This is a genomic window from Streptomyces sp. MCA2 (genome assembly GCF_023544705.1).
GTDB lineage: Bacteria > Actinomycetota > Actinomycetes > Streptomycetales > Streptomycetaceae > Streptomyces > Streptomyces decoyicus.
This window is the reverse complement of record NZ_JAMJFM010000041.1, coordinates 1-87,199: the sequence shown is the minus strand read 5'-3', so window position 1 is coordinate 87,199 and position 87,199 is coordinate 1. Positions and strand designations below refer to the sequence as shown.

General features: G+C 70.8%; 79 protein-coding genes and 2 tRNA genes. 39 read left to right on the top strand and 42 right to left on the bottom strand.

Features of this window, described 5'->3' with window-relative positions:
- Positions 1-53: 53 nt before the first annotated feature.
- A complete protein-coding gene (locus M8I34_RS28940) occupies positions 54-677 on the bottom strand; it encodes a 5-formyltetrahydrofolate cyclo-ligase (protein ID WP_284050920.1) in 624 nt (207 codons plus the stop codon).
- A gap of 111 nt (positions 678-788) precedes the next feature.
- Between M8I34_RS28940 and galU the strand changes: the two genes are divergently transcribed.
- From galU to M8I34_RS28905, 7 genes are all read left to right on the top strand, one after another.
- Complete coding sequence (galU, locus tag M8I34_RS28935; protein ID WP_244414273.1) at positions 789-1,691, top strand: UTP--glucose-1-phosphate uridylyltransferase GalU; 903 nt, start codon at positions 789-791, stop codon at positions 1,689-1,691.
- A gap of 4 nt (positions 1,692-1,695) precedes the next feature.
- Positions 1,696-3,012, top strand: a complete 1,317-nt coding sequence (gene glp / locus M8I34_RS28930) for a gephyrin-like molybdotransferase Glp (RefSeq protein ID WP_250054201.1) — start codon at positions 1,696-1,698, stop codon at positions 3,010-3,012.
- 60 nt (positions 3,013-3,072) lie between these two features.
- Entirely contained in the window at positions 3,073-3,555 is a 483-nt protein-coding gene (gene moaC, locus M8I34_RS28925) for a cyclic pyranopterin monophosphate synthase MoaC (protein WP_030985485.1), read from the top strand.
- Positions 3,552-4,055: a molybdenum cofactor biosynthesis protein B gene (locus tag M8I34_RS28920; protein WP_250054199.1), complete on the top strand. Its 504-nt coding sequence runs from the start codon at positions 3,552-3,554 to the stop codon at positions 4,053-4,055. The genes moaC and M8I34_RS28920 overlap by 4 nt, the downstream gene beginning before the upstream one ends.
- Positions 4,056-4,069: 14 nt before the next feature.
- Entirely contained in the window at positions 4,070-4,684 is a 615-nt protein-coding gene (locus M8I34_RS28915; protein ID WP_244414276.1) for a GNAT family N-acetyltransferase, read from the top strand.
- Positions 4,685-4,835: 151 nt separating this feature from the next.
- Entirely contained in the window at positions 4,836-5,882 is a 1,047-nt protein-coding gene (locus M8I34_RS28910; protein ID WP_250054197.1) for a hypothetical protein, read from the top strand.
- Positions 5,883-5,957: 75 nt separating this feature from the next.
- Positions 5,958-6,030 (top strand) — tRNA-Ala (locus tag M8I34_RS28905).
- Between the two features lie 303 nt (positions 6,031-6,333).
- On the opposite strand, the gene M8I34_RS28900 is transcribed toward M8I34_RS28905, so the two are convergent.
- The 9 genes from M8I34_RS28900 to M8I34_RS28860 form a co-directional block, all read right to left on the bottom strand.
- Positions 6,334-7,173, bottom strand: coding sequence for an alpha/beta fold hydrolase (locus M8I34_RS28900; protein WP_250054195.1), 840 nt, complete (start codon positions 7,171-7,173; stop codon positions 6,334-6,336).
- Complete coding sequence (locus M8I34_RS28895; RefSeq protein WP_250054193.1) at positions 7,170-7,601, bottom strand: helix-turn-helix domain-containing protein; 432 nt, start codon at positions 7,599-7,601, stop codon at positions 7,170-7,172. Before M8I34_RS28895 ends, M8I34_RS28900 begins: the two co-directional genes overlap by 4 nt.
- Positions 7,602-7,690: 89 nt before the next feature.
- Positions 7,691-8,212, bottom strand: coding sequence for a M23 family metallopeptidase (locus M8I34_RS28890; protein ID WP_250054191.1), 522 nt, complete (start codon positions 8,210-8,212; stop codon positions 7,691-7,693).
- Between the two features lie 161 nt (positions 8,213-8,373).
- Positions 8,374-9,645 (bottom strand): glycosyltransferase, encoded by a 1,272-nt coding sequence (locus tag M8I34_RS28885; protein ID WP_250054188.1) that lies wholly within the window; start codon positions 9,643-9,645, stop codon positions 8,374-8,376.
- Positions 9,646-9,769: 124 nt separating this feature from the next.
- Positions 9,770-10,555 carry a MerR family transcriptional regulator gene (locus M8I34_RS28880; RefSeq protein WP_250054186.1) on the bottom strand — a complete coding sequence of 262 codons (786 nt, stop codon included), beginning with the start codon at positions 10,553-10,555 and terminating at the stop codon, positions 9,770-9,772.
- A 196-nt stretch (positions 10,556-10,751) separates the two neighbouring features.
- The gene (locus tag M8I34_RS28875) at positions 10,752-11,147 is read right to left on the bottom strand and encodes a GntR family transcriptional regulator (protein WP_030985453.1); all 396 of its coding nucleotides are present in this window, start codon (positions 11,145-11,147) and stop codon (positions 10,752-10,754) included.
- 169 nt (positions 11,148-11,316) lie between these two features.
- Positions 11,317-12,345, bottom strand: coding sequence for an ABC transporter permease subunit (locus M8I34_RS28870; protein ID WP_250054184.1), 1,029 nt, complete (start codon positions 12,343-12,345; stop codon positions 11,317-11,319).
- The gene (locus tag M8I34_RS28865) at positions 12,342-13,271 is read right to left on the bottom strand and encodes an ABC transporter ATP-binding protein (protein ID WP_244414284.1); all 930 of its coding nucleotides are present in this window, start codon (positions 13,269-13,271) and stop codon (positions 12,342-12,344) included. The genes M8I34_RS28870 and M8I34_RS28865 overlap by 4 nt, the downstream gene beginning before the upstream one ends.
- A 134-nt stretch (positions 13,272-13,405) precedes the next feature.
- Positions 13,406-13,888 carry a GNAT family N-acetyltransferase gene (locus tag M8I34_RS28860; protein WP_250054182.1) on the bottom strand — a complete coding sequence of 161 codons (483 nt, stop codon included), beginning with the start codon at positions 13,886-13,888 and terminating at the stop codon, positions 13,406-13,408.
- Positions 13,889-13,955: 67 nt separating this feature from the next.
- On the opposite strand from M8I34_RS28860, the gene M8I34_RS28855 reads away from it, so the two are divergent.
- A complete protein-coding gene (locus tag M8I34_RS28855) occupies positions 13,956-14,759 on the top strand; it encodes an exodeoxyribonuclease III (protein ID WP_250054180.1) in 804 nt (267 codons plus the stop codon).
- 188 nt (positions 14,760-14,947) lie between these two features.
- Complete coding sequence (locus M8I34_RS28850; protein ID WP_250054178.1) at positions 14,948-15,295, top strand: hypothetical protein; 348 nt, start codon at positions 14,948-14,950, stop codon at positions 15,293-15,295.
- Positions 15,296-15,480: 185 nt separating this feature from the next.
- Here the strand turns inward: M8I34_RS28850 and M8I34_RS28845 are convergent, their stop codons facing one another.
- Positions 15,481-15,987: a stress protein gene (locus M8I34_RS28845; RefSeq protein WP_250054176.1), complete on the bottom strand. Its 507-nt coding sequence runs from the start codon at positions 15,985-15,987 to the stop codon at positions 15,481-15,483.
- A 421-nt stretch (positions 15,988-16,408) separates the two neighbouring features.
- Between M8I34_RS28845 and M8I34_RS28840 the strand changes: the two genes are divergently transcribed.
- Complete coding sequence (locus M8I34_RS28840) at positions 16,409-18,208, top strand: BTAD domain-containing putative transcriptional regulator (protein WP_250054174.1); 1,800 nt, start codon at positions 16,409-16,411, stop codon at positions 18,206-18,208.
- Between the two features lie 25 nt (positions 18,209-18,233).
- On the opposite strand, the gene M8I34_RS28835 is transcribed toward M8I34_RS28840, so the two are convergent.
- Complete coding sequence (locus M8I34_RS28835; RefSeq protein ID WP_374211005.1) at positions 18,234-19,040, bottom strand: MerR family transcriptional regulator; 807 nt, start codon at positions 19,038-19,040, stop codon at positions 18,234-18,236.
- 205 nt (positions 19,041-19,245) lie between these two features.
- Between M8I34_RS28835 and M8I34_RS28830 the strand changes: the two genes are divergently transcribed.
- The 4 genes from M8I34_RS28830 to M8I34_RS28815 all read left to right on the top strand — a co-directional run bounded on the left by M8I34_RS28830 (position 19,246) and on the right by M8I34_RS28815 (position 23,088).
- Positions 19,246-20,775: an NAD(P)/FAD-dependent oxidoreductase gene (locus tag M8I34_RS28830; protein WP_250054172.1), complete on the top strand. Its 1,530-nt coding sequence runs from the start codon at positions 19,246-19,248 to the stop codon at positions 20,773-20,775.
- On the top strand, positions 20,772-21,770 hold the full coding sequence (locus tag M8I34_RS28825) for an alpha/beta fold hydrolase (protein ID WP_250054170.1): 999 nt from the start codon (positions 20,772-20,774) through the stop codon (positions 21,768-21,770). Before M8I34_RS28830 ends, M8I34_RS28825 begins: the two co-directional genes overlap by 4 nt.
- Complete coding sequence (locus tag M8I34_RS28820) at positions 21,767-22,648, top strand: SDR family oxidoreductase (protein WP_250054168.1); 882 nt, start codon at positions 21,767-21,769, stop codon at positions 22,646-22,648. Before M8I34_RS28825 ends, M8I34_RS28820 begins: the two co-directional genes overlap by 4 nt.
- 176 nt (positions 22,649-22,824) lie before the next feature.
- Positions 22,825-23,088 (top strand): hypothetical protein, encoded by a 264-nt coding sequence (locus M8I34_RS28815; protein WP_250054166.1) that lies wholly within the window; start codon positions 22,825-22,827, stop codon positions 23,086-23,088.
- Positions 23,089-23,226: 138 nt separating this feature from the next.
- Here M8I34_RS28815 and M8I34_RS28810 read toward each other — a convergent pair whose 3' ends face one another.
- Both M8I34_RS28810 and M8I34_RS28805 read right to left on the bottom strand, forming a co-directional pair.
- Positions 23,227-23,856 carry a hypothetical protein gene (locus M8I34_RS28810; protein WP_250054164.1) on the bottom strand — a complete coding sequence of 210 codons (630 nt, stop codon included), beginning with the start codon at positions 23,854-23,856 and terminating at the stop codon, positions 23,227-23,229.
- A gap of 426 nt (positions 23,857-24,282) precedes the next feature.
- The gene (locus M8I34_RS28805) at positions 24,283-27,675 is read right to left on the bottom strand and encodes a S41 family peptidase (protein ID WP_250054216.1); all 3,393 of its coding nucleotides are present in this window, start codon (positions 27,673-27,675) and stop codon (positions 24,283-24,285) included.
- A gap of 252 nt (positions 27,676-27,927) precedes the next feature.
- On the opposite strand from M8I34_RS28805, the gene M8I34_RS28800 reads away from it, so the two are divergent.
- From M8I34_RS28800 to M8I34_RS28770, 7 genes are all read left to right on the top strand, one after another.
- Positions 27,928-28,503 carry a TetR/AcrR family transcriptional regulator gene (locus M8I34_RS28800; protein WP_250054162.1) on the top strand — a complete coding sequence of 192 codons (576 nt, stop codon included), beginning with the start codon at positions 27,928-27,930 and terminating at the stop codon, positions 28,501-28,503.
- A gap of 126 nt (positions 28,504-28,629) precedes the next feature.
- Positions 28,630-30,921, top strand: coding sequence for an MMPL family transporter (locus M8I34_RS28795; RefSeq protein WP_250054160.1), 2,292 nt, complete (start codon positions 28,630-28,632; stop codon positions 30,919-30,921).
- 308 nt (positions 30,922-31,229) lie between these two features.
- Entirely contained in the window at positions 31,230-32,363 is a 1,134-nt protein-coding gene (locus M8I34_RS28790) for an energy-coupling factor ABC transporter permease (protein ID WP_250054158.1), read from the top strand.
- A 1-nt stretch (position 32,364) separates the two neighbouring features.
- Positions 32,365-33,126: a cobalt ECF transporter T component CbiQ gene (cbiQ, locus tag M8I34_RS28785; RefSeq protein ID WP_250054156.1), complete on the top strand. Its 762-nt coding sequence runs from the start codon at positions 32,365-32,367 to the stop codon at positions 33,124-33,126.
- Positions 33,114-33,887 (top strand): energy-coupling factor ABC transporter ATP-binding protein, encoded by a 774-nt coding sequence (locus M8I34_RS28780; protein WP_250054154.1) that lies wholly within the window; start codon positions 33,114-33,116, stop codon positions 33,885-33,887. Before cbiQ ends, M8I34_RS28780 begins: the two co-directional genes overlap by 13 nt.
- 119 nt (positions 33,888-34,006) lie before the next feature.
- Positions 34,007-35,266 carry a serine hydrolase domain-containing protein gene (locus tag M8I34_RS28775; protein WP_250054152.1) on the top strand — a complete coding sequence of 420 codons (1,260 nt, stop codon included), beginning with the start codon at positions 34,007-34,009 and terminating at the stop codon, positions 35,264-35,266.
- Positions 35,267-35,575: 309 nt separating this feature from the next.
- A complete protein-coding gene (locus tag M8I34_RS28770) occupies positions 35,576-36,529 on the top strand; it encodes a TIGR01777 family oxidoreductase (RefSeq protein WP_250054150.1) in 954 nt (317 codons plus the stop codon).
- Positions 36,530-36,552: 23 nt separating this feature from the next.
- Here M8I34_RS28770 and M8I34_RS28765 read toward each other — a convergent pair whose 3' ends face one another.
- From M8I34_RS28765 to M8I34_RS28750, 4 genes are all read right to left on the bottom strand, one after another.
- On the bottom strand, positions 36,553-37,404 hold the full coding sequence (locus M8I34_RS28765) for a DMT family transporter (protein WP_250054148.1): 852 nt from the start codon (positions 37,402-37,404) through the stop codon (positions 36,553-36,555).
- Positions 37,401-37,916 carry a YbaK/EbsC family protein gene (locus M8I34_RS28760; protein ID WP_250054146.1) on the bottom strand — a complete coding sequence of 172 codons (516 nt, stop codon included), beginning with the start codon at positions 37,914-37,916 and terminating at the stop codon, positions 37,401-37,403. The genes M8I34_RS28765 and M8I34_RS28760 overlap by 4 nt, the downstream gene beginning before the upstream one ends.
- A gap of 112 nt (positions 37,917-38,028) precedes the next feature.
- Positions 38,029-39,681: a penicillin-binding transpeptidase domain-containing protein gene (locus M8I34_RS28755; RefSeq protein WP_250054144.1), complete on the bottom strand. Its 1,653-nt coding sequence runs from the start codon at positions 39,679-39,681 to the stop codon at positions 38,029-38,031.
- A 188-nt stretch (positions 39,682-39,869) separates the two neighbouring features.
- The gene (locus M8I34_RS28750; RefSeq protein ID WP_250054142.1) at positions 39,870-41,600 is read right to left on the bottom strand and encodes a phospholipid carrier-dependent glycosyltransferase; all 1,731 of its coding nucleotides are present in this window, start codon (positions 41,598-41,600) and stop codon (positions 39,870-39,872) included.
- A gap of 97 nt (positions 41,601-41,697) precedes the next feature.
- On the opposite strand from M8I34_RS28750, the gene rsmI reads away from it, so the two are divergent.
- The 6 genes from rsmI to M8I34_RS28720 all read left to right on the top strand — a co-directional run bounded on the left by rsmI (position 41,698) and on the right by M8I34_RS28720 (position 47,359).
- Positions 41,698-42,585, top strand: a complete 888-nt coding sequence (rsmI, locus tag M8I34_RS28745) for a 16S rRNA (cytidine(1402)-2'-O)-methyltransferase (protein ID WP_250054131.1) — start codon at positions 41,698-41,700, stop codon at positions 42,583-42,585.
- A 216-nt stretch (positions 42,586-42,801) separates the two neighbouring features.
- Positions 42,802-43,251: a hypothetical protein gene (locus tag M8I34_RS28740; RefSeq protein WP_250054129.1), complete on the top strand. Its 450-nt coding sequence runs from the start codon at positions 42,802-42,804 to the stop codon at positions 43,249-43,251.
- A gap of 33 nt (positions 43,252-43,284) precedes the next feature.
- Positions 43,285-44,160, top strand: coding sequence for a TatD family hydrolase (locus M8I34_RS28735; RefSeq protein ID WP_250054127.1), 876 nt, complete (start codon positions 43,285-43,287; stop codon positions 44,158-44,160).
- A gap of 169 nt (positions 44,161-44,329) precedes the next feature.
- On the top strand, positions 44,330-45,484 hold the full coding sequence (locus M8I34_RS28730; RefSeq protein WP_250054125.1) for a ubiquitin-like domain-containing protein: 1,155 nt from the start codon (positions 44,330-44,332) through the stop codon (positions 45,482-45,484).
- A 22-nt stretch (positions 45,485-45,506) separates the two neighbouring features.
- On the top strand, positions 45,507-46,457 hold the full coding sequence (gene rsmA, locus M8I34_RS28725) for a 16S rRNA (adenine(1518)-N(6)/adenine(1519)-N(6))-dimethyltransferase RsmA (protein WP_250054123.1): 951 nt from the start codon (positions 45,507-45,509) through the stop codon (positions 46,455-46,457).
- Complete coding sequence (locus M8I34_RS28720; RefSeq protein ID WP_250054121.1) at positions 46,454-47,359, top strand: 4-(cytidine 5'-diphospho)-2-C-methyl-D-erythritol kinase; 906 nt, start codon at positions 46,454-46,456, stop codon at positions 47,357-47,359. The genes rsmA and M8I34_RS28720 overlap by 4 nt, the downstream gene beginning before the upstream one ends.
- 253 nt (positions 47,360-47,612) lie before the next feature.
- Here the strand turns inward: M8I34_RS28720 and M8I34_RS28715 are convergent, their stop codons facing one another.
- The 4 genes from M8I34_RS28715 to M8I34_RS28700 all read right to left on the bottom strand — a co-directional run bounded on the left by M8I34_RS28715 (position 47,613) and on the right by M8I34_RS28700 (position 50,716).
- Positions 47,613-49,061 (bottom strand): S8 family serine peptidase, encoded by a 1,449-nt coding sequence (locus M8I34_RS28715; RefSeq protein ID WP_250054119.1) that lies wholly within the window; start codon positions 49,059-49,061, stop codon positions 47,613-47,615.
- Between the two features lie 239 nt (positions 49,062-49,300).
- A complete protein-coding gene (locus M8I34_RS28710; RefSeq protein ID WP_250054117.1) occupies positions 49,301-49,519 on the bottom strand; it encodes a DUF397 domain-containing protein in 219 nt (72 codons plus the stop codon).
- A 140-nt stretch (positions 49,520-49,659) separates the two neighbouring features.
- Positions 49,660-49,878 (bottom strand): DUF397 domain-containing protein, encoded by a 219-nt coding sequence (locus M8I34_RS28705; RefSeq protein ID WP_250054115.1) that lies wholly within the window; start codon positions 49,876-49,878, stop codon positions 49,660-49,662.
- Entirely contained in the window at positions 49,859-50,716 is an 858-nt protein-coding gene (locus tag M8I34_RS28700) for a helix-turn-helix transcriptional regulator (RefSeq protein WP_250054113.1), read from the bottom strand. The genes M8I34_RS28705 and M8I34_RS28700 overlap by 20 nt, the downstream gene beginning before the upstream one ends.
- A gap of 188 nt (positions 50,717-50,904) precedes the next feature.
- Here M8I34_RS28700 and M8I34_RS28695 point away from each other — a divergent pair, with 188 nt between their 5' ends.
- Entirely contained in the window at positions 50,905-51,120 is a 216-nt protein-coding gene (locus M8I34_RS28695; protein ID WP_244414313.1) for a hypothetical protein, read from the top strand.
- A gap of 131 nt (positions 51,121-51,251) precedes the next feature.
- Complete coding sequence (locus M8I34_RS28690; RefSeq protein ID WP_250054111.1) at positions 51,252-51,461, top strand: hypothetical protein; 210 nt, start codon at positions 51,252-51,254, stop codon at positions 51,459-51,461.
- A 155-nt stretch (positions 51,462-51,616) separates the two neighbouring features.
- Here the strand turns inward: M8I34_RS28690 and M8I34_RS28685 are convergent, their stop codons facing one another.
- Both M8I34_RS28685 and M8I34_RS28680 read right to left on the bottom strand, forming a co-directional pair.
- Positions 51,617-51,931: a hypothetical protein gene (locus M8I34_RS28685; RefSeq protein WP_244414315.1), complete on the bottom strand. Its 315-nt coding sequence runs from the start codon at positions 51,929-51,931 to the stop codon at positions 51,617-51,619.
- Between the two features lie 161 nt (positions 51,932-52,092).
- Positions 52,093-52,839: an alpha/beta hydrolase gene (locus tag M8I34_RS28680; protein WP_250054109.1), complete on the bottom strand. Its 747-nt coding sequence runs from the start codon at positions 52,837-52,839 to the stop codon at positions 52,093-52,095.
- Between the two features lie 424 nt (positions 52,840-53,263).
- Between M8I34_RS28680 and M8I34_RS28675 the strand changes: the two genes are divergently transcribed.
- Entirely contained in the window at positions 53,264-55,066 is a 1,803-nt protein-coding gene (locus M8I34_RS28675) for an ABC-F family ATP-binding cassette domain-containing protein (RefSeq protein ID WP_250054106.1), read from the top strand.
- A gap of 281 nt (positions 55,067-55,347) precedes the next feature.
- Here M8I34_RS28675 and M8I34_RS28670 read toward each other — a convergent pair whose 3' ends face one another.
- The 4 genes from M8I34_RS28670 to M8I34_RS28655 all read right to left on the bottom strand — a co-directional run bounded on the left by M8I34_RS28670 (position 55,348) and on the right by M8I34_RS28655 (position 61,660).
- Positions 55,348-55,665: a hypothetical protein gene (locus tag M8I34_RS28670; RefSeq protein WP_250054104.1), complete on the bottom strand. Its 318-nt coding sequence runs from the start codon at positions 55,663-55,665 to the stop codon at positions 55,348-55,350.
- Between the two features lies 1 nt (position 55,666).
- Positions 55,667-60,547 (bottom strand): putative T7SS-secreted protein, encoded by a 4,881-nt coding sequence (locus tag M8I34_RS28665; RefSeq protein WP_250054102.1) that lies wholly within the window; start codon positions 60,545-60,547, stop codon positions 55,667-55,669.
- Between the two features lie 67 nt (positions 60,548-60,614).
- The gene (locus M8I34_RS28660; RefSeq protein WP_250054100.1) at positions 60,615-61,232 is read right to left on the bottom strand and encodes a hypothetical protein; all 618 of its coding nucleotides are present in this window, start codon (positions 61,230-61,232) and stop codon (positions 60,615-60,617) included.
- Positions 61,229-61,660, bottom strand: coding sequence for an SseB family protein (locus tag M8I34_RS28655; protein ID WP_250054098.1), 432 nt, complete (start codon positions 61,658-61,660; stop codon positions 61,229-61,231). Before M8I34_RS28655 ends, M8I34_RS28660 begins: the two co-directional genes overlap by 4 nt.
- Positions 61,661-62,181: 521 nt before the next feature.
- Here M8I34_RS28655 and M8I34_RS28650 point away from each other — a divergent pair.
- Positions 62,182-62,967 (top strand): LuxR C-terminal-related transcriptional regulator, encoded by a 786-nt coding sequence (locus M8I34_RS28650; RefSeq protein ID WP_250054096.1) that lies wholly within the window; start codon positions 62,182-62,184, stop codon positions 62,965-62,967.
- A gap of 105 nt (positions 62,968-63,072) precedes the next feature.
- Here the strand turns inward: M8I34_RS28650 and M8I34_RS28645 are convergent, their stop codons facing one another.
- Both M8I34_RS28645 and M8I34_RS28640 read right to left on the bottom strand, forming a co-directional pair.
- On the bottom strand, positions 63,073-63,381 hold the full coding sequence (locus M8I34_RS28645; protein ID WP_053209358.1) for a hypothetical protein: 309 nt from the start codon (positions 63,379-63,381) through the stop codon (positions 63,073-63,075).
- A 29-nt stretch (positions 63,382-63,410) separates the two neighbouring features.
- Positions 63,411-65,081 (bottom strand): sodium:solute symporter family protein, encoded by a 1,671-nt coding sequence (locus M8I34_RS28640; protein ID WP_250054094.1) that lies wholly within the window; start codon positions 65,079-65,081, stop codon positions 63,411-63,413.
- Between the two features lie 267 nt (positions 65,082-65,348).
- On the opposite strand from M8I34_RS28640, the gene galT reads away from it, so the two are divergent.
- The 4 genes from galT to M8I34_RS28620 all read left to right on the top strand — a co-directional run bounded on the left by galT (position 65,349) and on the right by M8I34_RS28620 (position 69,651).
- Positions 65,349-66,443 carry a galactose-1-phosphate uridylyltransferase gene (gene galT / locus M8I34_RS28635; RefSeq protein WP_250054092.1) on the top strand — a complete coding sequence of 365 codons (1,095 nt, stop codon included), beginning with the start codon at positions 65,349-65,351 and terminating at the stop codon, positions 66,441-66,443.
- Positions 66,440-67,414: a UDP-glucose 4-epimerase GalE gene (gene galE, locus M8I34_RS28630; RefSeq protein WP_250054090.1), complete on the top strand. Its 975-nt coding sequence runs from the start codon at positions 66,440-66,442 to the stop codon at positions 67,412-67,414. Before galT ends, galE begins: the two co-directional genes overlap by 4 nt.
- The gene (gene galK, locus M8I34_RS28625) at positions 67,414-68,610 is read left to right on the top strand and encodes a galactokinase (protein ID WP_250054088.1); all 1,197 of its coding nucleotides are present in this window, start codon (positions 67,414-67,416) and stop codon (positions 68,608-68,610) included. The genes galE and galK overlap by 1 nt, the downstream gene beginning before the upstream one ends.
- Positions 68,611-68,880: 270 nt before the next feature.
- Positions 68,881-69,651 (top strand): response regulator transcription factor, encoded by a 771-nt coding sequence (locus tag M8I34_RS28620; protein WP_250054086.1) that lies wholly within the window; start codon positions 68,881-68,883, stop codon positions 69,649-69,651.
- A 146-nt stretch (positions 69,652-69,797) separates the two neighbouring features.
- Here the strand turns inward: M8I34_RS28620 and M8I34_RS28615 are convergent, their stop codons facing one another.
- The 3 genes from M8I34_RS28615 to M8I34_RS28605 form a co-directional block, all read right to left on the bottom strand.
- Positions 69,798-71,807: a beta-galactosidase gene (locus M8I34_RS28615; protein ID WP_250054084.1), complete on the bottom strand. Its 2,010-nt coding sequence runs from the start codon at positions 71,805-71,807 to the stop codon at positions 69,798-69,800.
- Positions 71,808-71,869: 62 nt separating this feature from the next.
- Entirely contained in the window at positions 71,870-72,664 is a 795-nt protein-coding gene (locus M8I34_RS28610; RefSeq protein ID WP_250054082.1) for an SDR family NAD(P)-dependent oxidoreductase, read from the bottom strand.
- Between the two features lie 195 nt (positions 72,665-72,859).
- Positions 72,860-73,357, bottom strand: a complete 498-nt coding sequence (locus M8I34_RS28605; RefSeq protein WP_030082551.1) for a MarR family winged helix-turn-helix transcriptional regulator — start codon at positions 73,355-73,357, stop codon at positions 72,860-72,862.
- Between the two features lie 164 nt (positions 73,358-73,521).
- Here M8I34_RS28605 and M8I34_RS28600 point away from each other — a divergent pair, with 164 nt between their 5' ends.
- Together M8I34_RS28600 and M8I34_RS28595 are read left to right on the top strand one after the other, a co-directional pair.
- Positions 73,522-74,346: a trans-aconitate 2-methyltransferase gene (locus M8I34_RS28600; RefSeq protein ID WP_250054080.1), complete on the top strand. Its 825-nt coding sequence runs from the start codon at positions 73,522-73,524 to the stop codon at positions 74,344-74,346.
- A 61-nt stretch (positions 74,347-74,407) separates the two neighbouring features.
- Positions 74,408-74,809: a VOC family protein gene (locus tag M8I34_RS28595; RefSeq protein WP_250054078.1), complete on the top strand. Its 402-nt coding sequence runs from the start codon at positions 74,408-74,410 to the stop codon at positions 74,807-74,809.
- A gap of 78 nt (positions 74,810-74,887) precedes the next feature.
- On the opposite strand, the gene M8I34_RS28590 is transcribed toward M8I34_RS28595, so the two are convergent.
- Positions 74,888-75,571: a TetR family transcriptional regulator gene (locus tag M8I34_RS28590; RefSeq protein ID WP_250054076.1), complete on the bottom strand. Its 684-nt coding sequence runs from the start codon at positions 75,569-75,571 to the stop codon at positions 74,888-74,890.
- Between the two features lie 22 nt (positions 75,572-75,593).
- Entirely contained in the window at positions 75,594-76,607 is a 1,014-nt protein-coding gene (locus M8I34_RS28585) for a fatty acid desaturase (RefSeq protein ID WP_250054074.1), read from the bottom strand.
- Between the two features lie 333 nt (positions 76,608-76,940).
- Here M8I34_RS28585 and ppc point away from each other — a divergent pair, with 333 nt between their 5' ends.
- Positions 76,941-79,673: a phosphoenolpyruvate carboxylase gene (gene ppc / locus M8I34_RS28580; protein ID WP_250054213.1), complete on the top strand. Its 2,733-nt coding sequence runs from the start codon at positions 76,941-76,943 to the stop codon at positions 79,671-79,673.
- Between the two features lie 67 nt (positions 79,674-79,740).
- Here the strand turns inward: ppc and M8I34_RS28575 are convergent, their stop codons facing one another.
- The 7 genes from M8I34_RS28575 to M8I34_RS28545 form a co-directional block, all read right to left on the bottom strand.
- Positions 79,741-80,265: a hypothetical protein gene (locus tag M8I34_RS28575; RefSeq protein ID WP_250054067.1), complete on the bottom strand. Its 525-nt coding sequence runs from the start codon at positions 80,263-80,265 to the stop codon at positions 79,741-79,743.
- A 79-nt stretch (positions 80,266-80,344) separates the two neighbouring features.
- Complete coding sequence (gene pth / locus M8I34_RS28570; protein ID WP_250054065.1) at positions 80,345-80,932, bottom strand: aminoacyl-tRNA hydrolase; 588 nt, start codon at positions 80,930-80,932, stop codon at positions 80,345-80,347.
- Positions 80,933-81,076: 144 nt separating this feature from the next.
- Positions 81,077-81,673, bottom strand: coding sequence for a 50S ribosomal protein L25/general stress protein Ctc (locus M8I34_RS28565; RefSeq protein ID WP_250054063.1), 597 nt, complete (start codon positions 81,671-81,673; stop codon positions 81,077-81,079).
- Between the two features lie 208 nt (positions 81,674-81,881).
- Positions 81,882-82,856, bottom strand: coding sequence for a ribose-phosphate diphosphokinase (locus tag M8I34_RS28560; protein WP_006605140.1), 975 nt, complete (start codon positions 82,854-82,856; stop codon positions 81,882-81,884).
- Between the two features lie 72 nt (positions 82,857-82,928).
- Entirely contained in the window at positions 82,929-84,386 is a 1,458-nt protein-coding gene (glmU, locus tag M8I34_RS28555) for a bifunctional UDP-N-acetylglucosamine diphosphorylase/glucosamine-1-phosphate N-acetyltransferase GlmU (RefSeq protein ID WP_250054061.1), read from the bottom strand.
- 131 nt (positions 84,387-84,517) lie between these two features.
- Positions 84,518-84,589 (bottom strand) — tRNA-Gln (locus M8I34_RS28550).
- A gap of 29 nt (positions 84,590-84,618) precedes the next feature.
- Positions 84,619-85,473, bottom strand: coding sequence for a hypothetical protein (locus M8I34_RS28545; RefSeq protein ID WP_250054058.1), 855 nt, complete (start codon positions 85,471-85,473; stop codon positions 84,619-84,621).
- Positions 85,474-85,629: 156 nt separating this feature from the next.
- Between M8I34_RS28545 and M8I34_RS28540 the strand changes: the two genes are divergently transcribed.
- Positions 85,630-87,111, top strand: coding sequence for a sensor histidine kinase (locus tag M8I34_RS28540; RefSeq protein ID WP_250054056.1), 1,482 nt, complete (start codon positions 85,630-85,632; stop codon positions 87,109-87,111).
- The last annotated feature ends 88 nt before the right edge of the window (positions 87,112-87,199 follow it).

Sequence of the window (87,199 nt, the reverse complement as noted above, 5' to 3'; positions counted from 1 at the left end):
TTTTCGGGCCCCGGGCCGGCCGCGGCTCCCGGCCCGCCCGTATACGGCCCGCCTCAGCCCTCCGTACGGGCCCCCGGCGCCGTGAACCGGTGCACCGCCGACGGGGTCACCGCGGCATGCACATGCCGGTCGTGCGCCTCGGCCGGCACCTCGGCCAGCACCTCCGCGTCGTAGAGCAGCACCACCAGCGACGCCCGCGCACCGGCCCGCTCCAGCCGCGCCAGCACCCGGTCGTAGGAGCCGCCGCCGCGCCCCAGCCGCAGCCCGCCGTGGTCCACCGCGAGCCCCGGCAGCAGCACCACATCCGCCTCGGTGACGGCCTCCGGGCCCAGCCGGGGCCCGTCCGGCTCCAGCAGCCCGCGGCCGGCCCGTACGAGCCGCTCGGCGCCCTCGTAGAGCGCCCAGTCCAGGTCGTTGTCCGCCAGCAGGACGGGCAGCAGCACCCGCACCCCGGCCGCCCGCAGCCGGTCCAGCAGGGCGCGGGTGGAGGGCTCGCCGCCGATCGAGACATAGGCGGCGACCACCGGCGGGGTGCCCGGCGGCGGGGTGCCCCGCCGCGTCGGGACCGGCGCGGTCAACTCGTCCAGCTCCAGCGTCCGTCGGGCCAGCGCCTCGCCCGTCACGGCGACGACATCCGGCGGCAACGCTCTCCTCACCTCCAGGAGATGTCGCCGCAACCTGCGCTTTCTATCGTGATCAGTGCTCACTGTGGGCCCTTGCTCCCGCTCTCATGCTCTATTCACCAGACCCTCATCATCGTGCCGATAGGGCCGGTTATGGTGTCGCGCATGACCGCATCGCACACACGGATCAGCAAGGCTGTCATCCCCGCAGCCGGCCTCGGCACCAGGTTTCTCCCCGCCACGAAGGCCACACCCAAGGAGATGCTCCCGGTCGTCGACAAGCCCGCCATCCAGTACGTGGTGGAGGAGGCGGCCGCCGCCGGACTCTCCGACGTCCTGATGGTGACCGGCCGCAACAAGCGCCCGCTGGAGGACCACTTCGACCGTAATTACGAACTCGAAGAGGCGCTGCACCGCAAGGGCGACGAGTCCCGGCTCGCCAAGGTGCAGGAGTCCAGCGACCTGGCGACCATGCACTACGTACGGCAGGGCGACCCCAGGGGCCTGGGCCACGCGGTGCTGTGTGCCGCACCGCACGTCGGCGACCAGCCCTTCGCGGTCCTCCTCGGCGACGACCTGATCGACCCCCGCGACCCGCTGCTGGCGCGGATGGTCGAGATACAGGAGCAGTACGGCGGCTCCGTCATCGCCCTCATGGAGGTCGACCCGGCGCAGATCCACCTCTACGGCTGCGCGGCCGCCGCCCCCACCGGCGACGACGATGTCGTGGTCGTCTCCGACCTGGTCGAGAAGCCCGACCCGGCCGAGGCCCCCAGCAACCTCGCGATCATCGGCCGCTACGTCCTCGACCCGGCCGTCTTCGAGGTGCTGCGCAAGACCGCCCCCGGCCGCGGCGGCGAGATCCAGCTCACCGACGCCCTCCAGGCGCTGGCCGCCGACCCCGCCCTCGGCGGACCGGTGCACGGTGTGGTCTTCAAGGGCCGTCGTTATGACACCGGCGACCGCGGCGACTATCTGCGTGCCATTGTCAGACTGGCATGCGAACGTGAGGACCTGGGCCCGGACTTCCGGACCTGGCTGCGCAGTTACGTCACCGAGGAGATGTAAGACGTTGAACAACGCCACCGGCCGGACCCGCCACCAGGACCGCGTCTGGTCGGTGGCCGAGCATCTCGAAGACGTCCTGTCGAAGATCGCCCCGCTGGACCCGATCGAGTTGCAGATCCTCGAAGCCCAGGGCTGCGTCCTGGTCGAGGACATCACGGTCCCCGTCGCCCTGCCGCCCTTCGACAACAGCTCCATGGACGGCTACGCGGTCCGCGCCGCCGATGTCGAGGGCGCCACGGAGGAGGCACCGGTCGCCCTCACCGTCATCGGCGATGTCGCGGCGGGCAGCGGCGAGCTGCCGGAGGTCGGCCCCGGCCAGGCCGCCCGGATCATGACCGGCGCCCCGCTGCCGCCCGGCGCCCAGGCCGTCGTCCCCGTCGAATGGACCGACGGCGGCACGGGCGAAGGACCGGCCGCCACGATGCGCGCCCACAGCGCCGCCCCCCAGGACGCCGCCGGCGAGGTCCGCGTCCACCGCCCGGCCGCCGCCGGCGCCCACATCCGCGCCCGCGGCAGCGACGTCACCGAAGGCGAGCCGGCCCTGCGGGCGGGCACGGTGCTCGGCCCCTCCCAGATCGGTCTGCTGGCCGCCATCGGCCGCGGCACGGTCAAGGTGCGCCCCCGCCCCCGCGTCGTGGTGATGTCGACCGGCAGCGAACTCGTCCAGCCCGGCGAGGCGTTGGGCCCCGGCCAGATCCACGACTCCAACAGCTTCCAGCTCACCGCCGCCGCCCGCGCGGCCGGCGCCATCCCCTACCGCGTCGGCGCCGTCGCCGACGACGCCGAGACCCTCCGCTCCACCCTGGAGGACCAGCTCATCCGGGCCGACATCCTCGTCACCAGCGGCGGCGTCAGCGTCGGCGCGTACGACGTGGTCAAGGAGACCCTGACCGCCCTGTCCGCCGAGGACGGCACGGTCGAGTTCCGCAAGCTCGCCATGCAGCCCGGCAAGCCCCAGGGCTTCGGCCTCATCGGCCCCGACCGCATCCCGCTGCTCGCGCTGCCCGGCAACCCCGTCAGCTCCTACGTCTCCTTCGAGCTGTTCGTCCGCCCCGCCATCCGCGCCCTGATGGGCCTGCCCGAGGTGCACCGCCCGACCACCCCCGCCCGGTGCACCGACGCCATCGCCTCCTCACCCCAGGGGAAGCGCCAGTTCCTGCGCGGTTCCTACGACGCCGATGCCGGCACGGTCACCCCCGTCGGCGGCGCCGGCTCCCACCTGATCAAGGCCATGGCGCACGCCAACGCGCTGATCATCGTCCCCGAGGAGACCACCGAGGTCGCCGCGGGCGCGGACGTGGACGTCGTCCTGCTCGGGTAGCCCGCTGCCGCCGGGGGTACGGTGTCGTCCCACAGGCGGCAGTTTGGTACCGGGAGAACGATGAGCAGCGGCCAGCAACACCTCACCCACCTCGACGCGGCGGGCGCGGCGCGGATGGTCGACGTCTCCGAGAAGGACGTCACCGCCCGCACGGCCGGCGCCAGCGGCCGCGTCCTGGTCTCCTCGCAGGTCATCGAGCTGCTGCGGGGTGAGGGCATGCCCAAGGGCGACGCCCTGGCCACCGCCCGGATCGCCGGCATCATGGGCGCCAAGCGCACCCCCGAGCTGATCCCGCTCTGCCACCCGCTGTCCGTCTCCGGCGTCAAGGTGGACCTCTCCCTCACCGACGACGCCGTCGAGATCACGGCCACGGTCAAGACCACGGACCGCACCGGCGTCGAGATGGAGGCGCTGACCGCCGTGTCGATCGCCGCCCTCACGGTCGTCGACATGATCAAGGCCGTCGACAAGGCCGCGGTGATCTCCGACATCCGCGTGGAGGAGAAGTCCGGCGGCAAGTCCGGCGACTGGAGCCGGTCATGACCCTCGACCGCGCCCTGGTCGTCACCGCCTCGAACCGCGCCGCGGCCGGCGTCTACGCCGACAAGAGCGGCCCGCTGGTCGCCGAGGGCCTGGCCGCGATGGGCTTCGAGGTCGACGGCCCGCAGGTGGTGCCCGACGGCGAACCGGTGGCGGCCGCCCTCCGCGCAGCCGTCGCCTCCGCCCGGTACGCCGTCATCCTCACCACCGGCGGTACGGGCCTGACCCCCACCGACCGCACCCCCGAGGCCACCCGCGAGGTCCTGGACTACGAGATCCCCGGCATCCCCGAGGCGATCCGCGCCGCAGGCCTTGCGAAGGTCCCCACCGCCGCGCTCTCCCGTGGACTGGCGGGCGTCGCCGGTACGACCCTGATCGTCAACCTCCCCGGCTCCTCCGGCGGCGTCCGCGACGGCCTCGCCGTCCTGACCGGCCTCCTGCCGCACGCCGTCGACCAGATCCGCGGCGGCGACCACCCCAGACCTTCCGGGAGCCAAAGCTGAACGCGCCCTGGCCGGTGGTCCTCACGGACGGAGCGGTGACCCTCCGTCCGATAAAGCTGCGCGACCAACGGGCCTGGCGCGAGGTCAACCGCCGTAACCGCGACTGGCTGCGCCCCTGGGAAGCGACCATCCCGCCGCCCCCGCCCGGCCTCGCACCGCCGCACCGTCCCACGTACCGTCAGATGGTCCGCCATCTCCGTGCCGAGGCGCACGCCGGCCGGATGCTGCCGTTCGTCGTCGAGTACCGGGGCCAGTTGGTGGGCCAGCTGACGGTCGCGGGCATCACCTGGGGCTCCATGTGCTCCGGCCACGTCGGCTACTGGGTCGACCAGGAAGTCGCCGGCCGCGGCGTCATCCCCACGGCCGTGGCGCTCGCCGTCGACCACTGCTTCCGGTCCGTGGGACTGCACCGCATCGAGGTCTGCATTCGCCCGGAGAACGTCCCCAGCCGCCGGGTGGTCGAAAAACTCGGTTTTCGCGAAGAGGGCATCCGCCCGCGCTACCTCCACATCGACGGCGCCTGGCGCGACCACTTGGTTTTCGCCCTGACCGCGGAAGAACTGCCCGAAGGCCTGCTCAACCGCTGGCGCAGGGAGAAGCCCGGTACCTCCGGCACACCCCACAAATAAAATAAATGTTCGAATGCATTCCCTGATTGACCGGATTGGTGGAGGCGCCGATCTCTACCATCACAAAAAAGTTCGAGATATCAGCCAGATCGTGCGACACACCGGCTCAATTGGCGGATGGCCCCCTGCAAACCCCTCTACCGTGTGAGTCGTGAGAAGCAGCGGCCTCATCTACGCAGTCATCGTCGGGGCCTGGGCTGCCTACTTGGTGCCGATGTGGCTCCGTAGGCAGGACGAGCTCAACGAGGCCCGTCCGACCGAGCGCTTCAGCACCGCCATCCGGCTGCTGTCCGGACGGGCGGCCATGCAGCGCCGTTACGACAAGGCGCACGGGGAGTACCCCGCCGACGATGCGGGCGACGACGCGGACCCGGACGCCACGGCCGACGAGGCCGCCGCCCGGGCCTTCGGCGACCCCGCTCCGGCGGAAGCGCCCGAGGCTCCCCACACCCGGGTGCAGGCCGCCCCGCCGCGCCCCTCCGCCGCCGAGCGGACCAAGCGGGCCAAGGTCCTCGCCCGGCGCCGGCGCACCACCACCATGCTGTTCCTCACCTTCACCGCCGGCGCCATCGTCGCCGCGGTCGGCGGCCTCCCCTTCCTCTGGGCCCCCGCCCTCCCCGCGCTCCTCCTGACCGCGTACATCATTTACCTGCGCGCCCAGGAGCGGCGGCGCTTCACCTTCACCATGGACCGGCGCAAGGCGGAGGCGGCGGCGCAGCGGCTGCGGGAGGACAGGCGGGCCCGCCCTCAGCAGGCGGCCGACCAGCCGCCCGCCGACGAGCACCCGCCCGCCGCCCGCGTTGACCCCCCGGCCGACGCCGCCCCGGAGCCGCCCCGCCCCGTCACCCCCGCCCACACCGCGGGACGCCGGGCCCTGGTCGAGGAGACCGACCACGCCGAGTGGGTCGACCAGCAGCGCGAACGCGAACGCCCGCGGCCCGCCGCCGGCAGCTGGGAGCCGGTCCCGGTCCCCCTCCCCACCTACGTCACGGCCCCGGTCGCCCCGCGCGCCACCAGCCACGTCGACCTGGACGCCGAGGACGCCTGGAGCTCCGCCCGCTCCAGCGCCGCCCCCGACCACCCCCAGCCCGACACCCAACAGGACCGCCCCACCCACCCCGGCCGCCGCACCCGCGGCCGCACCCCGCTCTTCGACCAGTACGAGAACGAGGACCGGCCCCGCGCGGCGAACGAGTGACGGCCCTCCGCTGACCAGCACCGGAAGCGATTTCCGAGCACCGCGACCGAGATGCTAGAGTTTCACTCGTCGCAAGGGCCTGTGGCGCAGCTGGTAGCGCACCTCGTTCGCAACGAGGGGGTCAGGGGTTCGAATCCCCTCAGGTCCACAGACAAAGACCGTTCCCGGGGCAGCTCGGGAGTGGTTGACGAGATCCCGCCGATCGAGATGATCGGCGGGATCTTTGTCGTTTCCGGGGGCGTTCGGGTCTGTTCGGGGTGGTGGAGGGGGCGGGCCGCTGTGGCGGGCGGGCTGATGTGGCGTCATTTGGTTGTGTCAGCGGTATGGCCGGCCTCCGGAGGTTTCCGGGGGCCGGCCAATTCGCTGTCTGGGGGTGTCCGTTGACGCGTGGTGCTGCGGGGCGGATGCGGAGGGCGGCATTCCGTCGTTGTGGTGAGGCGGTGGAGAGCGGTTATTCGCGTAGGAAGGCCAGGACGGAATCGGTCTGGTGGAGGAGGGCGTGGCCGGCCTCGGGGAGGAGGTTCACGGTCGCGTGGGGGACGTTCTGGTGCATGCGCCGGGCGGTGCCGGCGGAGTCGAACATCGCGTCGCGGGCGCCGGCTATCACCAGTACGGGCATGGTCAGGCGGCGCAATGCGCTGTCGGGGAATACGGGCAGCCGTTCCGTGCGCGGCTTGAAGTGCGAGAAGGTCAGCATCACGTGGTCGAGGGCGTGCCGGGCCCGCGGTGTGTCCAGGCCGGTCACGGCTCGCGTCGAGCGGAGCGCGCCCCGGCGTCCGAAGGGGCGCAGGAGCAGGGCCTTGAACAGCCAGCCCACCTTCTGCCTCCCGACGCCGCCGGGGCACAGCAGGGTCAGGCGGGTCACCCGCTCCGGCCGGCGGGTGGCGTAGTCCAGCGCCAGCCAGCCGCCGAGGGAGGTCCCGACGACCGAGGCGTTGGCGATCCCGAGGCCGTCCAGTACCTCGTCCAGCCACTGGGCATGGGCGTCGGAGGCCAAGGGCGGTCGGGACGGCGCGCTCAGGCCCGGCTCGCCGATGACGTCGAGGGCATAGGTGCGGAAATGCCGTGCCCAGGCGGCGATGTCGTCCTGCCACATCGTCGCGTTCGCCCCCGATCCGTGCAGCAGCAGCACCGGCGGTGCGTCTTCGGGGCCGGAGACGACGGCGAAGGTCTCGCCCTCGCGGGTCGGGATCCGCACATGCTCGGCGGGGACCGGCCAGCTGCGCAGCATCTCCTGGTAGCGCTGCTGGATCTCGCGCGCGCCGGCCTCGGACTTGTAGATCGTGCTCATGAAGAGAGCACCCCCTCGATGTAGTCGAGTAGCCGGGCGGTGACGCCCAGGCCGCCCAGGACAATGATCTTCATCCGGGCCCGTTCCGCGTCGTAGGCCGTCTCGATGCGCAGTGGCTCGTCCTCCGGGCGAGGGTTGGCTGCCGCGCCCATCAGGAGGGTGGTCACGCGGTCGGCCGTCTCGGCGCTGATCGCGTCGATCTCCACGATGCTCGACACCTCGGAGTGCCGCTGTTGCCCGGCCGTCTCGCCCGGGGACGCGGGCACGGGACGCCCGGTGAACGCTTCCAGGTCCTCGTGCGCGATCCGGTACTGCTTGCCGATGCGGACCGCGGGGAGCCGTCTGTCCCGTACGTAGGTGCGGATGGTGCGGACGTGCAGCCCCAGGCGTTCGGCGACTTGTTCCACGGAGTAGAAGCGTTCGTTCACGGGACTACTCTAACCTTCCCTGTTGGGGGATGGGATAGGGAAGGTTGAGGAATGTTAGGGAAGTCTGGGGAGGGGGAGTGTGGGGAGGGTCAGCGGGTGAAGGTGCGTGAGGTGAGGCGGACGCCGTGTTTGGCCAGGTAGGTGAGGGGGTTGATGTCCGTGCCGTAGCGGCGGCTCTTGCGCACCTCGAAGTGGAGGTGGGGGCCGGTGGCGCGGCCGGTGGCGCCGCTGTAGCCGAGGCGGGTGCGGGCGCGGACCTTCTGGCCGGGGCGGACGGTGATGCGGGAGAGGTGGCCGAAGAGGGTGTAGCGGCCGTCTTTCATCCGGATCGTCACGGCCTTCCCGTAGGCGCCTGATCTCCTGGCGAGGACGACGGTGCCCGATCCCACGGATCTGACCCGGGTGCCGGGGCGGACGGCCAGGTCGATGCCGGTGTGGTGGCCGGCGCGCCAGGTGCCGCGGATGCCGTAGCGGGCGCTGATGCGGTGGTGGTTGGTCGTGGGGTGGGTCCAGGTGCCGGCGGGGGCGGCGGGGGCGGCGTGGGCCACCTGGGAGGCCGTCAGGGTGAGGACGGAGCCCACGGCCGCCGTGGCTATGGCGTGGAGCAGCATTCTGCGAAGCGGGGGGCGTTTGCGGAATGTGGTCATAGTGGTGAGCCCACGCCTTGTGACGGGTGGTCGCATCCCGGGGCGGGGCCACGGGCCGCCGAACGGGTGGAGGTTGGCGCGGAGGAGGGGCCTTTGCCGGTCCGGGCGTCCGGATGGGTGAGGGGTCAGAACCCCAGGCGCTCGACCGCCTTGACGACCTCGCCGGCGCCGTCCTCGGTGGCCAGGCGGCGGGCGGCCTCGGTGGCGTGGTCGCGGCGGGCGGGGGAGGTGACGGCCTGGGTGACGGCGTCGGCGAGACGGGCGACGGCGTTGTCGGCGGACAGGTCGGCGAACGGGATCGGGGCGGTGGCCGCGCCCAGGGAAGCCAGGCGGGCGGCCCAGAAGGGCTGGTCGGCGGTGACCGGGACCGGGACGGTGGGGGCGCCCGCGCGCAGTCCCGCGGCGGTGGTGCCGGCGCCGCAGTGGTGCACCACGGCGGACACCCGGGGGAAGAGGAGGGTGTGCGGGACGTCGCCGAGGGTGAGGAGGTCGGCGTGCCCGGGTGCTGCGTGCCGGGTGGTCAGGCCCGCCCAGCCGGACTGGAGGATGCCGCGGACCTTGGCGCGGCGCAGGGCGGCCGCCGCGAGGGTGCTCAGGCGCTCGCCGTCGCCGCCCGCCATGCTGCCGAAGCCGAGGAAGACCGGGGGCGGGCCCGCGGCGAGGAAGTCCTCGACGAGGTCGGGGAGTTGGGCGTCCGGCGCGTGCCAGGGCCACCAGTTTCCGACGACGTCCAGGCCGGTGCGCCAGTCCGCGGGGCGGGGCAGCAGGACCTCGCTGAAGCCGTGCAGGACCGGCCGGCCGGCGGCTTCGGTGCGGCGGCGGACCGTACGGGGGGTGGCGGGCGGCAGACCGAGGCGGGCCCGGAGGTCCCGGGTCGCGTCCGCGTAGAGGCGGTCGATGATGCGGAGCGAGAGGCGGCCGGCGGCGCGGTTGCCCCAACGGCCCAGTGAGCGGCCGCCGCTGACGATCGGGGCGAAGTCGCCGGTGGGGGCGCTGGGTACGAGGGGCAGGTCCAGGGACGGGATGTCCAGCGCCTCGGCGAGGTGGTGGCCGAGTGGTGCGGTGGTGGCGGAGAGCAGGAGGAGTCCGGTGTCCTCGTGGGCCGCGTCGGCGATCCCGCCGCCCAGTTCCTTGATGAAGGCGGCGGCCTGGCGCATGAGGGCGCGTTTGCCGCCGGGGGCGGCGGGCCGTGCCTGGCCGGTGGTGCCGGGGCGGCGGGTGCGGGGGTCGGCCGGCAGCCGGCGGAACTCCAGGCCGGCGGCTTGGACGAGGGGGGCGTAGGTGTCGTGCGTGGCGAGCGCGACCTCGTGGCCGGCGTCGCGGAGCCGGGCGCCCAGGCCGGTGTACGGGGCGACATCGCCGTACGAACCGGCGGCGGTGATCAGGATCTTCGTCATGGGGCGGTCCGCTTTCGCTTCGCTTCGGGCAGGGGAGGGGGATGCGCGTTCGGCGGTGGGTATGGGGGTGCCCGTGCCGTGTTCGGGACTCGTGCGGGCTCGGTCAGCCGTGCGCGGGCTCGGTTCAGGCGTTGTCGGCCGGAGAGCGGCGTACGGCGTTGGTGTGTACGGCGGTGCGCAGGTACGGGGCGAGGCCGGGCCGTTGTTCGGTGGGCGGGACGGCCAGGGCGAAGGCGCGGGGATCGGTGACGAAGCCGTCGGCGATCCGGCCGTGTACGTCGGTGGGGCACGGGGTGAACCAGCGGGCGATGTGCTGCCGGTGTTCCTCGGCGAGGTCCATGGCGCGCTCGCCGTCCGCAGGTTCCCCGGCGTCGAAGGCGGCGGTCAGCCGCAGGCGCCAGTCGGCGGCCTCGGCCATGATCTTCGCCCAGTCCTCCTTGGAGTGCCCGGCGGCCCGTGCCATCGACCGCTGGTAGCTCTCGCGGTGCTGCCACTTCAGATGGGCCTGGGTCGCGTAGGTGAGGTCGAAGGTCACCTCGCCGAAGACCTCGAACCGCTCCTCGGGTGACAGTTCCACACCGGTCTGCTGGACCTCCATGGCCTGCTCGGCGACCTCGACCAGCCGCTGGAGCTTGCTGATCTGGTCGTTGAGGAGGCGGTGCCGGGCGCGGAGGTGATCGAGGGCGTTGGCCTGGGGGTCCTCCAGGATCGTGGCGATCTCGTCGAGGGGGAAGCCGAGCTCCCGGTAGAAGAGGATCTGCTGGAGCCGGGAGAGATCGGCATCGCTGTAGAGGCGGTAGCCGGCGGGGCTGCGGTCGCTGGGGGAGAGCAGGCCGGCCTTGTCGTAGTGGTGCAAGGTCCGCACCGTGATCCCCGCGAAGCCGGAGACCTGCCCGACCGAGTAGCTCATCGCAGCGCCCTTCGTCCCGTCCTGTCCGGCCGTCGTGTCCGGTCGGCCCGTCCCTTACGGCGGTGGTGTCACCGGTGGCGGGGCGGGCCGTTCGTCAGGCTGGGGCCTGACGTGGCGTGAGGGTCAAGCGCGGCCGGTACGGGCGGGGGCCGTGGCGGGGCGGGCAGGCGGGAAGCGCGCCCCCGCCAGGCCACGCTCAGCTGTCCGGATACCGGTCCTGGAGCACCGAGTTCACCAGCGCCTGGACGTCCTCCCGGTCGAGACCCTCCGTGCGGGCCCGGTCCATCCAGGAGCGGAGCTCCTCGCGCAGCAGGGCGTCCGCCGCGGACTCGGGGCGGGCGAGCGTACGGCTGACGAAGGTGCCGAGACCGGGGCGGGGCTCGACCAGGCCCTCGCGCTCCAGTTCGCGGTACGCCTTGAGGGTCGTATTGGGGTTGACCTTGGTCGTGGCGGCGACCTGCGCGGCGGTCGGCAGGCGGTCGCCCTCCACCAGGATGCCCAACCGCAGTGCCTGCTGGACCTGTTGGACGATCTGGAGGTAGGTGGCGACGCCGCTCCGCCGGTCGATTCGGAACTCGACGACGCTCACCACCTCTCTGCTTCTTCCGCCTGTCGCGCCCTGGGCGCCGCCGGGGCCGCGCGGCCCGACCGCTTGATGATCGGGCCGGCCGTGCCGGGTGTCAAAGCGCCGCCCGGGGTGTGCCGCGTACGGGCGGAACCCGCAGGCCGGCGCCCGCACCGTCCGTCACGCGCCACGCCGTTCAGAGGGGCCGCCGGTGCGCCCGCCACACGACGAACGTGAGCACCACGGCGGTCAGCGCCAGCAGAATTCCCGCGCCCAGCCACTGCATCCCCGCCATCTGCCCGTAGTCGAAGTACTGGGTCACCCGGTTGACGATGCCCAGCTTGGCCCGGCAGGACTCGGCGTCGCCGTGGACGCAGGTGCCGTAGCCGTAGAGCTTGCCGTCCGCGGTGGACACCCAGTCGTCGATCCGTACGGCGTCGGGCGGCAGGTCGGGGCCGTCGCCGCCGTAGGGGTAGCTGACGCTGCGCAGGGTGCCCAGGCGGCCGATCAGCAGCTCGGACCAGATCAGGGACGTGACCAGGGCGAGGACGGCGGTGGCCGCCATGGCCCGTACGACCCGCTTGACCAGCATGCCGAGGGCGATACCGCAGACGGTCAGGAACAGGGTCCAGGCGACGGGGACGGGGCCGGTGCTGTCGAAGGCCCCGCCCGTCAGCCAGTCGCCGCCCATGGCCAGGGTGTGGGCCGGCGTCCACAGCCAGGTGAAGGCGGCCGACAGCAGGGCGGTGCACAGCACCGCGACGGTCAGCGGCAGGGCGAGGGTGGCGGCAACCCAGCGGCCGCGGCTCACCGACTGGGTGCTGACCAGCTTGATGGTGCCGTGCTCCTGCTCGCCGGCGATGAGCGGAGCGCCCAGGAAGACGCCGATGAGGACGGGCAGGAACTCCAGCAGCTGGGAGCCGCTGCGGAACAGCCGGCCGTAGGCGTTCTGGAAGTCGTAGTCGTTGCCCAGCCGGCCCCCGGTGTCGGGGCTGGTTCCCCGGGTGTGCAGGAAGTCCATCAGGCCGATGCGCTGGTAGGCGAAGACCGCGCAGCCCACGACGGTGACCAGCAGGGCGAGGCGCAGGAAGGTGCGGTGCCGGCGCCAGACCAGCCAGGGCAGGCCGTGCAGCAGTTCACGGCGGGCGGCGGGGCCGCTGCCGGGGGCATCGCCGGGCTCCGCCGCGTTCGCCACCTCGGCGCCGGCGGTCTTCGTCCTGGTCATGCGGCCGACTCCCCCGGTCCGTCGACACGGGCCTCGTCCGCGATCAGAGTGGGCGCTTCGGGCGACCGCAGATAGGCCAGCAGGACCTCCTCCAGGCTCGGCACCAGCACCTCCCAGCTGTCGGAGACCGGGCCGTGCGGCCGGACCAGGGCGTTGAACTGCCGTCCGGTGACCCGGGCTTCGACCACGGTGTGCCGGCGTCGCAGCTCCTCGGGCACCCCGTCGTCGCCCTCGGCCACGCCCGTCACCAGCAGGTGCGCGGGCACCAGCTCCTCGGTCTGGCCGGCCATCCGCAGCCGGCCCTCGGTGAGGACGAGGAGGTAGTCACACATGACCTCCATCTCGGCGAGCATGTGGGACGACATCAGGACCGTCGTGCCGTGCTCGGCGGCCTCGGCCATCAGCAGCCCCGACAGCTCGTGCCGGGCCAGCGGGTCGAGGTCGGACATCGGCTCGTCGAGCATCAGCAGCTCGGGCCGCTTGCCGAAGGCGAGGGCGAAGGCGACGCGGGTGCGCTGGCCGCCGGAGAGGGTGCCGATCCGGGCGGTGAGCGGCACCTTTCCTGACCGTACGATCCGCTCGGCGAGCGCCTGGTCCCAGCGCGGGTTCAGCTCCTTGCCGAGCCGCAGGGTCTCGGCCACGGTGAAGCGCGGGTAGAGGGGCTTGTCCTGCGCGAGGAAGGCGATCCGCTCCAGGGCGGCCGGGTCGGAGACCGGGACGCCGAACAGCTTCAGCGTCCCGGTGGTCGGCTGCACCAGCCGGGTCGCGGTGCCCAGGAACGTGCTCTTGCCCGCGCCGTTGGGGCCGACGAGGGCGCAGATGTGGCCGGCGGGGAGCCGGAAGGAGCAGTCCCGCAGTGCCCAGCCGCGGCGGTACTTCTTCCCCAGTCCTTCGGCCTCGATGGCCCATGGGCTCGGCTCGCTCACCCGGATCCCCCCTTTAGCTAGTTGATTAGTGGAATGAGTATGCGGAGCGGCCCTCGGGCGTGTCAACAAAAGGGGCCCGGGCCGACGGGGTCCAAGGGCCGCCCGCCGGCCGGGCCGAGGGTGCCGCCGTCCTCTCAGGCGTCCGCCACCAGCGACTTCGCCATGCACCGGCTTTCGTCGTAGGTCCGGTACAGACCGAATTTCTCGACCAGCACATAGCCGCTGGAGGCGTACAGTTCCAGCGCTTCGGGCTGCTCGGTGCCGGTCTCCAGCACCATGCGGGAGCGCCCCGCGGCTCGTGCGTCCGCTTCCAGGGCGGCCAGGATCTGCCGGGCCAGCCCCTGCCCGCGCGCCTCCGGGACCACGAACATCCGCTTGATCTCGGCGTCGCCGGCCGCGTACCCCTCCGCCGTGTCCTCCTGGCGCCGCCATCCGCCGGTGGCCAGCGGGCGGGCGCCCTCGTAGGCGATCAGATACGTACCGTGCGGAGGGGTGAACATCTCCGGGTCCAGCGGCGTCATGTCGCCGTCGCCGTAGCGCCGGACGTACTCCTGCTGGACCAGCGCATCGAGCGTGACCGCGTCGGGGTGGTCGTAGCGGACGGGGCGTATCTCCATTCCAGAAATCGTACGGGTGAGCGGGTGCCCGGCGCGACGAGGTCCCGGGGATGGGTATCGTGCCGGGATGCTCACCGTGACCTCTGTGAATGTGAATGGACTGCGCGCCGCGGCCAAGAAGGGCTTCGTCCCGTGGCTGGCGGGGACCGCGGCCGATGTGCTGTGCCTCCAGGAGGTGCGGGCCGAGACGGCGCAGCTCCCGGAGGAGGTGCGGGAGCCCGCCGGATGGCACACCGTGCATGCCCCGGCGGCGGCCAAGGGGCGGGCCGGGGTCTCGCTCTACACCCGGCGGGAGCCGGAGCGGGTGCAGGTGGGCTTCGGGTCGGCGGAGTTCGACGGCAGTGGGCGGTATGTGGAGGCGGACCTGCCCGGTGTGACCGTGGCCAGCCTCTATCTGCCCTCCGGTGAGGTCGGTACGGAGCGGCAGGACGAGAAGGAACGCTTCATGGCGGAGTTCCTGCCCTACCTCGTCGAGCTGCGGAAGCGGTCCGCCGCGGACGGCCGTGAGGTGGTGGTGTGCGGCGACTGGAACATCGCCCACCAGGAGGCCGACCTGAAGAACTGGAAGGCCAACCAGAAGAAGTCCGGCTTCCTCCCGGAGGAGCGTGGCTGGCTGAGCGACGTCCTCGACGAGACCCGTGGCGGTTACGTGGACGTGGTCCGCGGCCTGCACCCGGACACCGAGGGCCCGTACTCGTGGTGGTCCTACCGGGGCCGCGCCTTCGACAACGACGCGGGATGGCGCATCGACTACGCCATGACCACCCCCGGTCTGGCGCGGCGTGCGGTGAAGGCGTTCGTGGAGCGGGCGGCCAGCTATGACCAGCGGTGGAGCGATCACGCGCCGGTGACCGTGGTGTTCGACCTGTAGGACTCCGGCCGGAGCGCAAGGCTGCGGACGACCCGCACGGCGCCGCTGGTGAACGACTGGTGAGGAACGGAATTCCTGCGGGTCCCGCACGGTGGGCGCAGGTGGCACACGCCCACCGGATGCCTTAGCGTGCGTTGTCGTGTACATGGCGCGGCGCAGTGTGCCGCCATTCGGGGGGTCTTTTCTTCATGCGTTCGGCAACCGTCATTCTGCTGCTTGCTGCCCTGCTCGGGGGCGCACCGGCCACGGCCGCGTATGCGGCGCCGTCGAACGACTCGGTCTCGTACGTCGCGTACGGGCGGGGCGGGAGCGGCAGCCACAGTGCTCCCGGCGGCCGTCACAGCGATCTCGGCAGCGCCGGCGCCGGCAAGACGCAACTCGCCTACAGGAGCCGCAGCATAGGGACCCACAGTCGCTCCAGCCTGAAGGAGCCGTGGGAGGTCGTCCTTGTCCTCGTCGTCTACCTGGGCTTCTTCGGGTACGTGGGCTACCGCGTCGTCAAGAAGGTGCGAGGGTTCTTCCGGCGGGACGCCTGACGCCCGGCGCCCGGGAAGTGCTCGCGGGTTCGTACGCCGGGACGCACCCGGCGTGGTGACCGCCGCCTTCGACCGCTGAGGGCTGTCCTGTGGGCGGGGTGCCGCCCCGCTCCGGAGATGGTGCCCGAACGCCGAACGGCCCGCCGGGTATCCGGCGGACCATCACACGGGGTGGGGCTGTTTTCTCAGTGGCGGGTGAAGATCATGAGGCCGCCGTTGTTGGGACGCTCGATGTAACCCTTGGCCGCCCAGTTGATCCAGCCGCCGTCGCCCTGGTTCGTGAACTCGCCGTCCTCGAACACCCAGATGCCGTAGGTGACACCGTCGTAGGTGGTGGTGGCGAACGTCTTCACCCCGTTGAGGTTCTCCTCGTACGGCTGCTGGAGGTTGTGGACCATGACGTTGTACTGACCGCCGGCCGCGTAGTACGCCGACTCCATGAGGCCCTTGACGAAGCCTTCGCGGTTCTGGGCGGTCTTGATCGACGCCTCGATCTTGTTGGCGATGCCGAGAACGTCGACGTTGACGTTCAGGCTCGCGCCGACGCTGGCCGTCGGGCCGCCCTTGGCTTCAGCGGCGGCAGCCGCCGGCGCGGCCGACGCCGTCGCCGGGAACGCGACAGCGGTGCCGCACAGCGCCGCGCACAGTGCCGCCGCGGCGACGCTCTTCTTCACAATGTTCTTGGTGGACATGGTTCTCCTCCATGGGTACGGATGGCAGTCCTCTCTGCTCCCCGAAACGGGGTCCCGGGGAGCAGAGAGCCGGCCAGGGCAGCCGCCAGGGGAATTACGGCTGCGACCGGCACAGGAACGATGATTCGCGGCGTCGCTCATGAACTGCTCACGCTGTGATCACGTACTTCGCAGGCGGTCCGCATACTTCACTGACTCTTCGTCAACTCACGTGCTGTGTCCACATAGTGAGAGCGGCTGAGCGAAACGGAACCCGACCTTCCCTCCGGTGGTCTTTGCAGGGAAAAGGGCGGTTTGCTGTGTGCACATTCGGCGGCAGGAACTCGAGGTCACAATGGTTCAGTTGCGGCTACTAGGGCCGGTTGAAATTGAAGTGAACAATGGGCGACTGCTGAGTCTGGGAACGGGCCGATTGCGCACCGTGGCCGCGATTCTGATCAGCGAGGTCAATCAGGTGATCCCGGTGAGCAGAATGATCGATCTGGCGTGGGACGCGGATCCGCCGGCCAGGGCGAGAGGTGTGGTCCACAATCATGTCCATCGTTTGCGGCAGTTGCTGGCCGGACAAGCCGAAATCGTCACCCGCGGCCGGGGATATGTGCTGATCGCCGATCCGTGGGCGGTGGATGCCAACCGGTTCCAGAACCTGGTGTCCGGCGCCCGCGAGGCCGAGCCGCGGACCGCCGTCGCCGAGCTGCGCCAGGCCCTCGGTCTGTGGCGTGGCGAGGTGCTGGCGGATGTGCCCGGCGACCGGGTACGGCGGACGCTGGGAGTGGGCCTGACCCAGGCGAGGGTGGCGGCGCTACAGGAGCTCGGCGAAAGGCTGTTGCTGCTCGGCCGTTACGGGGAGCTGATCACGGAGCTGACCGGCTGGCTCGCGGAGCATCCGCTGCACGAGGAACTGACCGCGCTGCTGATGCGTGCGCTCCAGGCGAGCGGCAGACAGGCCGAGGCCCTCGATCACTTCCACCGCACCAGGCGGCATCTGAAGGGCCAGCTGGGCATCGATCCCGGCCCGGCGCTCAGCGAGACGTACCTCGCGGTGCTCGGCGGGAAGCCCGCGGTCGCGCCGCACTTCCCCGACCGCCCGTCGGCCGGTCCCGGCCGCGCCGCGCCGTACGCCCCCGACCGCCCGCCGGCGCCACGGCCTCCCGTTTCCCAACTCCCGCCCCGCATACCGGACTTCTGCGGCCGCGCGCGGGAGATCGCCGCGCTGGACGAGAACCTGGACCGGGTGCCGAGGCCGGACTGTGTGGTGCTCGCGGGCGGGGGAGGGGCCGGCAAGACCACGCTGGCGGTGCACTGGGCGCACCGCCGCAAGGCCGAGTTCCCCGACGGGCAGCTCTTCGTCGACCTGCGGGGTTTCGAGCGTCCCCCGATGCGCCCGGGAACCGTTCTGGGGATGTTCCTCCAGGCGCTGGGGGTGCCGGACGAGAAGATCCCCGACGCCGTGACGGAGCGCTCGGCGCTGTACCGCTCGCTGCTCGCCGGACGACGGATGCTCGTGGTGCTGGACAACGCCGGCACCGCCGAACAGGTGCGGCCCCTCCTGCCCGCGACGCCGGGCTCGCTGGCCGTGGTGACCAGCCGAAGGCGACTGAGCGGACTGATGATCCGCGACGGGGCGGCGCTGGTCACGGTGGGGCCGTTGCCCGCGGACGAGGCTCTGGAGCTGCTGGGCACCGCGCTGGGGCGGCAGCGCATCGCGGCGGAGGGAGCGGCTGCCAGGGAACTCGTCGAGCGGTGCGACCGGCTGCCGCTGGCGCTGCGGATCGCCGCCGCACGGCTGATGGCACACGCCGGCTGGTCGCTGGCGGACTGGACGAGGAAGCTGGCCGATGAGCGCCACCGGCTGTGCGAGCTGTCCGCGGCCGATCCGGACCTGTCCATGGAAGCCGGTCTGTACCTCAGCTATCGCGCGCTGACGAGCGGTGCCGCGCGGCTGTTCCGCCTCCTCGGGCTCGTCCCCGGCGCGGAGGTGGAGGTCCACGCCGCCGCGGCCCTGGCCGGACGCGATCTGGAGCGCACCCGCCGTTATCTTGGCGAGCTGTGTGAGGCGCACCTATTCCAGGAGCAGGCCGAGGGACACTTGGCGCGGACCGAGCTGGTGCGCATCTACGCCGCCAAGCTCGTCGCGTCCGAGGAGACGCCGTGCGACCGGGAGCTCGCCCGGCAGCGGCTGCTCGCCCACACCGCACGGTCCCGGCTGCGGCCCGGCTGAGTCACCGCCGCCCGGCGGCCCCCGCTCACTCCTCCGCCTGCCCCTGCTCCCGCAGCCACTCCGCCAGCTCCGCCCGCACGCGGCGGTCCACGGCCATGGAGAGTTCGGCCTCGACCACGCCCTTGGAGAGCGGGCGGAGCTTTTCGATGGTCTCGGCGATGTGATCGACCTCGTGGGGGCCGGGGGGCTCGCCCGCCGAGGCGCGTGCGAGGACCTCGGAGAGGACGTGGGTGCGGATGAGGGTGGTGAAGATGCCGGCGAGGGCGTCGGCGTGGACGCGCACCTGGCGGCCGGCTTCGAGGACGTCGGCCAACGGGACGCCTCTGCTGACGAGTTCGGTCGAGGCGTCCAGCAGGCGGCGGCTGATGTGGACGAACTCGTCGCCGTCGACGGCGAGATAGCCGATGTCCAGGGACGCGGTGAGGTTGTCGGCGGTGATGTCCTCGCTGAAGTGGTCGGCGAGTTCCTCGGGCGTCAGGCGGACGGGCGTCTCCTCGGACCAGGGCGGGACGAGGGGGTTCTCCAGGCCGAGGAGTTCGCCCACGTCGCGACCGGTGTCGAAGGCCGAGAGGAGTTCCCCGATGCCGCCGAGGGTGTGGCCGCGCTCCAGGAGGGCGCCGATGGTGCGCAGCCGGGCGAGATGGTGCTCGTTGTACCAGGCGATCCGGCCCTCGCGGCGCGGCGGCGGGATGAGCTTGCGCTCGCGGTAGAAGCGCAGCGTACGGACCGTGATGCCGGCTTCCCTGGCCAGGTCGACCATGCGGAATTCGCGCGCCGGGGGCTGTGCCGCGGGTTCCGTGCGCGCGTCCTGGGGGTTTTCGTTCGCTGCCACGGGCCCAGCCTATGCCGGGGGTACGACGCGGGGGCCGGGATGTGACCGGCGGTAACTCCTGCCGTCCACCCCCTACCGCTCGGTACGTGGCTGCCCTACTCTCCAACTGTGCCAGTGATTGCTGGCGCGATGGGGGCGGTCGTGGTGGCGGACGTCGCGGCCCCGAAGATGGCAGTGGAGTACGTCGAACTCGGGAGGCGGCTAAATGGCCGAGCGCGAGCGCAGGCATGTGCGGGTTGCGGTGATCGGATCGGGGTTCGGTGGTCTGGGCGCGGCCGTCCGGCTGCGGCGCCAGGGGATCACCGACTTCGTGATCCTGGAGCGGGCCGGTGCGGTGGGCGGCACCTGGCGCGACAACAGCTATCCGGGATGCGCGTGCGATGTGCCCTCGCACCTGTACTCCTTCTCCTTCGCGCCCAACCCGGAGTGGCCGCGGAACTTCTCCGGGCAGCCGCACATCCGCGCCTACCTGGAGCGGGTCGCCGACACCTTCGGACTGCGTCCGCACCTGCGCCTCAACTCGGAGGTGCGGAGCCTGCGCTGGGACGCGGAGGCGCTGCACTGGGAGGTGGAGACGGCCGGCGAGCCGCTGACCGCGGATGTCGTGGTGTCCGCGACCGGGCCGCTGTCGGATCCGAAGACTCCCGACATACCGGGGCTGGACACCTTCCCCGGCAAGGTCTCGCACTCCGCCCGCTGGGACCACGACTACGACCTGCGCGGCAAGCGCGTCGCCATGATCGGTACGGGTGCCTCGGCGATCCAGATCGTGCCGGCCATCCAGCCGGACGTGGAGCGCCTCACGCTCTTCCAGCGCACCCCGCCCTGGGTGCTGCCCCGCGCCGACCGCAAGATCAGCGCGGCCGAGAAGTGGCTGCACACCAAGCTCCCGGCGACCCGGGCCGCGCGCCGCGGGCTGCTGTGGGGCATCCGCGAGCTCCAGGTCAGCGCCTTCACCAAGCGCCCCAACGAGCTGGGTCTGCTCGAATTCCTGGCCAGGAACCATATGAAGAAGGCCGTCAAGGACCCGGTGCTGCGGGCCGCGCTCACTCCCGACTACCGCATCGGCTGCAAGCGGATCCTGCTCTCCAACACCTATTACCCGGCCCTGGCACGGCCCAATGTGGATCTGGTCGCCGCCGGGCTGAAAGAGGTCCGCGGCAGCACGCTCGTGGGGTCCGACGGGAGCGAGGTGGAGGCGGACGCGATCGTCTTCGGTACCGGGTTCCATGTGACGGACATGCCGATCGCCCAGCGGGTCACCGGCGCCCACGGCACGACGCTCGCCGAGGAGTGGAAGGACGGCATGGAGGCGCTGCGCGGCACCAGCGCGGCCGGCTTCCCCAACTTCCTCACCCTCATCGGGCCCAACACCGGCCTCGGGAACAGCTCGATGATCCTGATGATCGAGGCGCAGCTGAACTACCTGGCCGACTTCATGCGCCAGCTGGACGTCCTCGGCGGGAAGATCGCGCTCGACGCCCGGCCGTCCGCCGTACAGGACTGGAACCGCCGGATCCAGCAGCGGATGACCCGCACGGTGTGGAACATCGGCGGCTGCGACAGCTGGTATCTGGACGCCAACGGCCGCAACACCACCGTCTGGCCCGGCACGACCGGCGAGTTCAAGAAGGTCACCCGGCAGGTCGACCTCGCGGAGTACGAGGTGCTGCGGCCACCGTCCGGAAGGCCCGCGGACCGGTCCGCCGGCACGCACACGGAGGTGGCCGCATGAGCCGCCGTCCCGGACACGTCACCACCGGCCCGTACGCCCCGCCGGTGCCGCGTACGACGCTGACCGTCACCTCGGCCGACGGCGCCCGGCTGTACGCCGAGGTCCACGGGCCCGAGGACGCCCCGGCCGTCGTCCTGGCGCACGGCTGGACCTGCTCGACCGCCTTCTGGGCCCCGGTCGTCCGCGAGCTGGCCGCCGGCCACAAGGTCGTCCTCTACGACCAGCGCGGCCACGGCCGCAGCCCCGCCGCCGGTCCGGCCGGCCACAGCACCCATGCGCTCGCCGACGACCTGGTGGCCGTACTGGAGGCCACTCTGCGGCCGGGCGAACGCGCCGTGGTCGGCGGCCACTCCATGGGCGGTATGACGCTCATGGCCGCCGCCGACCGGCCGCAGCTGCGCGAGCGGGCCGCCGCCGCGCTGCTGTGCAGCACCGGCAGCGCCGAACTGCCCGCCGAATCAAGGGTGTTCCCGCTGCGCAGCCCGCAGGGCCGCCGCCGTGCGCACCGGCTGATGCTGCACTCGCGGATGCCGCTCGGCCCCGTGTCGCCGCTCGCCAGGAGCGCCCTGAAGTACGCCACCATGGGCCCCGGCGCCACCGCCGAGCAGATCGAGGCCTGTGCGCGCATCGTGCACGCCTGCCCGCCCGGGGTACGGGCCCGCTGGGGCAAGGTGCTGGCCGGCCTCGAACTGACCGGCGGCGCCGCCAGGCTGGAGCTGCCGACCGCGGTCATCGCGGGCACCGCCGACCGGCTCACCCCGGTGGTGCACGCCCGCAGGCTGGCCTCCGTCCTCCCCGACTGCCGCGGTCTGACCGAGCTGCCGGGCCTGGGACACATGACCCCGATCGAGGACGCCGTCGCGGTCGCCGGCCGGCTGCGCGAGCTCGTCGAGGACCATCTGCGGGCGACGGAAACCGGCACCGGGGCCCCGGCGGCCGACGGGACCGCCGAAGCACCCCGCGCCCCGCGGCAGAAGAAGGAGAAGACGGCATGAGCGCGAGCAGGAATCTGGAGGGCCAGGTTGTCGTCGTGACCGGTGCGGCCCGTGGGGTCGGGGCGCTGCTGGCCCGGAAGCTGTCGGCGCGCGGTGCGACGCTGGCGCTGGTCGGCCTGGAGCCGGACGAACTGCGCGGCGTCGCGGCCTCGCTGCACGGCCCGGCGCACCACTGGCATGCCGATGTCACCGACCACGAGGTGATGGCCCGGGTGGCGGACGAGGTCAAGGACCGCTTCGGGAAGGTCGATGTGGTCGTCGCCAACGCCGGGGTGGCGACCGGCGGCCCGTTCGCCGACTCCGACCCGGTCTCCTGGAGGCGGGTCATCGAGGTCAACCTCATCGGCGGCGCGGTCACCGGCCGCGCCTTCCTGCCCGCCCTCATGGCCTCCCGCGGCTACTTCCTCCAGATCGCCTCGCTGGCCGCGATCACCCCGGCCCCGATGATGACCGCCTACTGCGCCTCCAAGTCGGGCGTCGAGGCGTTCGCGCACAGCCTGCGCGCCGAGGTCGGCTACAAGGGCGTACGGGTCGGGGTCGGCTATCTGAGCTGGACCGACACCGACATGGTGCGCGGCGCGGACCAGGACGACATCATGCGCGAGCTGCGCTCCCGGCTGCCCTGGCCGTCGAACAAGACCTATCCGCTGGGCCCCGCCGTCGACCGGATCGTCGCGGGCATCGAGCGCCGTTCCGCGCATGTCTACGGGCAGTGGTGGCTGCGCGGGATGCAGTCGCTCCGCGGGTATCTGCCCTCGCTCATCGGGTCGGTGGGGCAGCGGGAGATGCGGCGGTTCGGGGACCGGCTGGACGGGATGCGGGTCGGGCTGGTGGGCGCGGGCGGTGAGGCGGACGAAAAGGCGCGGGCGGACCGGTGAACGGGCGGCGGGCGGCTGAAGGGCCTCTGAGCTGGGCCTGAGCGGTTCGTGGGCGGTTCGGGAGCGGCCTTGCGCCTCACGGAGCGTAGTCATCCGTGATCGAAATGCGAGCAATGTCCGGGCGTGTCACGCTGAACGGGGCCCAACCCCCCTACACCCCACTAGGAGTGAACAGCATGGGCATCAAGGACCAGTTCCAGGACAAGGCCAACGAGCTCAAGAACCAGGCGCACAAGGCCGCGGGCGACGCTCGCGAGCAGGGCCAGGAGCGCGGCGGCCAGCGTCAGGACCAGGAGCGCGGCGGTCAGCGCCCGGACCAGGACCGCGACCGTCGCCAGGGTGGCCAGGAGCGTGGCCAGCAGCCGCGTGAGCGTGGCCAGCAGGGCAACCGCCCCGCCCAGGACGCGATGGACGCCGCCGAGGGCCGCTTCCAGAGCTGACGTGGCTCGTCCTGAACAGCACGCGCGACGGCGTACGCGTCATGCGTGAAGGGGCGCACCCGGTCGACCGGGTGCGCCCCACCAGTTTTGCCGTGTGTCCCGGTCCCCGCGCCTACGAGGCCGGCCGGCGCCGCAGGTTCAGCTGGTGACCTTGAGCTTCGTCGGCCAGCCGTACTGCCCGGCCTTGGCGAAGAGGTTCTTGATGTGGGCCGGGCTCAGCTTGATGCAGCCCAGCGAGCGGTAGTCGTCGGAGCCCTCCCAGCGGTAGGGGCTGTCCTTGCCGGGCTGCGGGGCCGCCTGGCTGCCCTCGGGCCACATCTCGCTGTGCACGAACAGCTCGGCGCGGGTGGTCCGGCCGTTCTCGCACACCTTGTCCTGCACGTGTATCACGTGCCCGTTGATCCCCTGGTCCCCGCCGTTGTAGTGCTTGTCGTGGGCCAGTACCTGGTAGGAGCCGTTCGGCAGCCACCCCTGCGAGCTGGCGCACTCGTCCTTGCCGCGGGGCCCGCCGTCGCCGGAGCCCGCACGGTACTTGGCGAGCACCGTGTCACGGGCGTCGGGGACGCTCTTCATCAGGTAGAGCCGCGAGTTGCGCGGGTTGCTCTGGTTCTTGTCGAAGTAGAGGTAGGTACCGTCGGCCGCGGCCGTTCCGGTGGTCTGCCCGGACGCCGGCCGCGCGGCCAGCGCGGGCGCGGCCTCGGTGGCGACCAGGCCGCCGGCCAGAGCCAGCACGGCGGCCAGCGGTGCGATCCGATGGCGGATTCCCATAGGTGTATCTCCGTTGAGGTGGGGGGGCGTTGGCGGGGCCGGCCCGGCTGCGGCAGGTGCCCCGGCCCGGAAGACTACGACCCCCATGTAATGACCACGTGACAGCGACGCGCTCCGCCGGCCCGGACCGGGATCCGGGTGTCCGGGCAGGTCGGAGGGGGTACCGGGCGGGTCGGGGCAGGCGACGGTGAGCCCCTCCGCGAGAGGGGGAGGGGCTACGGAGAGGGTGTGATGGCCGTGCTGTCGGGCTGTCCTGTCGTCAGGTGACGCAGTGGCCCGTGAGGTGTGCGCAGTTGACCGGTTTCAGGCCGTCCCCCGTCCCCCGTCCCGCGGCCCCCTGTCCCCCCGTCCCGACGGGCCGGTGGTCCCGCCGTGACCCGGCCCGCCCGCTGGCCCCGCCGCAACTAGGCCGATCCGGTGGCCCGTTCAGTCCCCGGCCGCCTCCGCCGTGCCGTCGCTCCGCGGTGGCAGCGCGGGCCGCCGCCGGTCCGGTGCGTCCGAAAGGTCCGGAGGCGTCGCCGCCGGATGCCGCTCCAGCAGCTCCAGCACCGTCCGTACCGCGACGCCCAGTTGGGGGTGCCGGCCCTCGGCCCAGTGCAGCGGGGAGCGCAGGGCCTCGATGTCGACCTCGACGCCGTGGTTCTCCACGCCCCAGCCGTAGAGCCGGAACCATGCGGCGTTCATCGGGACGGTGATCGCGGTGCCGTCGGCGAGCCGGTGCCGGCCCGTCATCCCGACCACCCCGCCCCAGGTGCGCATGCCGACCACCGGCCCCAGGCCCAGCAGTTTGAAGGCCGCAGTGATCATGTCGCCGTCGGACGAGGTCATCTCGTCGGCGACCGCCACGACCGGGCCGCGCGGCGCATTGCTGGTGTACGAGACGGGCTCGGCATCGCGGGTCAGGTCCCAGCCCATGATGGTGCGGGTCAGCTTCTCGATCACCAGCTCGGAGATGTTGCCGCCCGCGTTGCCCCGTACGTCCACGATCAGCGCGGGCCGGGAGACCTCCATCCGCAGATCGCGGTTGAACTGCGCCCAGCCGGAGCCGCCCATGTCGGGGATGTGCAGATAGCCGCACCGGCCGTCGCTCAACTTCCGGACCACCGCCCGCCGTTTGGCCACCCAGTCCTGGTAGCGCAGCGGCCGCTCGTCGACCAGCGGGACCACCGCGACCCGGCGGGGCGGGCCGTCGCCCTCCGGCGGGGAGAAGGTGAGCTCCACGGTCGTGCCGCCGGCCGCGGCGAGCAGCGGATACGGGCCGGTCACCGGGTCCACCCGGCGGCCGTCGACATGGGTGAGCGCCGCCCCCTCGCGGATGCCCGTACCGGCCAGCGGGGAGCGGGCCTTGGAGTCCGAGGACTCGCCGGGCAGGATCCGGGTGACAGCCCACCGGCCGTCCCGGCAGACGAGGTTGGCGCCGAGCAGTCCCATGGCGCGCTGGTAGTGCGGCGGACCCTCGTTGCGCCGGGCGCCGACGACATAGGCGTGCGAGGTCCCCAGTTCGCCCATCACCTCGCGCAGCAGATCGGCGAACTCGTCGGGGGAGGCGACCCGGTCCAGCAGCGGCCGGTACTGCGCCAGTACCGCGTCCCAGTCGATGCCGCACATCTGCGGCTCCCAGAAGTACGCCCGGGTGATCCGGCCCGCCTCCTCGAACGCCTGGTGCCACTCCGCCACCGGATCGACATCGTGCAGGATGCGCCGCAGGTCCAGGAAGACCGTGGAGTCGCTGTCCGGCTGTTCGGTCGCCGGTACCGCGCGCAGCTCGCCCTCGTCGTTGACGACCAGCCGGGAGCCGTCGCCGCTGAGCGCGAACCCGTCCAGGGAGCTGGTGAGTTCGGTGCGCCGCGCCTTGGTCAGATCGAAGTGTTCGAGGGTGGGCCGGCCCGAGGTGTCGGCCGGGTTGGCGAAGGTCTCGCCCAGCGCACCGGAGATCGGCCAGCGCAGCCAGACCAGCCCGCCGCCGCTGACCGGCTCCAGGGAGGAGTACTTGGACGCCGCCACCGGGAACGGGGTGACGCGGTTCTCCAGCCCCTCCACCTCCACCAGTACGGGCCCCTCGCCCGACGGCGGCGGAATCTCGTCCGGGTCCAGACCGCCCGCCGCGGGCCGTCCCTCCGGGGACAGCGCGAAGGGGGAGGGGGTCGCCGACGACAGCGGTACGAGATAGGGGCGGCAGCCCAGCGGGAACGACAGATCGCCGGTGTGCACGTCGTAGACCGGGTCGAAGCCGCGCCAGGACAGGAACGCCAGATAGCGGCCGTCGCGGGTGAAGACCGGCTGCTCGTCCTCGAAGCGGCCGTTGGTGACATCCAGGATGTGCCGGTCGGCCAGCCGGGCCATCTTGATCTGCCGCAGCGTCCGGCCGATGCCGGGGTGCGACCAGGTCAGCCAGCGGGAGTCGGGGGAGAACGCCAGGTCGCGGACCGGTCCGTTGGCGGAGCGGACCAGCTCGGTCACATCGCCGGCACCCGCGGCCTCCTCCCCGGATTCCCCGGACTCCCCGGACTCCTCGGACCGGTCCTCCTCGACCGCCCCCTCCTCCGGCCGGGCCACGTCCACCAGCAGCAGCCGGCCGTCGTTCGAGGCCACCGCCAGCCGTTCGCCGTCCGGTGCGGAGGTCATCTCGTGGACCCGGCCCAGCTCACCGGCGGCCAGCCGGAGCGGTTCCCCCGGCGCGCTCGCCCGCGGCAGGTGGGTGATCTCGATGGCGTCCTCGCCCTCGGCATCCGTGACGTAGGCGATCCGGCCGGTGGAGCCGAGCATCTCGGGGAGCCGGACGCGGACGCCCGGGGTGTCGTGGATCGTGCGGGCGGGGCCGTCGCGGTGGGTGAGCCAGTACAGGCTGCCGCGTACGCCGACCGCGCTGGCCCGACCGGTGGTGTCCACCGCGAGCGAGGTGACATGCGAGGCCGCCGGGACCTGGTAGGTCCGCCGGCCGGCCCGCGGACCGCCCAGCCGCACGGTCAGCTTGCGCGGTACGGCGTCCGGGCTCAGATCGTCGATCAGCCAGAGCTCGCCGGCGCACTGGTAGACGATGCGCGAGCCGTCGCTGGAGGCGTGCCGGGCGTAGAAGTCGGCGTGGTCGGTGTGCCGGCGCAGATCGGTGCTGTCGGGCAGACAGGAGTAGACGTTGCCGATGCCCTCGTGGTCGGAGAGGAAGGCGACCCGGCCGCCGACGAACATCACCGAGTCGAGGTGCCCGCGCAGATCCGGCAGCAGCCGGGTGCCGTGCAGCCACATCCGGCCCATCGCGCCGCCCCGGTAGCGCTTCCAGGAGGCGGGCTCGTGCGGCGGTTTCCCGCTCAGCAGCAGGGTGCGGCGCTCCCCTTCGAAGTCCGCGACCTCGATGTCGGAGACCGGCCCCCAGGGCAGTTGGCCGCCGGGGCTGCCGTCGGTGGGCACGCTGTAGGCCCACGAGTAGTACGAGAACGGCTGGCCGTGCGAGGAGACCGCGAGGATATGGGCCTGGCCCTCGTGGTCGGGGGGCGACCACCCGCAGACCCGGGCATCGGTGCTGCCCCAGTAGGTCAGCCTGCGGGCCGGGCCGCCGTCGACCGCCGTGAGGTGGACCTCCGGGTCGAGGCTGCGCCAGGTGGTGAAGGCGATGTGCGTTCCGTCGGGGGAGAAGCGCGGGTGGCCGACGCGGGTGCGGTCCACGGTCAGCCGCCAGGCACGCCCCGGGTGCTCGCCCTCCGGGGCGATCGGGGCGATCCACAGGTCGTCCTCGGCGGCGAAGCAGAGCAGCTCGCCGTGCAGATGCGGATAGCGCAGATACGCGCCGTCGGAGGGCCCCGGCGCCCCAGGCGTGGCCGCCATCCGGCGCAGCCGCCCGCGAGGCTTGGCGGGGTTCGGCTCCGGGCGCGGCCCGACGGCCTCGGGTGCATCGCTCACCCACCCATCGTTTCGGGACGGGGGTGCGGCGGCAACTCGGTCGGGTGACGCAGGCCACCATCGAAACGCTTCCGTTTCGCTCGATCTGCCCTTACCTTCGAGGTGTACGAAACCGTTTCGTTCGCGGTCGCCGGTAGGGTGGCTGCGTCCGTACGGTCCGACCAGGAGGTGCGTGTCATGGGACGCAGCCGGCTGACTCCCGAGCGGGAGGCCGAGCTCTTCGATGCCGTGCTCGATCTGCTGCGCGAGGTCGGCTACGACGCGTTGACCATGGACGCCGTCGCCGCCCGTACCCGCTCCAGCAAGGCCACCCTCTACCGCCAGTGGCAGGGCAAGCCGGAGCTGGTGGCCAGCGCGCTGCGGCACTGCAAGCCGGTCAGTACCGCGGACATCGACACCGGCAGCCTGCGCGGCGACTTCGCCGAGCTGGTGCGCCGGGCCGACGACGAGGGACAGGTGGAGAAGGACGCGGCCCTGATGCGGGGCCTGGGGATGGCCATCCACGGCAACCCCGATCTCCACCAGGCCCTCCGTGATGTCCTCCTCGACCCCGAGGTGACCGGACTGAACGCGATGCTGCGGCGCGGCATCGACCGTGGCGAGATCGCGGCCGACTGTCCCGCGCTCCAGTTCGTCCCGCACATGCTCGTCGGCGCGTTCGTCGCCCAGCAGCTCATCGAGGGCCGCTGCGCCGATGCCGCGTTCCTCTCCTCCTATCTCGACGCCGTGGTCCTCCCCGCCCTCGGCGTCTGACCCCACCCGCCCGACTCCCCTTCATCCCGGCCCTCGTACCCGGCACGCCGCTCTCGTCGCCGGGGCGATGGCGCACGCCTCTGTACGCCCATGCACGCCCTTCATTCGACGGGAGCACCCGGTCTCGTGGCCACTTTCCTCTATAAACTCGGACGTTTCGCCTTTCGGCGGCGTCGCTTCGTCGCCCTCATATGGGTGGCCCTGCTGGCCGTTGCCGGCGTGGGGGCCGCCACCGCCGCCTCGCCCGCCGCCGACTCCTTCTCGATCCCCGGCACGGAGGCCCAGCGCGCCTTCGACCTTCTCGACCAGCGGTTCCCCGGCACGAACGCCGATGGCGCCACGGCCCGGGTGGTCTTCCGGGCCCCCGCGGGCGAGTCGATGAAGGACCCGGCGAACAAGGCGGCCGTCGAACGGACCGTCCACGCCCTCCAGTCGGGCTCCTCGCAGGTCGACCGGGTCGCCGATCCGTACACCGCGAAGGCCCTCAGCAAGGACGGCCGCACCGCCTACGCCCAGGTCTCCTACAAGGTCACCGGCTTCGAGCTGAGCGACGCTTCGAAGGACGCCCTTGAGGACGCGGCCGAGGACGGCCGGGACGCCGGGCTGAAGGTCGAGACCGGCGGCAACGCACTCCAGGCCATCCCCGAGACCGGCGCGACCGAGGTCATCGGTATCGCGATCTCCGCGGTGGTCCTCGTCATCACCTTCGGCGCGCTGATCGCGGCCGGACTGCCGCTGCTGACCGCGCTGATCGGCGTCGGCATCGGCGTCTCCACCATCACCGCGCTGAGCAGCACGCTCGATCTCTCCAGCACCACCTCGACGCTGGCCACGATGATCGGCCTCGCCGTCGGCATCGACTACGCCCTGTTCATCGTCTCCCGCTACCGCGCCGAGATCACCGAGGGCCGCGAGCGCGAGGAGGCCGCCGGACGCGCGGTGGGCACCGCGGGGTCCGCGGTCGTCTTCGCGGGGCTGACGGTGGTGATCGCCCTGGTCGGCCTCACCGTCGTCAACATCCCGATGCTGACGAAGATGGGCCTGGCCGCGGCCGGCACCGTCGTCATCGCCGTACTGATCGCGCTCACCCTCATCCCGGCGCTGCTGGGGTTCGCGGGGGCGCGGGCGCTGCCCCGTAAGGCCCGTAAGGCGGGCAAGGCGGGCAAGGAGGACGTGGCCGTTGCGGCAGGTGAGGCGCATGGCCGGGACGCCGCCGCCGGGGAGCGGCCCAACATGGGCACCCGCTGGGCGCGCTTCGTGCTGCGCCGTCCGGTCGCCGTGCTCCTCACGGCCGTGATCGGCCTCGGCATCGTCGCGATCCCCGCCACCTCACTGGAACTGGGCCTGCCGGACGACGGCTCCCAGCCCACCGACACCACCCAGCGCAAGGCCTACGACCTGCTGTCGGACGGCTTCGGCCCCGGCTTCAACGGCCCGCTGATGCTGGTCGTCGACGGCCGGGACGCGCACGACGGACAGAGCGCCAAGTCCGCCGCGGCGCGGGTCGCCAAGGAGGTCCGCGGGCTGGACGATGTCGCCGTCGTCACCCCGCCCACCTTCAACAAGGCCGGCGACACCGCGATGCTGAACGTCGTCCCGAAGTCGAAGCCCAGCAGCGTCGAGACCGAGGACCTGGTGCACGACATCCGGTCCACGACGCACGGCATCGCCCAGGACACCGGGGCGAACACCCTGGTCACCGGCACCACCGCGATGAACGTCGATGTCTCGCAGAAGCTGAACGACGCGCTGGTGCCCTACCTGGCGCTGGTCGTCGGCCTGGCCTTCCTCCTGCTGATGGTCGTCTTCCGCTCGGTGCTCGTCCCGCTCAAGGCGGCGCTCGGCTTCCTGCTGTCGGTGGTGGCGGCGCTCGGCGCGGTCGTCGCGGTCTTCCAATGGGGCTGGCTGAGCAGCGTGTTCGGCGTCGAGCAGACCGGCCCGATCATGAGCATGATGCCGATCTTCATGGTGGGCGTGGTCTTCGGGCTGGCGATGGACTACGAGGTCTTCCTCGTCACGCGGATGCGCGAGGCCTTCGTCCACGGGGAGCGCCCGGGCGAGGCCGTCGTCACCGGCTTCCGGCACGGTGCGCGGGTGGTCACCGCCGCCGCGGTCATCATGATCAGCGTCTTCGCCGGCTTCATCGGCTCCTCGGACTCGATGATCAAGATGATCGGCTTCGGCCTGGCCATCGCTGTCTTCTTCGACGCCTTCCTCGTCCGCATGGCCGTCGTCCCCGCGGTCCTGGCACTGCTGGGCCGCTCCGCCTGGTGGCTCCCGCGGTGGCTCCAGAAGCTGCTGCCGAACGTGGATGTCGAGGGCGAGGGCCTGCGTACGCAGCTCACCGGGGCCGGCGCTGGCACCGGTACCGCTGAGGGACCGGACGCGAGCGCCGAGCGCGAAGCGGCGCGCGTTTGACGGGTCGCCACCATGCGTGCAGTGACGCAGAGGTGACAGGACGTCAGAGAGCCCGGCGACGGCCTCCCGTAGGGACGGGGCCGTCGCCGGGCCGGGTGTGGGGGGCGGCGCCGGACCCCGGGCGCACCGCGCGGCCGGGTGCGCCCCGCTCCACCCATTCGTACCTGTGTTCCCCTGGGTAAAGGTGTGCAGGTGGGACCCGCCTTTGCGGTCGACGTATCCGTTTCGCATCATGGGCGCTCTTGCAACTTGTTTGCAGGAGACACCACCATTGGTGGGTTGCAGAGCCTGAAGCGGAGAAGCCTGAGATGCACGTACCCGATGGATTCATCAATGCGCCGGTGTCGGTCGCGACCGGTGCGGTCGCCGCCGCCGCGGTGGCGGTCAGCCTGCGCGGCGCCCGGCGCGAGCTGGCGGGTGCGGGAGCGGGCAGTGTCGCGGGGGCGGAGCGCACCGCGCCGCTCGCCGGACTGGTCGCCGCCTTCATCTTCGCCGTGCAGATGCTGAACTTCCCGGTCGCGGCGGGCACCAGCGGGCATCTGCTGGGCGGTGCGCTGGCGGCGATACTCGTCGGCCCGTACACCGGTGTGCTGTGCGTCTCCGTCGTGCTGCTCATGCAGGGCGTGCTGTTCGCGGACGGCGGGCTGACCGCGCTGGGCGTGAACATCACCGATATGGCGATCGTGACGACCGTCGTCGCCTATGGCCTGTTCCGGGGCCTGGTGAAGGTGCTGCCGCGGCGGCGCCGCTCGATCACCGTGGCCTCGTTCGTCGCCGCGCTGATCTCGGTGCCGGCGGCCGCGGTGGCCTTCACCGGCCTCTATGCGCTCGGCGGGACCGCGGACGTGCCGATCGGCAAGGTCTTCACCGCCATGGTGGGCGTGCATGTGCTGATCGGGATCGGCGAGGCGACGATCACCGCGCTGACGGTCGGCGCCGTGATCGCCGTACGCCCCGACCTGGTCTACGGCGCACGCGGCCTGACCAAGCCGCTGGAGCTGCGCACCTCGCCGCTCGCCACCCCGGCCGACGAGCCCGCGCCGGCCGCCGCTCCCGCTCCCGCCTCCGCCGCCCCGGCCCCCGTCGCCCCGCGCCGTTCCGTCCGTCGCGTCTGGCTGGCCGGGGTCGCCGCCGCCCTGGTGTGTGCGGGCGGCATCAGCTACTACGCCTCCGCCAGCCCCGACGGCCTGGAGAAGGTCGCCCACGATCAGGGCATCGACGCGAAGGCCGAGGACCACGCCGCCAAGGACTCCCCGCTCGCCGACTACAGCGTCAAGGACATCACCGACCCGCGGCTGGCCGGCGGCCTCGCCGGGGTCATCGGGGTCGGCGCGACGCTGGCCGTCGGAACGGGCGTGTTCGTCGTCCTGCGCCGCCGCAGGAACACCGGCGCCGACGAGCAGCCGGCCACGGGAGCCGAGCGTCCCTCGGAGAACGTCTGAGATGGGTGCAGGCCATGCGCACAAGCTCTACCGGCACGGGCATTCGCCGGTCCACGCCCTGCCGGCGCACTGCAAGATCGCCGCGGTCTTCTGCTTCGTCCTGATCGTCGTCTCCACCCCGCGCGAGGCGCTCTGGGCGTTCGGGCTCTATGCGCTGCTGATCGCGGCCGCCGCCGGGGCCGCCCGGATCCCGGCCGGATTCCTGCTCAAGCGGCTGCTGATCGAGGTGCCCTTCGTCGCCTTCGCGCTGCTCATGCCGTTCGTCGCCGAGGGGCCGCGGGTCGCGGTCCTCGGGATGAGCCTGAGCCAGTCCGGGCTGTGGGGCGCCTGGAACATCCTGGCCAAGGGGACGCTGGGCGTCGCCGCTTCCGTGCTGCTCGCCTCCACCACCGAACTGCGCGAACTCCTGCTGGGCCTCCAGCGGCTGAGGATGCCGCCGCTGCTCGTCCAGATCGCGTCCTTCATGATCCGCTACGGCGATGTGATCACCGACGAGATGCGGCGGATGCGGATCGCCCGGCTCTCCCGCGGCTTCGAAGCACGCGGCATGCGTCACTGGGGTGTGCTCGCCAAGTCCGCCGGCGCCCTGTTCATCCGCTCCTACGAGCGCGGTGAGCGCGTCCACCTGGCCATGGTCAGCCGCGGCTACACCGGCACCATGCCCCAGATGACCGAGACCACCGCCACCCGCACACAATGGACCCGCGCGGCCGCCCTCCCCCTCGCCGCGCTCGCCGTCTGCCTCCTGGGATGGACCCTTTGAGCACCACCGCACCCGCCCCCTCCCTCGCCGTCTCCCGGCTCGCCTACGCCTACCCGGACGGCCACCAGGCGCTCTTCGGCGTCGACCTCACCGTCGGCCGCGGGGAGCGGGTCGCCCTGCTCGGGCCCAACGGGGCCGGCAAGACCACCCTCGTGCTGCACCTCAACGGCATCCTCGAAGCGGGCGCGGGACGCGTCGAGGTCGCCGGGCTCCCGGTCGCCAAGGAGAACCTCGCGGAGATCCGCCGCCGCGTCGGCATCGTCTTCCAGGACCCCGACGACCAGCTGTTCATGCCCACCGTCCGTGAGGACGTCGCCTTCGGCCCGGCCTCCTCGGGGCTGCGCGGCGCCGCACTGGAGGAGCGGGTCACCGAGGCGCTCACCCAGGTCGGCATGGCGGATTTCGCCGACCGGCCGCCGCACCATCTCTCCTTCGGCCAGCGCCGCCGGGTCGCCGTCGCGACCGTGCTGGCGATGCGGCCGGAGATCCTGGTCCTCGACGAGCCGTCCTCCAATCTCGACCCGGCCTCCCGCCGTGAACTCGCCGACATCCTCCGGTCGTTGGACGTCACCGTCCTGATGGTCACGCACGATCTGCCGTACGCGCTGGAGCTGTGCCCGCGCTCCGTCGTGCTCTCCGGCGGCGTGATCGTGGCCGACGGGACCACCCAGGAGTTGCTGTGCGACGAGGAACTGATGCGCACCCACCGGCTGGAGCTGCCCTTCGGATTCGATCCGCGGTCGGTCGACGTTCCGCGCTGACCCGCCGCTGACCCGCTCGCGCTGACCTGCCGCCCCTTCGTTCCCGTGTGACGAACGCCACGGGCCGCGGTCCTGGTCATCAGCACTGATCCGCGCGTTGCACCATGGATGGGTCACGCATGCGACGGATGAGTGGGAAGCAGGAATCAGTGGTGGACGTCCAGGGCACGGTCGAGGACGGCTTCGAGCCGGTCCGGGACGCCTTCATGGCCAACTTCGCGCGGCGCGGTGAGCGCGGCGCGGCGGTTGCCGTCTACCGGCACGGACACAAGGTCGTGGACCTGTGGGGCGGCACGAAGGACGGTGACACGGACCCGGACGCGGCGGACACCGCGCCCTGGGAGGCCGGTACGGCCCAGGTGATCCGGTCCGCGACCAAGGGCATCGCCGCCCTCGTCCCGCTGCTGCTGCACCAGCGCGGACAGCTCGACCTCGATGCGCCGGTCGGCACGTACTGGCCCGAGTTCAAGGCCGCCGGCAAGGAACGCGTACTCGTCCGCCATCTGCTCTCGCACCGCGCCGGACTGCCCGTCCTGGACACCCCGCTCACCCCGGAACAGGCCATCGACGGCGTCAGCGGCCCCGCCGCCCTCGCCGCCCAGGCACCCGCCTGGGAACCCGGCACCGAACACGGCTACCACGCGCAGACCTACAGCTGGCTGATCGGCGAGCTGGTGCTGCGGGTCACCGGCCGCACCGTCGGCAGCTGGATCGCCGAGGAGATATCCGGGCCGCTCGGCCTCGATCTGTGGATCGGCCTGCCCGAGGCGGAGCAGTCCCGCGTCGGACGGCTGGCTTCCGTCGGCACCCCGGCCCCGCCCGCCGCGACGGGGCTGCGCGTCCGCCCCAAGCAGACCGTCGCCGCCGCGTACGCCGACCCGGAGTCGCTCACCAGCCGTTCCTTCGCCGCGATCACTCCGGCGCCGGACGAGAACGCCCCGGCGTACCGGGCCGCCGAGCTGCCCGCCTCGGCCGGCATCGCCACCGCCCGCTCCCTGGCCCGCTGTTACGCCGCGCTCATCGGGTCCGTCGACGACCACCCGAGGCTCTTCGCGCCCGCGACCCTCACCCTCGCCCGGACCGAGGAGTCCGCGGGCCTCGACCGCACCCTCCTCGTCCACACCCGCTTCGGCCTGGGCTTCATGCTGCACGGACCGGCCTCGCCGCTGCTGGCGCCCGGTTCCTTCGGCCACCCCGGCCGCGGCGGCGCGCTGGCCTGCGCCGATCCGGAGACCGGGCTGGCGTTCGGCTATGTCACCAATGGGATGCAGCGGAATGTGACGGCGGATCCTCGGGCGCAGGCGCTGTTGCGGGCGGTTTCCCACGTTGCCGGGGGAGACATCCGTACCTCGTCCGTTGTTCTTGACCCGTGTTCTTGACCCGCCTTCGGCAGGAGCGGGGGATACGGCGGGGCGCGCCCACGAGCTGAGTGGCGGTGCCGGCTCCGGCGCCTCCTGTCATCGACTCGGGGGGCCACTGGCTCTACCGCAAGGGCCCGTCGGTGCGCCTCCCGGTACAGGCGATCGACACCTGTCTCCTTACGCTGAAGACCCCGCCTCCCGGCACGGTCTACCCCTCGAACTGAGGGGCCGACGGGCAGTATCCGCCGGCGGCCGGGGGTGATGTGCCCGCCCCCGGCCACCCGGGAAGCGGGACCAGGACTGTCCGTTGCGTGACGAGGGAGCCCGATGAAGATAGTGATACCCGGCGGAACCGGTCAGGTGGGCAACATCCTGAACCGTGCGCTGAGCGCCGCGGGCCACGAGGTCGTGGTACTGACCAGACGTCCGGTGCGGGAGGGGGAAGTGCACTGGGACGGTGCGACGCTCGGCCCCTGGGCGGCGGCGGTCGACGGCAGCGACGTCGTGATCAACCTGGCCGGACGCAGCGTCAGTTGCCGCTACACCCCGGCCAACCTCCAGGAGATGATGAGCTCGCGGGTGGACTCCGCCCGGGTCGTGGGCGAGGCGATCGCCGCGGCCGCCCGGCCGCCCCGCGTATGGCTTCAGATGAGCACCGCCACCCTCTACGCCCACCGCTTCGACGCCCCGCACGACGAGGCGACCGGTGTCGTCGGCGGCTCGGAGCCCGGTGTCCCGGACTACTGGGCGAACAGCGTCGAGATCGCCAAGGCCTGGGAGCGGGCACAGGAAGAGGCCAGGACACCGGACACCCGCAAGGTCGCCCTGCGCTCCTCCATGGTGATGAGCCCGGATCGCGGCGGGGTGTTCGATGTCCTGCTGCGGCTGGCGCGGCTGGGGCTCGGCGGCCCGGTGGCGGGCGGCGCACAGTATGTGTCCTGGATCCATGACCGCGACTTCGTCCGCGCGGTCGAGTTCCTGACCGACCGCGGCGACCTCACCGGGCCGGTGAACCTCACCGCCCCCGCTCCGCTGCCGCAGCGCGGGTTCATGCGTGCGCTGCGGGCCGCCTGGGGTGTCCCGGTGGGTCTGCCGGCCACCAAGTGGATGGCCAGGCTGGGCGCGTTCGCGCTGCGTACGGACACCGAACTCCTGCTCAAGAGCCGACGGGTGGTGCCCGGCCGGCTGCTCGAAGCGGGGTTCACCTTCGCCTACGACGCGTGGCCGGAGGCCGCGGACGACCTGGTACGGCGCGTCCGCGGCGCACGGGCCGCCGGCTGAGCCGTCCGCGCGGCGCCCTTCGCTCAACCGGTGTGCAGCATCAGGCCGATGCCCACGACCATCAGGCCCGCCGCGGCGATACGGGGGGCGCCGAAGCGTTCCTTGAAGAAGAGGGCGCCGATGGCCGCGCCGACGATGATCGACGACTCGCGCAGTGCGGCGATGGGGGCGAGCGGGGCACGGGTCTGGGCCCACAGGACCAGGCCGTAGGCGAAGACGGAGAGCACCCCGCCGGCCAGTCCGCGCAGCGCGAAGGGGCGGAGTTCGGTGAGCAGCCGGCGGCGGCGGACGGCGAGCGCGTAGGCGGGGATCACGATGCCTTCGAGGATCATCAGCCAGGCGATGTAGCCGAGGGAGCTGCCGGAGGCGCGTACGCCCAGACCGTCGACGGTCGTGTAGGAGGCGATGGCGAGGCCGGTGGCGAGGGCGGCGATGATGGCCGGCCAGTGCGGCCTGGTGCCGGAACCGCGGATGCCCCAGAGGGCGACGCCCACCAGCCCGGCGGAGGCCAGGGCGACACCGGCCAGGGCCCAGGCGTCGGGGATCTCGTGGACGAAGACGGCGGCCAGGACCGTCACGACCAGGGGCGCGGTGCCGCGGGCGATGGGGTACATCTGCCCGAAGTCGCCCAGGCGGAACGACTGCATCAGCAGGGCCTGGTAGACGATGTGCAGCACGGCGGAGGCCAGGAGGTAGGGCCAGGCGCCGGCGGCGGGCAGCGGGGTGAAGAAGGCCGCGACGAGGCCGCAGAGCGCACCGCCGCCGCCGACCAGGGTGAAGGCCAGGAGCTGGTCGCGGATGCCGTGGGCGATGGCGTTCCAGCTGGCGTGGGTGATGGCGGCTATCAGGACGGCCGCGACGACGAGCGGGGTCACGAGGTGCGCTCGCGCACGTCCACGATCCGGCCCTGGGCGTACTCGATCAGGGACGCGGGGTCGAGCGGGAAGACGGCGTGCGGGGTGCCGGCGGCGGCCCAGACCGTGTCGTGCGCGAGCAGTCCGCGGTCGGCCAGCACACGGGTGGGGGTGCGGTGGCCGAAGGGCGGTACGCCGCCGATGGCGTAGCCGGTGGTCTCGCGGACCAGGGCGGCGTCGGCGCGGCCGACCTCGGTGGCGCCGAGTTCCGTGCGTAGGCGTTCCACGTCGACGCGCGAGGCACCGTCCATGAGCACCAGCACCGGCTGCCCGTCCACCGCGAAGATCAGCGACTTGACGATCTGGGCGAGGCCGCAGCCGACGGCCGCGGCGGCCTCGGCGGCGGTGCGGGTGGCCTCGGGGAAACTGCGGACCTCGACGGTCAGGCCCAGTTCCGTGAGCGCTTCGGCGAAGCGGGGGTGAGCCGGGGAGGGGGTGGTTTCCTGGGCGGTGTCGGACCGGGAATCGCTCATGGCCCGCACGCTAGCGAAAGCTGTACGGGCCATGCGAACGGAATCCGGTCGATGAGACGAGAGGCACCCGAGAGGCACCTCCGACAGGCACCCCGGCGGGCGCCCCGCCTCGTCAGCCGGCGGTGAGGATGGCGCGGACCACCGGGCCTGCGTTGGAGCCGCCGTGGCCGCTCGCCGGGACGACGGCCGCCGCGGCGACATCGTCGCGGTAGGCGGAGAACCAGGCGTTGGGCTTCTTCTGGTTGTCGACCTCGGCGGAACCGGTCTTGGCGCCGACGTCACCGCTGACCCCGGCCATCGCCTCGGCGGCCGTACCGGAGGTCGCCGTCAGCTTCATCAGCGACTTCAGACCGCTGAGCGTGGACGGCTTCATCGTGCGGGCCGCCTTGGCGAGCGTCCGGTGGTCCAGCGACGGCGAGACGATGTACGGCTGGTGGAACGAGCCGGCGCGGACGGTCGCGGAGAGCGAGGCGACATTGAGGGGGTTCATCCGCACCCCGCCCTGGCCGATCAGCGAGGCCGCCATCTGGGCGTCGCTCTGCACCGGCACCGCGCCGTCGAAGGTGGGGATGCCGGTCTGCCAGTTCAGGCCGATGCCGAAGACGTCCCGGGCCTCCTTCGTCAGATCGTCGTCGCTGAGGTCCTTGGCCTGCGAGATGAAGGCGTTGTTGCAGGACGCCGCGAAGCTCTGCGCGAAGGTGCCGTTCTTGATCTCGGACTTGTCGAGGTTCTGGAACTTCCAGCCGCCGACCGTCACGTACTTGGGGCACGGGTGCGCCTTGCCCGGCGAGGTCATGCCCTTGTCCATCAGCATCGCCGCGGTCACGATCTTCATCGTCGAGCCGGGGGCGAGCGAGCCCTGCGTCGCCAGGTTGAAGCCCTTTTCCGGGGAGTTGGCGAGCGCCAGGATCTCACCGGTGCTGGGCTTGACCGCGGCCGCGGAGGCGGACTTCTTGCCCTTGACCGCGCGCTCGGCCGCCGCCTGGAGCTTGGCGTCCAGGGTGGTCTTGAGCGTGCCCGGCGTCCCCTTGGAGAGCACCTTCAGCGTCTTGTCGGGCAGCTGGTCGGCCGGCTTGGCGCTCTTGGCGCGGTGGATGAACAGCTCCACACCGGGCTTGCCGTCGGTCTTGTCGCCGTACTTGTCCCGCAGGCTGTCCAGCACCCCGGCCAGCGCCGGATGCGCCTCGGGCGTCAGCGCGGCGCCGTTGCGGTCCACGGCCTTGATCGGCGGCGCCTCGGCCTCGCCCGTATGCAGCTGGTCGCCCTTGGCCAGGCCCGGGTGCAGCATCGCCGGCTGCCAGGCGATCTGCGGCTTCCCGGTGGTCTTGTCGCGCTGCACGGTCGCGGAGGTGCGGTACGAGTAGGCCGCCTTGGTGCCCTTGTAGTCGATCTGCGCGGCGACGGTGTACGGCACCTTGCCGCCGGTCGGCGCGCCCGGCTTCAGCGCCACCTTCGAGAACCGTGCCTGCTTGCCGAGGGACTCCAGCGCGGCCTTGCACTTCTCCGGGTCGTCCGTGAGCCCGGCCGCCTTGGCCGTGTCGCCGGACTGCCAGGCGGTCAGGAACTCCTGTGACGTCGTCTGGACTTCCTTGGCCGACACCGGGCCGGTCGGCACCTTGGACGCGTCGCCGCCGCCCTTGCCGTCCGCCGACCTGACCTCCTGCGGCGAGTCGTCCGAGCCGCCGAACAGCGTGAAGCCGCCCACGACTCCCGCCACCAGGGCCACCGATCCGCCGATCAGCCCGTACTTCACCTCACGGCGCATGCCACCGATTCCCTCCCAGAGCCTCGTCCTTGAATACGCACACAAGAACGTGCCCCGCACTCTAAGGGACACGGGGAGGTGGTGAGTCTCGATCAGGGCACGGTCCGGTGACGCGCTGTTGTACAGCTGTTACAGACTTGTCGAACTGCCTCCGGACCGCCCCTGATCGCCGCACCGGGCCCCGTCGCTCACACCCAGGTGTCGAACCACATCCGGTTGTGCCAGGCCGACTTCGGAATCGGCATTCCCGTATAGAGCGGATGGAAGTAGATGAAATTCCACACGATCAGGAGCACCAGGACACCGGCCCCGACCGCACCGATCGTGCGGCGGCGCTCGGCCGAGCCCGGCGGGCCGATGATCGCGCCGATCATCATCGCCAGCGCCAGACACAGGAACGGGACGAACACCACCGCGTAGAAGAGGAAGATCGTCCGCTCCTGGTAGAGGAACCACGGCAGATAGCCCGCCGCGACCCCGCAGACGATCGCCCCGGCCCGCCAGTCCCGCTGGAACAGCCAGCGGTAGAGGACATAGAGGAGCGCGAAGCAGGCCGCCCACCACAGCAGCGGGGTGCCCAGCGCCAGCACCTCACGGGCGCAGCCCTCGGCCGCCGTGCAGCCGTCCTGGCCGGCCTTGGGGTCCTCGTAGAAGTACGAGACCGGGCGGCCCAGGACCAGCCAGCTCCAGGGGTTGGACTGATAGGCGTGCGGGGTGGTCAGTCCGGTGTGGAAGGAGTAGACCTCGGTCTGGTAGTGCCACAGGCTGCGCAGCCAGTCCGGCAGCCAGGTCCAGCCGCCCGTACGGCCGTCCGGCGTGGTCGCCCAGTCGCGGTAGTAGCCGCCCTTGGTGGCGATCCAGCCCGACCACGACGCGAGATAGGTGGCGAGGGCGACGACGACGGTGGCCCCGAAAGCGGGCAGGACATCGCGGCGCAGGGCCGAGCGGAACGGGCGCCGGGCGCCTGCCGTACGGCGTGCCGCGACATCCCACAGCACCGCCATCAGCGCGAACGCCGCGAGGTAGTACAGGCCGTTCCACTTCGTCGCGGCGGACAGGCCCAGGCAGAGCCCGGCCACGATCCGCCACGGCCGCCACCCCAGCCGCAGCCGGTCACCGACCTCTTCGTCCGGGCGGGCCACATTGTCCGGGCCGAGCGGCAGCGCCGCCGCCAGCCGGGCTCTGGTGCGGTCCCGGTCCACCAGCAGCGCACCGAAAGCGGCCACCACCCAGAACATGACGATCAGATCGAGCAGCGCGGTCCGGCTCATCACGAAGTGCAGACCGTCCACCGCCAGCAGGGTGCCCGCCAGGCAGCCCAGCGCCGTCGACCGCATCATCCGGCGGCCGATACGGCAGACCAGCAGCACCGAGAGGGTGCCGAGCAGCGCCACCATGAAACGCCAGCCGAAGGGGTTCATCCCGAACGCCCACTCGCCGAGCGCGATCAGCCACTTGCCCATCGGCGGGTGCACGACATACGAGTGCTCGGGCGAGAGCAGCAGCTGCGGCGGATGCCCGACCAGCGCGTCATTGGCGTTCTTGGCCCAGGTGCCCTCGTAGCCGTACTGGAGCAGCGACCAGGCGTCCTTGGGGTAGTACGTCTCGTCGAATATCACCTTCCGCGGGCTGCCCAGGTTCCAGAACCGCAGCACCCCCGCGAACAGCGTCACCAGCAGCGGACCGGCCCAGCCCGACCAGCGTGCCAGCCGGGCCGCGGCGTCCGGGCCCGCGCCGAACACCGCCCACAGGCGTCCGCCCGGCTCGGGGAAGGCGGGCACCAGCCGCGCGCGGACATCGCCCTGCGAGCGGACGGGATATCCGAAGCGGCGCAGTCGCCGCTGCCACACGGGGGGCCGGTCGGCCAGCTCCGGGGCAGGCTGCGCGGCGGCGTCGGTCGCGGTGGTGTCACTCGTCACCGGGCCATCGTAGGGAAGCCGCCTGTGGACCGGTGGGGAGCGCCACCAGGCGATACCGACGGATCGGCGCGCGGCGGCGTCCTGGGAGGATGGGGAGGTGACTGGATTGCTGGTACTTGCAGGGACGCCCATCGGCGAGATCGCGGACGCGCCGCCGCGCCTCGCCACCGAGCTGGCCGCCGCCGATGTGATCGCCGCCGAGGACACCCGGCGGCTGCGCCGGCTGACCCAGGCGCTGGAGGTGCAGCCGTCCGGCCGGGTCGTGTCGTACTTCGAGGGCAACGAGGCGGCCAGGACGCCCGAGCTGGCCGACGCGCTGGCCGGCGGGGCGCGGGTGCTGCTGGTCACGGACGCGGGGATGCCCTCCGTCTCCGACCCCGGCTACCGGCTGGTCGCCGCGGCGGTCGAACGCGGCATCAAGGTCACCGCCGTACCGGGCCCCAGCGCGGTGCTCACCGCGCTGGCCGTCTCCGGTCTGCCCGTGGACCGCTTCTGCTTCGAGGGGTTCCTGCCCCGCAAGGGCGGCGAGCGGCGCACCCGGCTGCGCGAGGTCGAAGGCGAGCGCCGCACCCTCGTCTACTTCGAGGCGCCGCACCGCCTGGACGACACCCTCGCCGCGATGGCCGAGATCTTCGGTGCCGACCGGCGCGCCGCGGTCTGCCGCGAGCTGACCAAGACGTACGAGGAGGTCAAGCGCGGGCCGCTGGGCGAACTCGTGCCCTGGGCGGCCGAGGGGGTGCGCGGCGAGATCACCATCGTGGTCGAGGGCGCCCCGGAGAGCGGGCCGCAGGATCTGGACGCCGACGAGCTGGTGCGCAGGGTGCAGGTCCGCGAGGAGGCCGGGGAGCGCCGCAAGGAAGCCATTGCCGCGGTCGCCGCGGACGCCGGACTGCCCAAGCGGGAGGTCTTCGACGCGGTGGTCGCGGCGAAGAACGCCGCCAAGGGCTCCGCGAAGGGCGCCCCGAAGGACCCGGCGCGGGATTGATGCGCCGCACCGGGCGAAAAGCGACTCATCAGAAGGTAAATGGCTGACCGGCAAGGTAAAGCGCAGGTCGTCGCATTGGGGTGATTTTCCTACCGCTGGCCAAATCTGCGCCAATACCCTCGCTGAACTGCTGCGTTGTCGCCGCTGAAGGCGTCCACTGGACGAGGGACGAACGGTTCCCGGAGACCTTGTCCAGCGGACAAGAGGAGCGCGCACATGAGCGAAATCGCCAAGACCACTGGAGCCACCACCAGCGGAGACCACCCCGTCCCCCGGCCCGACGCCGCCGCACACGAGGCCTACGCCTTCGCCTGCATGAGGTGCGGCCACGGCTGGGAGCAGGCGTACGAGATAGTCCACGAGGTCGACGGCAAGGGCCAGATGCATGTCGTCTACTACGCGGGCGCCGAGCGGGTCCCGTCTCCGCTGACCTGCCCCACCTGCCTGAACTGCGGCAGCAACGTCGTACGCATCATGCGCTCCGGCCAGGTCTCGATGGTCTCCGACGCGATCGCGAGCATGCATCAGCGCCGCCCCGGCAACGGGAAGAAGAGCGAACCGGCCCTCGGGGCGGACCGCGCGGGCAGTACCGCCGAGGAGGACCCCGGACGCCACCACTGGCACCTCTCCGACCTGCTGCACCCCTTCCAGCACCACCGCAAGTGAGGTCCGCGCCGGGTCCCTCGTAGGATCGCGGCCATGGCACCGCAGGACAAGAACACCCCGCCGCCGCTGCCCGAACCGCTTCGGGTGGCGGTCGCGGATTCACACACCCATCTGGACATGCAGGAGAGCACGGTCGAGGAGGCGCTCGCCAAGGCCGCCTCCGTCGGCGTGACCACCGTCGTCCAGGTGGGCTGCGACCTGGCCGGTTCGCGATGGGCCGCCGAGACCGCGGCCGCCCACGACAGCGTGCACGCCACGGTCGCGCTGCACCCCAACGAAGCGCCCCGGGTCGTACTCGGAGATCCGGACGGCTGGTCGCGGCAGGGGGCGCGGGAGCCCGGCGGTGACAGTGCCCTGGATGCCGCCCTCGCCGTGATCGACGAGCTGGCCGCGCTGCCGCAGGTCCGCGGCGTCGGCGAGACCGGCCTGGACTACTTCCGTACCGGGCCCGAGGGCATGGCCGCCCAGGAGCGCTCGTTCCGTGCGCATATCGAGATCGCCAAGCGGCACGGCAAGGCCCTGGTCATCCACGACCGCGAGGCGCACGACGATGTGCTGCGGATCCTGCGCGAGGAGGGCGCCCCCGAACGGGTCGTCTTCCACTGCTACTCCGGCGACGCCGCGATGGCCAAGATCTGTGCCGAGGCCGGCTACTTCATGTCCTTCGCCGGCAACGTCACCTTCAAGAACGCCCAGCCGCTGCGCGACGCCCTCGCCGTCGCCCCGCCCGAGCTGGTCCTCGTCGAGACCGACGCCCCTTTCCTGACCCCGGCCCCTTACCGCGGACGGGCCAACGCCCCGTACCTCATTCCGGTCACGCTGCGGGCGATGGCGGCGGTCAAGGCCGTGACCGAGGACGAACTGGCCACCGCCATCGCCGCGAACACGGCGCGGGCCTTCGGTTACTGAGCGCACCGAAGCCGCCCCGACCGGCCGCTGACGGGCCCCCGGCGCCGCCCGCAAAGCCCGTCAACATCCATGGCCCGACCACTGTCCGTAGCGAACCGACTTTGGAGAGTCACCCTCACTCCGCTACATTCCGGCCGTCAACCGCATCCCGTGGCATGTGGAGCGCGCCGTGAGTCATACGCAGAGCAGCCACCGCGCCGCGCGCGGCCGTCGTAGACGCCGCGCCGAACGGCCCGAAGCGCTGCGCCGGCTGCTGCCCCGGGCCATGGTCGTCGCCTTCCTCGCCGGCGGCACCACCGCCTTCATCGCGCACGACAAGGCGGTCCGGCTCACCGTCGACGGCACCCCGCGCACCCTGCACACCTTCGCCGCGGACGTCGACGACCTGCTGGCCGACGAGCATCTCGACATCGGCGCACACGACCTCGTCGCGCCCGCCCCCGGCACCGGACTGAACACCGGCGACGAGATCGTCGTCCGGCACGGCCGCCCGGTCGTGCTGACCATCGACGGACAGCGCCGCCAGGTGTGGACCACCGCGGACACCGTCGCCGGCGCGCTGCACCAGCTCGGCGTGCGCGCCGAGGGCGCCATCCTGTCGGCCTCCCGCTCCCGGCGGATCGAGCAGCACGGCATGGAACTGGCGGTACGCACCGAACGCTCGGTGGTCATCGTCGCCGACGGCCGCCGGCACCGGGTGCGCACCAACGCCGCCACCGTCCGCGAGGCGCTGGCCGAGACCGGCCTCACACTGCGTGACCAGGACACCACCTCGGTGCCGCCGGACAGCTTCCCGCGCGAGGGCCAGACCATCTCCGTGATGCGCATCACCGGCTCCAAGGAGGTCCGCGAGGAGTCCATCCCCTTCCGTACGGTCCGGCGGGCGGACGCCGGGCTGGCCCGCGGTACGGTGGCGGTCGTCCAGCAGGGCCGCCCCGGCGTGCGACGGATCACCTACCGGGTGCGCACCGTCAACGGCGTCCGGCAGAAGCCGAAGCGGCTGCACACCGAGGTCGTGCACGCCCCGCGCCCGCAGATCGTGCACCTCGGCACCAGGGAACTGCCCACCTCCGTGCGCGGCGCCGACCACCTCGCCTGGCATGCGCTGGCCCAGTGCGAGGCCCGCGGGCGGCCGAACGCCGTCGACGCGTCCGGCACCTACGGCGGGCTCTACCAGTTCGATGCGGCCACCTGGCGGTCCCTCGGCGGCAGGGGCCGGCCGCAGGACGCACCCGCCCGGGAACAGACGTACCGGGCCAAGAAGCTCTACATCAGCCGGGGGGCGAGCCCGTGGCCGGTCTGCGGCCGTAAGCTTCACGGGTGAACGAGCGCAGCGAGGCTTTGGCATGAGCAAGAGCACCACCGACGAATCCGGTCCCCTCCTGGGCGCCGCCGACATCCGCGAGCTGGCCGCCGCGCTGGGCGTCCGGCCCACCAAGCAGCGCGGCCAGAACTTCGTCATCGACGCGAACACCGTCCGCCGGATCGTGCGGACCGCCGAGGTACGGCCCGACGATGTCGTCGTCGAGATCGGCCCCGGCCTCGGCTCGCTGACCCTGGGGCTGCTGGAGGCCGCCGACCGGGTCACCGCCGTCGAGATCGACGAGGTGCTGGCGGCCGCGCTGCCGTCCACCGTCGCGGCCCGGATGCCCGACCGCGCCGACCGCTTCGCGCTGGTGCACAGGGACGCCATGCACGTCACCGAGCTGCCCGGCCCCGCGCCCACCGCGCTGGTCGCCAACCTCCCCTACAACGTCGCCGTGCCGGTACTGCTGCACATGCTCGCGACCTTCCCCACCATCGACCGCACCCTGGTCATGGTGCAGTCCGAGGTCGCCGACCGGCTGGCCGCCCGCCCCGGCAACAAGGTCTACGGCGTGCCGTCGGTGAAGGCCAACTGGTACGCGGAGGTCAAGCGGGCCGGCGCCATCGGCCGCAACGTCTTCTGGCCCGCGCCCAACGTCGACTCCGGCCTGGTCTCCCTCGTACGCCGCGACAAGCCGATCGAGACCTCGGCGAGCCGCGACGAGGTCTTCGCCGTCGTCGACGCGGCCTTCGCCCAGCGCCGCAAGACGCTGCGGGCCGCGCTGTCGGGCTGGGCCGGATCGGCCGCCGCCGCGGAGGCCGCGCTGGTCGCCGCGGGTGTCTCGCCGCAGGCCCGCGGCGAGGCGCTGACCGTCGAGGAGTTCGCGCGGATCGCCGAGCACAAGGGACCGGGCGGGGCGCCCGGCATCCGGCAGTCCCGGGGAGAGCGCGCCTCGGGGGGAGAGCAGACATCAGGGGGAGAGCAGGCATGACGACCACCACCTCGATCACCGTCCGGGTACCGGCCAAGGTCAACGTCCAGCTGGCCGTCGGCGCCGCCCGCCCGGACGGCTTCCACGACCTGGCGAACGTCTTCCTCGCCGTCGGCCTCTACGACGAGATCACCGCGACCCCCGCCGAGTCCCTGCGGATCACCGCCGAGGGCCACGACGTCGACCAGATCCCCCTGGACCGGACGAACCTGGCCGCCCGCGCCGCCGAACTCCTCGCCGCCCGCCACGACATCGAGCCGCACGTCCACCTCCACATCACCAAGGACATCCCCGTCGCGGGCGGCATGGCAGGCGGCAGCGCGGACGCCGCCGGCGCCCTGCTGGCCTGCGACGCCCTGTGGTCGACGGGTGCCTCGCGCGATGAACTCCTTTCCATCTGTGCCGAGTTGGGCAGCGATGTGCCGTTCAGCCTGGTCGGCGGGGCGGCGCTGGGCCGCGGCCGCGGCGAGCTGCTGACCCCGCTGGCTGTCGGCGGCACCTTCCACTGGGTCTTCGCGGTTGCCGACGGCGGCCTGTCCACCCCGGCCGTCTACGGGGAGTTCGACCGGCTGACGGCAGGGACGGACGTGCCGGAGCCGGAGGCGGCGCCTGAGCTGCTGGCGGCGCTGGAGTCCGGCGACGCCACGGCGCTGGCCGCGTCCCTGACAAACGATCTCCAGCCCGCCGCCCTCTCCCTGCGGCCGTCGCTGACCGCGACGCTGGAGGCGGGCACCGCCGCCGGGGCGCTGGCTGCGCTCGTCTCCGGTTCCGGGCCGACCACCGCATTCCTGACCAAGGACGCGGAGGCGGCAAAGGAAGTGGCCTCGGCGCTCATGGCGTCGGGGACCTGCCGTCAGGTGCGGGTGGCGGATTCTCCGGCGGTGGGCGCGAGGGTTCTGTAGGGCCGGGAGGGGTTCTCGGAACCGTCGTGGCAGCGATGTCACCGGCGGTCCACCTCCCGTACCCGCCACATCAGTTCAGCGAACAGGCTGGTCAGAAGGGGTGCCTCTCGGTGAGAGGCACCCCTTCTGCGGCTAGGTGCGTTCAGGCCCTCACGTGATCGAAAAGCCCCGGACCGCATGCAGTCCGGGGCAGGCTGGGGCCGGCAGCCTGTGCGCAGGCTGGGGCCCCTGCCGTCTTCGCTACGGCGGCGCGCTATTGACCTGCTGGCGGGGTGGGCGGTGCCGGCGGGAACGAAGCGGGCGCCCCCGGCTGCTGCGGGTAGGGGCCGGGCGGGTAGGCGCCCGGAGCCCCGGGCTGTTGCTGGTAGGGACCGGGCGGGTAGGTGCCCGGTGCGCCGGGCTGCGGCTGGTAAGGGCCGGGAGGCTGCGGCACGAAACCGCCGGGAGGCTGCGGCGCAAAACCGCCGGGGAAGCCCGGCCCGCCGGGACCGCCATAACCGCCAATGCCACCCGGAGGCGGTCCATTACGGCGCTTCTTCTTCACGGTCACCGTGACAACAACCACGATGACGACGAGGAGGACGACCACACCGCCGATGGTGCTGATGATGGCGACCTTGTTGCCCTTGGGCTCGTAATGACCGCCACTGCTCTTGCTCTTGGCCGGCGCCTCGGGCGCGCTCTCGCTGAGAGCAGGCAGTGGCCCGTTCTCCGGGCCTGCGGGAACGTCTGCGGTCAGTGCCTTGTACGGCTTGATGAAGCCGTAGCCGTACCGGCGATCGGGAAGCTTCTTGCCCTTCATGGCATCCGGCAGACCGGCGGTCTTCACCAGGCGGTTGGCGATCTGGCCGGCGGTCAGGTCAGGGAACTTCGAGCGGAGGAGAGCCGCGGCGGCGGACACGTACGCTGCGGAGTCCGACGTGCCGTTGGCCAGCCTGTACGGGTCCTCGACGCCCGCGGAGCGCACATGAACCCCTGGGGCCAGCAGCTTGATATGCGACCCGTGGTTGGAGTACTTCCAGACCGTCAGGTCGATGTCCACTGCGCCCACGGCCAGGATTCCGGGCACGGCAGCAGGAACGCGAGGAATGTCGGAGTGAGAATTTCCTGACGCCGCGACGACCAGCACATCGCGCTTCCGGGCGTAGGCGACAGCTGCCTTTTCAGCAGGTGATGTCTCCGAGTAGGACTCGAAAGACATGTTGACGACCTTCGCGCCGTGGTCCACGGCATACCTCAAGGCCCCAGCGTATGACACTTCGTCACTTCCGGGGGACTCACCATCTCCGAGGTCAATCCCCACAGGGAGGATCTTGGCGTCAGGAGCCAGTCCCTTTACGCCTGCCGACCTTCCGGGCCCGTGTCCATGGCCGGCGATGAGCGAAGCCATGGCGGTGCCGTGCTCCCGCTCGTCATACGGAGAATCCGCCGTCCCTGCTCCCCTCTCGCTGAAGAGGAAGCTTCTTCCGGGAAGCACGTTTCCCTTGAGGTCAGGGTGGCTGCCATCTACCGGGTCGTCGAGGACGGCCACCGTGACGCCCTTGCCTGTCGACACCTTCCACACGTCGTCCGCCCCGAAGGACCTCAACGGCCACTGGTCATGCCTGATCTGGTCTGCCGAAGCAACCGGCGCGGTGCCGAAGAGCAGTGCCCCCACCACCATCGCGCCGCCCACCGCACGCAGCGTGCGCGTGAAGTTCATCCCCCTCATACCTTCCTTGCGCCGGTGAGGCCCAGGCGTCTCCGCTGGGCCCTGTTGATGCGGCTGTGTTCAGCAGCCGCCTGACCCTGCGTCATGTTGTCCGGCGCACGTCATGAGCGTCACATCATGTCAGCAGGCTGACACGGCAGAACCATGGCGTACGGAGGGGGCTGCTGCGTGGCCATATGGAGGGTCATGCCTGTGATGAACCCGAGAAGTGACAGAGGCACCAGGCGAACTCAGACGCCCGGGAGGTCGGTGTCCTTGACGGCGGTGACGAAGGTCGACCAGGCGGCGGTCGGGAAGGCGATGGCCGGGCCGTGCGGGTCCTTGGAGTCGCGGACGGGGACGATGCCGGGGAGGTCGTCGACCACCTCGACGCAGTCCCCGCCGTCGCCGTTGCTGTAGCTGCTCTTGCGCCAAGATGCCGTGCTCAAGTCAACGTGGCTGTTTGCCATTGCGGCCATCTCCTGCCTCTGCCTCGACCCCCGTAAGGGAAGCCTGCCCGCCCCGCGGGGCCACAACGCGGGCCGGGCCGGGCCGGGCGGCATTGTCGTGGTTGCCCTGTGCCACGGAGCATTCGGGCGCCCGGCAGAACTCAGATGCCTGGCAGGCCGGTGTTCTTGACGGCGGTGACGAAGGTCGACCAGGCGGTGGTCGGGAAGACGATGGCCGGTCCGTGCGGGTCCTTGGAGTCGCGGACGGGGACGATGCCGGGGAGGTCGTCGATGACCTCGACGCAGTTGCCGCCCTCACCGCTGGTGTAGCTGCTCTTGCGCCAGACCGCGGCGCTCAAGTCAATCCGGCTGCTTGCCATTTCGGTAGTCCTCTGCGGCCGCCTCGATCATGGTGAGGGACGCCTCCGGCGGTAGTGCGGCGGCCCTGAGCCGATCGTATGCCTTGCGGTACTTCTTCACGAGGGCCGGATCGTCGATGGTGTGACCGCTGTACTCCGATTCCAGATAGGCCAGCGGCGGGGCGTCCGGGAAGGTCATGAGCTGCAACAAGCCCATCAGCATGAGGGGGTGCGGGCCACAGTTCCACGGCTGGATCTGTGGAATGACCCGGTGGCGCCTCGCCAGTGCCGCGATGTGGTCGAGCTGATCGGCCATCTCCTTCGGAGGGAGGATCGGGCAGCGCACCACGAACTCGGACAGGATCACCCAGTATTCAGGGGTCTTGTGGTCGTCCTGGAACAGGTGGGCCCGCGTCATGCGGGCGCTGACCTTCTCCTCCACCTCCTCGTCAGTCGCCAGTGGAAGTGTCGCCCGCACCACTGCCCGCGTGTACACCGCGGTCTCCAACAGGCCGGGGATCAGGGTCGGGCACCACTCCTCGATAGTCTCCGCGCGCTTCTCCGCTTCCAGGATGTGCTCGTAGTGGGCGGGATGGCCCGTTCGCCGCGCCTTCCGTACGTCCTCGCAGCGCCGCTGGAAGAAGCCATCCGTCTTGAGCACCTTGTCCACGTGCTCCGCCAGCTCCGCCGGCATCCGACGTTCGCCGCGTTCGATCTCGCTGAGATGGCTGGGGCCGTAGAAGCTGCCCTCGACCAGTTGCGAGAGCGTGAGCCCGGCCAGCTCCCGCTGGTAGCGCAGCTCCTTGCCGTAAAAGGTGGGGACTCCCGCCGAGCCGTCAATGTCCTTGCGTCGTGCCACGGTTCACCGCCGTACATGTCGCTGATTCACAGTGGTTGCGGACGGACTCCGGTGGTTCCCCGTATTTCCACCACTTCGCTCCACGCAATCCCCAGACCACAGCCGGGAGCCCAACCCCCTTTCACGCTACGCCGCGTCACACCACTCTGTAAGCGGTTCGTCGCTATGCGTACAGAAAGGCCGGCTCCATGCCCCTCGACCGCTCCCTCCCCGACGACGTGCACGAAAGTGCCGAAGAGCTGCGCACCGCGCTGAAGGACAACGGCATCACGTTGCCGTCGCTCGGCGTCGATCTGCCGGGCTTCGCGGGCGTCTACGGCGTCTCGCTCGTTGCCCTCGGTAACTGCAACGCGGCGACCGCGCGCCGGCTCGCCGAGGTGCTGCGCAAGGCGGCCGCCCGTTGAACGGAGTGCACGGTCTGGTCCGAACCGCCTGCGGCAGACTGCTGAGTTGGTTACTCCCGGGCCGTGGCGGCCACCGGGCGCCCCGCAGTACCGGCGCCCTCTCGCCCACGGCCTGGCTGCCGGAGCCTCCGGTGCGGCGTCGCCTCGTACGCGTCCGGCGACTGCCGCCCGAACTGCTGCCGCTGTGCGGTGAGGACGGCCGTCTCGTCCGGCCGTACGTCCCCGTCCGTCCGTCGGATCAGGCGCGGCCTCCCGCGGATCAGGCGGCCCGGCGCCGGGAGTTGGAGGAGGCCGTACGGACGCTCAACACCTGGTCGTCCGGTGGCGGCGGCCGCCGCTGACCGACAGACACCCAGGCGCCACTCACAAAGGCACTGGGGAGGCCCGACCATCAGCTCGGGATCATTGCGTGACCCGCCGCGATCCGTCGGGGGTGGTGCCCCGACGGATATTTCAGTGGCAACGTCTCACGGTGCGGAGCGGTCGGCGCAAGCCTTCAATTGTTCTTGGTCTCCACATTCATGCCGCCCATCCGGCTTTTGCCGCAGCTCATGCCGAACTTCCAGCTGCCACGCCCCGTCCACGCGCCTTTAGGGATCTTTCCGTTGGCGCACTCGGCCACTGCTCGCGCGTGGCCGAACGGGACATTGCAAATCCCGCTCCAACTCGTGTGCGTGTACTTCATATTCCAGCAGGTGACCTGCTCGAAGTGTTCGTAGCCCGCGGCAGCAGCCGGGGTGGCCGAGATGAGCCCTGCCGATGCCGTACTGAGAATGGCTGCACCAAGTGACAGCGCGAGCTTGCTCTTCATCGTGTCCCCCTTGTTTCCTTGCGGAGCCCGTTGGTCTGCGAACCCGATCATGAAGCCTATAGCGTCACTGTTACCCAGAGGTAATGACATTCGGCCGTCCCGTGGCGGCGGCCGCCGCTGAGACACCGGGACACCGGGGCACCGGGACACAGGCGGGGGCGCTACGCCTTGCCCCCGCCGATCCCCGCCAGCACCCCCGCCACCAGCTGTCCCGCCCGTACCGCGTGCTCGGCGGTCGTCGGGACGCAGTGGTCCGCCGCGGGGTCGTACGCGGTCATGATGACGCCCGCGTGGTCGGTCTCCGGTTCCTGGAGGGTCACCGCCCGGCCCACGGTCCGCAGCGTCGCGGCGAGGGCGCGGGAGTGCTGGGCGTCCACGACGGAGTCGCGGGTGCCGTGCAGCAGATGGACCGGTACGCCCGGGTCCCGGCCCGCGGCGAGATCGTCCAACGGGGCGGTCCCGGTGGTGCGGGCCGGCAGGTCGTAGCGGCCCGCCACGCCCACCACGGCCCGCGGACGCCACTCCGCCACGGACTCGGGCCGCAGGGCGACCCCGAGCGCGGCCCCGGCTCCCGCCGACCACCCGGCCAGTACGTACGACGCCTCGTCGCCGCCCAGGCCGCCCGCCTCCTTGCGGACGAAGGCCAGCGACTCCAGCAGCTGCGACCGGCCGCCGTCCGCGGCGTCCGAGCGCCAGTCCGGGACGAGCACCAGCGCCCCGAGGGCCGCCGTCGTCCGCGCCAGCGGCTCCAGGACGTCGCGCTCGTCGGGGCCGATGCCGTGCCACAGCAGCACGGTCGGCATCGCCCCGGACGCCCCGGCCGGACGGTGGACGTCCAGCTGCTTGCCGCCCGGGCCGTAGACCAGCCCGCGTACGGTCTCCACTTCCATGTCCATGTCCGGTGCCATGACGGCACGTTACAACGGTGAGCCGGGTGCCTCGGCTGCCCGCGAGGCCCAGCGCCACCACCCAGGACACGACCAGCAGAAACGGCGCCGCCAGGAGACAGCCCCAGCCTGCCGCGCTCCTGTCCGGCGAACGCCGGCACCAGCAGGCCGATGAGGACGCGGCCCACCGTGGCACCCGTCACCGACGGTGCCGCGTCGCACACAGGAAGGGCTTCCGGAGCCCGCTCGTTGATCATGCGGCCCACGTTGGGAGCGCTCGCCGGCCCTGCCATCAGTACGGCCACTCATCTCCCGGTACTCATCTCCCCGCACTTATCCACAGGTATTTGGCTCCCGGCGGCCCTCCTCCGCACGCCGACTAGGCTGGGTAGGTCGATCGATCTGACGTGCAGGTCGGAAGTGCAGGTCTGAGTGCAGGAGTGAGATGGCCGTCAACCTCGTCAATCTGGAAGCCGTCGGCAAGGTGTACGGAACCCGTGCCCTGCTCGACGGTGTCTCGCTCGGCGTCAACGAGGGGGACCGGATCGGCGTCGTCGGGCGCAACGGGGACGGCAAGACCACCCTGATCCGGATTCTCGCCAAGCTGGAGGACGCGGACAACGGACGGGTCACCCACAACGGCGGCCTGCGCCTCGGCGTCCTCACCCAGCACGACTCCCTCGACCCGGCCGCCACCATCCGGCACGAGGTCATCGGCGATCTCGCCGACCACGAGTGGGCCGGTAACGCCAAGATCCGCGACGTGCTCACCGGCCTCTTCGGCGACCTGCACATGCCGGGCTTCACCCATGGCCTGGACACCGTCATCGGCCCGCTGTCCGGCGGCGAGCGCCGCCGTATCGCGCTGGCCAAGCTGCTGATCGCCGAGCAGGATCTGATCGTCCTCGACGAGCCCACCAACCATCTCGACGTGGAGGGCATCTCCTGGCTGGCCGGGCACCTCCGCGCCCGCCGCTCCGCCCTCGTCGTCGTCACCCACGACCGCTGGTTCCTGGACCAGGTCTGCACGCGGATGTGGGACGTCCAGCGCGGTGATGTCCATGAGTACGAGGGCGGCTACAGCGACTACGTCTTCGCCCGGGCCGAGCGGGAGCGGATCGCCGCCACCGAAGAGGTCAAGCGGCAGAACCTGATGCGCAAGGAGCTGGCCTGGCTGCGGCGCGGCGCCCCGGCCCGTACCAGCAAGCCCCGCTTCCGCATCGAGGCCGCCAACGAACTGATCGCGGACGTACCGCCGCCCCGCGACAACGCCGAGCTGATGAAGTTCGCCAGCTCGCGGCTGGGCAAGACGGTGTTCGAGCTGGAGGATGTCAGCGTCCAGGCGGGCCCGAAGGTGCTGCTCAAGCATCTGACCTGGCAGCTGGGCCCCGGCGACCGGGTCGGCCTGGTGGGCGTCAACGGTGCCGGCAAGACCTCGCTGCTGCGGGCGCTGGCCGACGCGGCCCGTACCGAGGGCGAGGCGCAGCCGGCCGCCGGCAAGGTCGTCGTCGGCAAGACCGTCAAGCTGGCGTACCTCTCCCAGGAGGTCGGCGAACTCCCCCCGACGCTGCGGGTGCTGGAGGCCGTCCAGCAGGTGCGCGAGCGGGTCGACCTGGGCAAGGGCCGGGAGATGACCGCCGGCCAGCTGTGCGAGAAGTTCGGGTTCACCAAGGAGAAGCAGTGGACGCCGGTCGGTGATCTGTCGGGCGGTGAGCGCCGCCGCCTCCAGATCCTGCGCCTCCTCATGGACGAGCCCAACGTCCTCTTCCTCGACGAGCCCACCAACGACCTCGACATCGAGACCCTGACCCAGCTGGAGGACGTGCTCGACGGCTGGCCCGGCTCGCTGATCGTCATCAGCCACGACCGGTACTTCATCGAGCGCACCACCGACCGGGTCCACGCGCTGCTGGGCGATGCCACCCTGCGGATGCTGCCGCGCGGCCTGGACGAGTACCTGGAGCGCCGCCGGAAGGTCATCGAGGCCGCGACGCCGGTGCCCGCGCAGCAGTCCGCCGCCGCCCCCAAGAAGGCCGCCGCCGTCAACCGCGCCGCCCAGAAGGAACTCCAGAAGATCGAGCGCCAGTTGGACAAGCTCGGCGACAAGGAGACCAAGCTCCACGCCCAGATCGCCGAAAACGCCACCGACTTCGAAAAGGTCGCCGGCCTCGACGCCCAACTCCGCGAACTGAGCACCGAGAAGGACGAGCTGGAAATGCGGTGGCTGGAGCTGGCGGAGGAGGCGTAGGACTGGGTGGCTTATGCCGCCGACGTCAGTTGTGGTGGGGACTGTAGAGGTGACGACGCTGCCGGTATCCGCGCACGAGCTGGACGCCTGTGCGGAGAAGGCCAAGCTTGATCAGCCAAGAGGTACGCCCCGCCCGGAACATCCGGGCGGGGCGTACCGCGTTCAGGAGACGAACACTTCCGATGCTGCACCCAGGCGCTGAGCAGGGGGGACGCTGCCGCGCGCGTATGCGGTGCAACGCGCGGCGTCGTGCCATAGGCGGCAGGGACCCCGCCAAATGGTTACGCGAATCCCTTGTGCACTACACGACTATGAGGAATGTCGAATTCTTCTATGAACGCCATGAGGACTTCATCGGGTGGCCAATTTCCGATCGCCGTGAGGATATAGCCGGGCGCTGGCGCATTCTCCTTCTCTCTCACCAGGGCGACGAGTGCTTCATTGTCCAATGTAAAGGCAAAGGTGATCCATGCGCCAAGATCATCCCAGGTTGTGTCGCCTGAGCCCCAACGTGACTCAATTTCTTCCGTAGTTATGTCTAGTTGGGCGATGTAGCTCTGGGGGGATCCAGTAAAGTCCGATGCGGCGATTCTTCGCATGTTACCTTACCTCCGTTACAAACACTGGTATCCGGGCGAACTCTTCGCCGTTGTGTATTACGCTGCCCACTCCAGATTGTTGACCGAGTTCCCAGGCAACATAGCCAGGAGGGGTGTTTTTTATGGGCTTCGGTTCCACGGAAGTATAGAATTCGAAACTTCCAGGAGCGGCGTTGCTTGGTATGTGGCCTCGGTGTGCTTGCACCATAGGATCTCCACCCCATCTAGATTCCCGGCCCCAAAGCTCGCCCGATTCCAGGACTTGCTGAGTTACTGCGGGGGATTGGGTCTTCTCTGAGAAGAGCCTATGGTATGGACCGTGCAAATCAGCAACACTGCCGGGGCTCGGAGAAGCCGGGCCCACCATGCGAGGTGCTTTGGGAGGGGTGGGTGTCACCTCGGTACTGTCTGGCTTACCGAAAAATGACTTAAGGCGACTGGCGAGTGATGGCTTGCACCCCGCCAGTCCATTGGGGTCCATCCATGAATTTGGATTGGCTATGTATGCAGTTGGATTGTCTGCAGGCTCCAGCCCGAGAGGGTCTGGAGTGAGATATCGTGCAGCTTCAGGATCGTAATATCGAAAATAGTTGTAATGGATCCCTATTTCCGGATCGAAGTACTGGCCCGGGAAGCGTAAAGGTGTGTAGGCCTTTGCCGAGGTGGGCCACGTAGTGCTACCCCAGAGAGTCGCAATCCGGCTCCAGGCGACATCGCCATCTTCCGAAACCATTTCTACAGGCGTGCCGACGAGGTCGGTGACCATTGCGAAGAACCGCTGATCTATGACCTGTTGCGGAGTCCTGGTGAGGAATTGGCTGGATGTTTTGCGTTCGGTTTGACACAGAGGGGTGGTGCCCTCGTACTCCCATGTGAGCGTGATCGACGGTGCGGTACGGGAAGTGTGGGAAGTTTGTTCGGCGAGGGTGGGGCCGTCCCAGACGAAGTCGATTTGCTCCACCACCGAAGTGTCCTCAGCCAGGCGTTGTTTGGCTATTCGGCGGCCGAAGGGGTCGTAGAGGTAGCGCCAGGTAGCGCCGTCGGGGGTAACGACTGAGGTGAGACGGCCTTCCGCGTTCCAGGTGTAGTGCCAGGTGTCGGGTTTGCGGGAGAGGCGAGTTTTTTGGCGGAGGGTTACTTGGCCGAGGGAGTCGTGCTCGTAGCGGATGGCGCCGGCTTTGGTGATGCGGGTGCCGGTGTAGGTGCGATCGCCTCGGGCTGAGGGGTTGGGGTGGTGGTCGGGCCAGGTGGCGTGGGTTTGGTTGCCGGCTTCGTCGTAGGCGTAGGTCTCGGCCCAGTCGGTGGCGTGGACGGCGGTGACGCGGCCGGCGGGGTCGAGGTCGAAGGTGCGGCGGCCGGTGTGGGAGTCGTCGATCGCGGTGAGGTTGCCGTCGGGGCGGTAGGTGTAGCCGCGGTGGAGGACCCGTTGTGCTTCGGCGACGGCAGGGTTCTGTGCCCGGGCCGCCGCCGTGGGTGACTGGAGGGTGCCGGTGGCTGCTGTGGTGAGGGATTGGGAAGTGAGGCGACCGCTGGGGTCCCAGGTGTGGGTGAGGGCGAGGTGGTCGCCGATGGTGCGCGCTACTTCTTGACCGGTGGCGTCGTGGTCGAAGGTGAGGGTGTGGCGGCCGGTGTTGAGGGTGGTGCGGTTGCCGGCGGCGTCGTAGGCGTACGTGGTGGTATGGCCTGTGGGGGTGGTACGGGAGGTGCGGCGGCCCAAGGCGTCGTAGGTGAACGTCATGGTGTGGCCGTTAACCGTTTCCGCAGTGACGCGGCCGAGGGCGTCGCGGGTGTAGGTGACGGTGGCGTCGGAGTTGGCTGCCTGTTGGAGGTTGCTGTCGGCGTCGTGGACGTAGGTAGTGACCAGACATGCCGCGTCTTTGTGCGTGATGCGGCCGAGGGTGTCACGCGTGTAGGTGGTGACCTCACCGAGGGTGTTCGTGCGGGTGGTGAGTTGGCCGGCTGGGTCGTGGGTGTAGCCGAGGGTGCGGCCGTCGAAGTCCGACTCGCAGGTGAGACGGCCGGCTGGGTCGTAGGTGTAGTTCCAGGTCAAGCCCTGAGGGTTGGTGACCTGGGTGAGGCGGAGTTCGGTGTCGTGGGTGAACCGGTACCGGACACCGTCAGTGTCGGTGCGAGCCGTCAGCAGGTCGAAGTGGCCGTAGTCGTAGCGGGTGGTCTGGCCCATGGCGTCGGTGTGGGTGAGACGGTTGCCCTCGCCGTCGTAGGTCCACTCCTCCGTGGCACCAGTGGGGTCTATTCGGGCCGTGAGTCTGCCTTCCACCGACCAGACGTAGTGGGTGACTTCGCCGAGGGGATCGGTGACGGAGGTGGTGCGGCCGAAGGCGTCGAGGCGATAGCGGGTGGTGGCGCCCAGCGGGTCGGTGACGGTCAGTGGTAGGCCGGCCTCGTTGCAGTAGAGGCGGGTGGTGTTGCCGAGGGCGTCGGTGATGCTGGCTATGTGGCCGCGATGGTCATGGGTGTAGGCGGTAATGGCACCGGTGGGGTCGGTGGTGGAAGTGCGGTTGCCGTGGACATCGTAGGTATGGGTCCACGTGGTGCCGTCGGGACCGGTGAGGCTAGCCGGGTTGCCGTTGAGGGTGTAGGCGGTGGTGGAGGCGGAGCCGTCGGGGAGGGTGACGGTGGTGGGCCGGCCGTGGTGGTCGTAAGCGAGGTAGGTAGCGCGTCCGAGGGGGTCGGTGATGGACAGGATGCGGTGCATGGCGTCGCGAACGATGTGGGTGGTGGCTCCGGTTGCGTCGGTGCTGGCGACGATCTGATGGTGCTCGTTGACCTGATAGGTCGTGACCTGCCCGAGAGAGTTGTGGTGGAGGTTGGTGCGCAGCCCCGTGACGGGGTCAGGGTTGCCCCAGGTGAAGTGGGCGCGCAGGTGGCCTTCGATGCCGCCCTGTGAGGTGCAGCGGTCCTGGTCGTCGTAGGCGTAGGTGTAGCTGCTGTTGTTGGTGTCGGTCCAGGACGTGATGCGGCCGGCGTCGTCGTAGGTGAAGCGCAGCGGCAGACCGGAGGAGTTGGTGATTCTGGTGAGGTTCCCCTGCTCGTCGTAGCCGTAGGTGACCAGGAGCTGGTCGCTGCCGTCGGGTGCGGCGCCGGCCAGGTGCAGGGCCGTGATACGGCCCTCCTCAGTTGTGAGGAGGAGGCGGTAGCCGGCGCTGTGGGTGATGGCGGTGGGGGTGCCGTCTTCGGTGTAGTCGAAGGTGTGGTGGTTGCCTCGGTGGTCGGATATCTCGTCGAGGACGGCGAGGTCTTCGGTACAGGTGGTGAAGTAGCGGCGGGTGCCGGTGACCGGGTCGGTGAGGAGGTAGTCGCCGTCCGGGGTGCGCTCCAGGGGGTGGCCGTCGCCCTCGGCGGGGAGGGTGGGCACGCCTACGGCCGGGTGCGGGTAGAGGAGGAAGTTGCCCTCCTCACCGATGAGGATGACGCCCTCGGCGTCGATCTCCAGACGCTGGTCGACGGTGCTCATCCACGTCGGACCGAACCAGTGGCCGGTGCGGTAGGACGACTCGAAGGTGCGGGTGAAGGCGAGGGGGAGGCTGGCGGGGAGGGTGACGTCGGTCTGCGGCAGGATCATCCGGCCGGTAGCCATGTCGATCGGATCGCCGCCAACTGTCTTGCATCGAATTTCGCGCAGCCGGTCCCGGACGGTGCGCTTGCCGCCGTCCTTGACGGCCGTCCGTGCGGCCCCCTTGGCCGCGTCCTTCGCGCCCGCCTTCACCACGCCCTTGCCGATGGCGCCGGCGCCCTTCCCCCCGACGAGGTTGGCGAGGAAGGCCCCACCCGCATCGAACGGGTCGCTGCCCCAGCCGTCGCCGAGCATCCCCTTGGCCAGGCGGCCGGGGTGGGCGGCGGCACTGGCCAGGCCGAGTCCGGTCTTGGCGACGTTGGCCAGGTACATCTGGGGGTGGGCGAGGTTGTACGGCTCCGCCGGGTTCAGAGTGCGGGCCAGATTGACCGTTTCCACAACGGCCTTGCCCGCACCACCGACGACATGCATCAGATTCATGCCGCCGGCCGCGATGCCGTCAGCGGTGTCGAAGGCCGCCTCAGTGGTGAACTTGGGTGCCTGCGGGGCGTGTTCCAGAGCGCCCTTGAGGGCGTGCTGTGCCTTCTCCGCGGCCTCGTTGCGCTGGCTGCGGGCGTTCTTGAGGATGTCCTGCGCCGCCTCGCGGCCCTGGTCGCCGGGGTCGTGGAATTCGCCGGGCTCATCGGGCTTGGGACCGGGGTCGGAACCCTCGTCCCGCGCGGCGTTGTAGGCGTCGGCCTTCGCGAGGTACGTATCGAGCTGGTGGCGGTAGGCGTCCTGCGCCTTCCTGGTCTTGTTCTCGGCCGCCTGCCATGCGTCGATGGCCGACTGTCCCTTCTTCTGGGCCCAGGAGACCGTCTCGGCGTAGGAATCGAGGGCCTTCCACGCCGCCTCGCAGGCATCCGCGGTGCGCATCCATTGTTTGGGGTGCACGTCGAACTTCTCGTGGAAGCTGTCGGCGGCCTTTCCCTTCCAGGATCCGGCGTCCAGTTTGCGGATTCCCTGGCCGACGCGTTCGAAGGCCGTGTAGAAGTCCTTGAGGTGCGCGGCGGATTCATTGATCTTCGCGACGTCGCCGTGGATCAGCTCCTTGGGGTCGTCGCTCTCGCCCAGCTGCCGCTCATCGACCTGAGCGCCCAGTGCATCGGCGACGTCGTCACCGGCCGAGCGGACGGCCTTGGCCGCGCCGTCCGCACCGACGAAGTCGAGAGTGTCGGCGGTCTTGTCCGTGGCGTAGTCGACCGCCTCGCCGGCCGCTTCCTTTACGCCGTCGACGGCGTTGCCGACCGTATCGGCCGCGGAATTGATGCCGTCCTTGACGTCCCCGAGCATGTCGCCGAGACCCATCGGTTCTCAACCCCCCCAGTGGTGCTGTGCAGCAGTGGATGTGCAGTGGTGGCGGTGCGACGGAGACTCAGGATCCGTCGTGGTCGTTGGCCTGCGCCTGGCTGTCACGCGCCATTTTCAGTGGCCGCATGGCCCAGTTGTGGTCGGCGTCGCCCGCCCACTTGGATGTGGAGAAGTCCTTGCCCGTCTGGTCCGCCGCTTGCTCGACTTCATGAAATGCCTTGCGGGATTTGGCCGAGGTGGGGTCCCAGTCCGCGTGCTCGAACTGGGTGACCGCGTTGTCCTCGCGGACTTGCTTCCACGTCCGGTGCTTCAGCTGTTCCTCCGTCACCGTCGGGTCACCCATCAGCAAGGCATTCGCCCCGACCTTCAGCGTCGTCGAAACGTACTGCTCCTGCTCGTGATAAAGCCCGGCAGTCAAATCAAGACGGCGGGCGAATTCGTTGGCCTCATGGATGAGCAGACGAACGCCCCAGCCCCAGCGTTCACAGAACGAATCGAATGTGGAACTTACCCCGGCATGGCCCGCCTCCATGCCGGAGAGAGCCATCTTGTCGAATCCCTGGCCGAGTTGGGCGCTGGTGTCGAAGCCCAGTTCCTTCAGTTCCGCGATCGAGTCGTGGATGCCCTTGGTGACCTGTTTCAGGGCCTCCGGGTCGAGTTCGTAACCTTCGGCGGATGTCATGCCGCACCTCCGGCCGTGAGTGCTCCGGGTCCGCTTTCGGCGGGGCCCGGCTCGGTGAGGCCGACCGCCACCGAATCCGGGACGATGCCGCTGACCGGCGGAAACACCATCACCTGTGCGCTGCCCGCATCCAGCACCACGCCCGCGGGCCCCTCGATGGCGGGTATGACGACGTCCAGGAGCCGTGCACCGACCGCGCGGACGTAGGGCAGCTCGGCCTCGGGGGCGGCGCCTCGGGCCACGGCGAAGCGGGCCAGTTCCTGCTCGTCGGAGAAGGCATACAACCAACGGATACCGGTCAACTCGGCTGACATGAGAGAGTCATTGACAACCGGCACCAATACCGACGTCCGGCGCAACTCACCCACCAGCGCGGCTGGATTCGGATGTCCTGCATGAGCTGCCGCTACTTCGTCGGCCAATGACATGACGGATCGCTCCCTCCCCCGATTTCCCCTCAACTGCCGAACCTACTTTCGCATATGGCACTGACAGTGCCGGCGAAGACGCTTCGGTGAAAAACCGGCCGCTGGTTCTTTTTGAATTCAACAAGGTGGAGTGGAGTGCGAGGAGCGGCATGACGGCGGACTCGCCTGGTGTGCGGTCGAGCCTGCTCGTTATTGGGTCGTCTCTGGGCAGCCTGACGCCCTCAACTCTCCAAGGGAACAATCGGCTTCCGCTGCTACGCCGTCCTGCGCGCTACCCACCCGCAGGGCCCGGTTCCGCCAACGGTCCGCCGGCCCCGTAGAAGAGGGCCCTGCGCCGCGTCTCAGACAGGGCACGACCGCCCCGTAGCAGCGGCAACCAGCCCAGATTGGCCGGGATTCCAGCATTCCGGGGGCTTCTTCCCGGTAGGGGGCGCGCTATCGCAGCCGAGCGTGTAGCTTCCCGGGGACGAGCGGCCCGGCAGGGGTCGCGCCGGGCCCGCCGGGGTGGAGGGGGTTGCTCGATGGGCGTGCGGCTCATGGTGGTGGACGATCATCGTCTGCTCGCGGAGGCGCTCGCCTCGGCGCTGAAGCTGCGCGGGCACCGTGTCCTGGCGGCGGCCGCGCCGAGCGCCGGGGCCGCGGAGCTGGTGGTGAGCCGGGCGCCCGAGGTGTGCCTGCTGGGGACCGCGGCACCCGCCCGGCCCGGTGCCTTCGACCCGGTCGTACGGATCAAGAAGGAGCGGCCGCAGGTCGCCGTGGTGGTGCTGGGGCCGGTGCCCAGCCCGCGCGGGATCGCCGCCGCTTTTGCCGCCGGGGCCTCCGGGTACGTCCGTAACGACGAGCGGATCGAGGGCGTGGAGCGCGCCATGATGAAGGCGCGGGCGGGGGAGTCGGCGGTCTCGCCACAGCTGTTGCAGCAGGCCTTCGAGGAGTTGCTGCACCCCGCGGCGCAGCCCGACGACGAGGGCGCACGGCTGCTGGAGCTGCTCACCCCGCGCGAGGTCGAGGTCCTGATGCGGGTCGCGGACGGCGAGGACACCCGGCTGATCGCGGCGGGGATGGAGATCGCGCCGAGTACGGCGCGTACGCATGTGCAGCGCGTGCTGATGAAGCTGGAGGTGGGGTCACGGCTGGAGGCCGCGGCCCTGGCGGCGCGTACCGGGCTGCTGGACCGGGCGGCGGGCGGCCGTGCGGCACGCGCCGCGGCGGGGGCGGGGGCGGGGCCGGGGCCGGGGTCGGCGCCAGGGCTGGGGCTGGGGCTGGAGCCGGATGATCCGCCTCCGCCCCCGCCCCCGCTGTCGGAGTAAGCGCGTTCCGCGCCTCCGCCCCCGCCGTCGCAGTAGGCGCGTTCCCGGACCTCCGCCCCCGCTGCCGCAGTAAGCGCGTTCCGCCCCCGCAGTACCCCCCTCCCCTCAGCCCTCGGCGGCCCCTTCCTCGGTCGCGGCCTGTAGTTCCTCGGCCGTCGGCGGGACGGCCGGCCGTAGCTTCAGCCATATGAGGAAGAAGAGGCCGAGGGCGAGCATGCCCAGGCCCGTCCACAGGTTGATGTTGATGTCCTGGGCCTTCTTGAGGTCGGCGTCCGAGGCCGTCAGGCCGGCGATGGTGACGATCACGCCGTAGACGACGAACAGGCCGCCGATGATGCGCCGTACGTCGAAGAGCCGCGCGGCGGTCGCCGACTCGCGCTCCAGCTCCTCGACTTCGTGCTGGTAGTCACTCATGGTGCGTCAACTCCGCTGTTCAGGCAGGTTCAGAGGGAGAAGGGGATGTAGCAGACGGCGGCGAGGACGATCGCTCCCCAGCCCAGCAGGGCCGGCTTGCGGTACCAGGCGTCGTCACCCTCGGCGGGCAGTTCCTCCATGCCGGGGGACCGCGACCCGTAGACCAGGCCCGCCAGCGACTCGACCGGCTTGGGCTTGGTGACCAGGGTGACGAGGAACATCACCAGCGCACCGACGACGAAAGCCACGATCGAGGAGACGAAGTTGGCACCCTGCTCGGAGGGGATCGCGATGATGCCCTGCTTGTAGAGCCAGAAGTAGTTGATCATCGCGGCGACCGTGCCGGACAGCAGACCCCAGAAGCCGGCCGCGGCGCTGGTCCGCTTCCAGAACATGCCGATGATGAAGACGACGAACAGGGGGACGTTGAAGAAGGAGAAGAGCGTCTGGAGGTAGTTCATGATGTTGCTGAAGGACGAGGCGATGAAGGCCGTGCCCATGCCGATCAGCACACCGACGGCGGTGACCACGCGTCCGGTCTTGAGGTAGTAGCGGTCCTCGCGGCCCTTCTTGAGGTACGCCGCCCAGATGTCGTTGGTGAAGACCGTGTTGAAGGACGAGACGTTGGCGGCCATGCCGGCCATGAAGGCGGCGAGCAGGCCGGTGACGGCGATGCCCAGCACACCGTTGGGCAGCAGGTCCCGCATCAGCACCGGGATCGCGTCGTTGTACTGGAGCCCGTCCTTGGACTTGCCCAGCGTCGGCTCCATGACCAGCGCGATCAGGCCGGGGACGACCACCACCAGCGGGATGAAGATCTTGGGGAAGGCGGCGATCAGCGGGGTGCGCTTGGCGGCGGAGAGGTTCTTCGCGGACAGCGCGCGCTGCACCTCGGCGAAGTTGGTGGTCCAGTAGCCGAAGCTCATCACGAAGCCGAGGCCGAGGACGATGGTGAGCCAGTTCGCGCCGAGCGGGTTGGCCTCGCCGATGCCGGTGCCCTTCCAGGCGGTGAGGAAGGCGTCGCCGTGCGAGGAGTTGAGTGAGTCCGTCAGGCCGTCCCAGCCCCCGACGCGCTTGAGGCCGACGATGGTCAGCGGGATGAGCGCGGCCAGGATGACGAAGAACTGGAGCACCTCGTTGTAGATCGCCGAGGAGAGGCCGCCGATGGTGATGTACGCCAGGACGAAGGCGCCGGCCACGACGATCGCGACCCACTGCGGCCAGCCGAGCAGCGCCTGGAGCACGATCGCCATGGCGTACAGGTTCACGCCGGCGATCAGTACCGAGGAGACGGCGAAGATGACCGAGGAGAGGAGATGGGAGGAGGGCCCGAAGCGGTGCAGCAGGAACTCGGGCACCGAGCGGACCTTGGAGCCGTAGTAGAACGGCATCATCACCAGGCCCAGGAAGACCATCGCCGGGATGGCGCCGATCCAGTACCAGTGCACGGTGTAGGCCCCGTACTGCGCACCGTTGGCGGCCATACCGAGGATCTCGGTGGCGCCGAGGTTGGCGGCGACGAAGGCGAGGCCGGTGACCCAGGCAGGCAGGGACCGCCCGGAGAGGAAGAAGTCCAGGCTCGTCTTCACGCTGCGTTTGGCCGCGAATCCGATGCCGAGGACGACGACGAAGTAGATGGCCAGGATCGTGTAATCGAGCCCGTTGGTGGGAAGCCGTAGCCCTTCGGCCAGGGTGATCATGGGCGACTCTTTTCGCGGGTCCGGAGGCGCGGCCCCCGGAGGACACATCTTTGTGCGATCGGAACGCACAAAAACGTACGCGCGGTCCTCGCGAAACTGAATACTTTTGTTTGGTTCAGTTGTTCATTCGTGATCGGGGTGACGGGAATGTCGCGAATGCCACCCTGGCGTTTCTGTGAGGGCCCGGCGAGGCCCCGGCGTTGACGCAACTGTTTAGTTGTGCTTCATTGTGTTTGTTTGTGTTTGGTAGGAGGGTGAGGAGCTCCCGTGAAGAAGACGTCGACCCGGCTGGCGGACGGCCGGGAGCTCATCTACTACGACTCGCGCGACGACGTCGTACGCGAGGCGGTCGACCACCGCCCCCTCGACCCCGTGGCCACCGCCTCCCAGATCCGCCACGACCGGCTCCTCGGCGACTCCGTCGCCATCGCCTCGCACCGCCAGGCCCGCACCTACCACCCGCCGGCCGACGAGTGCCCGCTGTGCCCCTCCCGTGACGGCAGGCACTCCGAGATCCCCGCCGCCGACTACGACGTCGCTGTCTTCGAGAACCGCTTCCCGTCCCTCGCCGGCGACAGCGGCCGCTGCGAGGTCGTCTGCTTCACCCCCGACCACGACGCCTCCTTCGCCGACCTCACCGAGGAGCAGGCCGCCCTGGTCCTGGATGCCTGGACCGACCGCACCGCGGAGCTGTCCCAACTCCCGGGCGTGGAACAGGTCTTCTGCTTCGAGAACCGCGGCGCCGAGATCGGCGTCACCCTCGGCCACCCGCACGGGCAGATCTACGCGTACCCCTTCGTCACCCCGCGCACCGCGCGCATGCTCACCTCGCTCGCCGCACACCACGAGGCCACCGGCGGGGGCAACCTCTTCGACGAGGTGGTCGCCGACGAGCTGGCCGACGGCCGCCGCATCGTCCTCGAAGGCGAGCACTGGGTGGCCTTCGTCCCGTACGCCGCCCACTGGCCCTACGAGGTGCACCTCTACCCCAAGCGCCGGGTCCCCGACCTGCTCGCCCTCGACGACGCCGCGCGCACAGAATTCCCACAGATCTATCTGGAAGTCTTGCGGCGCTTCGACCGGATTTTCGGTGGGCGGGACGGTGGGCAGGAAGGGGGCGGGGATCGCGGTCCCCGGGCGGCCGGCGCCGCCCGTACGCCGTACATCGCCGCCTGGCACCAGGCGCCGCTGCACGCCGGGCACCGCGGCGAATTTGCACTTCACCTCGAGCTTTTCACCATTCGCCGCACTTCCGGCAAGCTGAAGTTTCTCGCGGGTTCCGAATCCGGCATGAATGTGTTCATCAATGATGTGCCGCCGGAGGCCGCGGCCGAGCGACTGCGAGAGGTAGCGAGCAAGTGAGCAAGAAGTACCTGGTCACGGGCGGTGCGGGATATGTCGGCAGCGTCGTTGCGGCGCATCTGCTCCAGGCCGGTCACGAGGTGACCGTGCTGGACGACCTGTCCACCGGACACCGCGAGGGCGTCCCTGCCGGTGCCCGCTTCATCGAGGGCCGCATCCAGGACGCCGTGAAGTGGCTCGACCCCTCCTACGACGCGGTGCTGCACTTCGCCGCCTTCTCCCAGGTCGGCGAGTCCGTCGTGGACCCCGAGAAGTACTGGCGCAACAACGTCGGCGGCACCATGGACCTGCTCGCCGCGATGCGCGACGCCGGCGTCCGCACCCTGGTCTTCTCCTCCACCGCCGCCACCTACGGCGAGCCGAAGTCCACCCCGATCACCGAGTCCGCCGAGACCGCGCCCACCAGCCCGTACGGCGCCAGCAAGCTCGCCGTCGACCACATGATCAGCGGTGAGGCCGCGGCCCACGGACTGGCCGCCGTCTCGCTGCGCTACTTCAACGTCGCCGGCGCTTACGGCAGCTGCGGCGAGCGCCACGACCCCGAGTCGCACCTCATCCCGCTCGTCCTCCAGGTCGCCCAGGGCAAGCGCGAGGCGATCTCCGTCTTCGGCGAGGACTACCCCACCCCCGACGGCACCTGCGTCCGCGACTACATCCACGTCGCCGACCTCGCCGAGGCCCACCTCCTCGCCCTCGACGCCGCCACCGCCGGTGAGCACCTGATCTGCAACCTCGGCAACGGCAACGGCTTCTCCGTCCGCGAGGTCATCGAGACCGTCCGCAAGGTCACCGGGCACCCCATCCCCGAGGTCACCGCCCCGCGCCGCGGCGGCGACCCGGCCGTGCTGGTGGCCTCCGCCAAGGCCGCCATCGACCGCCTCGGCTGGCGGCCCAGCCGCGCCGACCTCGCGGAAATCGTCGCCGACGCCTGGCAGTTCGCGCAGCACCTCGACCGGACGAAGGAGTCCTGATGACCGCTCACGGAGCCGCCACCCCGGCCACCGGGCGCCCGCACGGTGCCCAGTACACCGCGGACGAATTCGCCGCGGTGTACGGCGCCGCCCCCACGGGCACCTGGGCGGCGCCCGGCCGGGTCAACCTGATCGGTGAACACACCGATTACAACGACGGTTTCGTGATGCCGCTCGCCCTCCCGCACACCACCCTCGCCGCCGCCTCGGCCCGCACCGACGGGGTGCTGCGGCTGCACTCCGGCGGCGCCGACGGCGGCATCGTCGAACTGCGCATCGACGAGCTGCGGCCGGCTCCCCAAGGAGGCTGGGCCGCTTACCCGGCCGGTGTCGTCTGGGCGATGCGGGAGGCCGGACTGCCCGTCGGCGGCGCGGATCTGCACTACGACAGCACGGTGCCCACCGGCGCCGGACTCTCCTCCTCCGCCGCCCTGGAGATTGTCACCGCGCTCGCCCTCAACGATCTGTATGCGCTGGGCCAGGAGCCGCAGCGGCTGGCCCAGCTCGCCCAGCGGGCCGAGAACGCCTTCGTCGGCGTGCCCTGCGGGATCATGGACCAGACCGCCGCGGCCTGCTGCACCGAGGGCCATGCCCTGTTCCTCGACACCCGCGACCTCACCCGGCGCCAGATCCCGTTCGACCTCGCGGGGGAGGGGCTGCGGCTCCTCGTCGTGGACACCCGGGTGAAGCACGAGCTGGGGGACGGCGCATACGCGGAGCGGCGCGCCGGCTGCGAGCGCGGCGCGCGGGCGCTCGGGGTGCGTGCCCTGCGCGATGTGCCGTACGCGCAACTGCCGGAGGCGCTCGACAAGCTGGCCGACGAGCCCGTCGTCCAGGCCCTCGTCCGGCACATCGTCACCGAGAACCACCGGGTCGAAGAGGTCATCGCCCGGCTCGACGCGGGCCGCACCCGCGCCATCGGCCCGCTGCTGACGGCCGGCCACGCCTCGCTCCGCGACGACTTCAAGATCTCCTGCCGTGAACTCGACCTCGCCGTCGACACCGCCCACGCGGCGGGCGCCCTGGGGGCCCGGATGACCGGCGGCGGCTTCGGCGGCTCGGCGATCGTGCTCGTCGAGGAGGACGGCGCCACGGCCGTCGGCGCGGCGGTCACCGAGGCCTTCGCGGCGGCCGGCCATGCCGCCCCGCGGATCTTCGAGGCGGTCCCGAGCGCGGGGGCACACCGCGTCGAGTAGGGCGCGCCGGGCGGCGCGCGGCCACCGCGGCGGCGCCGAACGGCCCGGGTGAGGGAGCAGTTTCGTCAATCACCTTCCCTTGCCGCAACCCGTCCGTACGCTGGGAGCCTGCACCGGTGGGGGCCGGTGCCGATCAGGGGGCGAGACCGTTCGGGTACGGCGCCCGGGGTGGGGTAGTCATGTCGGCACGGCGGCGGCCGTGCGGCTGAGGCGATCTTCAATCCTGGCGTCGTGCCCGCTATGGTCCGTTCACCGGGACAGGGGGTCTCTGTGCAACGCATCCGGGTTCTGGTGGTCGACGACCACCGCATCTTCGCCGAATCCCTGGCGGCCGCGCTCGCCGCGGAACAGGACGTGGACGTCGCGGCCGCGGGCAGCGCTCCCGCGGCGCTGCGCAATCTGGACCGTGCGGTCACCGACGGCCGCCGGTTCGACGTGCTGCTCGCCGACGCCGACCTCGCCGCGCCGCTGCTCGCGGTGCCCGCGCAGGGGGCGCCCCGCGAGGCCGTGCCGCGCGCCGTCCCGCGGGACGGCATCGCGCTGGTCTCCGGCCTGCGCACCAGCCATCCGTATCTGCGCACGGTCGTCCTCGCCGACCGCGACGATCCGCGCCGCGCGGCGGCCGCGCTGCAAGCCGGTGCCTCCGGCTGGGTGGCCAAGGACTGCTCGCTCTCCCGGCTGCTCGCCGTGATCCGCGGGGTGTTGCGGGACGAGACGCATCTGCCGCCCGCGCTGCTGACCGGTGTGCTGCGGGAGCTGACGGCGGCCCGCAAGCACCGTTCCGAGAGCGAGCGGCTGGTGGAGTCGCTGACCCCGCGCGAGCGCGAGGTGCTGCGCTGCATGGTGGCGGGCCTGGGCCGCAAGGCGGTCGCCGAGCGGCTGTTCCTCTCCCCGCACACGGTCCGTACGCATATGCAGAATGTGCTCGGCAAGCTCGGGGTGCACTCCACCCTCGCGGCGGTCGCGCTGGCCCGCCGGGCCGGGATCGGCCCGGTCGAGCTGGAGGCGGCGGCCGCGGCGGCCTCGGTGCCGGTGCCGTGAGGGGCTGACGGGCCGGAGGGAACGAGAGCCGGGTGACCGACGGCCAGGTGGCCGACGGCCGGGTGACGACCCCGCGGGCCACCCCGCGCCCCACCCGGCCACCCGCGCCGCACCCTGCCCGCGAGCGCGCAAGTGCCCCAAGTGTCCTACGCGCCGGGCTCCGTCAGCACGGCCACACCCAGGGCGCCCAGCGTGACCCGGTCGACGGGCCCGGCCCCGCCCCCGCCCGTCGTGTCCGCCGCCAGCGCATCCCGCATCGGCGCCGGCAGCCCGACCTCGACGGTCTGCGCCCCGTGGTTGAGCAGGAAGACATAGCGCCCGCCGGCGCCCTCGCGGACGGTGGCCTGGACGCCCTCCGGCAGCCCCGGCAGGACGGGCGCCACCCCGGCCGCCGCCCGTACGTCGTCCAGCAGGGCCCGCATCAGCGCGGCATCGAGCCGGGTGCCGACGTACCAGACCGTGCCCCGCCCGTAGGCGTGCCGGGTCACCGCGGGCCGGCCGGCGAGGTCCCCGTCCGTGAAGTGGGCGAGCGCCTCGGCCCCTTCGAGGTCGATGACCTCCGACCACAGATCCGCCCGTCCCGTACGGACGCCGTCGCCGACCGCCACCGACCGCCCCTCGTCCAGCGGCCAGAACTCCTCCACCCGCAGTCCCAGCAGCTCCCGCAGCGGCGCCGGACAGCCGCCGGGGTGCACCCGGTCGTGGGCGTCGACGATCCCGGAGAAGAACGACACCAGCAGCTGCCCGCCGTCGCGGACGTAGGAAGCCAGCCGCTGGGCGTCGTCCGCGGTGAGCAGATACAGATTGGGCGCCACGACGAGCCGGTAGCCGGACAGCTCACGCTGCGGCGGGACCACGTCGCAGGCCACACCCGCCTCGAACAGCGGCCGGTAGTGATCCAGCGCGATACGGGAGTGGTCCAGCGCGGTCGACGGCTTGGAGTCCAGCTCCAGCGCCCACCAGCTGTGCCAGTCCGCCAGCAGCGCCACCTCGGCCCGCGACCGGGTCCCCTCGATGCCCGGCACGGACGCCAACTCGCGCCCCAGAGCGGATACTTCGCGGAAGATGCGGGTGTCGGTCCCGCCGTGCGGCAGCATCGCCGAGTGGAACTTCTCCGCGCCGCCCAGCGACTGCCGCCACTGGAAGTACAGCACCGCGTCCGCGCCCTGGGCGACGGCCTGCCAGCTCCACAGCCGCATCGCGCCGGGCGGCTTGGGGCCGTTGCGGGGCCGCCAGTTGACCGCGCCGGGCGCCTGTTCCAGCAGCATCCAGGGCTGTCCGGAGCGCGCCGAGCGCATCAGGTCGAAGACATAGCCGGCCCGGATGTGGTCGTCCGGCACATGCGGGTCCTGGTAGAAGTCCAGCGCCATCGTGTCCATGTGCGCCGACCAGGCGAAGGCGTCGACGGGCTTGTGCTGCGGCATCAGATTGGTGGTGACCGGAATGTGGGGGGTCACGCGCTCCAGCACCGCCTTTTCGGCCAGGTAGCAGGCGCGCAGGGCCTCGTCACCAAAGCGCAGATAGTCCAGCTGCTGGGCGGGGTTGGGGAAGGTGGGCGCGGTGCGCGGCGGCAGCACCTCGTCGAAGTCGCCGTACGCCTGTGACCAGAAGGCCGTCGACCAGGCGGCGTTGAGCGCGTCGACGCTGCCGTAGCGTGCGCGCAGCCAGCGCCGGAAGTCGTCGGCCGACACCTCGCAGTAGCACTGGCGGGTGTGGCAGCCGTATTCGTTGCCGACGTGCCACAGGGCGAGCGCCGGATGGCCGGCGTAGCGGGTGGCGAGCTGCTCAGCGAGGCGTACGGCGTGGGCGCGGTAGACGGGGCTGGAGGGGCAGTAGTGCTGCCGGCCGCCGGGCCAGCGGCGCCGGCCGTCCGCGTCCTCGGGCAGGATCTCGGGGTGTGCGCGGGAGAGCCACGGCGGGGGCGAGGCCGTCATGGTCGCCAGACAGACGGCGATTCCGGCGCCCGCCAGCCCGTCCATGATGCGGTCGAACCAGCCGAAGTCCCAGGCGTCGGGCCGGGGTTCGACCCTGGCCCAGGAGAAGATCCCGGCGGTGACCATGGTGACCTGGGCCGCCTTCATCAGCTTCAGATCCTCGGCCCACACCTCCTCGGGCCACTGCTCGGGGTTGTAGTCGCCGCCGAAATGGATGCCCATGGATCCCCCTAAGGATCGAAGCCCGGACGGGGCGCAGCGGCCCCGCCGTCAGCAGGGTCGGCTCACGAAGAGTTCTTGTACACGCTCCAGCCGCCGTCGACGACGAGGCTCGCGCCCGTGACGAAGGACGCCTCGGCCGACAGCAGAAAGGCGATGGCGGCGGCGACCTCCTCGGGCCGCCCCAGCCGCCGCGCCGCCGTCTCCGCGGCGCTGGCCTGCCGTTCCTCCTCGCCGATACCGTCCCAGGCCGCCGTCAGAACGGGGCCCGGCAGCACGCTGTTGACCCGTACCTCCGGCCCGTACTCGACGGCCAGCTGGCGGCCCAGGCCGGTCAGCCCGGCCTTGGCCGCGGCGTACGCGGGCCGTCCCGGCAGCCCGATCAGCGCATGCACCGACGAGGTCAGCACCACCGCGCCCGCGCGCGCCCGCAGATCCTCCAGGGCGGCGCGCACGCCGAGGAACGAGGCGGTGAGATTGACCGCGAGCTGACGGTCCCAGTCGGTGAGCGGGGTGCGGTCGGCGGCCGCGGCAGAGGGCAGAAAGGCGTTGCTGACCAGCCCGTCCACCGGACCGTAGCGCTGCCGCGCGGCCTCGACCGCGCGCCGCCAGTCGTCCTCGCCCGCCACATCGCAGTGCTCGTACGAGGCCCGGCCGCCGGCCGCCCGGATGCGTCGCGCGGTGTGTTCGCCGCGTGCGTCGTCGATGTCCAGCAGCAGGACGCCGGCGCCCTCGGCCGCCAGCCGGTCGGCGGTGGCCGCTCCGATCCCGGCGGCGGCCCCGGTCACCAGGACCGTGCGCCCCTCGAACCGCTTGCCGTACGGGCCGTTCGCCGGATGCGATGCGCGCTGCTGGCTCATGGCGCGATCCAAGCCCACAGGACGAGCGGCGGGCAAGGGGACGCGGTAGGAGAGGGGCGCGCGCAGATTCAGGGGGCGCGCGCACTCCGCTTACGCGCCGTCAAATACGGCGCACGCCGTTTCCCCGGCACGCGGTTTTTCGCACCCGTCGCACCCGTCGCATCCGCGGCCGGCAGCGGGCGCCGCGGACGCCCGTTACCCCGGGATGTTGTCGAACGGCCCGGTCAACCGCCGCAGCAGCCCGGCCAGTTCACCGCGCTGCTGACGGGAGAGCTCGGCGAGGATGGCACGCTCCTGGATCAGCAGCCCGGCCAGCGACTGGTCGGCCTTGTCACGGCCCTCGGCCGTCAGCCTGACCAGCACTCCGCGCCGGTCACTGGGGTCGGGCAGCCGCTCGACGAGGTCCTTCTTGGCGAGCCGGTCGATGCGGTTGGTCATCGTCCCCGAGGTCACCAGTGTCTGCGTCAGCAGCGCCCCGGGGGAGAGCTGATAGGGCGCTCCGGCGCGCCGCAGCGCGGTGAGCACATCGAACTCCCAGGGCTCCAGCCCCACCTCGGAAAAGGCGATACGGCGGGCCCGGTCCAGGTGTCTGGCCAGCCTGGAGACCCGGCTGAGCACCTCAAGTGGTTCCACGTCGAGGTCCGGGCGCTCGCGGCGCCATGCTGCGACCAGTCGATCGACCTCGTCCTCCATGACGATCAGTGTAGAGGGTCTGTCGACATGAAGTCTCTTGACGTCGAGATATATTTCCCTGGACTATGGGCATCGTCGGCGGGGGCTCGGTTTCCAGCCGAGACGGCCCGAATCCGACCGTGCCAGCCTTGAGTCAGCCCTGCATCGGCAAAGGGGTTTCGATCATGCATGACGCACCAACCTGGGATCCGCAGCAATACCTCCGCCACTCCGGGCACCGTACCCGCCCCTTCCACGACCTTCTCACCCGGATACCCGGCCTCCCCCGGCCCGGCCGCCCCGCCCGTATCGCCGACCTCGGCTGCGGCCCCGGAAACGTCACCGCCCTGCTCGCCGCACGCTGGCCCGATGCGCACATCACCGGATACGACAACTCCCCGGAGATGCTCAAGGAGGCCGAGAACCACGCCGGTTTCACCCCGGGCGGCGGCCACCTCGACTTCGCCCTCGCCGACGCCGCCGACTGGGCGCCCGAGGAAACCTACGACCTGATCGTCTCCAACGCGGCGCTCCAGTGGGTCCCCAACCACCCGGAATCCTTCGCCCGTTGGATCGAGGCCCTCGCCCCCGGCGGCACGTTCGCCTTCCAGGTCCCCGGCAACTTCACCTCGCCCAGTCACGCCCTCCTCGGCGAGCTGTGCGACGCCCCCCAGTGGCGCGAACGGCTCACCACCCACGGCCGCCGCTTCATCCACATCCTCGAACCGGCCGACTACCTGGAACGCCTCACCGACCTCGGCTGCGCCGCGGACGTATGGGAAACCACCTACGTCCAGCTCCTGGAGGGCGACGACCCGGTCCTCGACTGGGTCAAGGGCACTGCACTGCGCCCCGTGCTGACCGCCCTGGAGAACGACCCGGCCGCCCGCGACGCCTTCCTTGCCGAATACCGCGACGCCCTCCGCCAGGCCTACCCCACGGGCCCCCACGGCACCGTTTTCCCGTTCCGCCGCATCTTCGCCGTCGCCCGGAAACCGGCGGCCGGCTGACACCTGCCGCCCGCCTGCCCGCCGCCGCACTCCGGCCCATCCCCTCCGAGGTGACCCCGCCGTGATCACCGGCCTCGACCACATCCAGCTCGCCGCGCCCCCCGGCACCGAAGACGCCCTGCGCGCCTACTACGCGGACCTCCTGGGCATGACGGAGATCCCGAAGCCGGCGGCGCTCGCGGCCCGTGGCGGATGGGGGTCCCCCCTGCTCAAGCGAAGCCGAGAGCTTGGGGGATGGTTCGAGGCCGGTACGGCCAGGCTGCACCTGGGCATCGAGGCGGACTTCCGCCCCGCGAAGAAAGCCCACCCCGGCATCCGCGTCCACGGCATCGACGCCTTCGCCGCCCGGCTGACCGCCGGGGGCGCCACCGTCACCTGGGACGACCATCTGCCGGGCCACCGGCGCTTCTACTCGGTCGACCCGGCCGGCAACCGGCTGGAATTCCTGGAGCCGCAGGGCTGACCGTCCGGGCCCCGGCCCGCGGAACGGAAACCGTGCCGTCGGCCCCGCGCGATCAGGGCCGTGCACCGGCCCGGTCGCTCAGTTCTTCCGATGCCCTATCAACCGCGGCTTCGCCTCCAGATTGCCCAGCCCGTGCCAGGCCAGGTTCACCAGATGGGCCGCCACTTCGGCCTTCTTCGGCTTACGGGTGTCCACCCACCACTGGCCGGTCAGCGCCACCATGCCGACCAGGGCCTGCGCATACATCGGGGCCAGTTTCGGGTCGAAGCCCCGGGCCTTGAACTCCAGGCCCAGGATGTCCTCGACCTGGGTCGCGATATCGCTGATGAGCGAGGCGAACGTGCCCGTCGACTGGGCCACGGGCGAATCGCGGACCAGGATGCGGAAACCGTCGGTGAAGGTCTCGATGTAGTCGAGCAGCGCGAACGCCGCCTGTTCGAGGAGTTCGCGGGGATGGCCGGCGGTCAGTGCGCCGGTCACCATGTCCAGCAGCTGCCGCATCTCGCGGTCCACGACCACCGCGTAGAGGCCTTCCTTGCCGCCGAAGTGCTCATAGACCACCGGCTTGGAAACGCCGGCCTTCGCGGCGATCTCCTCCACGGAGGTTCCCTCGTAGCCCCGCTCGGCGAAGAGCGTGCGACCGATGTCCAGCAGCTGCTCCCGGCGCTCCGCCCCGGTCATCCGGACCCTGCGGGCCCGCCGCGTGCTCGCGGGGGAGTGCTTGCCCTTGCTGTTGCTCGCGCTGCTGTCGTCGATCGCCACCCGTCAATCATGCCTTCCCCGGCTACCGCCGAGAGGCACCCCCGGCGGCCACCTCCGCGCGCCGGGCATCGATCCGCGACGCATCCGGCCACCGGACGTCATACGCCCAGCCCGCCTTCTCGAACCAGCGGATCAACCGGGCGCTGGAGTCCAGCTGCCCCCTCAGCACGCCGTGCCGGGCACAGGTCGGGTCCGCGTGGTGCAGGTTGTGCCAGGACTCGCCGCAGGACAGGACGGCCAGCCACCACACGTTCCCCGAGCGGTCGCGGGACTTGAAGGGGCGCTTGCCGACCGCATGGCAGATGGAGTTGATCGACCACGTGACGTGATGCAGCAGCGCGACGCGCACCAGGGAGCCCCAGAAGAACGCGGTCAGCGCGCCCTGCCAGGACCATGTCACCAGACCGCCCACCACCGGCGGGATCATCAGCGACACCGTCGTCCACAGGACGAACTGGCGGGAGATCGTACGGATCGCACCGTCCCTGATCAGGTCCGGTGCGTACTTCTGCTGCGAGGTCTGCTCCTCGTCGAACATCCAGCCGATGTGCGCCCACCACAGGCCCTTCATCAGGGCCGGCACCGTCTCGCCGAAGCGCCACGGGGAGTGCGGGTCGCCCTCGGCGTCGGAGAACTTGTGGTGCTTGCGGTGGTCCGCCACCCAACGCACCAGCGGTCCCTCGACGGCCAGCGACCCCATGATCGCGAGGGCGATCCGCAGCGGCCGCTTCGCCTTGAACGCGCCATGCGTGAAGTAGCGGTGGAAGCCGATCGTGATGCCGTGGCAGCCGATGTAGTACATCGCCACCATCAGTCCCAGATCCAGCCAGCTCACCCCCCAGCCCCAGGCCAGCGGGACCGCGGCGACCAGCGCCACGAACGGGACGGTGATGAAGAGCAGGAGCGTGATCTGTTCGACCGACCGGCGCTGCTCGCCGCCCAGCGTCGCGGACGACGCCGGAGCGCCGGCGGCCGGGCCGACGGATGAATCAGCAGGAATCGGGGGATCTTCTACGGCTTCGGGTCGAGCGGTCATGGTGTCCCTCGTCGGGGGGCTCGGGGGCACGGCTACGGCTACGGGACCGTAACCTACGGTCTCGTAAGTATGGCAGTGCCGTCGCCCCGGGCAAGGCCGTGACAGGCGCCACACCTCCCACCTGCGACGCAGATGCCCACCCAGCGGACGGTGTGATCCGCTGACACTGGGCAGACCTATCCTGGGGAACGTCGGACAGCGCGGTCCGCACCCGCCCGCCATCAGACCTGCCCACGCGTCGCCCGCCGCCACCCCTCCCGAGCCGCGGCGCGACGCCCCTGATCGCTGCAAGGAGCCGCACCCGTGAGCCGTGCCGACAACACTCCGGCCGAGATCGCCTCCGTCGAGAGCCCCGACTCCGGCCCGAGCGACAACATCGCCCTGCGCGCCGACATCCGCCGCCTCGGCGACCTCCTCGGCGAAACCCTCGTCCGGCAGGAGGGGCACGAGCTCCTCGACCTCGTCGAGCGGGTCCGCGCCCTGACCCGCTCCGACGGCGAGGCCGCGGCCCGGCTGCTGGGCGACACGGACCTGGCCACGGCCGCCAAGCTGGTGCGCGCCTTCTCCACGTACTTCCACCTCGCGAACGTCACCGAGCAGGTCCACCGCGGCCGTGAGCTGGGCGCCAAGCGCGCCGCCGAGGGCGGCATCCTCGCCCGCACCGCCGACATGCTCAAGGACGCCGACCCCGAGCACCTGCGCGAGACCGCCCGCCACCTCGGTGTCCGCCCCGTCTTCACCGCGCACCCCACCGAGGCCGCCCGGCGCTCCGTCCTCACCAAGCTCCGCAAGGTCGCCGAGCTGCTGGACAGCGCGGACCCCGAGCGCCGCCGCGCCGACCTCCGCCTGGCCGAGAACATCGACCTCATCTGGCAGACGGACGAGCTGCGCGTCGCCCGCCCCGAGCCCACCGACGAGGCCCGCAACGCCATCTACTACCTCGACGAGCTGGGCCGCGGCGCCGTCGGTGACGTCCTGGAGGACCTCGCCGCCGAGCTGGAGCGGGCCGGCACCGAGCTGCCCGCCGGCACCCGCCCGCTCACCTTCGGCACCTGGATCGGCGGCGACCGCGACGGCAACCCCAACGTCACCCCGCAGGTCACCTGGGACGTCCTGCTCCTCCAGCACGAGCACGGCATCACCGACGCCCTGGAGCACATCGACGAGCTGCGCGGTGCCCTGTCCAACTCCATCCGCAACTGCGGCGCCACCGACGAGCTGCTGGAATCCCTCCAGCGCGACCTCGACCTCCTCCCCGAGATCAGCCCCCGCTACAAGCGGCTGAACAGCGAGGAGCCCTACCGGCTCAAGGCGACCTGCATCCGGCAGAAGCTCGTCAACACCCGCGAGCGCCTCGCCGGCGACACCCCCCACGTCCCCGGCCGCGACTACCTCGGCACCACCGAACTCCTCGACGACCTGGCCCTCATCCAGACCTCGCTGCGCGAGCACCGCGGCGGCCTGGTCGCCGACGGCCGCCTGGAGCGCACCCTGCGCACCATCGCCGCCTTCGGCCTCCAGCTCGCCACCATGGACATCCGCGAGCACGCCGACGCCCACCACCACGCGCTCGGCCAGCTCTTCGACCGTCTCGGCGAAGAATCCTGGCGTTATGTGGACATGCCGCGCGACTACCGCCGCAAGCTCCTCGCCAAGGAACTGCGCTCCCGCCGCCCGCTGGCACCCACCCCCGCCCCCCTCGACGAGGCCGGCGCCAAGACCCTCGGCGTCTTCCGCACCATCCTCAAGGCCAAGGAGACCTTCGGCCCCGAGGTCATCGAGTCCTACATCATCTCCATGTGCGCCGGCTCCGACGACGTCTTCGCCGCCGCCGTCCTCGCCCGCGAGGCCGGACTGATCGACCTGCACGCCGGCTGGGCCAAGGTCGGCATCGTGCCGCTGCTGGAGACCACCGACGAGCTGAAGATCGCCGACCAGCTCCTCGACGAGATGCTCTCCGACCCCTCCTACCGGCGCCTGGTCGCCCTGCGCGACGACGTCCAGGAGGTCATGCTCGGCTACTCCGACTCCTCCAAGTTCGGCGGCATCACCACCTCCCAGTGGGAGATCCACCGCGCCCAGCGCCTGCTGCGCGACGTCGCCCACCGCCACGGCGTACGGCTGCGCCTCTTCCACGGCCGCGGCGGCACCGTCGGCCGCGGCGGCGGCCCCTCCCACGACGCGATCCTCGCCCAGCCCTACGGGACCCTCGAAGGCGAGATCAAGGTCACCGAACAGGGCGAGGTCATCTCCGACAAGTACCTGGTGCCGTCGCTGGCGCGGGAGAACCTGGAACTGACGGTCGCCGCCACCCTCCAGGCCTCCGCCCTGCACACCGAGCCCCGGCAGTCCGACGAGGCCCTGGCCCGCTGGGACGCCGCCATGGAAACCGTCTCCGAGGCGGCCCACGGCTCCTACCGGCGCCTGGTCGAGGACCCCGACCTGCCCGCGTACTTCTTCGCCTCCACCCCCGTCGACCAGCTCGCCGAACTCCACCTGGGCTCGCGCCCCTCGCGCCGCCCCGACTCCGGAGCCGGCCTCGACGGACTGCGGGCCATCCCCTGGGTCTTCGGCTGGACCCAGTCCCGCCAGATCGTCCCCGGCTGGTACGGCGTCGGCACCGGCCTCAAGGCCGCCCGCGAAGCCGGACTCGACAGCGTCCTGGACGAAATGCACGAGCACTGGCACTTCTTCCGCAACTTCCTGTCCAACGTCACCATGACGCTGGCCAAGACCGACCTGCGAATCGCCCAGCACTACGTCGACACCCTCGTGCCCGACGAGCTCAAGCACGTCTTCGACGTCATCAAGGCCGAACACGAACTCACCGTCGCCGAGGTCCTGCGCGTCACCGGGGAGAAGGAACTCCTCGAATCCAACCCGGTCCTGCGCCAGACCTTCCACATCCGCGACGCCTACCTCGACCCGATCTCCTACCTCCAGGTCTCGCTGCTGGACCGCCAGCGCGGCGCCGCCGAGCGCGGCGAGGAGGCCGACCCCGTCCTCGCCCGAGCCCTGCTGCTCACCGTCAACGGCGTCGCCGCCGGACTGCGCAACACCGGCTGACGCCACCCCCGCACACGACGGCGGCCCGTCCTCCCCGGTGGGAGGACGGGCCGCCGTCGTACGTGCCCTACAGCGCGGCGAACGCCGCGCCCAACAACACCGCCCCCAACAACCCCATCACCCACGCCGTACGCCGCAGCCGCATCCCCCCGGCCACCACCAGCGCCGCCAGCAGCAACGACCCCGCGAACGGCACCCACGCATGCAATATCCCGGCCGACCCGGTCCGCACCGCCTGCGTCGTCCCCGGCTTGACCGTCACCTCGACCCGCTCGCCCTTGTCCGGCGCCGCCGCCTGCACGATCGTCACCCTCGCCCGCCGCCGGCCATCGCCCCCCGTCGGCACATACGAGCCGGTGCACCGCTCGCTCTCACACGCCGACACCGTCATCATTCCGCGCTCCCGCGCCTTGACGAGCATCGCGTACTGCGCCGTGTGCCACGACGTCCACACCCCCGCCACCAGCAGGAGCAACGCCAGCAGACCCATCAACCCCGTCCTGGCAAGAAGCAACGCCCCATAGGCGCTCTCACCGACCCGACGGGTACGGCTGCGTCTGACCGAACTGGTGCGCGTACTGCTTCTGGGCATGGCGGCGATCCTTGGCCATAACCCGCACCCGGTCAACCTCGGACAACGGTTCGTCAGAGCCTGACCCGCACTGTCCCATTCAGGTGTTGTACGTACTCTGCGCCCGTTCCAAACCGTCCACGATCAACGTCTCCACCGCATCCGCGGCACGGTCCACGAAGTAATCCAGCTCGCGCCGCTCGGCAGAGGAAAAGTCCTTCAGCACAAAATCCGCCACCTGCATACGACCCGGCGGACGCCCGATCCCGAACCGCACCCGGTGATACTCCGCACCCAGCGACTTCGTGATCGACTTCAAACCGTTATGGCCGTTGTCACCGCCGCCCAGCTTCAGCCGCAACGCACCGTAGTCGATATCCAACTCATCATGAATCGCAATGATGTTGCCGACCGGCACCTTGTAGAAATCCCGCAACGCCGTCGTCGGCCCACCCGACAGATTCATGAAGGACAACGGCTTCGCGACCACGACACGACGACTCGACAAACCCGGCGCACCACAACGCCCCTCCACCACCTGCGCCCGCGCCTTGTGCGCCTTGAAACGGCCCCCCATCCGCTCCGCCAGCAAATCCGCCACCATGAAGCCCACATTGTGGCGATTACGCGCATACTCCGGGCCCGGATTACCCAGCCCCATCACCAGCCACGGATCAGCGTCCGCCATCTCAGCCACTCCCACATCCGCCGGCACACCCCGCCGGCCCCGACCGCAACTGCCCATGAAACAGCCCAACCGCCACCCCGCACCCGAACGGCGCGCGGCAGCGGCTGGACCACTCGCTGAGAACCTGCCTCAGCGCAAAACGAATCAGGCCTCGGAGCCCTCGGCACCCTCGCCCTCGGCGGCCTCCTCGGCCGGCGCCTCGGCCTGCGCCGCGACGACCTGGAGCACGACCGCGTCGTCCTCCACGCCCAGCGACGAACCCTTCGGCAGGGCAATGTCCTTGGCCAGCACCGAAGCGCCCGCCTCCAGGCCCTCGACGGACACCGTGACCGACTCCGGAATGTGGGTCGCCTCGGCCTCGATCGGCAGCGCGTTCAGGACGTGCTCCAGGATGTGCTGGCCCGGGGCCAGGTCACCCTCGACGTGGATCGGCACCTCGACGGAGACCTTCTCGCCCTTCTTCACGGCCAGGAAGTCCACGTGCACCAGGAACTGGCGGATCGCCTCACGCTGCACGGCCTTCGGGATGACCAGCTCGTTCTTGCCGTCGAACTCCAGGCGGATCAGCGCGTTCGGCGTCTTCAGGGCCATCATCAGCGCGTGGTTGTGGATCGCCACGTGCTGCGGCTCCTCGCCGTGACCGTAAATAACCGCGGGGACCAGGTCGGCGCGGCGCGCACGGCGCGCGGCACCCTTACCGAAGTCGGTACGAACCTCAGCGGTGAGCTTGACCTCAGCCATGACAGCACTCCTCGTATCGCAGAAAAACCTCTGGTGGGCGTCACCCGGCCCACGACAGACCTGCTACGAAGAGCGCGTCGATAACGGACAGCCACCACAAAAGGGCGGCCTCCCTCGCCGAGCAACTCGATGAGTCTACCCGGCCGGAAGGCCGCCCCAAAGTCGATCAGCGCCGGACTACGTCACAGACCGGCCCGCCGCCGTCAGCTCACTGCTCCTCGAAGAGGCTCGTCACCGAACCGTCCTCGAACACCTCACGCAGCGCACGGGCGATCGTCGGCGCCATCGACAGCACCGTGATCTTGTCCAGCTCCAGCTCCGAAGGCGTCGGCAGCGTATTCGTGAACACGAACTCGCTCACCTTCGAATTCTTCAGCCGGTCCGCCGCCGGACCCGACAGCACACCGTGCGTCGCCGTCACGATCACATCCGACGCACCATTCGCGAACAGCGCATCCGCCGCCGCACAGATCGTGCCACCGGTGTCGATCATGTCGTCGACCAGGACACACACCCGGTCCTTCACATCACCGACGACCTCGTGCACGGTGACCTGATTCGCCACGTCCTTGTCACGCCGCTTGTGCACGATCGCCAGCGGCGCACCCAGACGGTCACACCAACGGTCCGCGACCCGCACCCGGCCCGCGTCCGGCGACACCACCGTCAGCTTGTCGCGGTCCACCTTTGCGCCCACGTAGTCCGCAAGGACCGGAAGCGCAAACAGATGATCCACAGGACCGTCGAAGAAGCCCATGATCTGATCCGTGTGCAGATCCACGGTCACCACACGGTCCGCACCCGCGGTCTTCATCAAATCCGCGATCAGCCGCGCCGAAATCGGCTCACGGCCACGGTGCTTCTTGTCCTGCCGCGCATAACCGTAGAACGGCACGACCACCGTGATGCTCCGCGCCGAAGCACGCTTCAGCGCATCGATCATGATGAGCTGTTCCATGATCCACTTATTGATCGGAGCCGTGTGGCTCTGAATCAAAAAGCAATCCGCGCCACGCGCCGACTCCTGATAACGGACATAGATCTCACCGTTGGCGAAGTCGAAAGCCTTCGTCGGGACCAGGCCCACACCCAGCTGATGCGCGACCTCCTCCGCCAGCTCGGGGTGGGCGCGGCCGGAGAAGAGCATGAGCTTCTTCTCGCCGGTCGTCTTGATCCCGGTCACAGCAAATCTCCTCGAATCACAGTTTGCGTGCGTTCATCACGGTACGCCCCGCACGGCGCACCCCTTGCACGATCACCGCTCGTCCTCGGAATCCTGACGAGCAGCCGAAGCCGCCTGCGCGGCGGCGCTTCCGGGCCGCTTACGCGCGACCCAACCCTCGATATTCCGCTGCTGGCCACGCGCGACCGCCAGCGAACCCGGGGGCACATCCTTGGTGATGACCGAGCCGGCCGCCGTATAAGCGCCGTCCCCGACCGTGACCGGAGCCACAAACATGTTGTCCGACCCCGTCTTGCAATGCGACCCGACCGTCGTGTGGTGTTTGGCCTCACCGTCGTAGTTCACAAATACACTCGCCGCACCGATATTGGAGAACTCACCGATCGTGGCATCGCCCACATAGGACAGATGCGGCACCTTCGTGCCTTCACCGATCGACGCGTTCTTCATCTCCACGTACGTACCGGCCTTCGCCTTCGGACCCAGATCCGTCCCCGGCCGCAGATACGCATAAGGACCGACACTCGCACCCTCACCGATACGCGCACCCTCGGCCACCGTGAACGACGCCACCGCACCCGCACCCACCGACGTATCCGTCAGCCGCGACTGCGGACCCACCTCGGCACCCGTCGCGATATGCGTGGCACCGAGCAGCTGCGTACCCGGGTGGACCGTCGCATCCGGCTCGAACGTCACCGACACGTCCACCCACGTCGACGCCGGATCCACCACCGTCACACCGGCCAGCATCGCCCGCTCCACCAGCCGGTCGTTCAGCAGCCGGCGCGCCTGCGCCAGCTGCACACGGTTGTTGATCCCCAGAATCTCCCGGTGATCGGCCGACACCGCCGCACCGACCCGGTGCCCGGCCTCCCGCACGATCCCCAGCACATCGGTGAGGTACTCCTCACCCTGGCTGTTGTCCGTACGCACCTTGCCGAGCGCATCCACGAGCAGCCGCGCGTCGAAGGCGAAGACCCCCGAGTTGATCTCACGGATCGCGCGCTGGCCGGCCGTCGCGTCCTTGTGCTCGACGATCGCGGTCACCGCGCCGGTGCCCGCCTCGCGCACGATGCGCCCGTAGCCGGTGGAGTCGGGGACCTCGGCGGACAGGACGGTCACGGCATTGCCGTCCGCCGCATGCGTGTCACTGAGCAGCCGGAGGGTCTCGCCGGTCAGCAGCGGGGTGTCACCGCAGACGACGATCACGGTGCCGTCGAGGGCGACACCGCTGTTGCTCAGCTCGTCCAGGGCCGTACGGACCGCGTGGCCGGTGCCCTTCTGCTCGTGCTGCACCGCGGTGTGCGCGGCGGGGTCGATCTCGGAGAGATGCGCCTGCACCTGCTCACGGGCATGGCCGACGACCACGACGAGATGCTCGGGATCCAGCTCTCGGGAGGCGGCGACGACATGTCCGACGAGGGAGCGGCCACAGAGGGCGTGCAGGACCTTCGGGGTCGCCGACTTCATGCGGGTGCCCTCACCCGCTGCGAGAACGACGACGGCTGCCGGGCGGTTGGCGCTCACGGGGATGCCCTTCGGCTTCTTGGCTACTTCGGGTGGTGGTCACCCGAAGGATACCGGTGCGTATAGCAGCCGAAACGCGGGCGGGTCCTGACTTGGTAGTCAGGACCCGAAATTTGCCCGTGGGATGTGAGCTCCCCTGCCAGGACTCGAACCTGGAACAAATCATCCAAAGTGACCCGTGTTGCCCATTACACCACAGGGGAGTGTATAAGCTTCCAAACCGGACATTCCGTCAGGCTGGCCGCTCGGCACCCAACACTATGCCGTACCACCAGCCCTCGATGCGACGGTATAGGTCAGCGCTTTGCAGGACTCGGATCACCAGGCAGCCGTGGTAGGCGTCTCCGGCGTTCTTGCGGACGGTCTTGGGGTTGTGTTTTTTGATGGTGGTCTTGTGGAGTGCGGTCACGTGCACGCCGACAAGATCGGCCCAGTACTGCTCGGCGGCTGCCACGTCGGCGGTGCGGTGGATCATTACTCGGTAGCCGACTCGTTCCGGTTCCACGTCGAGCAGGTTCAACCAGGCCAGGTAGAGCCGGATCACATTTGGGTCGCTGTTGACGAAGGTGACGCCCTCCCGTCGGGCGTACGGCTTGTCCTTTGTGCCTTCCGCCCAGTAGAGGGCCACGCCGGCGATGAACAGATCGCGGTCCGAGAGGGCGCCGATTTCTCGTGTGGCATCGGCCTTGGTTTGTTGGCGGGCTTCGTCGCGCCGCTTGAGGGTCGCCTCCCAGCCTCGCCGGGCGATGGCCGAAGCCTCTTCCGGGGTTCGGGGCGGCGGCTTCGGCAGGTCCCGTACCCACAATGAGATCGAGCTCTTCGAGCAGCCCAGCTCGACCTGGATCTCGTCGTAGGTCCTGCCCTCCTTCCGCAGCGCGCGGGCCCGTTCGCGCAGGTCGTCCTTGGCGTTCGGGCGGCGGGTCCAGTCGGGGGCGGGGATGCCTTCGAGGAGGCGGTTGAGGATGTCGTTGTTGTGGACGTGGAGGCGGTCGCGGATCTGGCGGCGGCTGAGGCCGGCGCGGCGCAGGGCGACGGCCTGGGGGCGTAACGCCTCGTAGTCGGGGTGATTCCGATGGGTGTTCGGCATGGGAACAGGGTGCCGCGCCCAGGTGTGCCGAAGAGGCGAAAATGTGGGCGATTCAACAGTTCGAGGGATAACCGGCGGTAAGGGCTGGTAATGGGCCTGATCCGTGACCGGTATTGGGTCGGGGAATCGGGGGCGGGCGCCCGTAGGCTGGGCGGTATGACCGCGACGGGGGCAAGTGAAGGTGTGGGCGCGCGGGGTGCGCCGGTGAGTAACGGGCCGTGGTGGTGGGCCCGGCGGCGGAGCGCCGTGCTGGATGTGTTTCTGGCGGTCGCTTCCGCGTTGGAATGTGTCGTGGAGGGCGCGAATTTCGCGCATGAGGCGCAGGTGCCCGAGCTGCTGGGGATGCTGCTCGGCCTGCTCGCGGGGCCGGTGTTGTTGGTGCGCCGGCGGTGGCCTGTGGTGGTGGTGCTGGTCTCGATCGCGGTGATGCCTGCGGAGATGGGCGGGCTGCTGAGTGTGGTGGGGCTGTACACGCTCGCCGCGTCGGATGTGCCGCGCCGGATCACGGGTTTGCTGGCGGGCATGACGGTCGTGGGGACGTTGGTGACGACCTTCCTCACGCTGCGGGAGGACGTCGCGACACAGCAGGATTTCCATCCGCCGATGTGGTTCGTGCCGCTGATGGCGCTGGCGGTGGGCCTGGTGCTGACGGCGCCGCCGGTGTTGTGGGGTCTGTACATCGCGGCCCGGCGGCGGCTGGTGGAGAGCCTGCGGGAGCGGGCGGACGGTCTGGAGCGCGAGCTGTCGTTGCTGGCGGACCGGGCCGAGGAGCGGGCCGAGTGGGCCCGTAATGAGGAGCGGACCCGGATCGCTCGGGAGATGCACGATGTGGTCGCGCACCGGGTGAGTCTGATGGTGGTGCATGCGGCCGCGCTTCAGGCGGTGGCGTTGAAGGATCCGGAGAAGGCGTCGAAGAACGCGGGGCTGGTCGGCGACATGGGGCGCCAGGCGCTGACGGAGCTGCGGGAGATGCTGGGGGTGTTGCGTACGGCCGACGGGGCGTCGGGGCGTGGCACCGCGGCGTCGGGCGCGCCGGAGCGGCTGGCGGCGGTGGCGTCCCGGGCGGGGGCGCAGGCGACGGTGCAGGCGCGGATTCCGGAGCCGTCGGCGGAGGGGGCTTCGGCCGCGTCTTCGTCGGCCGGATCTTCCGTTGCCGGGGCGGAGTCGTCGGTGCCGGGTGCGGGGGACGCGGATGCCGAGGGGCCGTGTCTGACGGAGCTGGCGGATCTGGTGGGGCAGTCCCGGGCGGCCGGGATGGTCGTCGAGCTGATGGTGGACGAGTCCGCCGAGGGGGAGGCGGCGGCTGTTGACGGGCGGCGGTATGCGGCGCGGGTGGAGCGGACCGTGTATCGCGTGGTCCAGGAAGCGCTCACGAATGTGCACAAGCATGCGCCGGGCGCGCGGGCGCGGGTGCGGCTGGCGCACCGGGACGGCGAGCTCGCCGTCCAGGTGGAGAACGGGCCCTGCGAGGGTGGCGCGGCCGATGCGGGTCTGCCGAGCGGCGGCAACGGCCTGGTGGGGATGCGGGAGCGGGTGACGGCGCTGGGCGGTGTGTTCGTCTCGGGTCCGACGGAGGCGGGTGGCTTCCGCGTCTCTGCGGTCTTGCCTCTTGGGGCTGTTTCCCACGTTGCCGGGTGAGCCGCCGTTTTTCTTGCTGTTGTTCTTTTCCCGCCTTCGGCGGGGGCGGGGTTGGTTGTGTGGGGTGGGGCCCCGGTGGCGTCTGTGG

Excerpts from the sequence above, each read along its gene's own strand:
- M8I34_RS28845 (WP_250054176.1), bottom strand. The coding sequence starts at position 15,987 with ATGTCCACCAAGAACATTGTGAAGAAGAGCGTCGCCGCGGCGGCACTG.
- galU (WP_244414273.1), top strand. The coding sequence starts at position 789 with ATGACCGCATCGCACACACGGATCAGCAAGGCTGTCATCCCCGCAGCC.
- M8I34_RS28790 (WP_250054158.1), top strand. The coding sequence starts at position 31,230 with ATGCACGTACCCGATGGATTCATCAATGCGCCGGTGTCGGTCGCGACC.
- M8I34_RS28540 (WP_250054056.1), top strand. The coding sequence starts at position 85,630 with ATGACCGCGACGGGGGCAAGTGAAGGTGTGGGCGCGCGGGGTGCGCCG.
- M8I34_RS28720 (WP_250054121.1), top strand. The coding sequence starts at position 46,454 with ATGACGACCACCACCTCGATCACCGTCCGGGTACCGGCCAAGGTCAAC.
- pth (WP_250054065.1), bottom strand. The coding sequence starts at position 80,932 with ATGGCGGACGCTGATCCGTGGCTGGTGATGGGGCTGGGTAATCCGGGC.
- M8I34_RS28585 (WP_250054074.1), bottom strand. The coding sequence starts at position 76,607 with ATGACCGCTCGACCCGAAGCCGTAGAAGATCCCCCGATTCCTGCTGAT.
- M8I34_RS28800 (WP_250054162.1), top strand. The coding sequence starts at position 27,928 with ATGGGACGCAGCCGGCTGACTCCCGAGCGGGAGGCCGAGCTCTTCGAT.
- M8I34_RS28565 (WP_250054063.1), bottom strand. The coding sequence starts at position 81,673 with ATGGCTGAGGTCAAGCTCACCGCTGAGGTTCGTACCGACTTCGGTAAG.
- M8I34_RS28850 (WP_250054178.1), top strand. The coding sequence starts at position 14,948 with ATGCGTTCGGCAACCGTCATTCTGCTGCTTGCTGCCCTGCTCGGGGGC.
- M8I34_RS28900 (WP_250054195.1), bottom strand. The coding sequence starts at position 7,173 with ATGAGCACGATCTACAAGTCCGAGGCCGGCGCGCGCGAGATCCAGCAG.
- M8I34_RS28885 (WP_250054188.1), bottom strand. The coding sequence starts at position 9,645 with ATGACGAAGATCCTGATCACCGCCGCCGGTTCGTACGGCGATGTCGCC.
- M8I34_RS28805 (WP_250054216.1), bottom strand. The coding sequence starts at position 27,675 with ATGGCGGCCACGCCTGGGGCGCCGGGGCCCTCCGACGGCGCGTATCTG.
- M8I34_RS28695 (WP_244414313.1), top strand. The coding sequence starts at position 50,905 with ATGCCCCTCGACCGCTCCCTCCCCGACGACGTGCACGAAAGTGCCGAA.
- M8I34_RS28705 (WP_250054115.1), bottom strand. The coding sequence starts at position 49,878 with ATGGCAAGCAGCCGGATTGACTTGAGCGCCGCGGTCTGGCGCAAGAGC.
- M8I34_RS28660 (WP_250054100.1), bottom strand. The coding sequence starts at position 61,232 with ATGACATCCGCCGAAGGTTACGAACTCGACCCGGAGGCCCTGAAACAG.
- M8I34_RS28860 (WP_250054182.1), bottom strand. The coding sequence starts at position 13,888 with ATGGAGATACGCCCCGTCCGCTACGACCACCCCGACGCGGTCACGCTC.
- M8I34_RS28670 (WP_250054104.1), bottom strand. The coding sequence starts at position 55,665 with ATGCGAAGAATCGCCGCATCGGACTTTACTGGATCCCCCCAGAGCTAC.
- M8I34_RS28815 (WP_250054166.1), top strand. The coding sequence starts at position 22,825 with ATGGGCATCAAGGACCAGTTCCAGGACAAGGCCAACGAGCTCAAGAAC.
- M8I34_RS28820 (WP_250054168.1), top strand. The coding sequence starts at position 21,767 with ATGAGCGCGAGCAGGAATCTGGAGGGCCAGGTTGTCGTCGTGACCGGT.
- M8I34_RS28870 (WP_250054184.1), bottom strand. The coding sequence starts at position 12,345 with ATGACCAGGACGAAGACCGCCGGCGCCGAGGTGGCGAACGCGGCGGAG.
- M8I34_RS28575 (WP_250054067.1), bottom strand. The coding sequence starts at position 80,265 with ATGCCCAGAAGCAGTACGCGCACCAGTTCGGTCAGACGCAGCCGTACC.
- M8I34_RS28600 (WP_250054080.1), top strand. The coding sequence starts at position 73,522 with ATGCATGACGCACCAACCTGGGATCCGCAGCAATACCTCCGCCACTCC.
- M8I34_RS28665 (WP_250054102.1), bottom strand. The coding sequence starts at position 60,547 with ATGGGTCTCGGCGACATGCTCGGGGACGTCAAGGACGGCATCAATTCC.
- M8I34_RS28920 (WP_250054199.1), top strand. The coding sequence starts at position 3,552 with ATGACCCTCGACCGCGCCCTGGTCGTCACCGCCTCGAACCGCGCCGCG.
- M8I34_RS28855 (WP_250054180.1), top strand. The coding sequence starts at position 13,956 with ATGCTCACCGTGACCTCTGTGAATGTGAATGGACTGCGCGCCGCGGCC.
- M8I34_RS28780 (WP_250054154.1), top strand. The coding sequence starts at position 33,114 with ATGGACCCTTTGAGCACCACCGCACCCGCCCCCTCCCTCGCCGTCTCC.
- M8I34_RS28680 (WP_250054109.1), bottom strand. The coding sequence starts at position 52,839 with ATGGCACCGGACATGGACATGGAAGTGGAGACCGTACGCGGGCTGGTC.
- M8I34_RS28545 (WP_250054058.1), bottom strand. The coding sequence starts at position 85,473 with ATGCCGAACACCCATCGGAATCACCCCGACTACGAGGCGTTACGCCCC.
- M8I34_RS28675 (WP_250054106.1), top strand. The coding sequence starts at position 53,264 with ATGGCCGTCAACCTCGTCAATCTGGAAGCCGTCGGCAAGGTGTACGGA.
- M8I34_RS28610 (WP_250054082.1), bottom strand. The coding sequence starts at position 72,664 with ATGAGCCAGCAGCGCGCATCGCATCCGGCGAACGGCCCGTACGGCAAG.
- M8I34_RS28640 (WP_250054094.1), bottom strand. The coding sequence starts at position 65,081 with ATGATCACCCTGGCCGAAGGGCTACGGCTTCCCACCAACGGGCTCGAT.
- M8I34_RS28760 (WP_250054146.1), bottom strand. The coding sequence starts at position 37,916 with ATGAGCGATTCCCGGTCCGACACCGCCCAGGAAACCACCCCCTCCCCG.
- M8I34_RS28755 (WP_250054144.1), bottom strand. The coding sequence starts at position 39,681 with ATGCGCCGTGAGGTGAAGTACGGGCTGATCGGCGGATCGGTGGCCCTG.
- M8I34_RS28890 (WP_250054191.1), bottom strand. The coding sequence starts at position 8,212 with ATGCTGCTCCACGCCATAGCCACGGCGGCCGTGGGCTCCGTCCTCACC.
- M8I34_RS28880 (WP_250054186.1), bottom strand. The coding sequence starts at position 10,555 with ATGAGCTACTCGGTCGGGCAGGTCTCCGGCTTCGCGGGGATCACGGTG.
- M8I34_RS28615 (WP_250054084.1), bottom strand. The coding sequence starts at position 71,807 with ATGGGCATCCATTTCGGCGGCGACTACAACCCCGAGCAGTGGCCCGAG.
- M8I34_RS28740 (WP_250054129.1), top strand. The coding sequence starts at position 42,802 with ATGAGCGAAATCGCCAAGACCACTGGAGCCACCACCAGCGGAGACCAC.
- moaC (WP_030985485.1), top strand. The coding sequence starts at position 3,073 with ATGAGCAGCGGCCAGCAACACCTCACCCACCTCGACGCGGCGGGCGCG.
- M8I34_RS28810 (WP_250054164.1), bottom strand. The coding sequence starts at position 23,856 with ATGGGAATCCGCCATCGGATCGCACCGCTGGCCGCCGTGCTGGCTCTG.
- M8I34_RS28685 (WP_244414315.1), bottom strand. The coding sequence starts at position 51,931 with ATGAAGAGCAAGCTCGCGCTGTCACTTGGTGCAGCCATTCTCAGTACG.
- cbiQ (WP_250054156.1), top strand. The coding sequence starts at position 32,365 with ATGGGTGCAGGCCATGCGCACAAGCTCTACCGGCACGGGCATTCGCCG.
- M8I34_RS28715 (WP_250054119.1), bottom strand. The coding sequence starts at position 49,061 with ATGAACTTCACGCGCACGCTGCGTGCGGTGGGCGGCGCGATGGTGGTG.
- M8I34_RS28735 (WP_250054127.1), top strand. The coding sequence starts at position 43,285 with ATGGCACCGCAGGACAAGAACACCCCGCCGCCGCTGCCCGAACCGCTT.
- M8I34_RS28650 (WP_250054096.1), top strand. The coding sequence starts at position 62,182 with ATGGGCGTGCGGCTCATGGTGGTGGACGATCATCGTCTGCTCGCGGAG.
- M8I34_RS28710 (WP_250054117.1), bottom strand. The coding sequence starts at position 49,519 with ATGGCAAACAGCCACGTTGACTTGAGCACGGCATCTTGGCGCAAGAGC.
- galK (WP_250054088.1), top strand. The coding sequence starts at position 67,414 with ATGACCGCTCACGGAGCCGCCACCCCGGCCACCGGGCGCCCGCACGGT.
- M8I34_RS28605 (WP_030082551.1), bottom strand. The coding sequence starts at position 73,357 with ATGGAGGACGAGGTCGATCGACTGGTCGCAGCATGGCGCCGCGAGCGC.
- M8I34_RS28655 (WP_250054098.1), bottom strand. The coding sequence starts at position 61,660 with ATGTCATTGGCCGACGAAGTAGCGGCAGCTCATGCAGGACATCCGAAT.
- M8I34_RS28825 (WP_250054170.1), top strand. The coding sequence starts at position 20,772 with ATGAGCCGCCGTCCCGGACACGTCACCACCGGCCCGTACGCCCCGCCG.
- M8I34_RS28645 (WP_053209358.1), bottom strand. The coding sequence starts at position 63,381 with ATGAGTGACTACCAGCACGAAGTCGAGGAGCTGGAGCGCGAGTCGGCG.
- M8I34_RS28775 (WP_250054152.1), top strand. The coding sequence starts at position 34,007 with ATGCGACGGATGAGTGGGAAGCAGGAATCAGTGGTGGACGTCCAGGGC.
- M8I34_RS28770 (WP_250054150.1), top strand. The coding sequence starts at position 35,576 with ATGAAGATAGTGATACCCGGCGGAACCGGTCAGGTGGGCAACATCCTG.
- M8I34_RS28830 (WP_250054172.1), top strand. The coding sequence starts at position 19,246 with ATGGCCGAGCGCGAGCGCAGGCATGTGCGGGTTGCGGTGATCGGATCG.
- rsmA (WP_250054123.1), top strand. The coding sequence starts at position 45,507 with ATGAGCAAGAGCACCACCGACGAATCCGGTCCCCTCCTGGGCGCCGCC.